Origin of the sequence: Streptomyces sp. NPDC127190 (assembly GCF_042672505.1) — a bacterium.
In the GTDB taxonomy this organism is placed as follows: domain Bacteria; phylum Actinomycetota; class Actinomycetes; order Streptomycetales; family Streptomycetaceae; genus Streptomyces.
The window spans coordinates 15,688-106,946 of sequence record NZ_JBHXVE010000028.1; the positions used below are offsets into that span (position 1 = coordinate 15,688).

81 protein-coding genes, 2 tRNA genes and 2 pseudogenes are annotated in these 91,259 nt (G+C 71.6%); 25 read left to right on the forward strand and 60 right to left on the reverse strand.

All coding sequences use genetic code 11. The features are described 5' to 3' along the window. Window positions 1-117: 117 nt before the first annotated feature. From ACFVIU_RS31810 to ACFVIU_RS31875, 14 genes are all read right to left on the reverse strand, one after another. Window positions 118-564, reverse strand: coding sequence for a DUF1772 domain-containing protein (locus tag ACFVIU_RS31810; RefSeq protein ID WP_385846768.1), 447 nt, complete (start codon window positions 562-564; stop codon window positions 118-120). A 10-nt stretch (window positions 565-574) separates the two neighbouring features. Continuing rightward, the gene (locus ACFVIU_RS31815) at window positions 575-955 is read right to left on the reverse strand and encodes a SchA/CurD-like domain-containing protein (RefSeq protein ID WP_385846770.1); all 381 of its coding nucleotides are present in this window, start codon (window positions 953-955) and stop codon (window positions 575-577) included. After that, window positions 955-1,218, reverse strand: coding sequence for an acyl carrier protein (locus ACFVIU_RS31820; protein ID WP_385846771.1), 264 nt, complete (start codon window positions 1,216-1,218; stop codon window positions 955-957). The genes ACFVIU_RS31815 and ACFVIU_RS31820 overlap by 1 nt, the downstream gene beginning before the upstream one ends. Window positions 1,219-1,257: 39 nt before the next feature. Further along, window positions 1,258-2,088 (reverse strand): BTAD domain-containing putative transcriptional regulator, encoded by an 831-nt coding sequence (locus tag ACFVIU_RS31825; RefSeq protein ID WP_385846773.1) that lies wholly within the window; start codon window positions 2,086-2,088, stop codon window positions 1,258-1,260. Window positions 2,089-2,126: 38 nt separating this feature from the next. Continuing rightward, window positions 2,127-2,879: a thioesterase II family protein gene (locus ACFVIU_RS31830; protein WP_385846774.1), complete on the reverse strand. Its 753-nt coding sequence runs from the start codon at window positions 2,877-2,879 to the stop codon at window positions 2,127-2,129. 126 nt (window positions 2,880-3,005) lie between these two features. Further along, window positions 3,006-3,836: a BTAD domain-containing putative transcriptional regulator gene (locus tag ACFVIU_RS31835; protein ID WP_385846776.1), complete on the reverse strand. Its 831-nt coding sequence runs from the start codon at window positions 3,834-3,836 to the stop codon at window positions 3,006-3,008. Window positions 3,837-3,980: 144 nt separating this feature from the next. Next, window positions 3,981-4,883: a 4'-phosphopantetheinyl transferase family protein gene (locus tag ACFVIU_RS31840; RefSeq protein WP_385846778.1), complete on the reverse strand. Its 903-nt coding sequence runs from the start codon at window positions 4,881-4,883 to the stop codon at window positions 3,981-3,983. Then, window positions 4,884-5,201 (reverse strand): acyl carrier protein, encoded by a 318-nt coding sequence (locus ACFVIU_RS31845; protein ID WP_385846779.1) that lies wholly within the window; start codon window positions 5,199-5,201, stop codon window positions 4,884-4,886. Then, entirely contained in the window at window positions 5,198-5,518 is a 321-nt protein-coding gene (locus tag ACFVIU_RS31850; RefSeq protein ID WP_385846781.1) for an acyl carrier protein, read from the reverse strand. Before ACFVIU_RS31850 ends, ACFVIU_RS31845 begins: the two co-directional genes overlap by 4 nt. Continuing rightward, the gene (locus tag ACFVIU_RS31855; RefSeq protein WP_385846782.1) at window positions 5,515-7,299 is read right to left on the reverse strand and encodes an acyl-CoA dehydrogenase; all 1,785 of its coding nucleotides are present in this window, start codon (window positions 7,297-7,299) and stop codon (window positions 5,515-5,517) included. Before ACFVIU_RS31855 ends, ACFVIU_RS31850 begins: the two co-directional genes overlap by 4 nt. Window positions 7,300-7,309: 10 nt before the next feature. Then, window positions 7,310-9,064, reverse strand: a complete 1,755-nt coding sequence (locus tag ACFVIU_RS31860; protein WP_385846784.1) for a fatty acyl-AMP ligase — start codon at window positions 9,062-9,064, stop codon at window positions 7,310-7,312. A 95-nt stretch (window positions 9,065-9,159) separates the two neighbouring features. Beyond that, complete coding sequence (locus ACFVIU_RS31865; protein ID WP_385846785.1) at window positions 9,160-9,417, reverse strand: DUF6059 family protein; 258 nt, start codon at window positions 9,415-9,417, stop codon at window positions 9,160-9,162. A 104-nt stretch (window positions 9,418-9,521) separates the two neighbouring features. Further along, window positions 9,522-9,695, reverse strand: a complete 174-nt coding sequence (locus tag ACFVIU_RS31870; protein ID WP_385846787.1) for an acyl-CoA carboxylase epsilon subunit — start codon at window positions 9,693-9,695, stop codon at window positions 9,522-9,524. A 14-nt stretch (window positions 9,696-9,709) separates the two neighbouring features. Continuing rightward, entirely contained in the window at window positions 9,710-11,260 is a 1,551-nt protein-coding gene (locus ACFVIU_RS31875) for an acyl-CoA carboxylase subunit beta (protein ID WP_385846788.1), read from the reverse strand. 240 nt (window positions 11,261-11,500) lie between these two features. Between ACFVIU_RS31875 and ACFVIU_RS31880 the strand changes: the two genes are divergently transcribed. The 4 genes from ACFVIU_RS31880 to ACFVIU_RS31895 all read left to right on the forward strand — a co-directional run bounded on the left by ACFVIU_RS31880 (window position 11,501) and on the right by ACFVIU_RS31895 (window position 16,941). Further along, window positions 11,501-11,791, forward strand: a complete 291-nt coding sequence (locus tag ACFVIU_RS31880) for a hypothetical protein (RefSeq protein WP_385846790.1) — start codon at window positions 11,501-11,503, stop codon at window positions 11,789-11,791. Then, window positions 11,788-14,076: a TOMM precursor leader peptide-binding protein gene (locus tag ACFVIU_RS31885; protein ID WP_385846791.1), complete on the forward strand. Its 2,289-nt coding sequence runs from the start codon at window positions 11,788-11,790 to the stop codon at window positions 14,074-14,076. The genes ACFVIU_RS31880 and ACFVIU_RS31885 overlap by 4 nt, the downstream gene beginning before the upstream one ends. A 44-nt stretch (window positions 14,077-14,120) precedes the next feature. Continuing rightward, window positions 14,121-15,596, forward strand: coding sequence for a SagB family peptide dehydrogenase (locus tag ACFVIU_RS31890; RefSeq protein ID WP_385846793.1), 1,476 nt, complete (start codon window positions 14,121-14,123; stop codon window positions 15,594-15,596). A gap of 109 nt (window positions 15,597-15,705) precedes the next feature. Next, window positions 15,706-16,941 (forward strand): sensor histidine kinase, encoded by a 1,236-nt coding sequence (locus tag ACFVIU_RS31895; protein ID WP_385846795.1) that lies wholly within the window; start codon window positions 15,706-15,708, stop codon window positions 16,939-16,941. Between the two features lie 128 nt (window positions 16,942-17,069). On the opposite strand, the gene ACFVIU_RS31900 is transcribed toward ACFVIU_RS31895, so the two are convergent. From ACFVIU_RS31900 to bldG, 12 genes are all read right to left on the reverse strand, one after another. Then, window positions 17,070-17,678, reverse strand: a complete 609-nt coding sequence (locus ACFVIU_RS31900; protein ID WP_385846797.1) for a response regulator transcription factor — start codon at window positions 17,676-17,678, stop codon at window positions 17,070-17,072. A gap of 458 nt (window positions 17,679-18,136) precedes the next feature. After that, window positions 18,137-18,213, reverse strand: a tRNA-Thr gene (locus tag ACFVIU_RS31905). 107 nt (window positions 18,214-18,320) lie between these two features. Further along, window positions 18,321-19,904, reverse strand: a complete 1,584-nt coding sequence (locus ACFVIU_RS31910) for an alpha/beta hydrolase (protein ID WP_385846799.1) — start codon at window positions 19,902-19,904, stop codon at window positions 18,321-18,323. A 109-nt stretch (window positions 19,905-20,013) separates the two neighbouring features. Continuing rightward, window positions 20,014-21,219, reverse strand: coding sequence for a DNA polymerase III subunit delta' (locus ACFVIU_RS31915; RefSeq protein ID WP_385846800.1), 1,206 nt, complete (start codon window positions 21,217-21,219; stop codon window positions 20,014-20,016). Between the two features lie 196 nt (window positions 21,220-21,415). Then, window positions 21,416-24,814: a dTMP kinase gene (tmk, locus tag ACFVIU_RS31920; protein WP_385846802.1), complete on the reverse strand. Its 3,399-nt coding sequence runs from the start codon at window positions 24,812-24,814 to the stop codon at window positions 21,416-21,418. A 142-nt stretch (window positions 24,815-24,956) separates the two neighbouring features. Next, a complete protein-coding gene (gene topA, locus ACFVIU_RS31925) occupies window positions 24,957-27,803 on the reverse strand; it encodes a type I DNA topoisomerase (protein ID WP_385846804.1) in 2,847 nt (948 codons plus the stop codon). Window positions 27,804-28,072: 269 nt separating this feature from the next. After that, window positions 28,073-28,270: a hypothetical protein gene (locus ACFVIU_RS31930; RefSeq protein WP_385846805.1), complete on the reverse strand. Its 198-nt coding sequence runs from the start codon at window positions 28,268-28,270 to the stop codon at window positions 28,073-28,075. 231 nt (window positions 28,271-28,501) lie between these two features. Beyond that, window positions 28,502-30,028, reverse strand: coding sequence for a methyltransferase (locus ACFVIU_RS31935; RefSeq protein WP_385846807.1), 1,527 nt, complete (start codon window positions 30,026-30,028; stop codon window positions 28,502-28,504). 108 nt (window positions 30,029-30,136) lie between these two features. After that, a complete protein-coding gene (locus ACFVIU_RS31940; RefSeq protein WP_385846809.1) occupies window positions 30,137-30,808 on the reverse strand; it encodes a small secreted protein in 672 nt (223 codons plus the stop codon). Between the two features lie 196 nt (window positions 30,809-31,004). Continuing rightward, window positions 31,005-33,425 carry a sodium-translocating pyrophosphatase gene (locus ACFVIU_RS31945; RefSeq protein ID WP_385846810.1) on the reverse strand — a complete coding sequence of 807 codons (2,421 nt, stop codon included), beginning with the start codon at window positions 33,423-33,425 and terminating at the stop codon, window positions 31,005-31,007. Between the two features lie 273 nt (window positions 33,426-33,698). Further along, window positions 33,699-34,130, reverse strand: coding sequence for an ATP-binding protein (locus ACFVIU_RS31950; RefSeq protein WP_385846812.1), 432 nt, complete (start codon window positions 34,128-34,130; stop codon window positions 33,699-33,701). A gap of 158 nt (window positions 34,131-34,288) precedes the next feature. Beyond that, a complete protein-coding gene (gene bldG / locus ACFVIU_RS31955) occupies window positions 34,289-34,630 on the reverse strand; it encodes an anti-sigma factor antagonist BldG (RefSeq protein ID WP_385846814.1) in 342 nt (113 codons plus the stop codon). Window positions 34,631-34,711: 81 nt separating this feature from the next. Between bldG and ACFVIU_RS31960 the strand changes: the two genes are divergently transcribed. Beyond that, entirely contained in the window at window positions 34,712-37,297 is a 2,586-nt protein-coding gene (locus ACFVIU_RS31960; RefSeq protein ID WP_385846815.1) for a DEAD/DEAH box helicase, read from the forward strand. Between the two features lie 73 nt (window positions 37,298-37,370). On the opposite strand, the pseudogene ACFVIU_RS31965 reads toward ACFVIU_RS31960, so the two are convergent. From ACFVIU_RS31965 to ssd, 7 genes and pseudogenes are all read right to left on the reverse strand, one after another. Next, a pseudogene (locus ACFVIU_RS31965) lies at window positions 37,371-37,676 on the reverse strand (Rv3654c family TadE-like protein); the annotation flags it as partial. After that, complete coding sequence (locus ACFVIU_RS31970) at window positions 37,673-38,047, reverse strand: TadE family type IV pilus minor pilin (protein WP_385846816.1); 375 nt, start codon at window positions 38,045-38,047, stop codon at window positions 37,673-37,675. The pseudogene ACFVIU_RS31965 and the gene ACFVIU_RS31970, both read right to left, overlap by 4 nt. Beyond that, window positions 38,034-38,246: a DUF4244 domain-containing protein gene (locus tag ACFVIU_RS31975; protein ID WP_385846818.1), complete on the reverse strand. Its 213-nt coding sequence runs from the start codon at window positions 38,244-38,246 to the stop codon at window positions 38,034-38,036. The genes ACFVIU_RS31970 and ACFVIU_RS31975 overlap by 14 nt, the downstream gene beginning before the upstream one ends. 69 nt (window positions 38,247-38,315) lie before the next feature. Next, a complete protein-coding gene (locus ACFVIU_RS31980) occupies window positions 38,316-39,095 on the reverse strand; it encodes a type II secretion system F family protein (RefSeq protein ID WP_385846820.1) in 780 nt (259 codons plus the stop codon). A gap of 301 nt (window positions 39,096-39,396) precedes the next feature. Continuing rightward, a complete protein-coding gene (locus tag ACFVIU_RS31985; RefSeq protein WP_385846821.1) occupies window positions 39,397-40,287 on the reverse strand; it encodes a type II secretion system F family protein in 891 nt (296 codons plus the stop codon). After that, complete coding sequence (locus ACFVIU_RS31990) at window positions 40,284-41,480, reverse strand: TadA family conjugal transfer-associated ATPase (RefSeq protein ID WP_385846823.1); 1,197 nt, start codon at window positions 41,478-41,480, stop codon at window positions 40,284-40,286. The genes ACFVIU_RS31985 and ACFVIU_RS31990 overlap by 4 nt, the downstream gene beginning before the upstream one ends. Beyond that, a complete protein-coding gene (gene ssd / locus ACFVIU_RS31995; protein ID WP_385846824.1) occupies window positions 41,477-42,583 on the reverse strand; it encodes a septum site-determining protein Ssd in 1,107 nt (368 codons plus the stop codon). The genes ACFVIU_RS31990 and ssd overlap by 4 nt, the downstream gene beginning before the upstream one ends. A gap of 592 nt (window positions 42,584-43,175) precedes the next feature. On the opposite strand from ssd, the gene ACFVIU_RS32000 reads away from it, so the two are divergent. Continuing rightward, a complete protein-coding gene (locus tag ACFVIU_RS32000; RefSeq protein WP_385846825.1) occupies window positions 43,176-44,006 on the forward strand; it encodes an HAD family hydrolase in 831 nt (276 codons plus the stop codon). A 365-nt stretch (window positions 44,007-44,371) separates the two neighbouring features. On the opposite strand, the gene ACFVIU_RS32005 is transcribed toward ACFVIU_RS32000, so the two are convergent. Next, the gene (locus ACFVIU_RS32005; protein WP_385846827.1) at window positions 44,372-45,196 is read right to left on the reverse strand and encodes an oxidoreductase; all 825 of its coding nucleotides are present in this window, start codon (window positions 45,194-45,196) and stop codon (window positions 44,372-44,374) included. Window positions 45,197-45,297: 101 nt separating this feature from the next. Here ACFVIU_RS32005 and ACFVIU_RS32010 point away from each other — a divergent pair, with 101 nt between their 5' ends. Then, window positions 45,298-46,326: an ATP-binding protein gene (locus tag ACFVIU_RS32010; protein ID WP_385846828.1), complete on the forward strand. Its 1,029-nt coding sequence runs from the start codon at window positions 45,298-45,300 to the stop codon at window positions 46,324-46,326. 52 nt (window positions 46,327-46,378) lie between these two features. Here the strand turns inward: ACFVIU_RS32010 and ACFVIU_RS32015 are convergent, their stop codons facing one another. Then, window positions 46,379-47,650: a hypothetical protein gene (locus ACFVIU_RS32015; RefSeq protein ID WP_385846829.1), complete on the reverse strand. Its 1,272-nt coding sequence runs from the start codon at window positions 47,648-47,650 to the stop codon at window positions 46,379-46,381. Between the two features lie 314 nt (window positions 47,651-47,964). On the opposite strand from ACFVIU_RS32015, the gene acs reads away from it, so the two are divergent. From acs to ACFVIU_RS32040, 5 genes are all read left to right on the forward strand, one after another. Further along, window positions 47,965-49,920 carry an acetate--CoA ligase gene (acs, locus tag ACFVIU_RS32020; protein ID WP_385846831.1) on the forward strand — a complete coding sequence of 652 codons (1,956 nt, stop codon included), beginning with the start codon at window positions 47,965-47,967 and terminating at the stop codon, window positions 49,918-49,920. 239 nt (window positions 49,921-50,159) lie between these two features. Further along, complete coding sequence (gene nhaA / locus ACFVIU_RS32025; RefSeq protein ID WP_385846832.1) at window positions 50,160-51,602, forward strand: Na+/H+ antiporter NhaA; 1,443 nt, start codon at window positions 50,160-50,162, stop codon at window positions 51,600-51,602. A 118-nt stretch (window positions 51,603-51,720) separates the two neighbouring features. Further along, entirely contained in the window at window positions 51,721-52,221 is a 501-nt protein-coding gene (locus ACFVIU_RS32030; RefSeq protein WP_385846833.1) for a phage holin family protein, read from the forward strand. Continuing rightward, window positions 52,218-53,138: an alpha/beta fold hydrolase gene (locus ACFVIU_RS32035; RefSeq protein WP_385846835.1), complete on the forward strand. Its 921-nt coding sequence runs from the start codon at window positions 52,218-52,220 to the stop codon at window positions 53,136-53,138. The genes ACFVIU_RS32030 and ACFVIU_RS32035 overlap by 4 nt, the downstream gene beginning before the upstream one ends. Before the next feature lie 151 nt (window positions 53,139-53,289). Further along, entirely contained in the window at window positions 53,290-53,469 is a 180-nt protein-coding gene (locus ACFVIU_RS32040) for a hypothetical protein (protein WP_385846836.1), read from the forward strand. Window positions 53,470-53,494: 25 nt separating this feature from the next. Here ACFVIU_RS32040 and ACFVIU_RS32045 read toward each other — a convergent pair whose 3' ends face one another. The 3 genes from ACFVIU_RS32045 to nth are packed head-to-tail and all read right to left on the reverse strand — an operon-like array spanning window position 53,495 to window position 56,651. Further along, a complete protein-coding gene (locus ACFVIU_RS32045) occupies window positions 53,495-54,694 on the reverse strand; it encodes a MarP family serine protease (protein ID WP_385846838.1) in 1,200 nt (399 codons plus the stop codon). A gap of 13 nt (window positions 54,695-54,707) precedes the next feature. Next, the gene (locus ACFVIU_RS32050; protein WP_385846840.1) at window positions 54,708-55,403 is read right to left on the reverse strand and encodes an NUDIX hydrolase; all 696 of its coding nucleotides are present in this window, start codon (window positions 55,401-55,403) and stop codon (window positions 54,708-54,710) included. A gap of 57 nt (window positions 55,404-55,460) precedes the next feature. After that, window positions 55,461-56,651 (reverse strand): endonuclease III, encoded by a 1,191-nt coding sequence (gene nth / locus ACFVIU_RS32055; RefSeq protein WP_385846842.1) that lies wholly within the window; start codon window positions 56,649-56,651, stop codon window positions 55,461-55,463. A gap of 275 nt (window positions 56,652-56,926) precedes the next feature. Between nth and ACFVIU_RS32060 the strand changes: the two genes are divergently transcribed. Beyond that, on the forward strand, window positions 56,927-57,601 hold the full coding sequence (locus ACFVIU_RS32060; protein ID WP_018547939.1) for a Crp/Fnr family transcriptional regulator: 675 nt from the start codon (window positions 56,927-56,929) through the stop codon (window positions 57,599-57,601). Between the two features lie 145 nt (window positions 57,602-57,746). Continuing rightward, window positions 57,747-58,571, forward strand: a complete 825-nt coding sequence (locus ACFVIU_RS32065; protein WP_385846844.1) for a nucleotidyltransferase domain-containing protein — start codon at window positions 57,747-57,749, stop codon at window positions 58,569-58,571. Window positions 58,572-58,594: 23 nt separating this feature from the next. On the opposite strand, the gene ACFVIU_RS32070 is transcribed toward ACFVIU_RS32065, so the two are convergent. From ACFVIU_RS32070 to ACFVIU_RS32085, 4 genes are all read right to left on the reverse strand, one after another. Continuing rightward, window positions 58,595-59,425 carry an MBL fold metallo-hydrolase gene (locus ACFVIU_RS32070; RefSeq protein ID WP_385846845.1) on the reverse strand — a complete coding sequence of 277 codons (831 nt, stop codon included), beginning with the start codon at window positions 59,423-59,425 and terminating at the stop codon, window positions 58,595-58,597. Next, a complete protein-coding gene (locus ACFVIU_RS32075) occupies window positions 59,422-60,336 on the reverse strand; it encodes an NUDIX hydrolase (protein WP_385846847.1) in 915 nt (304 codons plus the stop codon). Before ACFVIU_RS32075 ends, ACFVIU_RS32070 begins: the two co-directional genes overlap by 4 nt. 836 nt (window positions 60,337-61,172) lie before the next feature. Next, window positions 61,173-61,637: a RidA family protein gene (locus ACFVIU_RS32080; protein ID WP_385846849.1), complete on the reverse strand. Its 465-nt coding sequence runs from the start codon at window positions 61,635-61,637 to the stop codon at window positions 61,173-61,175. Then, window positions 61,634-61,792: a DUF4177 domain-containing protein gene (locus ACFVIU_RS32085; RefSeq protein WP_071828754.1), complete on the reverse strand. Its 159-nt coding sequence runs from the start codon at window positions 61,790-61,792 to the stop codon at window positions 61,634-61,636. Before ACFVIU_RS32085 ends, ACFVIU_RS32080 begins: the two co-directional genes overlap by 4 nt. Before the next feature lie 117 nt (window positions 61,793-61,909). On the opposite strand from ACFVIU_RS32085, the gene ACFVIU_RS32090 reads away from it, so the two are divergent. Together ACFVIU_RS32090 and ACFVIU_RS32095 are read left to right on the forward strand one after the other, a co-directional pair. After that, window positions 61,910-62,887, forward strand: coding sequence for an ArsA family ATPase (locus ACFVIU_RS32090; RefSeq protein ID WP_385846850.1), 978 nt, complete (start codon window positions 61,910-61,912; stop codon window positions 62,885-62,887). After that, window positions 62,884-64,269 carry an ArsA family ATPase gene (locus ACFVIU_RS32095; protein WP_385846851.1) on the forward strand — a complete coding sequence of 462 codons (1,386 nt, stop codon included), beginning with the start codon at window positions 62,884-62,886 and terminating at the stop codon, window positions 64,267-64,269. The genes ACFVIU_RS32090 and ACFVIU_RS32095 overlap by 4 nt, the downstream gene beginning before the upstream one ends. A 175-nt stretch (window positions 64,270-64,444) precedes the next feature. On the opposite strand, the gene wblA is transcribed toward ACFVIU_RS32095, so the two are convergent. Continuing rightward, entirely contained in the window at window positions 64,445-64,783 is a 339-nt protein-coding gene (gene wblA / locus ACFVIU_RS32100; RefSeq protein ID WP_174266212.1) for a transcriptional regulator WblA, read from the reverse strand. Window positions 64,784-65,290: 507 nt separating this feature from the next. Here wblA and ACFVIU_RS32105 point away from each other — a divergent pair. Further along, window positions 65,291-67,648, forward strand: coding sequence for a transglycosylase domain-containing protein (locus ACFVIU_RS32105; protein WP_385846852.1), 2,358 nt, complete (start codon window positions 65,291-65,293; stop codon window positions 67,646-67,648). A gap of 124 nt (window positions 67,649-67,772) precedes the next feature. Here the strand turns inward: ACFVIU_RS32105 and ACFVIU_RS32110 are convergent, their stop codons facing one another. Then, complete coding sequence (locus tag ACFVIU_RS32110) at window positions 67,773-68,240, reverse strand: GatB/YqeY domain-containing protein (RefSeq protein ID WP_385846853.1); 468 nt, start codon at window positions 68,238-68,240, stop codon at window positions 67,773-67,775. Between the two features lie 92 nt (window positions 68,241-68,332). Between ACFVIU_RS32110 and ACFVIU_RS32115 the strand changes: the two genes are divergently transcribed. The 5 genes from ACFVIU_RS32115 to ACFVIU_RS32135 all read left to right on the forward strand — a co-directional run bounded on the left by ACFVIU_RS32115 (window position 68,333) and on the right by ACFVIU_RS32135 (window position 72,150). Then, window positions 68,333-69,259 (forward strand): metallophosphoesterase, encoded by a 927-nt coding sequence (locus ACFVIU_RS32115; protein WP_385846854.1) that lies wholly within the window; start codon window positions 68,333-68,335, stop codon window positions 69,257-69,259. Window positions 69,260-69,422: 163 nt separating this feature from the next. Next, the gene (locus tag ACFVIU_RS32120; RefSeq protein WP_385846855.1) at window positions 69,423-70,181 is read left to right on the forward strand and encodes a Pr6Pr family membrane protein; all 759 of its coding nucleotides are present in this window, start codon (window positions 69,423-69,425) and stop codon (window positions 70,179-70,181) included. Between the two features lie 67 nt (window positions 70,182-70,248). Beyond that, window positions 70,249-70,322 (forward strand) — tRNA-Pro (locus ACFVIU_RS32125). A 243-nt stretch (window positions 70,323-70,565) separates the two neighbouring features. Next, window positions 70,566-71,246 (forward strand): DUF488 family protein, encoded by a 681-nt coding sequence (locus ACFVIU_RS32130; RefSeq protein ID WP_385846856.1) that lies wholly within the window; start codon window positions 70,566-70,568, stop codon window positions 71,244-71,246. 118 nt (window positions 71,247-71,364) lie between these two features. Further along, window positions 71,365-72,150 (forward strand): hypothetical protein, encoded by a 786-nt coding sequence (locus ACFVIU_RS32135; protein ID WP_385846857.1) that lies wholly within the window; start codon window positions 71,365-71,367, stop codon window positions 72,148-72,150. Between the two features lie 130 nt (window positions 72,151-72,280). Here ACFVIU_RS32135 and ACFVIU_RS32140 read toward each other — a convergent pair whose 3' ends face one another. The 14 genes from ACFVIU_RS32140 to ACFVIU_RS32205 form a co-directional block, all read right to left on the reverse strand. Further along, window positions 72,281-73,717: a DUF6177 family protein gene (locus ACFVIU_RS32140; protein ID WP_385846858.1), complete on the reverse strand. Its 1,437-nt coding sequence runs from the start codon at window positions 73,715-73,717 to the stop codon at window positions 72,281-72,283. Window positions 73,718-73,775: 58 nt separating this feature from the next. Continuing rightward, on the reverse strand, window positions 73,776-74,603 hold the full coding sequence (locus tag ACFVIU_RS32145; RefSeq protein ID WP_385846859.1) for a hypothetical protein: 828 nt from the start codon (window positions 74,601-74,603) through the stop codon (window positions 73,776-73,778). Between the two features lie 197 nt (window positions 74,604-74,800). Then, complete coding sequence (locus tag ACFVIU_RS32150; RefSeq protein WP_385846860.1) at window positions 74,801-75,817, reverse strand: hypothetical protein; 1,017 nt, start codon at window positions 75,815-75,817, stop codon at window positions 74,801-74,803. Next, the gene (locus ACFVIU_RS32155) at window positions 75,814-78,072 is read right to left on the reverse strand and encodes a hypothetical protein (protein WP_385846861.1); all 2,259 of its coding nucleotides are present in this window, start codon (window positions 78,070-78,072) and stop codon (window positions 75,814-75,816) included. The genes ACFVIU_RS32150 and ACFVIU_RS32155 overlap by 4 nt, the downstream gene beginning before the upstream one ends. A gap of 5 nt (window positions 78,073-78,077) precedes the next feature. After that, window positions 78,078-78,479 carry a DUF6507 family protein gene (locus ACFVIU_RS32160; protein WP_385846862.1) on the reverse strand — a complete coding sequence of 134 codons (402 nt, stop codon included), beginning with the start codon at window positions 78,477-78,479 and terminating at the stop codon, window positions 78,078-78,080. Between the two features lie 150 nt (window positions 78,480-78,629). After that, window positions 78,630-82,604, reverse strand: a complete 3,975-nt coding sequence (eccCa, locus tag ACFVIU_RS32165) for a type VII secretion protein EccCa (RefSeq protein WP_385846863.1) — start codon at window positions 82,602-82,604, stop codon at window positions 78,630-78,632. Next, on the reverse strand, window positions 82,601-83,524 hold the full coding sequence (locus ACFVIU_RS32170; protein ID WP_385846864.1) for a type VII secretion protein: 924 nt from the start codon (window positions 83,522-83,524) through the stop codon (window positions 82,601-82,603). The genes eccCa and ACFVIU_RS32170 overlap by 4 nt, the downstream gene beginning before the upstream one ends. A gap of 400 nt (window positions 83,525-83,924) precedes the next feature. Beyond that, complete coding sequence (eccD, locus tag ACFVIU_RS32175) at window positions 83,925-85,289, reverse strand: type VII secretion integral membrane protein EccD (protein ID WP_385846865.1); 1,365 nt, start codon at window positions 85,287-85,289, stop codon at window positions 83,925-83,927. 13 nt (window positions 85,290-85,302) lie between these two features. After that, window positions 85,303-85,596: a hypothetical protein gene (locus ACFVIU_RS32180; protein WP_385846866.1), complete on the reverse strand. Its 294-nt coding sequence runs from the start codon at window positions 85,594-85,596 to the stop codon at window positions 85,303-85,305. A gap of 56 nt (window positions 85,597-85,652) precedes the next feature. Continuing rightward, complete coding sequence (locus tag ACFVIU_RS32185; protein WP_385846867.1) at window positions 85,653-86,129, reverse strand: hypothetical protein; 477 nt, start codon at window positions 86,127-86,129, stop codon at window positions 85,653-85,655. Window positions 86,130-86,207: 78 nt separating this feature from the next. Then, window positions 86,208-86,519 (reverse strand): pore-forming ESAT-6 family protein, encoded by a 312-nt coding sequence (locus tag ACFVIU_RS32190; protein WP_208899622.1) that lies wholly within the window; start codon window positions 86,517-86,519, stop codon window positions 86,208-86,210. 56 nt (window positions 86,520-86,575) lie between these two features. Beyond that, on the reverse strand, window positions 86,576-86,908 hold the full coding sequence (locus ACFVIU_RS32195) for a hypothetical protein (protein WP_385846868.1): 333 nt from the start codon (window positions 86,906-86,908) through the stop codon (window positions 86,576-86,578). A gap of 314 nt (window positions 86,909-87,222) precedes the next feature. Next, complete coding sequence (locus ACFVIU_RS32200) at window positions 87,223-88,173, reverse strand: M56 family metallopeptidase (RefSeq protein ID WP_385846869.1); 951 nt, start codon at window positions 88,171-88,173, stop codon at window positions 87,223-87,225. An 11-nt stretch (window positions 88,174-88,184) separates the two neighbouring features. Continuing rightward, on the reverse strand, window positions 88,185-88,568 hold the full coding sequence (locus tag ACFVIU_RS32205) for a BlaI/MecI/CopY family transcriptional regulator (RefSeq protein WP_385846870.1): 384 nt from the start codon (window positions 88,566-88,568) through the stop codon (window positions 88,185-88,187). Window positions 88,569-88,692: 124 nt separating this feature from the next. On the opposite strand from ACFVIU_RS32205, the gene ACFVIU_RS32210 reads away from it, so the two are divergent. Next, window positions 88,693-89,529, forward strand: coding sequence for an undecaprenyl-diphosphate phosphatase (locus ACFVIU_RS32210; RefSeq protein WP_385846871.1), 837 nt, complete (start codon window positions 88,693-88,695; stop codon window positions 89,527-89,529). Between the two features lie 20 nt (window positions 89,530-89,549). On the opposite strand, the gene ACFVIU_RS32215 is transcribed toward ACFVIU_RS32210, so the two are convergent. After that, the gene (locus ACFVIU_RS32215) at window positions 89,550-89,906 is read right to left on the reverse strand and encodes a darcynin family protein (protein ID WP_385846872.1); all 357 of its coding nucleotides are present in this window, start codon (window positions 89,904-89,906) and stop codon (window positions 89,550-89,552) included. A 134-nt stretch (window positions 89,907-90,040) separates the two neighbouring features. Here ACFVIU_RS32215 and ACFVIU_RS32220 point away from each other — a divergent pair, with 134 nt between their 5' ends. Next, on the forward strand, window positions 90,041-90,805 hold the full coding sequence (locus ACFVIU_RS32220; protein ID WP_385846873.1) for a TetR/AcrR family transcriptional regulator: 765 nt from the start codon (window positions 90,041-90,043) through the stop codon (window positions 90,803-90,805). Between the two features lie 10 nt (window positions 90,806-90,815). Next, window positions 90,816-91,079, forward strand: coding sequence for a hypothetical protein (locus ACFVIU_RS32225; RefSeq protein WP_385846874.1), 264 nt, complete (start codon window positions 90,816-90,818; stop codon window positions 91,077-91,079). 13 nt (window positions 91,080-91,092) lie between these two features. Here the strand turns inward: ACFVIU_RS32225 and ACFVIU_RS32230 are convergent. Continuing rightward, a pseudogene (locus tag ACFVIU_RS32230) lies at window positions 91,093-91,259 on the reverse strand (LytR family transcriptional regulator); the annotation flags it as partial.

Here is a 91,259-nt window from a genome sequence, read left to right on the forward strand (position 1 = left end):
CCTGCCGCGGTCGGCTGCGGCGCAGGCGCGCCTAATTCTGTGGGGGGCGGGGGCCGGGGGCTCCTCCGCCTGCGCGGTGGGGGGGCGGCCCCCGGCCCGGGGGCCCGCCCCGATCCGTCAGCCGTGCAGTGCCGCCACACTGTTGAGGGCGAGCGCCAGCACCGCGAGGGCGCAGCGCAGCAGATGCCATCGCCGCCACAGCGGGCGCGGGTCCGTCCAGTCGGCGGGCAGCCGTTCCGGGTCGGTGACGGCCTTGACCCGGCGGTTGATCGGCACGTTGCACAGGTGGGACACGGCGGAGACCCCGAGCAGCAGGACGGCCGCCGCCCCGGCGGGCACTCCCCCGCCGCCGGACACCGCCCACAGGATGTCCGCCAGCGTCGAACCGAGGACGATGGCCGGCATGGTCGGGTCCCAGTTCCGGCCCAGCAGCTGATGTGCGTAGACGTAGGTGCTGACCGGCATCGCGAACAGCGCGGGGAGCACGCTCAGCGCGACGGCGAACAGCACTCCGGCGGTGACCCCGCTGCCGAGCAGCGCCAGCACGCCCAGTGTCGTGGACATGGGCCGCCCCTCAGCGCCGGGACGGATGGGTGTCCACGGTGAGCTGGGCGATGGGCCGCATGACGGCGTCACGGAAGTACGCCGCGAAGCCCTCGGCGCTGCTGGTGTCCCGCTCCTCGGCGAGGTACGGGGCCAGCCGCTCCTCCAGCACGTGCACTCCGCGCTGGGCGGCCATGTGCCGGCCGACCGCGGCGAAGTCGCCCTCGTAGTGGATGACCCGGACCAGGACGTCGTCCTTGACGAACACACCGGTGCCGAGCAGCCGCCCGGCGAAGCTGCCGTCCTCGGCCGTGTAGTCGGGGGTGTCGACCCGCTGGAAGTCCGCGAAGATCGCGGCTATCTCGTCCTCGTGGCCGGGCTTGACCCGGTAGGTGATCGCTGCGTACGGCATCACGCGGCTCGCAGACCGAGAGCGTCGTTGATGATGCCGAGGAACAGCCGGGGCGTCTCGACGGCGATCACCTCGTCGTCGGACAGCTTGATCCCCAGCTCCCGGTCGAGGACACCGGTGACCTGGAGCAGGGCCAGGGAGTCGTAGCCCAGCTCGATGAACGGGACGTCGGTGACGTCGTCGGTGTCGAGGTCGTAGGTGTCGCTGTCGCCGGCGCACTCGCGCAGCTTCTCGATCAGCTCGGGCAGGGTGAACGTGCTCATCGGGCACCTTCCTGAGGGAGGGATGGGATCGGACGAAGCTCAGATGGCGCGCAGCAGCCGGGTGGAGCCGGGGCTCTGCGGTGCCAGGGCGAGGGCCGGGTCGGCCTCCAGCAGGGCGCTCTGCAACTCCCGCAGCTCGGGGGAGGGATCGAGTCCCAGTTCACGGCTGAGCAGGGTGCGCAGGCGCTGGTAGGTCTCCAGGGCGGTGCTGCGCCGCCCGGCCCGGTACAGGGCGATCATCAGCTGCGCCTGGAGGCCCTCGTGCAGCGGATATTGGGCGCACAGGCCCGCCAGTTCACCGAGGAGTTCGTGATGGCGGCCGAGCCGCAGATCGGCCTCGATGCGCCGGCTGAGGATGCTCAGCCGGGACTCCTCCAGGGCCCGTGCCTCGGCCTCCAGCAGCGGGCCGCACTGCACGTCGACCAGGGCGGGCCCGCGCGACAGCGCCAGCGCCTGCCGGAAGACGGCCGAGGCGGTCACACAGTCACCGGCCTCCATCGCGCAGTGCCCGCGCCGGGCGAGCAGCTCGAACTCGGCGCTGTCCACCGTGCCGCCCTGGGTGTCGAGCAGATAGCCACCGGGCTCGGTGACCAGCACGCTCTTCGAGCCCAGCGGCAGATCGGCGGGCCGCTGCCCGTTCAGCGCGGCGGAGATGCAGCCGCGCAGCTGGAGCACATACGTCTGGAGAGTGGTCTGGACACTGCGCGGCGGGTCCTCGCCCCAGACCTCCTCGATCAGCGACTCCACCGACACCAGCCGGTCCGCCCGGCAGGCCAGCAGGGCCAGCACCTTGCGCGGCTTGGCGGCCGTCGGTACGACGGACACCCCCGACTGGTCGACCCGGAGCGGGCCGAGCAGGCCGATATCCATAGCGCCTTCTCCCTTCGCGGTTCGCGGTGGTGCCGGGCTCAGTCAATGGCGGCGAGCACCTGCTGATCGGCCAGCAACTCGCCGAGAACGCGCGGAAGTTCACCGTCGCGGACGAAGAAATGGCCGCCGGCCAGGGTGCGGAAGCGGAAGGTGGAGGTGGTCCAGCGCTCCCACTGGGCGACGGCGCCCGGGGTGGCGACCCGGTCGCTCTCCCCGGCGAACGCCCAGATCGGGCACGGCAACGGGGTACGGGCTCCCTCGCGCAGCGCCTGGCCGAGGCTGAGGTCGGCACGGGTGGTGGCGAGCATCTCGCGCAGCCACGCGGGGCGGCCGAGGAGTTCCTCGGGCACCCCGCCGAAGGACGACAGCAGCGCCAGCAGCGCCTCGTCGTCCAGATGCCGGGCCCCGATCAGCGGATTGGGCAGGTCGGGCGGCATGCAGGCGCCGACCACCACACCGACGGGCGCCTGTCGCCCGGAGCCGATGCGGTGCTCGGCGAAGCGGTACGCGACCAGGGCACCCAGGCTGTGGCCGTAGAAGGCGTACGGGCCCTGTTCCAGCAGCGGGCCGAGGTGCTGGTCGAACTCGTCGAAGAGCGAGTCGACATCGGTGATCCGGGCTTCACCGAGCCGGTTCTCCCGGCCCGGCAGGCGCACCGGCACCACCGAGACCTGGGGGCCGATCCGGCCGGCCCAGCCGGCGAAGGCCATCGCACCGGCCCCGGCGTGGTGGAAGCAGAACAGCCGAAGTGGCGCCCCGTCCCGCGGTCTGGCTGCGAAATACCGGTTCACGCGGCCTCCTTCGCCCCGTCGGCACCACCGGAAGGCAGTGCCAGACGATGGTGGCCAAGGGCTCTGGAAGGTCGCTGGACATGAACTGGAGAAGCGATCGAAGGGGACTTCGCAGGACCGGGTGGGTCACACGGCCAGGCTGCCCCGGACCGGCATCACGGGGGCCACGCCCTCCAGGCCGTAGTCGTCCACCGGCTCGCCGCGCAGGATGGCCCGCTGGAGGTGCTGGAGCACGGCGGACGGCTCCAGGCCGATCTCCTCTATCAGCGTCTCGCGCAGCTGGCGGTACACGCCGAGCGCCCGGGGTGCGCGGCCGGCCCGGTACAGCGCGACGATCAGGTGCGCGTGGAGCGCCTCGTCCAGCGGGTGGTGCCCGGTCAGCGCGGACAGTTCGCCGATCACCTCGTGGTGCCTGCCGAGCCGCAGGTCGGCGCGGATCCGCCGTTCCAGCACCCCGAGCCGGGACTCCTCCAGACGGGTGGCCTCGATGCGCAGCTGGGATCCGTGCCGTACGTCGACGAGGACCGAGCCGCGCCACAGCGCCAGGGCCGCGCCGAGCAGGGCTGAGGCGTCCTCCATGTCTCCCGCGCCGAACGCGGCGTGGCCGGCGGCGGACAGCCGGTCGAACTCGTTCGCGTCGACCGCGGAGGGCGCCGCCTCCAGGACGTATCCGCCGTGCCGGGTGGCCAGCACGTGCTCGGCGCTACCGGGCAGGCCGCTGCGGGCGGCGGCGGCACGCAGCAGCCGGCGCAGCTGGAGGATGTAGGTCTGCAACGTGGTGGCGGCGCTGCGGGGCAGGTCCGCGCCCCACAGCTCCTCCATCAACTGGGCCACCGACACGACGCGGTTGGCGTTCAGCGCGAGCAACGCGAGGATCTGACGCGGCTTGGCGGCCGTCGGGACGATGGACCCTCCACGGACGGCAGCGGTCAGTGGGCCCAGCACCTGAATTTCCATTCGTGGCTCCCCCATCTCGTTCCGCGAATGCCGAACCACTGGTGCGTCCGGTCATTCGGGATCGTGGCACGGGGAGCGCGCCGGGAACAGTGAGATCTTCAGGAGTCGGACAGGAGTGTGCGCCTGCGGGAAGAGGTGAGATTTTCACGTGGCGGACGTGAACTCCGCACTGGCGCCACCCGGCCGGCCACCGGATGATGGTTGTGTCATCAACTCCGCCAGCAGCCCGTCGGACACGCGCAGGGCGTCAAGACCGTCTCCGCCCACGCCGAATCCGGCGTCGTACAGGGCGACACTGACCGTGTAGCGCCCTCCCACCTCGCAGGTGTGGAAACTCCACTCCTCGCCGGTGCCGGGCGAGCCGTCCGGGAGCAGCACCTCCCGTGCCTGACGGTCCTGCGGCCCGAAGCCGAACTCGGTGAAGCGGAACCGCATGCCCTGGCCGATCGCCTTGCTGTACGCCTCCTTCAGGGTCCACAGCCGGACGAGGGCGCGGTTGCGCGCGTCCTCGGGCAGCTTCGCCAGCTCGGCCAGCTCGTGCGGGGTGCACATCTGGGTCTCGGTGCCGAGCCCGGTCATCCGGCGGTCGCTCAGCTCGCAGTCGACCCCGATCCAGCCCCGCCGGGTGAGCCCGACCACGATCAGGTCGGCGGTGTGCGTCAGGCTGATGTCCAGCTGTTCATGACCGCGCAGATACGGCCGTCCGCCCAGCTTGTAGGCGAGTTCCAGCGCCTGTGCGGGCTCGCCCAGCACCGCCGAGGCGGTGTGCTTGAGCATCAGCCGGGAGGCCACGAACCGGGCTCTCACCGTGGGGTGCCGCATGCGCCGGAAGCGGGCGTGGTCGTGCCCGAGCCGCTCGGCCAGGCCGGGGTCGCCGAGGTCGGCCGGCAGCCAGTCGTCCAGCCGGGCGTGCACCAGCGCGCTGCCGTGCCGGGACACCGCCTCGCGCACCTCCTCCCAGGGGCCGTCCGGTCCGCGTACCTGGATCGGACGGGCGAACACGCGCCGGGTACGCGGGTTGACCACCGGGTCCAGTGAGGAGACCATTCAGACCGCCCCCACCGCGGCCAGCCTCCGGGTGAGGAGCCTGAGGATCGAGCCGACGGTGCGCAGCTCGGGCAGGATCTCCGGCATCGACAGCTCGCCCAGTTCGGGGAACCGCTGCTCCAGCCGTCCCTTGAGTTCCAGCAGCATCACGGAGTCGAAGTCGAGGTCGTCCACCAGCTGGAGCTCCTCGTCCAGTTCGCCGTCGCACGCCGCGGGCACGTCGCCGTCGAGCAGCTCCGGTGTCATCCCGCTGACGCCGAGCAGGGCGAGGCGCAGCCTCGGTACGACCGTGCCGTCGGTGGTCGCCTGGGCCGTCATGACGCGGCCCGCCCGCCGCGGCCTCGCCCGGCCGCCCGGTCCGTCAGGTACGCGGCCAGGCCGCCCACCGTCTCCGGCGCGTAGATCTCGTCGGGCTCCAGCTCCAGCCCGAAGACCTCGTCCAGCTCGCCGATCAGGCCGAGCAGCCGCACGGAGTCCAGGCAGAAGTCGAGCAGCGGCCGGCCGGGGTCGTCCGCGCGGACACCGGGCGGCGCCCCCGCCTGGAGCCGTGCCCCCAGCCATGCGTGCGGTTCGTGCTCGGTACCGTCCAGCGCGGTGAGCACCAGGCACTCCCGGTGCCGCGTCCCTCGGGTCATCGGTCCTCCCTTTCCTCTCGTCCCTCTCGCTCTGCTCCCGAGGCGCCCGGGGCGCCGGCCAGGGGTGTGTCGTAGAGGTCGTAGCTGCGGTGCTCGCGGTACCTCGCCAGGACCTCGGCGAGCAGCGGCTCCTCGTGGTCGGGCGTGGACTTCGGCAGGGTGGTGCCGAGGCGTCGCAGCACCCGGGCGAGCGCCGTCTCCAGCCACTCCGGGCGCGCCAGGAAACCGCTGCCCGCCGACCGCTGGTGGCGCCACACGCCCAGGCAGGCGGCACCGGCCAGGATCAGCGCGTAGCGCTCGGCCAGGGCGTGGGCGCGTGGATCGCCGAGCGCGGAGCGGCCGTCCCGGTCGAGTGCCGCGCAGCCGTCACGGAGCAGGGCGAGCTCCCCCGCGAGCAGCCGGACGAGTTCGGCGGGCCGGTCGTCCTCGGGGCCCGGGGCGTCGGCGGCGAGCGCCAGCGAGGCGGCCAGCGGGTCGCCCCCGGCCGCCGGGCTGAGCCGCCCGAGATCCAGTGGGGGCAGCCCGCCGGCCTCCAGCCCGAACAGGCCGTCCACGGGCGCCGCGGTGGCCGCGGACCACGCGGTGCGGGCCAGCCGGGGCAGTTGGGGAATCACCGTGGCCCGGCAGGCCGCCGAACCGGCCGCGCCGAGGCCGATCATCGGCAGGTCGCGTACGTTCTTGCGGAAGGCGGCGTACGCGCCGTCCCGGGCGTGGAAGTCGGAGCCCAGCAGGGTCGACAGCTCGTAGGAGGTGTCGGTGAGCAGCTGGGGCAGCAGGTACTTGGCGGCCGCCGCGTACAACCCGGCGTCCTCCGGCACCAGATGGACGGCGCGGGTCGCCACCAGGGCCAGGCAGTCGCACAGCAGCAGGTCGACGAAGGCTCCGGCCAGGGTGCTCCGGGCGTGCGAGAGGCGCTGCGGGCCGGTGGCGTCGTCGGGCCCGTCGTCCACCACGCCGTGGTCCACGGCACAGGCGACCGCTGTGCGCAGAGCGGTGTCCGCGCAGCCGAGGGCCGCGGAGGCGCCGACGCTCCGGGTGACGGGGAAGATCCGCAGGGCGAGTTCCAGTCCGCGTCCCGGCTCGCCGACCAGTGCGTCGCCCGGCACCAGGCACTCGCCGAACTCGACGCCGGCCACCTTGCAGCCGCGGATGCCCCGGGTCCGGTGCCGGGGAAGCGCGGTGACGCCGCCCGCGGGCAGCGTGTCCCGTTCCACCAGGAGCGCCGAGTGGCTGAGCCGGCCGGTGCCGGTGCGGGCGAACAGGACCAGGGCGGCGGCCCTCTCGACGTTGTTGAGCGCCTCCTTGCGTCCGCTGAGCCGGAAGCCGCCCGGGCCGTCGGCGGCCGCGGTCAGCTCGTTGGACAGGAAGCTGCTGCCGGCCGCCAACTCCGGGTAGGCGGAGACCAGCCGGCCACCGGCGAGCAACAGACGGGCCACGGTCCGCCGCTGCTCCGGGCTGCCGACCGCCCACACCACCACGGCGGCGAGGAAGCTGGTGATGCCGTAGCCGAGGCCGAGGGCGGCGTCGCGCCGGAAGACCACCCGGGTCACCCGGGCGAGGGTGTCCAGTTCGGTCAGCCGGCCGCCGAGGTCACGGGGTACCAGCTCGCCGTTCAGACCGAATTGTTCGAGCAGCCGCTCGGCCGCCGCCAGGGGCTCCTCGCGGGCGTCGGCGTCGTGGAACGCCAGGGTGCCGACCGGGTTGCCTGCGTCGGCGGGGTCCCCGAATCCGCGCTCCAGCTCGGCGATCCGCCGCCGCACCTCCCACTCCTGCTCGCCCACGGCTGCCCTCTCACCTTCGGGTCCGGTCCGGCGGGCCGCCCGCCGTCGCACGGACGAAGTCCACGGCGTGCAGCGGCTTGATCCGGCCGCTGAGGAACAGCTGACGCATCGCGGTGCGCCGCAGCTTGCCGCTGGTGGTGCGCCGTACGGTGCCCGGCCGCACCAGCAGGACGTGCTGCACGGCGATGCCGAACTCCTCGGCCACGCAGCTGCGCACGGTGTCGGCCAGCGCGGGCACGTCCTCACCCCCGCCGCGCGCGCTGGTCCGCACCTCCTGGACCACGACGACCTGGTCCTGCTCCTCCCCCACCGCGAAGGCGGCCCCCGATCCGAACAGCACGCTGAGCTTCTGCACCTGCTGCTCGATGTCCTGGGGGTAGAGGTTGCGCCCGGCGACGACCAGCACCTCCTTGAGCCGGCCCGCGACGAACAGCTCGCCGTCGTCCAGGAAGCCCATGTCGCCGGTGCGCAGATAGCCGCCCTCCTCCGGACCGGCCCCGGCCGGAACGGCCCCGAACACCTCGGCGCTCTCCAGGGGACGGTTCCAGTACCCGCCGGCCACGCTGCTCCCGCGCAGCCAGATCTCGCCGACCTCACCCGCGGGCAGCGGGCGCAGCGTCTCCGGGTCGACGATCAGCGCCTCCACCTCGTCGATCACCGGGCCGACGGGCACGAAGGTGCGGGACGGCCGTCCCGGCGCGGCCGGCTCGATCCGGCCCGCGCCCAGCGCGGCGGCGTCCACCGTGCGCCGGGGCGGCCGAGGGCTGGGGCCGCCGACCGCCACCAGCAGGGTGGCCTCGGCCAGGCCGTACCCGGGGCGCAGCGCCTGTGGCCGCAGCCCGGCCGGGGCGAACCGCGCGGCGAAAGCATCCAGGGTGTCGGCCCGGACCGGCTCCGCGCCGCTGACGGCCACCTCCCAGCGCGACAGGTCGAGTTCGGCGGCCTGCTGCTCCGTGACCCGCTCGACGCACAGCCGGTAGGCGAAGTCGGGCGCGCCGGAGACCGTGACGCCGTACCGGTCGATCATCCGCAGCCAGCGCAAGGGTCGCAGGGCGAAGGCGCGCGGCGGCATCAGCACGGTCGAGGCACCGAGGAACAGGGGGTGCAGCAGCTGTCCGATCAGACCCATGTCGTGGTGGAACGGCAGCCAGCCGCCGAACCGGGACTCCTCGCCGGTGCCGAGGGCGCGCTGGATGGCCGCCTGGTCGGCGAGCAGCTGGGCATGGCTGACCACCACCCCCTTGGGCTGGCTGACCGAGCCGGAGGTGTACTGGAGCAACACCGGCTGGTCGGGCCGGACGGCGGGGCGTTCCCAGGCGTCGGGGTCGCCCAGGAGCGCGCGGTCGGTCGCCAGACAGGGGATGTGCGCGTGACCGGCCGCCGCGAGCAGCTGGGAGACGGCCGGCGCGTGCTGGGTGTCGGTGAGCACGAGCGCGGCGGCGGCGTCCTTGAGGATGCCGACCAGTCGCTCGGCCGACTGCCGGGTGCCGGTCGGCGCGGGTGCGGGGACCGGTATCGCACCGGCGTACAGGCAGCCCAGGAAGGCGGGCAGGAAACCGCCGTTGTCGCCGTGGCAGAGCACCACCGGCCGCCCGGCCGGCCGGTGGTCCTGGAGCCGGGAGGCGATCCCCTTCGCCGTGCGGTCCAGCAGGCCGTAGGTGACCATGACGTCGTCGCCGTCCCCGGTGAGGCGGTACGCCTCGCGGTCCGCCAGCTCGGCGCCCCGGCGAAGCAGCAGGTCGGTGAAATCAGCAGCTCTGGCCACCACAACTCCTCCACGTCGGGTCTGCCTGCACCAGTCGAGCGTGTGTGCCCTCGCTCAAGCCCGGCTCGAAGTCCGGGGGACCGCATCCGCCCTGGTCACCAACCCTTCAGCCAGGACAGCACGCGTACTCGGCGCAGTTGCCGCGACAGCCCCAGTTCGGCCTCGCTGAGCGGGCGGTCGTCGACGACCTTCTCGGGGTGGGCCGCCCCGGGCGGACGGCGCAGCCCCGGCCCGCTCGGCGGGCTCACCAGCTGGGCCATGACCGGGGCGGGCGGCATGAAGCCGTACATCGCCCCCAGGGTCGCGAGCTGCCGCAGCAGGCCGGCCAGGGCACGCTCGGTGGCAGGCGACATGGTTCCTCCTCCTTGTACGTGGCTGGTGGGGACCCGGTCGGGTCCGCAACAGGCTCGCACCAGGCGCTCAAGTCGCACTCAGGCCGCGCGCTGCCGGCTCAGCCTCAGGCCGCGCGCTGCCAGCTCAGCGGAGACCGGTACGCCGCCGGGCGCGGGATCGGCAGGCGCACGGGTGCGCACGGCCGGCGGTCCGCGGCGAGACGGGCGGCCAGTACGGCGGTGAGCGCGGCGAGTTCCTCGGCGGTGGGCGTGCCGCGTTCGATGCGCAGGTCGAACATGGTCGGATCTCCCCTCACATGGGCTGGTTGCCGTGCTTGCGGCTGGGCAGCTCCGCGTGCTTGGCGCGGAGCATGGCGAGTGCGGCGGCCAGCACGGCACGGGTCTCGGCGGGGTCGATGACATCGTCCACGAGACCGCGCTCGGCCCCGTAGTACGGGTGCATCAGCTCGCTCCGGTACTCCTTGATCCGCTGGGCCCGCATCGCCTCCGGGTCCTTCGCCGCGGCGATCTCCCGCCGGAAGATCACGTTCGCGGCGCCCTCGGCCCCCATGACGGCGATCTCGTTGGTCGGCCAGGCGTACGCCAGGTCCGCGCCGATCGAGCGCGAGTCCATCACGATGTAGGCGCCCCCGTAGGCCTTGCGCAGGATCACCGAGACGCGCGGGACGGTCGCGGCGCAGTAGGCGTACAGCAGCTTGGCGCCGTGCCGGATGATGCCGCCGTGCTCCTGGTCGACGCCCGGCAGGAAGCCCGGCACGTCCAGCAGCGTCACCAGCGGGATGTTGAAGGCGTCGCAGGTCTGGACGAACCGCGCCGCCTTGTCCGAGGCGTCGATGTCCAGCACGCCCGCCAGCGACTGCGGCTGGTTGGCGACCAGGCCGGTCACCTGGCCGTCGATCCGGGCGAGGGCGCAGATGACGTTGGTCGCCCAGTGCTCGCCGACCTCCAGGTACTCCCCGTCGTCGACGATCTCCTCGATCACCTGGCGCATGTCGTACGGGCGGTTGCCGTCGGCGGGCACCAGGTCCAGCAACGCGTCGTTGCGGCGCTCGACGGGGTCGCCGGACGGCAGCACCGGGGGCGCCTCCCGGTTGTTCTGCGGCAGCAGCGACAGCAGATAGCGCACCTCTTCGATGCAGGACTGCTCGGTGTCGTGGACGAAGTGCGACACCCCCGAGACCGAGGAGTGGACGTCGGCGCCGCCGAGCCCGTTGTGGGAGATCGTCTCGCCGGTCACCGCCTGGACGACGTCCGGACCGGTGATGAACATCTGCGAGGTCTCACGCACCATGAACACGAAGTCGGTCAGCGCCGGCGAGTACGCCGCGCCGCCCGCGCACGGGCCGAGCATCACGGAGATCTGCGGGATCACCCCGGAGGCACGGGTGTTGCGCTGGAAGATGCCGCCGTACCCGGCGAGGGCGGTGACCCCCTCCTGAATGCGGGCGCCGGCGCCGTCGTTCAGCGAGACCAGCGGCGCGCCGGCCGCGATGGCCATGTCCATGATCTTGTGGATCTTCTGCGCGTGGGCCTCGCCGAGCGCGCCGCCGAAGATCCGGAAGTCGTGCGCGTACACGAACACCGTCCGCCCGTGCACCGTGCCCCAGCCGCCGATCACACCGTCGGTGTACGGCCGCTTCGCCTCCATGCCGAAGCCCTGCGCACGGTGCCGGCGCAGCGGCTCGACCTCGTGGAAGGAACCCTCGTCCAGCAGCAGACCGATCCGCTCGCGCGCGGTCAGCTTGCCCTTGGCGTGTTGCGCCTCGGTGGCCTTGTCATCGGGGCCCCGCAGGACCCGCTCCCGGATCTCGTGCAGCTCGGCGACCCGTTCCCGTGCGGTCATGGCATCCTCCTCCGCGCGACGGCTGCGGTCACGCTGGGAGAGGCACCTCGGAACAGGCTGGAGACCGGGTCGACAGGGCGGTAGTGCGGGGCTCCTGACCCCGCTGTGACTTTTTCACGGTGCGGCCGTGAGAGCGGCACTGGTCAAGGATCGCTCGGATTTCGTTTACTCCTTGCCTGAACACAGCTCCAGCGCCCATCGACTCGCGGCCGGATCCGGCCCGATCAACGGAGGAAGAGCATGTCCCTCGACAAGGACTGGCGTTTTGCCGAGCTGATCGTCCGCGCCTGGAACGACCCGGGCCTCCGCCTCCGGTACGAACAGAACCCCGACCAGGTGCTGGCCGAGGCCGGCCTCCGGCCGCTGCCCGGGGAGAGCGCGCCCACGCTGCCGCTGGCCGAGGAACTCGACGTGGTCGTGGACCGCTTCGAACTGCTGCCCACCGACGCCCCGGCAGCAGGTTTCTGCCTGAGCATCTGCGACATCCAGACCGGCACCGTCCGCAGCGGCGCGGAGGCCCTGACGATATGACCGGACGCAGGGGGAACGAGCGGGCACCGCTGATCGGTTTCAAGCGCCACCTGCGGCTGGAGGTGATCTCGGGGGACGCCGTCTACCTGATGTCGGAACACGGGGTCACCGCGGTCCGCGGCCCCCACCTCGCGGCCCTCGCACCGCTGCTGGACGGCACGCGCGACCTCGCCGGCCTGCTGGAGGCCGCGGCGCCCGACGTTCCCCCTGCGCAGGTCGCGCAGATCGTGGGGCAGCTGACCCGCTGCGGTCTGCTCGGCCACCGCCCGCCCCGGGAGAGCGGCGCCGAGGACCTTGCGGCCCGCGCCTACTGGGACCTCGCCGGCACCGAGGCGCCGGACGGCACCGGGACGGTGAGCATCGTCACCGTCGGCGACCTGGACGACGCCGGGCTGGCCGCCGCGTGCCGGCGCACCGGCATCACCGTCGCCGAGCCCGGCGCTCCCGCCACCCTCGACCTGGTCGTCTGCGCCGACTACCTCGACCCGCGGCTGGCCGCCGTGGACGCGGCCCACCGCGCCGACGGCCGCCCCTGGCTGCTCGCCAAGCCGTGCGGCACCACTGTGTGGGTGGGCCCGGTGTTCCGGCCCGGCACGGAGGCCGGCGCCTGCTGGCACTGCCTGGCCCACCGGCTCCGTGCGCACCGGTGCGCCGAGGCTCCGGTCCGGGTGGCGCGCGGCGGGGCCGCGGTGGACGTACCGCACGCCGGACTTCCGGCCACCCTCGCGCTCGGCGCCCAGATCGCCGCCCTGGAGTGCGTCAAGTGGCTGGCGGAACACCGCGGCGCGGAGCACGACCGCGTGGTCACCCTCGACACGCTGACCCTGACCAGCCGGACGCACCCGCTCACCCGGCGCCCGCAGTGCCCCGACTGCGGGGACCCCTACCTGATGGCCCGCCAGGCGGCCCGGCCGGTCGTCCTGACCGGCCGCCACCCCACGGTGCGCACCTTCGCCGGCCACCGCGCCCTGTCCGCGCAGGCGATGCTGGACCGGTACGGCCACCTGGTCGACCCGGTGACCGGCGTCGTGAAGGAGATCCGCCGCGACCGGCGCGGCCCCGAGCTGCTCAACGTCTACCGGGCGGGACACAACCTCGCCCTGACGCCCCGCCATATGGCGGAGCTGAACTCCTCGCTGCGTCAGGAGAGTTCGGGCAAGGGAAGGACGGCACTGGACGCCCAGGTCAGCGCGCTGTGCGAGGCGTTGGAGCGGGTCAGCGGCCGGTGGCAGGGCGACGAGTTCGTCGTACGGGGCTCGCTCCGCACGCTCGGACCGGACGCCGTGCACCCGGGCGACTGCCAGCTCTGGCACGCGCGCCAGTTCACCGAGCGCGCCTGGTGGAACGCCGGAGGCCACCCGTTCCACCAGGTGGCCGAGGCGTTCGACCCGGACGCGGAGCTGGACTGGTCGCCGGTCTGGTCGCTCACCCGGGAACGACACGTCCTGTTCCCGGCCGCCCTGCTCTACTACGACGTCCCCGACCCGGTCGGCCGGCGGATGGTCCGCGCCGACTCCAACGGCTGCGCGGCCGGCAGCTCGCTGGAGGACGCGGCGCTGCACGGGCTGCTGGAGCTCGTCGAACGCGACGCCGTCGCCCTGTGGTGGTACAACCGCACCCGCCAGCCGGGCGTCGACCTGACCGCGTTCAACGACCGCTGGACCGCCGAGGTGCTCCGGACGCACCGCGAGCTCGACCGTGACATCTGGGCGCTGGACCTCACCTCGGATCTCGGCGTGCCGGTGTTCGCCGCGCTGTCCCGGCGCACCGACCGCGCCGCACGGGGCGGCCCCGAGGACATCGTCTTCGGCTTCGGCGCCCACCCGGACCCGGCGATCGCCCTCTCCCGGGCGGTCACCGAACTGAACCAGATGCTCCCGCCGGTCCTCGACTCCCGCCCGGACGGCACCGGGTACGCCTGCACCGACCCGGTCGCCCTGCGCTGGTGGCGCACCGCCGCCCGGGACGCGATGCCCTACCTCGCACCCGACCCCCGCCTGCCCGCTCGCACCCCGCTCGACTACGGATGGAGCGGCGCCGGAGGCGTGCTCGAGGAGTTCCGGAACCTGCGCCGAACCCTCGAAAGCAAGGGGATGGAGGTGTGCATACTGGATCAGACCCGCCCCGACCTGGGCCTGCCCGTGGTGCGGACCCTGGTCCCCGGCCTGCGGCACTTCTGGCCCCGGTTCGCCCCCGGAAGGCTCTACGACGTCCCGGTGTCCCTCGGCAGAGTGCCCGAGCCGACGCCGTACGAGGGGCTGAACCCGATACCCCTGTTTGTCTGAACCATGCCGAGCCGCGCAACGCCAAGCCCCGAGCAGGAGCGATCGTGCCACCCGTGCACCCCCCGGGCAGTTCAGCGCCCACCCCCCCGATCGAACTGTGGTCACTGCGCGAGGAGACCCTGCTGGAGGAACTCCCGCAGGGTGTCGCCCTGGTGCTGCACTCCCGGTGGGGCGACCTGCGCATCCCGCGCCCCGGAGCGGTGCTCACCGAGACGCTGCGCCGCATGCTGCTCGGCCCCGTCCAGCTCGACAACGTGCCGGGCCTCGACGAACTCGCCACCCGGCTCCGCCTGCTCAACGCGTTGCGGCAGCTGACCGGGCTCGTCGTACGCTCCGTCGGCGCGCCGGACGGCGAGCGGCCCCTGCTGTCCGTGGTGCCGACGGCCACCGGCGCCCGGCTCGAACCGGTGCCGGTGCCGGCCGGGCGCATGATGCGGCTGTCGCGGTTCGCAAGCTTGCGTTCCAGCGGGCACGACATGGTGCTGGAGTCGCCGCTGTCGCAGTTCCGCGCCGTCTTCGCACGGCCCGAGGCGGGATGGCTGATCAGCTCGCTGAGCCGGCCCGTCACCCTCGAACGCGCTGCCGAACGGCTGCCGTTGGCCGCCCCGGTCGTCGAGGCGGTCGTCTCCCATCTCGTCGCCACCGGCATGGTGGAGATCGCGCAACAGCCGACGGCGCCCCACGACGCCGCCTTCCCCGAGGACCAGGACCCCGCGCTGCTCCCGTGGTCCGCCGACGACCTGCGCTTCCACTGGAGCAGCCGCCCCGGCGGCCGCGACGGCGACTTCGGCGCCACCTACCCGCTGCGGGGCCGCCAGGAAGAACCGCCCCTGCTCAAGCAGCCACCGGCCGGACCCCGGATCAAGCTGCCCGGGCCGGGCCCCGGCGTCCCCGACTGGGACACCTCCCTGACCGACATCCTGGAGCGGCGGCGCTCGGTGCGCGACCACGGCCCCAGGGATCTCACCCTCAGCCAGGTCGGCGAGATCCTCTTCCGCTCCCTGCGCGTCCGGGAGCCCGCCGGTCCCGGCGCCCCGCACGAGCCGCCGAGCCGCCCGTACCCGAGCGGCGGCGCGGCGTACGAGCTGGAGTGCTACCTGACCGTCGGCCGGTGCGCCGGCCTGGAACCCGGCGTCTACTACCACGACCCCCTCGACCACGCGCTGGTCCGGCTGCCCACCCCCGAGCATCTGGCCGGCACACTCCTCGACGAGGCACAGGTCGGCGCGGGCATGAGTGCCCGGCCCGCACTGCTGCTCACCCTGACGGCCAGGTTCGCCCGGGTCTCCTGGAAGTACAGCGGGCTCGCGTACGCGCTGACGCTGAAGCACGTCGGCGTGGTGCAGCAGACGCTGTATCTGCTGGCCACCGGCATGGGCCTGGCACCCTGCGCGCTGGGCACCGGCACCACCCAACTGTCGGCCGAAGCGTTCGGGCTGGACTGGCGGGAGGAGTCGGCGGTCGGTGAGTTCATCCTCGGAACTCTCCCGGAGGAACGCGAAACATCCGCAGGGGAGTGACCAATAACCGTCATACCACGCATAGTTGGGTCAACGTCAAGTACAACTGTGCCATCGGCCGTTGCCCCGATCCGGTGTGACCAGAGGGAGAGCCATGACAGACCGGTACATGGAAAGCCCAGTCAGACAGGAGCCGGGAGTCCGGGTCCTCGGCATCGAGGCCCCGGCGCCACGGTTCGCAGTGGTCGTGGTCTGGACGGTCATCACGGCGTTCCTGACGATGCAGATCGTCGACATCCTCGAAGAGGCGCTCACCGCGGTCACCGTCGTGTGCAGCGTCACCGTGCTGCCCGCGATCCTCGGCCTCCAGCTGGTCCACACCCTCCCCCGGTTCCGCCGGGTGCGCGCGAGATACGGACGGTGGACGCTGCTCGCACAGGCGCTGCTCACCGTCGTGCCCGCCCTTTTACTCGGCTGGCCGTGGGGCGGGATGGGCGGCTTCACCGGCGCGTCCATGCTGATCCTGCTGCCCCGACGGGTGGCGGTCCCGGCGTTCGGCGCGCTGATCGTGGCCATCGGCGTGGGCACGGCGGGCAGCGGCCAGGGCACGGTCGTCAGCGTGCTGTACATGATGATGTCGACGCTGGTCACCGGCATCATCGTGTACAGCCTCACCCTGCTGTCCGACCTCACGCTGGCCGTGCGCGAGGCGCAGGAGGACGTCACCCGGGTCGCCGTCATCAGGGAGCGGCTGCGGTTCGCCCGGGACCTGCACGACCTGCTGGGCTTCACCCTGTCGGCGATCACCTTGAAGAGCGAGCTGGCCCACACCCTGGTCAACCGCTCGCCCGAGCGGGCCAGGACGGAGCTGGAAAGCATCGTCGAGCTGTCCCGTCAGGCCCTGCGGGACGTCCGCGAGGTGGCCCGGAGCTACCGTTCGATGTCGCTCCTGACGGAGCTGTCCTCGGCCCGCTCCGTGCTGTCGGCGGCCGGCATAGACGCCCATCTACGGGTGGACTGCGGCCGCTTGTCGGGGAGCGCCGACACCGTTCTGGCGACGGTGCTGCGCGAGGGCGTCACCAACGTCATCCGGCACAGCAAGGCGTCCCGCTGCACCATCGAGGCGGTCGCCCAGGGAGGCCTGATCAGCCTGCACCTGGCGAACGACGGCGTACCGCCACGGCTGCGCGAGCTCGGCCGGCGCCGCCCGGAGCTGCTCACCCGGGGCAACGGCGGCCTGTCCAACCTCGCCCTGCGGCTCTCCGAGGTCGGGGGCACCTTCTCCGCCGAGGTGCGCGAGGACGGCTGGTTCCACGTGGAGGCCTCGGCCGCGGCGGACGCCCACGAGACACCGGAGCCGGAGCCGGACGCGGACGCCTCCGGCGACGAGAGCCTGGTGGGCTGAGCGCAGGGTCCTCCGGGACCGTGTCCGGTCAGGGGACATGGTCCGGTCGAGCGGCGCCGGGGCGACAGCCGCCCCGCCGCCGCTGACCCCGCCGCACAAGCGAGGCCGGTGTGATCGGCAGGACGTCCCTACAGCCAGCCGGCCTCGCGCGCGATCCGTACCGCGTCCAGCCGGTTGCGGGCGTTCAGCTTGACCGAGGTCGAGGTGAGGTAGTTCCGCACGGTGCCCACCGACAGATAGAGCCGGCCCGCGATCTCCGCGACCTCGGCGCCGTCCGCCGCCAGCCGCAGCACCTCCGTCTCGCGCTCGGTCAGCGGGCTGTCCCCGCTGTCCCACGCGGCCACCATGAGATCCGGGTCCACGACCCGTTCGCCCTGGGCCACCCTGCGGATGGCCTGGGCGAGTTGACGCGGTGGCGCGTCCTTCAGGATGAACCCGCGCGCCCCCGCGGCCAACGCCCGCCGAAACGTTCCTGGACGGCCGAGGCTGGTGAGGATCAGCGTCCGGCACTCCGGAAGCGCGTCACGCAGCTGGGCCGCCGCGGTGAGTCCGTCCATGCCGGCCAGATCGATGTCGAGGACCGCGACGTCGGGCCGCTGCTCCAGGGCCGTGGGGACGATCTCGTCGCCGTTCGCCAGCTCCGCGATGACGTCGATGTCCTCTTCCAACTCGAGGAGCGCCACCAGGGCGCCTCGCACCATGTGCATGTCCTCGGCAAGCAACACCCTTATGACCAACGCAAGTCCCCCCAGCCACGCTCGCCCGCGAGGGCAGATGTTACTCCGGCCATGGGGCCCGCCAGCCCCCTAGAAAAGAGTCCGCCCCTTGGGCCGCGGTTCCGGATCTCCCCCGGCCCGTCTGGCCCGGGGCCCACTCTGAACGCGTGTTGGCGTGCCCCACAACACAAGAAAACCCCAGTCGAAGACTTGGATCGCCGGCCGCGTGACGGGGAGGGCAGAGGCCCAGTCGTCGTAGCACTCGCTGACGACGAACCCCGTCCCCTCGAGCACCCCTCCGACCCGCACCCCGGCCCGCTTCACGAGCAGGTCCGGCTGAACTCCCTGAGCCCATCCGCATCGCGATCAACGCGGAACCGGAAACGGAAGCCTGTCCCACGGCACCCCGGCCGTGTGACCCGCCATGCCCCGGGCACCACAAAACCCCAGGTCGGCAACTATCTGACCTGGGGTTTCAGTGGAGCCGCTTTCGGGATTCGAACCCGAGACCTACGCATTACGAGTGCGTTGCTCTGGCCATCTGAGCTAAAGCGGCGTGCCAGCCGCACCTATGGTGCGATCAGCGACGTCGGTAAGTCTACACAGTTTCCGGAGGTGCTTCGTACCGGCCCCGGAGCCACCCGCTCCGGGGCCGGGGCGGGGTCAGGTGCAGCGCTTGCCCGCGGGCGGCGGGGTGCCGTGCAGGAGGTAGGTGTCGATCGCCCCGTCGATGCAGGTGCTGCCGCGGCCGAAGGCGGTGTGGCCGTCGCCGACGTAGGTCAGCAGGCGGCCGGAGGCGAGCTGGCCGGCCAGGGAGCGGGCCCAGCGGTAGGGGGTCGCCGGATCGCGGGTGGTGCCGACCACGACGATCGGCGCCGCGCCCTTCGCCTCGATGCGGTGCGGCTCGCCCGTGGCCGCCACCGGCCAGTACGCGCAGTTCAGCGAGGCCCAGGCCAGGCCGTCGCCGAAGACCGGGGACGCCTTCTCGAACTGCGGCAGCGCCGTGCGCACCTGCTCGGGACCGGCGAAGGCGGGCGGCAGGTCCAGGCAGTTCACGGCCGCGTTGGCCATCATCAGGTTGCTGTAGTGGCCGCCGGCGTCCCGTTCGTAGTAGCTGTCGGAGAGGGCGAGCAGGCCCCCGCCGTCGTTGTGCCGCATCGCCGAGGTGAGCGCGTCGCGCAGCTCCTGCCAGGTCCCCTGGTCGTACATCGCCGCGATCACCCCGGTGGTGGCCAGCGCCTCGCCGAGCTTGCGGCCGTCCGCGTCGCCCGCCGGGAGGGGGTGGGCGTCGAGCCTGCGGAAGAACGCCTTGAGGTGGTCGCCGACCTGCGCGGGCGTCGTACCCCTGCCGCCGAGCGGGCAGCCGGTGTGCCGTACGCAGTCCTTCGCGAACGCCTGGAACGCCGTCTCGAAGCCCGCCGTCTGGTCCAGGTTCATCCGGCGCGCGTCGAGCGAGGGGTCCATCGCGCCGTCCAGCACCATCCGGCCGACCCGGTCCGGGAACAGGCCGGCGTAGGTCGCGCCGAGGAACGTGCCGTACGACGCTCCCACGTAGTTCAGTTTCGGATCACCCAGCACCGCGCGCAGGATGTCCATGTCCCGCGCCGCCTCGACGGTCGAGACATGCCGGAGCAGCCGCGCGGAGTGCGCCCCACAGCTCTCCGCGAACCTCTTGTCCGCCGCGACCAGCGCGCTGCGCTCCTTCTGGTCGTCGGGGGTCATGTCGGTCTGCGTGTACGCGTCCATCTGGCGGCCGTCGAGGCACTGGACCGGCTCGCTGCGCGCGACACCCCTCGGGTCCACCGCGACCATGTCGTAGCGGGCACGGACCGCGGCCGGGTAGCCGATGCCCGCGTACTGCTCCAGGTAGCCGACCGCCGACCCGCCGGGGCCGCCCGGGTTGACCAGCAGCGAACCGAGCGGCCTGGCCTTGCCGGTGGCCGGCTTGCGGGCGACGGCGAGCCGGACCTCACCGGCGCCGGGCCTGGTGTAGTCCAGCGGGGCCTTCATCGTCGCGCACTGGAAACCGGGGACGCCGCAGCCGCGCCAGTGCAGCCGCTGGGTGTAGTACGGCGTGAGTCCCGACGGCGTCGCCCGCGGCAGCGCGGCCAGCGCCACCCGCGCGGTATCGCTCGCCGAGGTGACGGAGGCTCCCGAGGAGCAGGCGGAGACGAGCAGGGCGGCCGTGGCGAGCAGGGTGGCGGCGAGACGGGGAGGGGTGCGGCGGGGGGATGGCCTGGTGTGCATCGATCGAGCGTAACGCTGTGCGACCCCGCTGATGCGCTGCGTGCGGATTGTGGCTCGTACGAGGGACATGGGGGCCTCCGGCGGGAGACAGGAGGTAGGGGCGGGCCGGTCAGCCCGCGCGCAGGGCCATCGTCATCGCCTCCACCGCGAGCAGCGGGGCCACATTGCGGTCCAGGGCCTCCCGGCAGGCGCCGATGGCCTCGATGCGGCGGAGCGTGGACTCCGGGGAGCTGCCCCGGGCCAGCCGGTCCAGCGCGTCCTCCGCGTCCGTGTTGGCGATCGCGACCCGCGAGCCGAGCTGGAGGGCGAGGACGTCGCGGTAGAAGGCGGTGAGGTCGCCCAGCGCGACATCGAGGCTGTCCCGCTGGGTACGGGTTCTGCGGCGCTTCTGCATGTCCTCGAGGTCCTTCATCACGCCCGCCGTGCCACGCGGCAGCCGGCCGCCCTGGGCCGCGCCGAGCGCCGCCTTCAGCTCCTCGGTCTCCCTGCCGTCCATCTCCTCGGCGAGCTGCTTGGCGTCCTCGGCGGCCGCGTCGACCAGCTCCTGGGCGGCTCTGAGGCAGGCGCCGACCTCGTCGAGGCGCAGCGGCAGCTTCAGCACGGCCGCGCGGCGCTCGCGGGCCGCCGCGTCGGTGGCCAGGCGCCGGGCCCGGTCCACATGCCCCTGGGTGGCTCGGGCGGCGGCCGCCGCGACCTCCGGCTCGATGCCGTCCCGGCGTACGAGCATGTCGGCGACCGCGTCCACCGACGGCGTGCGCAGGTTCAGGTGGCGGCAGCGGGACCGGATCGTCGGCAGGACGTCCTCGATCGAGGGGGCGCAGAGCAGCCAGACCGTGCGCGGGGCGGGCTCCTCGACGGCCTTCAGGACGGCGTTCGCCGACTTCTCGTTCAGCCGCTCGGCGTCTTCGACCAGGATGATCTGCCAGCGGCCGTTCGCCGGGGCGGTGAACGACTTGCGGACCGTGTCGCGCATGTCCCGCACCAGGATCTCGGCGCCGACCGCGGCGACCGTGGTGACATCCGCGTGCGTGCCGAGCAGCGCGGTGTGGCAGCCGTCGCAGAAGCCGCAGCCGGGGGTGCCGCCGAGGGCACGGTCGGGGCTGACGCATTGCAGGGCCGCGGCGAAGGCCCGCGCCGCCTGGTTGCGGCCCGCTCCGGGCGGGCCCGTGAACAGCCAGGCGTGGGTCATCTTCGACGCCTCGGGCAGCGGCTGGGCCGCCGCGGCGGCCGTGACCAGGGCGTCGGCGTCCCGCGCGGCGGCGTCGAGCACCGCGCTCACCTTGTCCTGCCCGACGAGGTCGTCCCATACGGTCATGGGTCACGCCGCCCTTCCGTCGCACTCCGCGTCCCGCCCTCCATTGTGCGGGTCCCCACTGACAACGCCGACGCCGTCCGACGGCACCACGGCCGCGGGACACGGCCCGGCGCCGACGCGCCGCGGCGCCCGCCGGTCTCCCGACGGGCGCCGCCCGCTTCCGTGCATCCGGCCGGGACCTGAGGTCACGACCTGCTCAGCCGCGCCGCCCCCGGCCACGGCCCGTGCCGCCCCGCTCGTCCCCGGGGTCGGCGTAGTCGCGCTCGTCGTAGGAGCCCAGCAGTTCGTCCGCCAGGCTCGGCAGGTCGTCCAGCGGGGTCTCCTCGGCCCAGTCGGGGCGCGGCCTGCGGCGCGGGATGCCGTCGGCGTCGAGCTGCGGCATCTCGCGCGTACGGTCCTCGGAGCCGTCCGGGTCCGCCGCGGGCCGCTCGTCCCGGAAGAAGCCGGGCGGCACCCGGTCCGCCGGGGCGTCCCGCCGTACGGGCGGCAGGACGGCGGTCTCGTCCGCCGCGCCAGAGGGGACCGGTGGCAGTACGGCGGTCTCGTCCGCCGCACCGGACGGGACCGGCGGCAGTACGGCCGTCTCGTCCGCCGCGCCCTCGGGAGCGGGCACGGGGGGCAGCACCGCCGTCTCGTCCGCCGGTCCGGAGGGCACCGGCGGCTGCGGCAGCTCGGCGGTCACCTCGGGGTCGGCGGGGGAATCCTGCGCCGGCTGCGTGCGGTCCGTCTTCGCTGCCGGGCCGCCACGCTCCTCGCGCACCGGGCGCAGCACCGTCGTCTCGTCGGCCGCCGGTCCGGACGTGTCCGTCTCGCCGGACACCACCGGTGTCGGCACGGTCTCCTCCGTGCCGCGGGGGCCCGGGGACACCACCGGCGTGGGCACGGTCACCGCGTCCGGGGCCACGCCCGGCGCGGCCGGAAGCGGCTTGCCGGGCCGGCCGGCCACCGCGTCGGCCGCCGCGGCTGCCTCGGCCGCCTGCCGGCGCGCCTCCTCGGCCCGCAGCAGCGCCTCCTCGGCCTTGCGCTGGGCCGCCAGCCGACGCGCCTCCTCCTCGGCACGCAGCCTGGCCTGGCGGGCCTCCTCCTCGGCGCGCAGCCGGGCCTCTTCCTCGGCCTGCTTGCGCAGCCGCTCCTGCTCCGCCTTGCGGCGGGCCTCCTCCTCGGCGCGGGCCTTCTCCTCGGCGAGCAGCCGCTGCCGCTCCTCCTCGGCACGCCGGGCCGCTTCCTCGGCCCGGCGCCGGGCCTCCTCGGCCTGGCGTTCGGCCTCGCGGCGCTGCGCCTCTTCCAGCTCGCGGCGCTTGCGCTCCTCCTCCTCGGCGCGCAGCCGGGCGAGCTGCTCCTGGCGCTCGCGCTCCAGACGCTCCTCCTCGGCCTTGCGGGCGGCCTCTTCCTCGGCCTTGCGGCGGGCCTCCTCCTCGGCCTTCTTCCGCGCCTCCTCCTGGGCCTTGATCTCGGCCTCGGAGAGCGGCAGCACGGTGTCCAGCCGGTGCCGGATGACGGTGGTCACGGCCTCCGGTTCCTGGCCGGCGTCCACGACCAGGTAGCGGCCGGGGTCGGCGGCGGCCAGGGTGAGGAACCCGGCACGCACGCGTGCGTGGAACTCGGCGGGCTCGGACTCCAGCCGGTCCGGCGCCTCGGTGAACCGCTCCCGGGCGGTCTCCGGGGGGACGTCCAGCAGGACGGTGAGGTGCGGGACCAGCCCGTCGGTGGCCCAGCGGTTGATCCGGGCGATCTCGGTCGGGGACAGGTCGCGGCCGGCGCCCTGGTAGGCGACGGAGGAGTCGATGTACCGGTCGGAGATGACCACCGCGCCGCGCTCCAGGGCGGGCCGTACGACGGTGTCGACGTGCTCCGCGCGGTCGGCCGCGTACAGCAGCGCCTCCGCGCGGTGCGACAGGCCCGCCGAGGACACGTCCAGCAGGATCGAGCGCAGCCGCTTGCCCACGGGAGTGGCCCCCGGCTCGCGGGTGAGGACGACCTCGTGGCCCTTGCCGCGGATCCACTCGGCGAGCGCCTCGGCCTGGGTGGACTTGCCGGCGCCGTCGCCGCCCTCCAGGGCGATGAAGAAGCCGGTCGCCGCCGGGACGGTGTCCGGGTCGTCACCGCCGAGCAGCGCGTCCCTGAGGTCCTGGCGCAGCGGGATGCCCGAGCGGTCGTCGACCTTGGCGAGGACCAGCACGGCCACCGGCAGCAGCAGCGCGCCGACCAGCATCAGCGTGAAGGAGGCGCCGCCGTGCGCGAAGACGAACCGGCCGTTCTCCAGCCGGTGGCGGCCGATCAGGCCCGCCACGACGGGGGCGACGAGCGCGGCGAGCGCGATGAAGACGCGGACCATCGCGTGCAGGTGCTCGGTGACGCGCGGCCGGCGGAAGTCCTCGGTCTCCTGGTCGAGCAGCGCGTGCCCGGTGTTGGCCGCGATGCCCGCGCCCGCACCGGCCAGCGTGACGATCAGCAGCACGGTGGTGACGTCCGGAACCAGCCCGGCGCCCAGCAGCGCGACCCCGGTGAAGGCGATCGCGAGGGCGAACAGCCGGCGGCGCGAGAACGAGGGCAGCAGCCCGGGCGCCGTACGGATGCCGAGGGCGACGCCGCCGGTCAGACCGAGCACCAGCAGGCCGTAGAGGACCGGGCCGCCGCCCAGGTCGGCGGCGTGCAGCACGCACACGGCGACGGCGGCCGCGATGGCGCCGGCCACGGCGGCGCAGGCCGGGACGAGCAGCGGGATCGCGCCGGTGCGGCCCTTGTCGACGCCGGTGCCGGTGCGCGGGCGGCGCAGGCCCTCCAGCGGGGACCGCGGGCGCGGGGTGCGGGTGCCGGGCAGTTCCAGGGCGGTCAGCAGGGAGAGGGAGGCGGCGAAGAGACCCGCCGCGACATACGACCCGAGGGCCGCGTGGTGCTGGTCGAACCAGGCGACGCCGGTGCCCAGCAGGTTGTTGACGAGGGAGGCGGCGACCAGGGCGGCGGCCGCCAGCGGGACGGCCAGGAAGCCGGTGCGCAGGGAGAGCCGGCGCAGGGCGTCCAGGTGGTCCGGCAGCGGCCGTACGGTCGCGCCCTCGGGCGGCGGAGCGGGCAGCAGCGCGGGGGCCGCGCTCTCCCGGCACACCGTCCACAGCCGCTCGGCGACGCCGGTGACGAAGGCGGTGACCAGCAGGACGGCGAGGGCGTTGTCCGGGGTCCAGTCGATCCACAGGGGCGCGACGATCAGCAGGACGGCCCGCAGGCCGTCGGCGCCGACCATGGTCCAGCGGCGGTCGAGCGGGCCCTCGGGGCCGGTGAGCGTGGTCAGCGGCCCGAGCAGTACCGCGCCGAAGAGCAGCGTGGCGAGGACCCGGCCGGCGAAGACCATCGCCACTGCGAATGCCACACCCCGGTAACCGCCGCCGAAGGCACCCTGGGCGATCGCCGCCTGGAGGACGAGGACGACCAGGACGAGCAGGGCGAGGGTGTCACCGACACCGCTCACCAACTGCGCGCTCCACAGGCGCCGCAGTTGTGGGCGGCGCAGCAGGGATCGGACGGCGCGTTCGCGGGAGTCCGCGACCAGGGCGTCGTCCGGGGCGGTGGTGTGGGCCGTTGGCTGCTCGGCTCGCGTCATGCGTTCAGCCTATCCGCAGCCACCGACAACACACCGCCGCACCCTGACATGTCCATGCCCTGGCGGCCCGGTTCTCCGTCGGGCCGGCCCTCCGGAGAGGTCGGACCGGCGAGGTCGCACAGGCGAGGTCGGACCGGGAAGGTCAGTCCTCCGTGCCGGAAGCCGCCGCCTTGGACGCCGTCGCCTTCGCGGCGGCCGTCTTCTTCGCGGCCGTCGTCTTCTTGGCGGCCGTCGTCGTCTTCTTCGCGGCCGTCTTCTTGGCGGCGGTCTTCTTCGCCGGAGCCGCCTTCTTGGCCGTCGCCTTGGTGGCGGCCTTCTTCGCGGTCTTCTTGGCGGGCCCCTTGGCACGCTTCTCGGCGAGCAGCTCGAAGCCGCGCTCCGGGGTGATCGCCTCGACACTGTCGTCGGAGCGCAGGGTCGCGTTGGTCTCGCCGTCGGTGACGTACGGACCGAAGCGGCCGTCCTTGACCACGACCGGCTTGCCGGAGACCGGGTCCTCGCCCAGTTCCTTCAGCGGCGGCTTGGCGGCGGCCCGGCCACGCTGCTTCGGCTGGGCGTAGATCGCCTGCGCCTCCTCCAGCGTGATCGTGAAGATCTGGTCCTCGGACTGCAACGAGCGCGAGTCCGTGCCCTTCTTCAGATACGGGCCGTAGCGGCCGTTCTGCGCGGTGATCTCCTGGCCGTCGGTGTCGGTGCCGACCGTCCGCGGCAGCGACATCAGCCGCAGCGCGTCGTCCAGGGTGACCGTGTCCAGCGCCATGGACTTGAAGAGCGAGGCCGTACGCGGCTTGACCGCGTTCTTGCCGGTCTTCGGGGTGCCCTCGGGGAGGATCTCGGTGACGTACGGGCCGTAGCGGCCGTCCTTGGCGACGATCGTGTGGCCGGTGGCCGGGTCGGTGCCCAGCTCGAAGTCGCCGCTGGGCCTGGCCAGCAGTTCCTCGGCCAGCTCGACGGTCAGCTCGTCCGGCGCCAGGTCCTCGGGGATGTCGGCGCGCTGGTGCTGCTCGGTGTCCTTCTCGCCGCGCTCGATGTACGGGCCGTAGCGGCCGACACGGAGCACGATGTCGTTGCCCACCGGGAACGACGACACCTCGCGCGCGTCGATCGCGCCCAGGTCGGTCACCAGTTCCTTGAGGCCGCCGAGGTGGTCGCCGTCGCCGTTGCCGGCGTCGGCCGCGCCGCCCGTGGCAGTGCCCTCGCCGAAGTAGAAGCGCTTCAGCCACGGCACGGCCTGGGCCTCACCGGCCGCGATGCGGTCGAGGTCGTCCTCCATCTTCGCGGTGAAGTCGTAGTCGACCAGTCGCCCGAAGTGCTTCTCCAGCAGGTTGACGACGGCGAAGGACAGGAAGGACGGCACCAGGGCCGTGCCCTTCTTGAAGACATAGCCGCGGTCGAGGATCGTGCCGATGATCGACGCGTACGTCGACGGGCGGCCGATCTCCCGCTCTTCCAGCTCCTTGACCAGCGAGGCCTCGGTGTAGCGGGCCGGGGGCTTGGTGGCGTGGCCGTCGGCGGTGATCTCCTCGGCGGACAGCGCGTCGCCCTCGGCGACCTGCGGCAGCCGGCGCTCGCGGTCGTCCAGCTCGGCGTTCGGGTCGTCGGCACCCTCGACGTAGGCCTTCAGGAAGCCGTGGAAGGTGATCGTCTTGCCGGAGGCGCTGAACTCGACGTCCCGGCCGTCGGCCGCGGTGCCGCCGATCTTCACCGTCACGCTGTTGCCGGTCGCGTCCTTCATCTGGGAGGCGACGGTCCGCTTCCAGATCAGCTCGTACAGCTTGAACTGGTCGCCGGTCAGGCCGGTCTCGGCGGGAGTGCGGAAACGATCACCCGAGGGGCGGATCGCCTCGTGGGCCTCCTGCGCGTTCTTCACCTTCGCGGCGTACGTACGCGGCTGCGGCGGCAGGTAGTCGGCGCCGTAGAGCTGCGTGACCTGCGCGCGGGCCGCGGCGATCGCGGTGTCGCTCAGCGTCGTCGAGTCCGTACGCATGTACGTGATGTAGCCGTTCTCGTACAGCTTCTGGGCGACCTGCATGGTCGCCTTCGCGCCGAAGCCGAGCTTGCGGCTCGCCTCCTGCTGGAGCGTCGTCGTGCGGAACGGGGCGTACGGCGAGCGGCGGTACGGCTTGGACTCCACGGACCGGACGGAGAAGCGGGTGTTCTCCAGGGCGGTGGCGAGGGCGCGGGCGGTGGCCTCGTCCAGGTGGAGGATGTTCGCGCTCTTCAGCTGTCCCACGGAGTCGAAGTCGCGGCCCTGCGCGACCCGCCTGCCGTCGACGGTCTGGAGGCGGGCGACCAGCGACGACGGGTCCGACGGATCCCCCGCGCGGCCGGTCGCGAAGGTGCCCGTCAGGTCCCAGTACTCGGCAGAACGAAACGCGATGCGCTCGCGTTCCCGCTCCACGACGAGACGGGTCGCGACGGACTGGACACGGCCGGCCGACAGGCGCGGCATGACCTTCTTCCACAGGACCGGCGAGACCTCGTAGCCGTAGAGGCGGTCGAGGATGCGGCGGGTCTCCTGGGCGTCGACCAGCTTCTGGTTGAGCTGGCGCGGGTTGGCGACGGCCTCCCGGATCGCGTCCTTGGTGATCTCGTGGAACACCATCCGCTTGACCGGGATCTTCGGCTTGAGGACCTCCTGGAGGTGCCAGGCGATCGCCTCGCCCTCCCGGTCCTCATCGGTGGCGAGGAACAGCTCGTCGGATTCCTTCAGCAGGTCCTTGAGCTTCTTGACCTGCGCCTTCTTGTCGGCGTTGACCACATAGATCGGCTGGAAGTCATGTTCGACGTCCACACCGAGGCGGCGGACCTCACCGGTGTACTTCTCCGGCACCTCCGCGGCACCGTTGGGAAGGTCGCGGATGTGCCCGACGCTCGCCTCGACGATGTAGCCGGGGCCGAGGTAGCCCTTGATCGTCTTCGCCTTGGCAGGCGACTCGACGATGACGAGTCGGCGGCCGCCCTGTGCGGTCTCGCTGGTCGGGGACAACTTCGCTCTTCTCTCCGGTCGACGCTGTGGCCTCCCCAGGCCTTCGTCCCGGGGTCGCGGCGTACTGCTGGCTCGTGTGACGCTGCGGAGTGTGACGGTACATCCCGCCCCCGTGTCAAACGGGAAAAGCCCACAACGGCCACTCGAACGGTAACCCGACTACCGCCATTCCTGCCGCCCGGAGTACCGGGTACCCCCTCGGGGCCTGTCCGGAGCGCGTCGCTCCTCTTACTTCCGCGACACCCCCCTCCCCGGCACGCCCGCCGACGTCAGAGCCGGGTGAGGCAGTATCCGCCGAGTGCCAGCGCGACGGTTCCCGCGACGCTCGCGACGACCGCCGATGGGAGGTGCCTCACACCGTCCGCCACCGGCTCCCCGCGCCGCAGCCGGACCCCGGTCCAGGTCAGCAGGGCCGCGCCGAACAGGGCGAACACCGCTCCCGCATAGATCGCCGGCCCGCTCTCCATCGCCCCGCGCCCCTTTCCTGCCGTCCGGCTCCGCCCAGCGCGGGGAGGGTGGCACGCGCGGACGACGGGCGGACGACATCGGGGTGAACGGGGGGCCGGCGCGCCACCGGACGGGCGCCCGGAGACCGCTCGCCCGAACTCCGGAACCCATGCTTTCCGGCCGTTTTCCGGAGCGTACGGCACCGGTCCCCCGCCCGGGTCCTCGGCGCCCCGCCCCTCCCCGCCCCGGCGCTACGCCACCGGCGCCGGCTCCAGGAAGCCCTGTTCCACCAGCAGCCGGATCTGCGCCGGAGTGCGGTCGCGGAGCAGCACCGGGTCCTCGCCGACCAGCTGGGCGATGGCGTCCAGGATGCGGCCCGCGCTCAGCGTGCCGTCGCACACGCCCGCGAAGCCCGCGCCGACCGTGTCCACCTTGGTCGCCCGGCGCATACCGCGGTTCTGGCGCAGCACCACATGCTCGGGGTCCTCGGCGCCGGGCAGCCCGACCTGCTCCTGGACCACCTCCGCAGCGAGCCTGAAGTGGCTTGCGAGCAGGGCCGCGTCGTCGTGCTCACGGAGATAGTCGAGGCGCTCGAAGTGGGCCAGGATGGCGTCCCCGAGCGGCTGTTCGACCGGGTGGGGCCACTCCTCCACGGTGACGGACGGCTCCGCGGCCCCGCTTTTGCGCAGCGTGATCCAGCCGAAGCCGACCGCCTTCACCTTGCGCGCCTCGAACTCGTCGAGCCAGGCGTCGTAGTGCGCCTGGTACTCCGCCGGGTCCCCACGGTGGTCACCGGCGTCCCGCAGCCACAGCTCGGCGTACTGCGTGATGTCCTGCACCTCGCGCTGCACGATCCAGGCATCGCACCCGCTCGGCACCCACGACCTGAGTCTGTCCTGCCAGTCCTCCCCTGCCACGTGCTGCCAGTTGGCGAGGAACTGCGCGAACCCGCCCTCGTTCAGCCGTTCCCCCGCCTGCTGAACGAGCGAGCGGCACAGATCGTCCCCGCCCATGCCGCCGTCCCGGTAGGTCAGCCGGGCGCCCGGCGAGATCACGAACGGCGGGTTGGAGACGATGAGATCGAAGGTCTCGTCGTCCCGGACCGGTGCGAACAGCGAGCCCTCGCGCAGCTCGGCGGCGGGCGCGCCGGAGAGCGCGAGCGTGAGGGCGGTGATGTGCAGCGCGCGCGGGTTGACGTCGGTGGCCGTCACGCGCGTGGCGTGCTGGGCGGCGTGCAGCGCCTGGATGCCGGAACCGGTGCCGAGGTCCAGGGCGGAGGCGACCGGGGTGCGGACGGTGATGCCGGCGAGGGTGGTGGAGGCGCCGCCGACCCCGAGGACGACGCCCTCGTCGCGGCGTCCGATGCCGCCCGCGCCGCCGACCGCGCAGCCGAGGTCGGAGACGATGAACCAGTCCTCGCCGTCGGGGCCGCCGTAGGGCCGTACATCCACCGTCGCGGCGACCTCGTCGCCGCCCACGCGCGTGAGCCACCCGGCTTCCACGGCCTCCTCGACCGGCAGGATCGCCGCCACGCGCGCGTGGGGCACCGGCTGCTGGAGCAGGAACAGCCGTACGAGCGTCTCCAGCGGCGTGTCGCCACGGGTCGCGCGCAGGGCGGGCACGGTCTCGCTGCGGGCCAGCGCCGCGTAGGCGGGGGCGCCGAGCAGCTCGAGCAGACCGTCGGCGGTGAAGGAGGCGGCCAGCAGGGCGTCCCGCAGGCGTGCGGCGATGTCGGGCCGGTCGGCGGCGGGCAGGGGGGCGAGTCCGGTGTCAGTCACGCCCCCATTGTGTCCCGGGGGCGGCCGCGGGGCCGGTCCGCGCGCCCTCCGCACGCCCGGAGCCGGTCCGCCGAGGGCAGTGACATCGTCCCCCGGCGGACCGACGTGTCAGCCCTTCTTGGAGGACGCCGACGCCGACGGGGACGACGCCGGAGACGACGGCGCCGGCGAGGCCGTGGCCGACTCGGCGACCTTCTTGCAGCTGGCCTGCTGCGCGATCGCGTCCTGGACCTCGCCCTGCTGGAGGTTCTTCAGCGCCTCGGTGCCGCTCTGGTGCTTCTTCTCCAGGTCGGTCATCTGCACCGCGACATCGTGCAGCCCGGAGGCGAACTTCGCCTGGTCCTTGGTGTTCAACGCGTCGACCTGCTTCTTCAGGTCGGCGTAGGAGGCGGAGAGGCTGTTGAAGCTCTTCACGACCGCCTGGAGCCGCTTGACGCCGCCCTCGACCCCGGGCGGCGCGCCCGCCTTGCCGACGGCGGTGGCGATCGCCTTGTAGCCGTCGGCCATGTCCTGGAAGGCCTGCGAGTCCGTCTTCTGCAACTCCTGCGGCTTGGCGGTGTCGGCGGCCGTGGTGCTGATCGCCGCGTTGGCCGCCTTGATCTTCGCGTCCTGCGCGGGCACCGCGTCGCACACCGACTTGGCCCAGGAGACGAGCTTGGGGTCGGGGCCCTTGCTGCCGCCGCCGCTGCTGCTGGTGCATCCCGTCAATGCCACCACCAGTACCGCACCGCCGGACAGTGCGGCCGTGAGCTTCTTGTTCACCGGATTGGTCCCTTCCATGGCTCTCGGCCCACGGACCCTACACGGCGGACACACACCCCCCGCAGCGCGAACATCCCCTATGTGTATTTTCGTACGCGTTTGCACCGCCAGAGAGAAGGCTCACGACGTGGGCGTGCCCACAGACGCGGACGGGCGGGCCGCGCGTCAGTAAGCGCCACCCGCCCGCCCGTTGAACAGGGCTTCCCCACGACAGCTACGAAACCACCGCCGTACCCGGCGAGTTGGCCACCCGCTCGGCACTCTCGTCGTCGTCGCCCACGGCGATCCCGCGCCGCTTGGAGACGTACACCGCACCGACGATCACCAGGAGCGCGAGCACCGCGATCGCGATCCGCACGCCGAGGCTCTTGTCGTGGCCGTAGGAGAACTTGATCACCGCGGGTGCGATGAGCAGCGAGACGAGGTTCATCACCTTCAGCAGCGGGTTGATCGCGGGGCCCGCGGTGTCCTTGAAGGGGTCGCCGACCGTGTCGCCGATCACCGTGGCCGCGTGGGCCTCACTGCCCTTGCCGCCGTGGTGGCCGTCCTCCACCAGCTTCTTGGCGTTGTCCCAGGCGCCGCCGGAGTTGGCGAGGAACACCGCCATCAGCGTGCCCGCGCCGATGGCGCCGGCGAGATAGGAGCCGAGCGAGCCGACGCCGAGCGTGAACCCGACGAAGATCGGCGCCATGACGGCCAGCAGACCGGGCGTGGCCAGCTCCCGCAGGGCGTCCTTGGTGCAGATGTCGACGACCTTGCCGTACTCGGGCTTCTGGCTGAAGTCCATGATCCCGGGCTTCTCCCGGAACTGCCGCCGCACCTCGAACACCACCGAACCCGCCGACCGGGACACGGCGTTGATGGCCAGTCCGGAGAAGAGGAACACGACCGCGGCACCCGCGATGAGGCCGACGAGGTTGTTGGGCTGCGAGATGTCCAGGGACAGACTCAGCGGCGCGCCCGGCCCGCTGAGCTTCTCCCCGACGTCCTGCACATTGGTGGTGATCGCGTCACGGTACGACCCGAACAGCGCCGACGCGGCGAGGACGGCCGTCGCGATCGCGATGCCCTTGGTGATGGCCTTGGTGGTGTTGCCGACGGCGTCCAGGTTGGTGAGCACCTGCGCGCCCGCGCCCTGGACGTCACCGGACATCTCGGCGATGCCCTGCGCGTTGTCGGAGACCGGCCCGAAGGTGTCCATGGCGACGATCACACCGACCGTGGTGAGCAGTCCGGTGCCGGCCAGCGCCACCGCGAACAGCGCCAGCATGATCGACGTACCGCCGAGCAGGAACGCGCCGTACACGCCCAGCCCGATGAGCAGCGCGGTGTAGACGGCCGACTCCAGACCCAGGGAGATGCCGGAGAGGACGACGGTGGCGGGGCCGGTGAGGGAGGTCTTGCCGATGTCCCGGACCGGGCGCCGGGTGGTCTCGGTGAAGTAGCCGGTCAGCTGCTGGATGACGGCGGCGAGCAGGATGCCGATGGCGACGGCGACCAGGGCGAGGACCCGGGGGTCGCCGTCCTTGCCCCGGATCGCCGCGTCCGTGACGCCGTGCAGCCCGGAGTACGTCGAGGGCAGGTAGACGAAGACCGCGACCGCCACCAGGGCGAGCGAGATCACCGCGGAGATGAAGAAGCCGCGGTTGATCGCCGTCATGCCGCTGCGGTCGGCGCGGCGCGGGGCGACCGCGAAGATGCCGATCATCGCGGTGATCACTCCGATGGCGGGCACCAGCAGCGGGAAGGCGAGCCCCGAGTCGCCGAAGGCGGCCTTGCCGAGGATCAGCGCGGCCACCAGGGTGACGGCGTACGACTCGAACAGGTCGGCCGCCATGCCGGCGCAGTCGCCGACGTTGTCGCCCACGTTGTCGGCGATGGTCGCGGCATTGCGCGGATCGTCCTCCGGAATGCCCTGCTCGACCTTGCCGACCAGGTCGGCGCCGACGTCGGCGGCCTTGGTGAAGATGCCGCCGCCCACCCGCATGAACATGGCGATCAGGGCGGCGCCGAGGCCGAAGCCCTCCAGCACCTTCGGTGCGTCGGCCGCGTACACCAGCACCACACAGGAGGCGCCCAGCAGGCCGAGCCCCACCGTGAACATGCCGACGACACCGCCCGTGCGAAATGCGATCTTCATCGCCTTGTGCGAAACGGCGGTGAGATCTTTTTCTGGTTCACCGGGCGCCGGAGTCGCTTCCCGGGCCGCCGCGGCGACCCGCACATTGCTGCGTACGGCGAGCCACATGCCGATATAGCCGGTGGCCGCCGAGAACGCCGCGCCGATCAGGAAGAACACCGAACGTCCGGCACGCTGATTCCAGTCGTCCGCCGGCAGCAGCATGAGCAGGAAGAACACGACGACGGCGAATACGCCGAGCGTGCGCAACTGCCGGGCGAGATACGCCTTGGCGCCTTCCTGCACCGCCCCGGCGATCTCTTTCATGCTGTCGGTTCCCTCGTCCGCCGCCAGCACCTGGCGCACCAGGAGCCCCGCGACCACCAGCGCGGCCAGCGCGACCGCGCCGATGACGGCCACGAGGATCCGGTTGTCCTCGGTCAGGACCGCGGCCGCGAGGGATGTGGAACGGCCCCACTGGGGGGTGGCCCACTCAGGGGTAGAAAGCCCCGCCATTCGTCCTCCTTGACGCTTGGGCTGAGCTCAAGATGTGGACGGATTGTAGGTACCCCCGTGTGATCTCAACAGAGCACGGTAAACGGAATTAGCCTCCACTGGCTCATCGCAAATGATCGCCCTCGCGCTACACGCCTCGAATGGCGTAATGCCTTCGAGGCATTCTCGGCCGACGGTGAATGATCGTGAATTACTTCACGAATTACAGGCTTCGCCGGAAACGCCGAAGGGCCCTGCGTCGCAGGGCCCTTCGAGAAGTTCGGCGGGGGCGGTTCAGAGCAGCGCCGTGGCCGGGGGCGCGGTCGGCCAGGTCATGCGGATCAGACCGCCGTCCAGGCCGGTGGTGACCTGGACGTCGTCGACGAGGCCGCTGATCACCGCGAGGCCCATCTCGTCCTCCTCGACCTCCGGCTCGCCGTCCGCTGCGCCGGGCGTGTCGCCGCCCGGCACGGCATGCGGGGCCTTGTCGCCGACCTCGATGGAGAACTGTTTCTCCTCCTCGATCAGCGCCACCTTCACCGGCGCCGTGATGCCGCTGTTCCGATGCAGTCCGACGGCACGGGAGCAGGCCTCGCCCACGGCGAGCCGGACCTCGTCCAGGACGGCCTCGTCCACTCCGGCCCTGCGCGCCACCGCGGCCGCCACCAGCCGGGCGGTCCGGACGTGCTCGGGCAGCGCGCTGAAGCGGAGTTCGACGGTGGCCATGCATCCCCCTCGCGACTACGGGTGTGCGGTCGGGGCGGGGCCGCCGAGGGCCGCACCCCCTGCTGTACTGCTGTGGCCCGGGCCGCTGGCCCGGCCCAGGACAGGACCGCCCCGCACCGGACCGCGCGGGGCGGTCCGGCGCCGGCGAACGGCCCGGATCAGTCGGTGGCCTGCACCGCGTCCTCGACCGAGGTGTGGATGGGGAACACCTTGGTGAGGCCGGTGATGCGGAAGATCTTGAGAATGCGCTCCTGGTTGCAGACCAGGCGCAGCGAGCCCTCGTGGGCACGCACCCGCTTCAGGCCTCCGACCAGCACGCCGAGCCCGGTGGAGTCGAGGAAGTCCACGCCCTCCATGTCGACGACGAGGTGGAAATTCCCGTCGTTCACCAGCTCGACCAGCTGCTCACGCAGCTTGGGCGCGGTATACACGTCGATTTCGCCACCGACTCGGACGACCGTACGATCGCCGATGGTTTCGGTCGACAGGGACAGGTCCACGGATCCTCCAGCACCTTGCTATCGAGCGGTCGCCCCTCGGGTAACTCGGCATGCGGCCCCCGGGACGCATCGCCAGCCGCGATGGCATTCAATCACTTACCGGCAGGCGTGCACGACGCCTTGGCTCCATTGTCCGTCACGCCAGTGACACACTCGGTGCCGATGGCCAAGAATCACCGATCCGACAGAACCCCGGCAGAACAGGCCTTCGGGTTTTCCCCGGGCACGGTCCTGGACCGGCTCGCCTCGGGGCCGAGCCGGTCTGCGCGCATCACTCATACGGAGCACTTGCCCCCGCGCGCGGGCCGCCATGCCGTCTGGCCTCACCGGATTCGGTCCGAGGTGATCGCGGCCGTCCAGCGGTGCGGCATCGAGCATCCCTGGGCCCATCAGGCACTGGCCGCCGAGCACGCCCTGGACGGCGACTCGGTGGTCGTCGCCACCGGCACCGCCTCCGGCAAGTCCCTCGCCTACCTCGTGCCCGTCCTGTCCGCCCTGCTCGACGGAGCCGAGGCCCCGAACGGGCGGGGCGCCACCGCGCTGTACCTGGCGCCCACCAAGGCGCTCGCGGCGGACCAGTGCCGGTCGGTGAAGGAACTTTCACAACCTTTGGCCGGCGCGGTTCGCCCAGCCGTGTACGACGGCGACACTCCGTTCGAAGAACGCGAGTGGATCCGCCAGTACGCCACCTACGTGCTGACCAACCCCGACATGCTGCACCGGGGCATACTCCCGGCCCACCCCCGTTGGTCCTCCTTCCTGAAGTCGCTGAAGTACGTCGTCATCGACGAGTGCCACACCTACCGCGGTGTGTTCGGCTCGCATGTCGCCCAGGTGCTGCGCCGGCTGCGGCGGCTGTGCGCCCGCTACGGTGCCTCGCCCGTCTTCCTGCTGGCCTCGGCGACCGCCGCGGAACCCGCCGTGGCCGCCCGCCGGCTGACCGGGCTGCCGGTGGTCGAGGTCGCCGACGACGCCTCCCCGCGCGGGGAACTGGTCTTCGCCCTCTGGGAGCCCCCGCTCACCGAACTGCACGGCGAGAAGGGTGCCCCCGTACGGCGTACGGCCACCGCCGAGACCGCCGATCTGCTGACCGACCTGACCGTGCAGGGCGTGCGCTCGGTGGCCTTCGTCCGCTCCCGGCGCGGCGCCGAGCTGATCTCGGTGATCGCCCAGGAGAAGCTGGCCGAGGTCGACCGCTCCCTGGTCCGGCGGGTCGCGGCCTACCGGGGCGGCTATCTCCCCGAGGAGCGCCGCGCGCTGGAACGCGCCCTGCACTCCGGCGAACTCCTCGGCCTCGCCGCCACGACCGCCCTGGAGCTGGGCGTGGACGTGTCCGGCCTGGACGCCGTGGTGATCGCCGGGTACCCGGGCACCCGCGCCTCCCTGTGGCAGCAGGCGGGCCGCGCCGGCCGCTCCGGGCAGGGCGCCCTCGCGGTCCTCGTCGCCCGGGACGACCCGCTGGACACCTTCCTCGTGCACCATCCCGAGGCGCTGTTCGACCAGCCGGTGGAATCGACCGTCCTGGACCCCGACAACCCCTACGTCCTCGCGCCGCACCTGTGCGCCGCCGCCGCCGAACTCCCGCTGACCGAGGAGGACCTGGACCTCTTCGGCCCCGCCAGTGCGGAGGTGCTGCCGCAGCTGGAGGCCGCGAAGCTGCTCCGCAGAAGGACGAAGGCCTGGCACTGGACGCGGCGCGAGCGGGCCGCCGACCTGACCGACATCCGCGGTGCGGGCGGCCGCCCGGTGCAGATCGTGGAGGCCGGTACCGGACGTCTGCTCGGCACCGTCGACGCCGGCTCCGCGCACTCCACCGTCCACGAGGGCGCGGTCCATCTGCACCAGGGCCGCACCTACCTGGTGCGCCATCTCGACCTGGAGGACTCCGTCGCCCTGGTCGAGCAGGCCGACCCGCCCTACTCCACGGTCGCCCGCGACACCACGGCGATCTCCGTCCTGGAGACGGACACCGAGATCCCCTGGGGCGCCGGCCGCCTGTGCTACGGCTCGGTCGAGGTCACCAACCAGGTGGTCTCCTACCTGCGCCGCCGTCTCATCACCGGCGAAGTGCTCGGCGAGACGAAACTCGACCTCCCTCCTCGTACGCTGCGCACCCGCGCGGTGTGGTGGACGGTCACCGAGGACCAGCTGGACGAGGCCCGGATCACCCCGGAGATCCTCGGCGGCTCGCTGCACGCCGCCGAACACGCCTCCATCGGCATGCTGCCCCTCTTCGCGACCTGCGACCGCTGGGACATCGGCGGGGTGTCCGTCCCCCTGCACCCCGACACGCTCCTGCCGACGGTCTTCGTCTACGACGGCCACCCCGGCGGCGCGGGGTTCGCCGAGCGCGCCTTCCACACCGCGCGCACCTGGCTCGCCGCGACCCGGGCGGCCATCGCCTCCTGCGAGTGCGAGGCCGGCTGCCCTTCCTGCATCCAGTCCCCCAAGTGCGGCAACGGCAACGAACCGCTGCACAAGAGGGGTGCGGTGCGCCTGCTCACGGTGCTCCTGAGGGACGCACCGGAAGAGAAGCCCGCGGAGGAGCTTGTGGAAGAGCCTCCAGAGGGGCTTCCGGAGGAGCTAGCGGGGGATCCAAAGGAGGAGCTTCCGGAGGAGCTTGCGGGTCAGCCGAAGGAGGAGCTTCCGGAGGGGCCGGAGAGCTGACCGGGGTGCCGGCCGGCCCGGCTCTCGCCCTGACCTCCGCCCGGAACGGCCCGCTGCCCGCGGCCGCCGTCACATCCGAGGTCTCGCCGACGATCGCGCACCGCACCAGCCGCACCCCCTGGGCCGCCGCCAGCCGCCCGGCCCGGGCACAGGCCGCCGTCGCCCCCTCGGCCCAGTGGTCCGCCGCCGCGAGCGCCGCCAGATCGGCACCGCCCGCGGCCCGGTGCCGGACGACCACGGCCTGCCCGAGAGCGAGCACGGCGCCGAACACCGCGCACAGCACGGCGATCACTCCGAGGCTCCACACGGTGGCGGACCCGCGGTCGGAGCCCTCTCGGCGCCGCGCCACGCCCCGCTTCCGCACTACGCCCCGCCTCACAGCCCCTCCTTTCCCGCGCCCACCGTCTCCTCCGCCGCCGCGACGGCCTCTTCCCGCACCTCGAACGGCAGTCCGCTGAGCACCGGCGGCGGGGCCACCACCGTCACCCGCACCCGATCGCCCTCGCGCCGGACCGACACCCGGGCCCCGCGCGGCGCGGCCTCCCGGGTCAGCGCCAGCACCGCGTCCGGCGGGTCCTGGCGGGCGGCGGCCCGGGCGCCGGTGCGGGCGGCGTCCACGCACTGGATCTGCGCGGCGACCACGAGCAGCCCCCACACCAGCGCCATCGTGAACGCCACCAGCACACCGAGCACCACGGCCGTCTCCGCGGTCACGAACCCCCGGTCGGCCTCCCGGTCACATCCGCGCACTGAGGGCCTTCTTCACGATGTCCTGGAGCTCCGCCCTGACCTGGCCGCTGGTGACGACCTCGTAGAGCAGCAGCGCGAACCCGACGGCCGCGATGATGCCCATGGCGTACTCCGAGGTCACCATCCCGTCGTCCCGGCGAACCGCCCCGCACAGCCGCGCCGCCGCCTTCTGGGCCTTCTTCTTCATCCCGACTCGCATGACATTCCCTCCTGTTGTGTCTCTCGGCAGTCCCCGCAGGTCACCCGGTCCCGCTCGGGTCGTCCTCCCTCACCTCCCCGCCAGCACTCCGCCGGCCAGCCCGATCACCACCGGCAGCACACCGACCGCGATGAAGGCGGGCAGGAAGCACAGCCCGACCGGCGCGGAGATCAGGACGGCCGCCCGGCGGGCCCGGGCCGTCGCGGCGCGGGCCCACTCGGCACGCGCGTCCGAGGCGAGACGGGCGACCGGGGCGGCCGCGGGCACCCCGGACTCGCCGGCCCGCTCCAGCAGCCGGGCCAGCGGCCCCGCACCGGGCAGCGCCGCCAACCCGCGCCAGGCGTCCACCGGTTCACCGCCGAGCCGCACTTCCGCCGCACCCCGGGCCAGTGCCGCCCCGACCGGTCCGCCGAGGGCGTCGCCCACCGCCTGGGCGGCGATCACGGGCCCGGCCCCGGCGGCGATGCAGGCCGCCAGCAGATCGGCCGTGAGCGGCAGTTGACGGGCGGCTTCGGCACCGCAGGTCTGCTCCGTCGCGGCCTGTGCCGTCGCCCGGCCCCGCAGGCGCCACAGCACCGCGCCCACCGCGAGCCCCAGCAGGACCCCGGCGATCCCCCCTACCAGCACCCAGGTGCCGCAGGCCGCGCCGGCCGACGGCAGCCCGCCGCGCAGCACCGCCGGCACCGCGAACCGCCGTCCGCCGGGCGGGGCTTCGCGGCCCATCAGTTCCGCGATCAGCCGCCGCGCCCGGCGCCGCCGCCGAACCCGGTCCAGCCACCACACCGCCCAGCCGAGCGCCACCACCACGACCCCGGCCGTCCCCAGCCTGTGCACAACGTCCCCACTCACGGCGCCACTCCTCCCCGCCGACCCGAAACCACTCCGCCCACCCCGCCACTCCACCCGCCGACCCGAAACCACTCCGCCCACCCCGCCACTCCACCCATCTCGCCGCCCCTCGCCGCCCGCCCGGAACCACTCCCCCGACCCCTCCGACCGCTTCTCCCGCGCACCAGCCCCCGTGCGCACCAGCCCCCGTGCGCACCGGGCACCCTCCCGACCCCCGTCCGGCCCACTCCCGTCCGCACCGGTGCTCCCTCCCGACCCCCGTCCGGCGCGTGCACACACCACCCCCTGCACACGCCCGCGTTCACCCCGCCCCCGCCGCCCGCATGATCCGGACCGACCACCACAACCCGAGCGCCTCGAACAGCGCCCCGGCCGCCAGACAGCCAAAACCGGCCCCGGTGTGCAGCAGCACATACAGCGGGTCGGCGCCCATGGCCGCGCCGAGGAGGAGGCCGAGCGCGGGAAGCGCGGCGAGCAGCACCGCGGTCGCCCGCGCGCCCGCCAACTGGGCTTTCAGGTCGGCGCGCCGGTCGCGTTCCGCGCGCAGCGCGCCGTCCAGCCGGTCCAGTCCCGCGGCGAGACCGGCGCCCTGGTCGACGGCCACCCGCCAGCACGCGGCGAGCCCGAGCAGTCCCTCGGCACCCGGTTGCCGGGCCGCCACCGCGAGGGCGCCGGGAACATCCCCGCCGAACCGCGCCGCCGCCACCACGGCCGCCTGCGCCTCGCCGAGCCCGCCGGAGTCCCGCGCGGCCCGCAACAGCGCCTCGCCCGGCTGCCGTCCCGCGCGCACCTCCCCGGCGAGCGCCCCGCACAGGCCGATCACCGCGTCGGCCCGCCGCTCCCGGTCCTGTCCGGCCTGCCGGGCCCGCAGCACCCGGCGCAGCACCGGCACCCCGGCCGCCCCCGCGGCGACCGGCAGCGGGGAGGCGCCCAGCAGTCCGAGCAGCGCCCCGGCGACCAGCGACCACCACTCGGGCCGCCACCGGCCGCGCAGCCGCCGCAGTCCGGCGAGGAGCCGCTCCCCGGGCGGTGGTCCGACGGCCACCGCGCCGCCGCCGGCGAGCAGCAGCCGCGCACGCCGGGCGCCGGAGTGCCCTCCGCCCAGCAGCCACACGGCCGCGCCGAGACAGAACAGCGCGGCGCCCAGGGACGTCTGGGACATCTGGCCGGTCATGTCGGTCCCGCTCGTCATGTCTGGGCCTCGCTTCCGAACCCGTCGGTGCCCGCGAGCAGTCCGCGCAGCCGCTGCCAGCCGCGCTCGCGTGCGAAGGCCCGCTCGCCCCAGCGCAGCGCCGGCACCGTCCGCACCAGGCCCGAGGCATCCCGTTCCAGCACATGGACCTCGGCGATCCGGCGCCGCCCGGACCGGTCCCGTACCAGGTGGAGCACGACGGAGAGGGCGGCCGCCAGCTGGCTGTGCAGTGCCGCCCGGTCCAGCCCGGCGGCCGTGGCCAGCGCTTCCAGACGGGCCGGCACATCTCCGGCCGCGTTGGCATGGACCGTGCAGCAGCCGCCTTCGTGGCCGGTATTGAGTGCCGCGAGCAGGTGCACCACCTCGGGTCCGCGCACCTCTCCGACGACCAGCCGGTCGGGCCGCATCCGCAGCGCCTGCCGGACCAGGTCCTCCAGCGTGACCAGGCCCGCGCCCTCCTGGTTGGCGGGCCGGGTCTCCAGCCGGACCACATGCGGGTGCTCCGGCCGCAGCTCGGCGGAGTCCTCGGCGAGCACGATCCGTTCGCCCTGGCCGACCAGCCCCAGCAGGGCGCTGAGCAGGGTCGTCTTGCCGCTCCCGGTGCCGCCGCTGACCAGGAAGGACAGCCGGGCCCCGACGAGGTCCGCCAGGATGCGGTCACCGCCGGGCGGCACCGTGCCGGCCGCGACGAGTTCCGCGAGGGTGAACGCCCGGGGCCGGGCCACCCGCAGGGCCAGGCAGGTGCAGCCGACGGCGACCGGGGGCAGCACCGCGTGCAGCCGGGTGCCGTCGGGCAGCCTGGCGTCCGCCCAGGGCCGGGCGTCGTCCAGCCGGCGTCCGGCCACCGCGGCCAGGCGCTGCGCGAGGCGTCGTACGGCCGCCGCGTCGGGGAAGGCCACCGGGGTCAGTTCGAGGCCGCCGCCGCGGTCCACCCATACCCGGTCCGGGGCCGACACCAGCACGTCGGTGACGTCCGGGTCGGCGAGCAGCGGCTCCAGCGGGCCGGTGCCGACCAGCTCCGACCTGAGCCGTTCGGCCGCGCCGAGCACCTCCGCGTCGCCGAGCACCCGGCCCTGTTCGCGCAGGGCCTGGGCCACGCGCGCCGGGGTGGGTTCGGCGCCGCTCTCGGCCAGCCGCCGTCGGACGCCGTCGAGCAGGGCGCCGTCCACCGGGCCGGCTCCGGTCAGGCTCACCGGGTGCCTCCCGCCTCGACCAGCGCGCGCTCCCAGAAGTCCGTGCAGAAGCGGGCGAGCGGGCCGCGTCCGGTGGCACCGGGCGGCTTCGCCCCGGCCTGCGGGCGGGACAGCAGGGGTTCGGCCGGCACCTCGCCGGCGAGCGGCAGCCCGAGCAGCCGGGCCACCTCGTGGTCGTCCAGGCCGGGGGCGTACGGGCCGCGGACCGCGACGCGCAGATCGCGGACGACCATGCCGACGGCGGACGCCACCCGGCCGGCCGCCGCGACCGCCCGCAGCTCGGCGGGGACGACGAGCAGCACCAGGTCGAGCTGGGCGAGGGCCTCGGCGACCCCGTCGTCGAGCCGGCGGGGCAGGTCGACCACGACCGTGCCGCCGCGTCGCCGGGCGGCGGCGAGCACCGCCCGCACGGCCTGCGGCGGGATGGCGACGCAGTCGCCGCGGTCCCAGCTCAGCACGCGCAGGGAGTGCAGTTCGGGCAGCGACTCCTCCAGGGCACCGCCGCCGACCCGGCCGCGGGAGGCGGCGAAGGCGGGCCAGCGCAGCCCCTCGGCGGTCTCCCCGCCGAGGAGGACGTCGAGTCCGCCGCCGAGCGGATCGGCGTCCACCAGCAGGGTGCGCAGCCCCTCGCGCGCGGAGGTGACGGCGAGGGCGCAGGCGAGCGTGGAGGCTCCGGCCCCGCCCCGCCCGCCCATCACCCCCACGGTGAGGGCCGGACGGCCGACGCCTTCGACGACGTCGGCGATGCGGTCGACCAGCCACTGCTCTCCGTCGGGCAGCATCAGCACATGGTCGGCGCCGATCTCGACGGCCCGTTTCCACACCCCCGGGTCGTCCTGGTCACGGCCGACCAGCACCACCGCGGGGCGGCGCGCGGCTCCCCGCATCCGGCGGGCGACGTCGTCGCCGATCAGGACGAGCGGGGCCGTCTGCCAGCCGTCGCCGGCGGCCGGGAGAGCGTGGTGGACCTCGGGGGTGGCGCCGGCGGCCGCGCACAGGCGCAGCAGGTCGTCCAGCAGCCAGGTGTCCTCGGTGACGATGAGCGGCCGTCCCGGCCGGCCGCCGGGGTCGGGCGGTGGGTCGTGGGTGACGGTTTTGGACATGTGCGTTCCCCCTTCGCTGTGTGTTCCGCGCGGCCGGTGCGGCCCCGCGATTCCCGGGCGTGCGGAGAACCGGCAAGCGGTCTCCATATGAACGGCCGACAGGAACCGGCCATACGCGCCCCGCAATCGGAATCGGCCATGAACTCGCCGCGGCCGGAGCGCGCTGGAATCACGGTGCAGCGATCCCCGAAATCGTGTGGATCTTGGTCGAAAACGGTGGACAACTTCGGGCCTGTGAATAACTCCGTCACCCATACCGGTGACCCCTGTACTGATCCCTGTACGACTTCCACAGAGCAGCACACCGATTACTCTGGGTAACGGATCATGGCCATGGGGAAGCGGCGGCCACCAGCGGGATCACCCGGGCCGCAACGCCGTACGAGAAGAAGAGGGGAGCAGCAAAACCCACCCGGACATGCGACGACCCCCGCCGGGGGGGAGAGCGGGGGTCGTCCCCACGGCCGACTCGGGGGGGGAGGAGTCGGGCCGGGTTAGCACGGTCGCGAACGATCCGTGACTTCCATGGTGTACCCGAGAGCCCTCTCAGGCAAACCCACGCGCCCCACCTTACGCCGAATGGTGGGCGCCTATGCTCAGGGGCGTGGAAAACCACTCCTTGCCTCGCACAGCAGCCTTCTTTGACCTGGACAAGACGGTCATTGCGAAGTCGAGCACGCTCACCTTCAGCAAGTCCTTCTACCAAGGCGGACTGATCAACCGCAGGGCCGCCTTGCGGACCGCATACGCCCAGTTCGTCTTCCTGGCCGGCGGCCTGGACCACGATCAGATGGAGCGGATGCGCGAGTACCTCTCCGCGCTGTGCCGCGGCTGGAATGTGCAGCAGGTGCGGGAGATCGTGGCCGAGACCCTGCACGAACTGATCGACCCGATCATCTACGACGAGGCCGCCTCCCTCATCGAGGAACACCACGCGGCCGGGCGGGACGTCGTGATCGTCTCCACCTCGGGCGCCGAGGTGGTCGAGCCGATCGGCGAGCTGCTGGGCGCGGACCGCGTGGTCGCCACCCGCATGGTCGTCGGCGAGGACGGCTGCTTCACCGGCGAGGTGGAGTACTACGCGTACGGCCCGACCAAGGCCGAGGCGATCAGGGAGCTGGCCGCGGCCGAGGGCTACGACCTCGACCGCTGCTACGCCTACAGCGACTCGGCGACCGACCTGCCGATGCTCCAGGAGGTCGGGAACCCGCACGCCGTGAACCCGGACCGGGCACTGCGGCGCGAGGCGCTCGCCCGCGGCTGGCCGGTTCTGGAGTTCCGCCGGCCGGTCCCGCTCAAGAAGCGGCTGCCCACGCTGTCCGTCCCGCCCCGCCCGGCGCTGGTCGCGGCGGCGGCCATAGGTGCGGCGGCCGCGACGGCGGGCCTGGTCTGGTACGCCAACCGGCGGCGCGGCACCGCCTGAGCCGCACCCGTGGCCGCACCCGTTTCACCCGGTTTGATCGCGCAAGTAAATAAGTGCCACGAAGGGTTCCGGTTACCACCGGTACGGGGTAGAAAGAAGTCAGGCCCGCGAGACCAAGGACATCCGAGAGGATCCCCTGTCACTACGCACTGGCCCCACGGACCTCGCATGAACACCGGGCACCCACGCGACGTCGACCCGTCGATTACGGGCCAGCCGCACCAGGTGACGGGCAAAGACCCCGACCTGATGGGCACATATCGAGGACGCTTGGTAACCCGGTGAGCATGCCAGCGGCGGTACGAGTCTCTCGTACCGCCGCAACCCTTCCCGGGCCCTGCCGTGACCCTTCCCGGGCCCTTCCGTCAGGCGGCGCCGCGCTGGAGCGCCTCGCACACCGCGGTCGACTCGCGCATCCCCAGCTCCACGGCCTTGCCGCAGTGCGCGATCCAGGCCGCCATGCCCTCGGGCGTACCGGAGACATAGCCGTCCAGGGCCCCCAGATAGGCCGCGCGGCCCAGCTCGGCATGGCCGACCTCGGCCGGGCAGATCGCCTTGGGGTCCAGGCCGCTGCCGATCAGCACGATCCGCTCGGCCGCGCGCGCGACCAGGCCGTTGTGGGACGTGAAGGGACGCAGCGCGAGCAGTTCGCCGTGCACCACGGCGGCCGTCACCAGCGCGGGCGCGGAGGTCCCGGCGACGATCAGCTCGGCCAGTCCCTCCAGCCGGCCGGCGACCTCGTCGGCATCCGGCAGCGGCAGCTCGACCAGCGGCTCGTCCACCGCCTCGCCGGCCTGCCGCGGCCTGCCGACCCGCTCGTCCTGCTCCGCGGCGGCCACCAGATGCAGCCGCGCCAGCACCCGCAGCGGCGACTGCCGCCAGATGGACAGCAGCTGCCCTGCCTCGGCCGACAGCCGCAGGGCCGCGCCCACGGTGCGCGCCTCGGCGTCGGCGCTGAAGTCGGTGCGCCGCCGGACCTCCTCCAGGGCCCAGTCCGCGCCGGACAGCGCCGCCGAGCCGCGAGCCGCGCGCAGCGCCGCCTCGGACGTGACCGCGGTACTGCGCCGACGCATGATCCGGTGCCCGTAGACCCGGTCCACGGCCTTGCGTACGGACTCCACAGAGTCGGCCACCCCGGGCAGCGCGCCCAGGGCCGCGAGGGGGTCGGCGTTCGCGCCTGTCGTACTCATGAGTACGACCCTACGCACCCGACCCGCCCACCCCACGAAGGAGTGGTCTTCTTCACTTCCACCTGACACCCACAGCTATCACCCGACTACCGTTGGTGAACATGAAAATTGCTTTCGTCGGGAAGGGCGGCAGCGGCAAGACCACGCTCTCCTCCCTCTTCATCCGCCATCTCGCGGCCGCCGGTGCACCGGTGGTCGCCATCGACGCGGACATCAACCAGCACCTCGGCCCCGCGCTCGGCCTCGAGGAGGAAGAGGCGGCCGCACTGCCCGCCATGGGCAGCCGGCTCACCCTGATCAAGGACTACCTGCGCGGCACCAACCCGCGCATCGCCTCCGCCGCGACGATGATCAAGACCACGCCGCCCGGCGAGGGCTCCCGTCTGGTCCGGGTGCGGGAGCCCAACCCGGTCTACGACGCCTGCGCCCGCCCGGTGGAACTCGACGGCGGCGCCGTCCGTTTGATGGTCACGGGCCCCTTCACGGACGCCGACCTGGGGGTCGCCTGCTACCACTCCAAGACGGGAGCGGTGGAGCTGTTCCTGAACCACCTCGTCGACGGCCCCGACGAATACGTCGTGGTCGACATGACGGCGGGCTCCGACTCCTTCGCCTCCGGCATGTTCACCCGCTTCGACATGACGTTCCTCGTCGCCGAGCCGACCCGGAAGGGGGTCTCCGTCTACCGCCAGTACAAGGAGTACGCCCGCGACTTCGGGGTGGCCCTGAAGGTCGTCGGCAACAAGGTCCAGGAACAGGACGACATCGACTTCCTGCGCGCGGAGGTCGGGGACGACCTGCTCGTGACGGTCGGGCGCTCGGACTGGGTGCGCGCCATGGAGAAGGGCCGCCCGCCCCGGTTCGATCTCCTGGAGGAGGCCAACGCCCGTGCGCTGCACACCCTGAAGGCCGCGGCGGACGCCCGGTACGAGCTGCGCGACTGGGAGCACTACACCCGTCAGATGGTGCACTTCCACCTGAAGAACGCCGAGTCGTGGGGCAACGAGCGCACCGGGGCCGACCTGGCGGCGCAGGTCGACCCCTCCTTCGTGCTCGGCGAGCACCTCGGCGCGGGCGATCACATGGGGGCGGGCGACCGCATCGGCGCGGGCGCGGCGGCACCTGTCTGAGCCGGCCGCCGCACCCGCCGCCCGCATCCCCATCCGCGTCCGCTGCTGACGCCTACCGCTTGTCCGCCGGCGCCCCCGGCACCCCCTTGGGCGCCGGAGCCGGGCGGCCGGACAGGAAGGACGCCCAGCCCTGCCTGGGAGCCTCGCCCACCTTCAGGGTGCGCAGCTTCTGAAGGGTCTTCGGGTCCTGGGCGTCCAGCCAGTCGGCCAGCTGATGGAAGGAGACACAGCGCACGTCGGGCTTGTTGCAGACCTCCTTCACCGTGTCCTCGACGGCACGCATATAGGTGCCGCCGTTCCAGGACTCGAAGTGGTTGCCGATGATCAGGGGCGCGCGGTTGCCGTCGTAGGCGCGGTAGAAGCCCTTGATCAGGCCGTCTCGCATCTGGTCGCCCCAGTAGTCGAACTTGTCGGGGTCGCCCTGGGTCTCGGTGCCGGACTGGTTGACCATGAAGTTGTAGTCCATGGTCAGCTGTTCGTAGGTGTGGCCGGGGAAGGGCACCAGCTGCATCGACAGGTCCCAGAGACCTTCCTTCCGCTTCGGCCACACCTGGTCGTTGACCCCGCTGGAGTCATAGCGGAAGCCCATCTGGCGGGCGGCCTTCATGAAGTTCTTCTGCCCTTCCAGGCAGGGGGTGCGGGCGCCGATCAGCTCCTTGTCGTAGTCGAAGGGCAGCGGCGCCGAGCGCTTCATGCCCGCGTTGGTCTTCCAGCTCTTCACGAACTGCTTGGCCTGGTTGATCTCGCTCTTCCACTCGTCCACCGACCAGGTGCCGACGCCACCGTCGGGGCCGCAGAAGTGGCCGTTGAAGTGGGTGCCGATCTCATTGCCCTCCAGCCAGGCCAGCCGTACCTGCCTGGCGGTGTCGGCGATCCCCTGGGCGTCGTTGAAGCCGATGTCGGAGCGGCCCGGGGCGTGCTGCGGCGGCTTGTACAGGTCGCGCTTCTCCTCCGGCAGCATGTACACGCCGCTGAGGAAGTACGTCATGGTCGCGTGGTTCTCCTGGGAGACCTTGCGGAAGTGCGAGAACAGCTTCTGGCTGTCCTCGCCCGCGCCGTCCCAGGAGAAGACGACGAACTGCGGGGGCTTCTGACCGGGCTTCAGCCGCTCCGGCCGGGGCAGATGCGGCTGGGCACCGGTGTACGCGGTGGATCCGTCGCCGATCAGCCGGAGCACACTCCCCGGTGCGGGGGCCGGCGCCTGCTTCTGCGGGCCGGACGCCCCTTGCTTCGTACTGCTGGAGTCGCTCGAGCATCCGGCGAGCGACGCGGCGCAGGCCGCGGCGACCATGGCACCGACGGCGATCCTCTGGGTGGCGGCCATGTTCCGCCCACCTTCTTCCTTCTCTCGGGCACACGCTGCCGGCTGGGCTGTTTCTGGTGATGTGCCGGGCTTGTACCGACAGCGCCGTCAAGGTCGCACGAGGCGCGGAAGGAATTAATACGACAAGCCGATGAAATGCTCGCTTCACGCCCACGGGTGAACGCAGAGGCCGTGCGAGAGGCCATTTCGGCCAGGGCGGAAGAGGCCGCCCGACAGGTCTAAACCAATTTAGCCGTCGGCTCTTGTCATCGGCCCCCCGCGTCTGATGAGCTGTGGCCTGGGACACAACGGACACCCTTCGAGAGGGAGATGTCGTGAGCAACGAGAGCCTGGCCAACCTGCTCAGGGAAGAGCGCAGGTTCGCACCCCCCGCCGACCTGGCCGCACACGCCAACGTCACGGGGGAGGCGTATGAACAGGCCAAGGCTGACAGGCTCGGCTTCTGGGCCGAGCAGGCCCGGCGGCTGACCTGGGCCAAGGAGCCGACGGAGACGCTGGACTGGTCGAACCCCCCGTTCGCGAAGTGGTTCAAGGACGGCGAGCTGAACGTCGCCTACAACTGCGTGGACCGCCATGTGGAGGCCGGACACGGGGACCGGGTCGCGATCCACTTCGAGGGTGAGCCCGGCGACAGCCGCTCGATCACCTACGCCGAGCTGAAGGACGAGGTGTCCAAGGCGGCGAACGCGCTGCTGGAACTGGGTGTCCGCAAGGGCGACCGGGTCGCCGTCTACATGCCGATGATCCCCGAGACCGCGATCGCCATGCTGGCCACGGCCCGCATCGGCGCCACCCACTCGGTGGTCTTCGGCGGCTTCTCGGCGGACGCGCTCGCGACCCGCATCCAGGACGCCGACGCGCGGGTCGTCATCACCTCCGACGGCGGCTACCGGCGCGGCAAGGCGTCCGCGCTCAAGCCCGCCGTGGACGAGGCGATCGCCAAGGTCGACAGCGTCGAGCACGTGCTCGTGGTGCGTCGTACCGGGCAGGAGGTCGCCTGGAACGAGGAGCGGGACCACTGGTGGCACGAGCTGGTCGACCGCCAGTCGGCCGAGCACACCCCGGAAGCGTTCGAGGCCGAGCACCCGCTGTTCATCCTCTACACCTCCGGCACCACCGGGAAGCCGAAGGGCATCCTGCACACCTCCGGCGGCTATCTGACCCAGACCGCGTACACCCACTGGGCGGTGTTCGACCTCAAGCCGGAGACCGACGTCTACTGGTGCACGGCCGACGTCGGCTGGGTCACCGGGCACTCCTACATCGTGTACGGCCCGCTGGCCAACGGCGCCACCCAGGTCATGTACGAGGGCACCCCGGACACCCCGCACCAGGGCCGGTTCTGGGAGATCGTGCAGAAGTACAAGGTCTCGATCCTCTACACCGCGCCGACGGCGATCCGGACGTTCATGAAGTGGGGCGACGACGTCCCCGCCAAGTTCGACCTGTCCAGCCTGCGCGTGCTCGGCTCGGTGGGCGAGCCGATCAACCCCGAGGCCTGGATCTGGTACCGCAAGCACATCGGTGCCGACCGGACTCCGGTCGTGGACACCTGGTGGCAGACCGAGACCGGCGCGATGATGATCTCGCCGCTGCCCGGCGTCACCGAGGCCAAGCCCGGCTCCGCGCAGCGCCCGCTGCCCGGCATCAGCGCGACCGTCGTCGACGACGAGGGCCACGAGGTGCCGAACGGCGGCGGTGGCTACCTGGTGCTGACCGAGCCGTGGCCGTCGATGCTGCGCACCATCTGGGGCGACGACCAGCGGTTCCTCGACACCTACTGGTCCCGCTTCGAGGGCCGGTACTTCGCCGGGGACGGCGCCAAGAAGGACGACGACGGGGACATCTGGCTGCTGGGCCGGGTGGACGACGTGATGCTGGTGTCCGGGCACAACATCTCCACCACCGAGGTGGAGTCGGCGCTCGTCTCGCACCCCTCGGTCGCCGAGGCGGCCGTCGTCGGCGCCGCCGACGAGACCACCGGGCAGGCCATCGTCGCCTTCGTGATCCTGCGCGGTACGGCCGCCGAGACCGACACGCTCGTGGGCGAGCTGCGCGACCACGTGGGCGCCACGCTCGGACCGATCGCCAAGCCCAAGCGGATCCTGCCGGTGGCCGAGCTGCCCAAGACCCGCTCCGGCAAGATCATGCGCCGGCTGCTGCGCGACGTGGCCGAGAACCGCCAGCTCGGTGACGTCACCACGCTGACGGACTCCACGGTCATGGACCTCATCCAGACCAAGCTCCCGGCCGCCCCCAGCGAGGACTGAGCGGCACCCGGCCGGCACTGATCCACCCCGAAGGGGCACCCGTCGCACAACGCGCCGGGTGCCCCTTCCGCGTCTACCGTGAGGATCACCGGTCCCGGTCGCCCACGGCCCGGGAAGAAGAGCTTGGACAGACGCAAGATCTTAGGTAAGCTAAGTAAAGCGTCAAGGACGCGTCATGGGTGCGCCGGGAAGTCTGGTCGGCAAGTGAGCCGACCCTGCCCACCCACCGGAGGTCTCCCGTGACCGCGCTCCGCACCCCGGCCGCCCCGCGCAAGCTCCTGGGCCGGCTGTCCCTGCCGGAGCGCACCTTCGTCGCGGACGCGCTGCGCACCGAGACCGTCGGCGGCATCCTGCTCCTCCTCGCCGCCGTGGCCGCGCTGATCTGGGCGAACATCCCGGCGCTCCACCATGGCTACGAGACCGTCAGCCACTTCCACTTCGGCCCCGCCGCGCTCGGCCTGCACCTGTCCGTCGCCCACTGGGCGGCCGACGGCCTGCTCGCGGTGTTCTTCTTCGTCGCCGGCATCGAGCTGAAGCGCGAGCTGGTCGCCGGGGACCTGCGCGACCCGAAGGCGGCCGCGCTGCCCGTGGTGGCCGCGCTGTGCGGCATGGCCGTACCGGCTCTCGTGTACACCGTCGCCAACCTCACCGCGGGCGGCTCCACCCAGGGCTGGGCGGTGCCCACCGCCACCGACATCGCCTTCGCGCTCGCCGTCCTCGCGGTCATCGGCACCTCGCTGCCCAGCGCCCTGCGCGCCTTCCTGCTCACCCTCGCGGTCGTCGACGACCTGTTCGCGATCCTGATCATCGCGGTCTTCTTCACCGACCGGCTGAACTTCGCCGCGCTCGGCGGGGCGGCCGCCGCCCTGGCCGTCTTCTGGCTGCTGCTGCGCAGGGGCGTCCGCGGCTGGTACGTGTACGTCCCGCTCGCCGTCGTGATCTGGGCGCTGATGTACAACAGCGGGGTGCACGCCACCATCGCCGGCGTGGCGATGGGCCTGATGCTGCGCTGCACGGCCCGGGAGGGGGAGGACCGCTCGCCCGGCGAGCACGTCGAGCATCTGGTGCGCCCCCTGTCGGCCGGGCTCGCCGTGCCCCTGTTCGCGCTGTTCAGCGCCGGGGTGTCGATCTCGGGCGGGGCGCTGCGGGACGTCTTCACCAGGCCGGAGACGCTCGGGGTGGTGCTCGGGCTGGTCGCCGGCAAGACGCTCGGCATCTTCGGCGGCACCTGGCTGACCGCCCGCTTCACCCGTGCCTCGCTCAGCGAGGACCTCGCCTGGGCCGACGTCTTCGCGCTGGCCTCGCTCTCCGGCATCGGCTTCACCGTCTCACTGCTCATCGGCGAACTCGCCTTCGCCGGCGACAGCGCCCTCACCAACGAGGTCAAGGCGGCCGTGCTCACCGGCTCGCTGCTCGCCGCCGTGTGCGCCACGGTGCTGCTGAAGATACGCAACGCCAAGTACCGCAGGCTGTGCGCGGAGGAGGAGCGCGACGAGGACCTCGACGGCATCCCGGACATCTACGAACAGGACAACCCGGAGTACCACCTGCGGCTGGCCGCGATCTACGAGCGCAAGGCCGCCGAACACCGGCGGATCGCCGCCGAGCGGGCGGCCGCGGCGCGCCACGGGCTTTCGGAAGTGGCGGGCGGGGCAGGCGAGGAGGGCGACCGTCCGGCATGATCTGACGAGACGGTACAAAACAAGACGGCCGTACGACGCCCGGAACGGCCGCCCAGGACGGCACCTGAGCGGCCCGCGTACGGCGGTACGGCACATCAGACCTCTGAGGGAGAACGCGATGAGCGCACCCGACGGCAGCCCGGTCGGCGCCGAACGCAGCATCGGCCAGCTGTTCGCCTCGGCGACGACCGAATTGTCGGCGCTGGTGCACGACGAGATCGCGCTGGCCAAGGCCCAGCTGAAGCAGGACGTCAAGCGCGGCGCGGTGAGCGGCGGCGCCTTCTCGCTGGCCGGCGCGGTGCTGGTGTTCTCCCTGCCGATGCTCAACTTCGCCCTGGCCTACGGCATCCGCACCTGGAGCCACTGGAACCTGGCGGTCTGCTTCCTGCTGTCCTTCGCGGCGAACGTGCTCGTCGCCGGTGTCCTCGCCCTGGTCGGCGTGGCGATGGCGAAGAAGGCCAAGAAGGGGCAGGGTCCGCAGAAGGTGGCCGCGTCGGTGAAGGAGACGGCGGGCGTCCTCCAGAACGCCAAGCCGCACCCGCGACCGGAACTGCGACCGGAACTGCCGGGGGACAAAGCACCCGCGGCCATTGAGGCTGTGGCACGCTCGTCGTCATGACGGACCCCGCACCCTCGGCCGTACGCATGGACGGCCCCTGGAGCCATCGGGACGTCGCCGCGAACGGCGCCCGCTTCCACATCGCCGAACTCGGCGACGGCCCCCTGGTGCTGCTGCTGCACGGCTTCCCGCAGTTCTGGTGGACCTGGCGGCACCAGCTGGTGGCGCTCGCGGACGCCGGCTACCGGGCGGTGGCCATGGACCTGCGGGGCGTCGGCGGCAGCGACCGCACCCCCCGCGGGTACGACCCGGCCAACCTCGCCCTCGACGTCACCGGGGTGATCCGCTCGCTCGGCGAGCCGGACGCCGCCCTGGTCGGCCATGACCTGGGCGGCTATCTGGCGTGGACGGCGGCCGCGATGCGGCCCAAGCTCGTCCGGCGCCTCGCCGTGGTGTCGATGCCGCACCCGCGGCGCTGGCGCGCGGCGATGCTCCGGGACGCCCGGCAGTCGGCCGCCAACTCCTGTGTCTGGGGCTTCCAGCGGCCGTGGCTGCCGGAGCGTCAACTCACCGCCGACGACGGGGCGCTGGTGGGCCGGCTGCTCCGGGACTGGTCCGGGCCGCGGCTGCCGGAGGACGAGACCGTCGAGACCTACCAGCGGGCCATGTGCATCCCGTCCACCGCGCACTGCTCCATCGAGCCGTACCGCTGGCTGGTGCGCTCGCTGGCCCGCCCGGACGGCATCCAGTTCTACCGCCGGATGAAGCGGCCGGTGCGGGTGCCCACGCTGCATCTGCACGGCTCCCTGGACCCCGTCATGCGCACGCGCAGCGCGGCCGGTTCGGGCGAGTACGTCGAAGCGCCGTACCGCTGGCGGCTGTTCGACGGGCTCGGCCACTTCCCGCACGAGGAGGACCCGGTCGCGTTCTCCACCGAACTGGTCAACTGGCTGAAGGACCCCGAGCCCGACCGGTGAGGTACGCGGCGACCGTTCGGTGACGAAATCGGTGCGTGGAGTATCCGTTTGGTGAACAGATGTCCCTCGAACGGCCACATGCCTGCCGCATAGGCCAATTGGGGGCCACGGAGGCGGTTATCGACCTTCGGGCAGGGGCACACGTCGGGGTATGGGCTGGACGCACGACTACAGTGACGCACCCCGCAACCGCCGCTCGGCCACGGGCCTGAGCACGCCTCAGCGCGGTACCCCGCAGGACGGGGAGGGGGACCTGAGGGTGGGGATCCCGCGCATCCTGCGCCGCCGGGCCCGCTGGGTCTCGGTACGGCTGCGTCACCCGCGCGGCTGAACCCCCGACCCCTTGAGGACCGGGTTCACAGCGCGCAGCTGTCGGTGTCCACCTGTTCGTTCGCCGTACGTCCCCGGGCGATGTCGGGCCTGATCTCGTCCGCCGTGAGGGCGTACCCGGTCTCGGCGTCGTCCAGCGACTTGGCGAAGACCACGCCGTACACCCGGCCGGCGGGCGTGAGCAGCGGGCCGCCGGAGTTGCCCTGGCGGACGGTCGCGTACAGCGAGTAGACATCGCGGCGGACCGTGCCCCGGTGGTAGATGTCCGGGCCGTTGGCCGTGATGCGCCCGCGCACGCGCGCGGCGCGCACGTCGTACGAGCCGTTCTCCGGGAAGCCCGCGACGATCGCGCCGTCACCGCCGGCCGCGTCCCGCGCGGAGAACGTCAGGGACTTCGCCTTCAGGTCCGGTACGTCGAGGACGGCGATGTCGCGCTTCCAGTCGTACAGGACGACCTTCGCGTCGTACCGGCGGCCCACACCGCCTATCTGGACGGTCGGCGCGTCGACCCCGCCGACCACGTGCGCGTTGGTCATGACCCGGCGGTCGGCGAAGACGAAGCCGGTGCCCTCCAGGACCTTGCCGCAGCTCTGCGCGGTGCCGGTGATCTTGACGATGGAGCGCTGGGCCCTGGCGGCCACCGGGCTGCCGGCGAGGGCCGGGTCGGGCGGCTCGACGTCCTTGATCGGCTCGTTGGCGAAGGGGCTGAAGACCTGCGGGAAGCCGTTCTGCGCGAGGACGGAGGAGAAGTCCGCGAACCACGTGTCGGCCTGCGCCGGCAGCGCCCGGGAGACCCCGAGCAGCACCTTGGAGCCGCGCACCTCCTTGCCCAGGGTCGGCAGCGAGGTGCCGGCCAGGGCGGAGCCGATCAGCCAGGCGACCAGCAGCATCGCGACGACGTTGACCAGCGCGCCGCCGGTGGCGTCCAGGGCGCGGGCCGGGGACCAGGTGATGTACCGGCGCAGCTTGTTGCCCAGGTGGGTGGTGAGCGCCTGGCCGATGGAGGCGCAGACGATGACGACGACCACGGCGACCACGGCGGCCGTGGTGCTGACGTCCGCGTTGTCGGTCGCGGCGTCCCAGATGACGGGCAGCGTGTACACGGCGACGAGACCGCCGCCCAGGAACCCGATCACCGACAGGATGCCGACGACGAATCCCTGGCGGTAGCCCACCACCGCGAACCACACGGCCGCGACCAGCAACAGGATGTCCAGCACGTTCACAGACGACACCCTGTCATGAGCGCCAGTCGAGCGGGACGTGCTTGTCTCTGTCCCAGGGCCGCTCCCAGCCCGCGAAGTGCAGCAGCCGGTCGATCACCCCGGCGGTGAAGCCCCAGACCAGGGTCGATTCGACCAGGAATGCCGGGCCGCGGTGACCGCTGGGGTGGATGGCGGTGGCGCGGTTCGCGGGGTCCGTGAGATCCGCCACGGGGACCGTGAAGACCCGCGCGGTCTCGTTCGGGTCGACGACACCGACCGGGCTGGGCTCGCGCCACCAGCCCAGCACCGGGGTGACGACAAAGCCGCTGACCGGGATGTAGAGCGCGGGCAGCAGCCCGAAGAGCTGCACGCCGGCAGGGTCGAGCCCGGTCTCCTCCTCGGCCTCGCGCAGCGCCGCCCGCAGCGGCCCCTCGCCGCGCGGATCGCCGTCCTCCGGGTCGAGCGCGCCGCCCGGGAAGGACGGCTGCCCGGCGTGCGAGCGCAGCGAGCCGGAGCGCTCCATGAGCAGCAGCTCGGGGCCCTGCTCGCCCTCGCCGAACAGGATGAGCACCGCCGACTGCCGGCCCGCGCCGTCCTCGGGCGGCAGGAAGCGGCTGAGCTGGCGCGGCTGGACCGTCCCGGCGGCCCGGACGACCGGGTCGAGCCAGTCCGGCAGCCCCTCCGTGCTGAGCGCCACCGCACCGCCCCGCGTCTCACTGGCCCTCGTCATCGCCACCCCCGTCGCCGCTCTGCCTGTCCAACGCCCGAAGCCCCCGGGATCGTTCCGTCACGCGGCCCCCAGTGGCGGCGCCGGCCTGCCGCCCGCGTCCAGGTAGGCCTGCGGGGGGTTGAGCCGCTGGCCGGGGAGGCCGCCCTTCTCGTACTTCAGCAGCTTCTTCGCCTTCTCCGGGTCGGTCTCGCCCTCGCCGTAGGCCGGGCAGAGCGGCGCGATCGGGCAGGCGCCGCAGGCGGGCTTGCGGGCGTGGCAGATCCGCCTGCCGTGCCAGATGACGTGGTGAGACAGATCGGTCCAGTCGCTCTTCGGGAAGAGCGCGCCGACGGCGGCCTCGATCTTGTCGGGGTCGGTCTCGTCCGTCCACTTCCAGCGCCGCACCAGCCGCTGGAAGTGCGTGTCCACGGTGATCCCGGGCCGGCCGAAGGCGTTGCCGAGCACCACGAAGGCGGTCTTGCGGCCGACGCCGGGCAGCTTGACGAGGTCCTCCAGCCGGCCGGGGACCTCGCCGCCGAAGTCGGCCACCAGGGCCTGGGAGAGCCCTATGACCGACTTCGTCTTCATACGGAAGAACCCGCACGGGCGCAGGATCTCCTCGACCGCCTCCGGATCGGCCGCGGCGAGGTCCTCGGGGGTGGGGTAGCGGGCGAAGAGCGCGGGGGTCGTCTGGTTGACGCGCAGGTCGGTGGTCTGGGCCGACAGGACGGTGGCGACCAGCAGATGGAAGGGGTTGGCGAAGTCCAGCTCGGGGTGGGCGTACGGATACACCTCGGCCAGTTCGCGGTTGATCCGGCGGGCCCGGCGGACCAGCACGGTCCGGGACTCGCCCGCCGGGGTCCGCACGGCCACGGTCCGCACGGGCGCGGCCTTCCCGGCGGTCACCGTCTCGCCGACGGCCAGGACCTCGGCGGCGGCCGCCGCCCTCTTCACCGGCGTGGTCTTCCTGGCGGCGCTCTTCTTCACTGCGGGGCCCTTGGCGGCCTTCTTGTCCGCCGCCGTCTTCTTGGCTGCTGCCGTCTTCTTGGCCGGGGCGACCTTCTTCGCTGCCGCTGTCTTCTTGGCGGCCGCCGTCCTCTTGGCCGGGGCGCTCTTCTTGGCCGGGGCGGCCTTTTCAGCCGGTACAGCCTTTTTGCCGGACGCAGCCTTCTTAGCCGATGCGCTCTTCTTCGCGCCCTTCTCGACATCTACAGACTTTTCAGCCGATTTGCCGGTTTTCCTACTACCGCCAGGACCCTGTTCGCCCACAGCGGAATCGCGACGTACAACCACCCGCCCAGCCCCCTTGGCCTGTGCTCTCACCGGCGATTTGGACACCCGGCCAGCCTAGAGCCCGGCACCGACATCCGCCCCGGACCCGGAAGATCAGCCCCCGATTGGACCCCTGACGCTTACCCCGGGACACCTGTGCGGCATCCTTGTGACAGATCACACTGTTTGGACCGTCCGGCAAAATGGGGAACACGGTCCCCTGGCACACGGGGGAGCAAGATCCCCTGAGCAGGTCGACAAGGAGAGAACTCGTGGACGACGTTCTGCGGCGCAACCCGCTCTTCGCGGCTCTGGACGACGAGCAGTCCGCGGAGCTTCGCGCCTCCATGAGTGAGGTGACCCTCGCGCGTGGCGACTCCCTGTTCCACGAGGGCGACCCGGGCGACCGGCTCTACGTCGTCACCGAGGGCAAGGTCAAGCTGCACCGCACCTCCCCCGACGGCCGCGAGAACATGCTCGCCGTCGTCGGCCCCGGCGAGCTGATCGGCGAGCTGTCCCTCTTCGACCCCGGCCCGCGCACGGCGACCGCCACCGCGCTGACCGAGGTCAAGCTGCTCGGCCTCGGCCACGGCGACCTCCAGCCCTGGCTGAACGCCCGCCCCGAGGTGGCCACCGCCCTGCTGCGCGCGGTCGCCCGCCGGCTGCGCAAGACCAACGACGCCATGTCCGACCTGGTCTTCTCCGACGTCCCCGGCCGTGTGGCGCGCGCCCTGCTGGACCTGTCCCGCCGCTTCGGCGTGCAGTCCGAGGAGGGCATCCACGTCGTCCACGACCTCACCCAGGAGGAGCTGGCCCAGCTGGTCGGCGCCTCGCGCGAGACGGTGAACAAGGCCCTGGCGGACTTCGCCCAGCGCGGCTGGCTCCGCCTGGAGGCGCGGGCGGTCATCCTGCTGGACGTGGAGCGGCTCGCCAAGCGCTCCCGCTGACACCGGCCTCGGCCGTACGACCACCGGGTCCCGCCGTCCGACGGGGGCCCGGTGGCAGCGTGAGCGCTCCTCCTCCCCGGCCTACGGCGCCTCCGGCGCTCGAAAAACAGCTGCTCAGGAGCGGCGGAGACGGCACAGTTGCGGCATGTCCGCACCGCATCGCCGTCCCGGCCTCGACGCCCATGGCCACATCGCCCGCGAAGGCTCCCTCGCGCGCGTGCCCGACGCCTTCCGCCCGGTCGTGGACGCGGCCCGCGACCGGTTGCCTGCGGCCCTCGGCGCGCGGCTGCACAGCGCGTACCTCTACGGCTCGATTCCGCGCGGTACCGCGCGCGTGGGCCACAGCGACCTGGACCTGTTCGTCGTGCTCCAGGAGGAACCCGGGGACGGCGACCGGGATGCCGTACGGGCGCTGGGGGAGGCGCTCGACCGGGAGTTCCCGCAGATCGACGGCGTCGGCACGCTGCTGTACGGCCGGGAGCGGCTGCTGAGCGAGCTGGAGCGGCACGACCTGGCCTGGTTCGTCGCCTGCCTGTGCACCCCGCTGCTCGGTGAGGATCTCGCCGAGCGGCTGCCCCGGTACCGCCCGGACTCCCTGCTCGCCCGCGAGACCAACGGCGATCTCGCACTGTGGCTGCCGCGCTGGCGGGAGCGCATCGCGGGCGCGGAGGACACCGAGGCGGCGCGGCGGCCGCTGGTGCGGTTCATGTCCCGGCATCTGGTCCGCACCGCCTTCACGCTCGTCATGCCCCGCTGGAACGGCTGGACGAGCGATCTGGGCGAGATGGCCGAGGCGTTCGCCGCGTACTACCCGGAGCGCGCCGCCCGGGTGCGTACGGCGGCGCGGTACGGCCATGAGCCCGTCGGCGACGCGGAGTTGCTGCGGTCGTACGTGGACGACCTCGGCCCCTGGCTCGCCGACGAGTACGCGCGCGTGCACGGCGTGAAGGCCCCGCGGCCGGAGAACTAGCCACGGCGCGGGATACGGCCCCGCTAGATCAGCCCGTGCTCGCTGAGATAGTCCAGCTGGGCCCGTACCGACAGCTCCGCCGCCGGCCACAGGGAACGGTCCACGTCGGCGTACACATGGGCGACGACCTCGGCCGCGGTGCGATGACCGTCCTCGACCGCGGTCTCCACCTGGGCGAGCCGGTGGGCGCGGTGGGCCAGATAGAACTCGACGGCGCCCTGCGCGTCCTCCAGGACCGGTCCGTGGCCCGGCAGCACGGTGTGCACGCCGTCGTCCACCGTCAGGGACCGCAGCCGGCGCAGGGAGTCCAGATAGTCGCCGAGACGGCCGTCCGGATGGGCCACCATCGTCGTACCGCGCCCCAGGATGGTGTCACCGGTCAGCACCGCCTGGTCGGCCGGCAGATGGAAGCACAGCGAGTCCGAGGTGTGCCCCGGGGTGGGTACGACCCTCAGCTCCAGGCCGCCCACGGTGATCACGTCCCCCGCGGCCAGGCCCTCGTCCCCCAGCCGGAGCGCCGGATCGAGCGCACGCACGCGCGTACCGGTCAGCTCGGCGAAGCGGGCGGCGCCCTCGGCGTGGTCGGCATGGCCGTGGGTGAGCAGGGTCAGGGCTATGCGCCGGCCGGCCCTCTCGGCCGTGTCCACGACGGCGCGCAGATGGCCGTCGTCCAGCGGTCCCGGGTCGATCACCACGGCCAGGTCGGAGTCCGGTTCGGCGACGATCCAGGTGTTGGTGCCGTCCAGGGTCATCGCGGAGGCGTTGGGCGCGAGGACGTTCACCGCCCGTGCGGTGGCGGGGCCCGAGACCACCGCGCCCCGGGGTTGTCCGGGCAGAGCTGCTGCGTCGGTCATGCGGAGCCTCCACCGGTCGTTCCGGCCTGCGTGGCGGTCGTCGGGGCGGGCGCCGGGGCGGTGGGGACGTGCTTGGTGAACTCGTCGTGCCCCGGCCAGGACAGCACGATCTCGCCGTCCACGAGACGGGCCCGGGCCAGCACCGGTGTCAGATCGCGCGCGGGGGCCGCCGCGAGCGTCTCCGCGGCGGTGGCGTACGGCAGCAGCTGGCGCAGGGTGGCGATGGTGGGCGGCATCATCAGCAGCTCGCCCTTGTCGTAGCCGGCGGCGGCATCGGCGGGGCGGATCCACACCGTGCGGTCGGCCTCCGTGGAGGCGTTGCGCGTGCGCTGGCCTTCCGGCAGGACGGCCACGAAGAACCAGGTGTCGTAGCGGCGGGCCTCGAACTCCGGGGTGATCCAACGGGCCCAGGCACCCAGCAGGTCCGCGCGCAGCACCAGGCCGCGCCGGTCCAGGAACTCGGCGAAGGACAGCTCACGGGCCACCAGGGCGGCCCGGTCGGCCTCCCAGTCCTCGCCCGTGGTGTCCCCGACGACCGAGTCCGCGTCCGGCCCGGCGAGCAGGACGCCCGCCTCCTCGTACGTCTCCCGTACGGCCGCGCAGACGATCGCCTGGGCGCTGTTCTCGTCGACGCCGAGCCGCTGTGCCCACCACGCGCGCGTGGGGCCCGCCCAGCCGATCTGACGGTCGTCGTCGCGCGGGTCGACACCGCCCCCGGGATAGGCGTACGCGCCTCCGGCGAAGGCCATGGAGGCGCGTCTGCGCAGCATGTGGACGGCCGGGCCGCTCTCGGTGTCCTTCAGGAGCAGCACCGTGGCCGCCCGCCTGGGGGACACCGGGGTGAGGGTGCCGGCCGCGAGCGCACGTATGCGGTCCGGCCACTCCGGTGGATACCACTGACCGTTCGCCATGGCCGGAGGCTATCCCGTATAGGGCGAATGTTCGAGAGGTGCCCGGGGGAGGCGGGGCGAGGGTGAGGGGTGGGGCTGCGGGGGGGGGCGGCTGCTGGGTGCGGGGCCCGCCGTGCTGCTGACCGTCGGGGGCGGCCGGGGACCGAGTGCCGGCTGCCGACTGTCGGGGGCGGGATGCGGCGGACTGCCGGGCCCGGCCAGCTGCCGGTTGCCGGTTGCCGTGGGCCGAGATCCGGCGGCTGCTCACTCCGGCCGACTGCCGACTACCGGCTGCCGTGGGCCGGAGGGCGGGATCCGGCCGACGGCCAGGCCGGGCCGGCTACCGACTACCGGGGGCGGGATCCGGTGGACTGCCGACTGCGGAGCGCCGGGATCCCGCGGACCGCTGCTGGCTGCCGGGCCCGGTCGGCTACCGACTACCGGGGACCCGGGGGCGAGGGCAGGACCCGGCGAACTACCGACTGCCAGGTCCGGCCAGCGGCGGACTACCCGGGGCCGAGGCCGAGATCAGGCGGACTATCGACTGCCCGGCCCGGCCGATTGCCAGGCCGGGCCGGCTACCGACTACTGGGGGCGGGATCGGCGGACTGCCGGGGGCGGCAGGCTGCGACTACCGGGCGCCGAGGGCCAGGGTGCGGACTGCCGCTGCCGGGGTCGCCGGACTGCCGGCCGCCGAGGGCCGGCGGGCTCCCGGGCCCCGGCGGACGGCCTACCCCGGCGTCGACGGACCCAGCCCGGCACCGACGGACCTCGCCCCGACCGGGCCCCGGCACGGACGCACCCCGGCACGGACAGGCCCCCGCGTCGACGCCCCCGCGCCGGCCGGCCCCCGTGGGCTACTGAGCCAGCTCGACCTGGATCTCGATTTCGACCGGCGCGTCCAGCGGGAGCACCGCGACGCCCACCGCGCTGCGTGCGTGCACGCCCTTGTCGCCGAGGACCTCTCCGAGCAGTTCGCTGGCGCCGTTGACGACACCGGGCTGGCCGGTGAAGTCGGACGCGGAGGCGACGAAGCCGACGACCTTCACCACGCGCGCGATGCGGTCCAGGTCGCCGGTGACGGACTTCACGGCGGCCAGCGCGTTCAGCGCGCAGATACGGGCCAGGTCCTTGGCCTCCTCCGGCGTGACCTCGGCGCCCACCTTGCCGGTGACCGGCAGCTTGCCCTGCACCATGGGCAGCTGGCCGGCGGTGTACACGTACACACCGGACTGCACGGCCGGCTGGTAGGCGGCCAGCGGCGGTACGACCTCCGGCAGCGTCAGGCCCAGTTCGGCCAGCTTCTCCTCGACCGCGCTCACGCCTGCTTCTCCCGCTTCAGGTAGGCCACGAGCTGCTCGGCGTTGGGCCCGGGCACGACCTGGACGAGCTCCCAGCCGTCCTCGCCCCAGGTGTCCAGAATCTGCTTCGTGGCATGGACGAGCAGCGGCACGGTTGCGTATTCCCACTTGGTCATGGGCCGACTGTAGCCGCTGTGACCGGGGGGACCGTGACCTGAGGCCGGGAGGGCGGTGACGTGCGTTATCCACAGCCTCCCGCGTGAGTGTCGGCCGGAATGGTTAGGCTCGAAGACGTGAGCAGGCTCCAGGTCGTCAGCGGCAAGGGCGGGACCGGAAAGACGACGGTCGCCGCCGCCCTCGCGCTGGCCCTCGCGACCGAGGGGAAGCGGACGCTTCTCGTGGAGGTCGAGGGCCGGCAGGGCATCGCACAGCTCTTCGAAACGGAGGCGCTGCCCTATGAGGAAAGGAAGATCGCGGTCGCACCGGGCGGCGGCGAGGTGTATGCCCTCGCCATCGATCCCGAACTGGCCCTTCTGGACTACCTCCAGATGTTCTACAAACTCGGCGGCGCCGGCCGGGCCCTGAAGAAGCTCGGCGCCATCGACTTCGCCACCACCATCGCCCCCGGCCTGCGCGACGTCCTGCTCACCGGCAAGGCGTGCGAAGCGGTGCGCCGCAAGGACAAGCGCGGGCGGTTCGCCTACGACTACGTCGTGATGGACGCCCCGCCGACCGGCCGCGTCACCCGCTTCCTGAACGTGAACGACGAGGTGGCGGGCCTGGCGAAGATCGGCCCGATACACAATCAGGCCCAGGCCGTCATGCGTGTGCTGAAGTCGCCGGAGACGGCGGTGCACCTGGTGACGCTGCTGGAGGAGATGCCGGTCCAGGAGACCGCCGACGGCATCGCGGAACTCCGCGCGGCGCGGCTGCCGGTGGGCCGGGTCATCGTGAACATGGTCCGGCCGCAGGTGTTGGACGGGGCCGATCTGGAACTCGTCCGGAGCGTGGAGCGTTCTTCTGTCGCACAGGCGTTGTCGGCGGCCGGGCTGGGCGGGGCCCGGCGCGGTGGCAACGCCGCGAAGCTGGTGGACCCGCTGCTGGAACAGGCCGCGGAGTACGCCGAGCGGTACGCGCTGGAGCAGGACCAGCGTGCGGTCCTGACCGAGCTGGGCCTGCCGCTGCACGAACTGCCGCTGCTCGCCGAGGGCATGGACCTGGCGGGCCTGTACGAACTCGCCACCGAGCTGCGGAAGCAGGGGTTGTCATGAGTCCGGACCCGGCCGAGGCATCCGAAGCACCCGAAACCCCCGACGCGGCCGAAGCCGGGGAGCCGGCCGACGGCTGGGAGAAGGGCCGCCGCCTCTCCCCCGCACGCGTGCTGGACATCGACCCGCTGCTGGACGACCCCGGCACCCGGATCGTGGTGTGCTGCGGCTCGGGCGGGGTCGGCAAGACGACGACCGCCGCGGCGCTCGGTCTGCGGGCGGCCGAGCGGGGCCGCAAGGTGGTCGTGCTCACCATCGACCCGGCCAAGCGGCTGGCCCAGTCGATGGGTATCGACTCGCTCGACAACGTCCCGCGCCGGGTCAAGGGCACCGAGGGCGACGGCGAACTGCACGCCATGATGCTCGACATGAAGCGCACCTTCGACGAGGTCGTGGAGGCGCACGCCGACTCGGAGCGGGCGGCCGCGATCCTGGCGAACCCTTTCTACCAGTCGCTTTCGGCGGGCTTCGCGGGCACGCAGGAGTACATGGCGATGGAGAAGCTGGGCCAGCTGCGCGCCAAGGACGAGTGGGACCTGATCATCGTGGACACCCCGCCGTCCCGCTCGGCGCTCGACTTCCTGGACGCGCCGAAGCGGCTCGGCTCCTTCCTGGACGGCCGCCTGATCCGCCTCCTCACCGCGCCGGCGAAGCTGGGCGGCCGCGCGGGCCTGGCCTTCCTCAACGTCGGCATGTCGATGATGACCGGCACCCTGGGCAAGCTGCTGGGCGGCCAGCTGCTGAAGGACGTGCAGACGTTCGTCGCCGCCATGGACACCACCTTCGGCGGGTTCCGCACGCGCGCGGACGCCACGTACAAACTGCTCCAGGCGCCCGGTACGGCGTTTCTGGTGGTCGCCGCCCCGGAGCGGGACGCGCTGCGCGAGGCGGCGTACTTCGTGGAGCGGCTGGCCGCGGAGGACATGCCGCTGGTGGGGCTGGTGCTCAACCGGGTGCACGGCAGCGGCGCCGTCCGGCTGTCGGCCGAGCGGGCGCTCGCCGCCGCGGAAAATCTTGAGGAGTCCCGCATTGTGGATCAGGGGGGCGGGAAAGCTGGTCTTCGTAACTCTCCTGACACGTACGGCAGTTCAACATCTCCCGCATCCGAGCCCGGGACCGGCACCCCTGCTTCCGAGGAAGGCTCCCCCGCCGACGCGGAACGCCCCGTCGACCGGCTCACCGCGGGACTGCTGAGACTGCACGCCGACCGTATGCATCTCCTCGCACGCGAGCAGCGCACGCGTGACCGCTTCACCGCGCGCCATCCCGAGGTGGCGGTGGTGGAGGTCGCCGCGCTGCCCGGTGACGTCCACGACCTCGCGGGCCTGCGCGACATCGGCGCCCGGCTCGCCGCCGGGGCGACAGGGCGCACGGAGCCGCCGTAGCGAACCGTCACGAGCGGCGGGCGCGGCGCGAGAGAGATGCCCGACGTACGCGCTGTCCGTGGCGTCCATCCGGGGCGATGCGCGCCCAGGACGAGACGGACGAGGGCCACCCGTGGTGGCATACACCACGGGAATGCGAGGCAGGCGAGGGATATGAGGGGCGCGAGAGATCCCCTCAGCTCACCGCCGCGTAGTTCTCGTACACCTCGTCGCTGTCGAGCGACACGATGCCCGCGCCCCGCTCGTACTCCGAGCGGGCGGTCTCCAGCAGCCTGCGCCAGGAGGTCACGGTGGGCCGCCGGCGCAGCAGTGCGCGGCGTTCCCGCTCCGTCATGCCTCCCCACACGCCGAATTCGACGCGGTTGTCCAGCGCATCGGCCAGGCATTCGGTGCGTACCGGACATCCGGTGCACACCGCCTTGGCCCTGTTCTGCGCTGCTCCTTGAACGAACAGTTCATCCGGATCAGTAGTGCGGCAGGCAGCCTGCGCACTCCAGTCGGTTACCCAGCCCATACCGGCGCCGTCCTCTCCCGAATCGAGGCTCCCCCACGGCGGCAGCGGCATATTCACCGCCGCCAGTTGAGGACGTTACGGAAGGCGGGGACAGCGCAACACCCCCTTCGGGCCCAATCTTGAATGGCCCGAACGGACTATGGGTAAGCGGCAGATCACCCGCGGGAGTGAGCTGGCGACATGCGCGACGATTCCGGCAAACCGGGACAGTTATGATGCACCACACCGGACGCCGGATGACACACAAGGCGGATTCGGACACGCCCCCACCAAGAAGCCGGGGTACTTCCGGAACGATTCGGGGCTGCCGGACGTATTGATACGTGACCGCACTGCTGTGACAGTTGAGAGCAGCTTAGGCCAAGGCCTGCGCGCGTGTCCGGGAAATGGAAACGTAGGCAGGTCAGGGTGGGGCCAGGTTGCGCTGCCGTCACGATCCCGCATGCGAAACATCCCGGGGGGAGCCGCTCCCTCGGAACGCTCATGACTACGGATTAGGCTGCCCCCATGCCAAAGAAGCGCTCGGGCGGTGGTCTGTCGCCGATGCAACAGGCCGCCACGTTCCTCGGTGTCAGTGTGCTCGCCGGAGCCGTGATGGCGGGCATCGCACTGCCCGCGGCCGGCGCGCTCGGCCTCGCGGCCAAGGGGTCGGTCCAGAGCTTCGACGAGATCCCGGCCAACCTGAAGAGCCCCCAGCTGAGTCAGCGCACCACCATCCTGGACAACCAGGGCGGCCAGATCGCGACCGTCTACTCCCGCGACCGCACGGTGGTCGACCTCAAGGACATGTCGCCGTACATGCAGAAGGCGATCGTCGCGATCGAGGACTCGCGCTTCTACAAGCACGGCGCGATCGACCTCAAGGGCGTGCTGCGCGCCCTGAACAAGAACGCGCAGAGCGGCGGGGTCGCCCAGGGCGCCTCCACGCTCACCCAGCAGCTGGTGAAGAACTACTTCATCGAGGAGGCCGGCGACGACCCGACGAAGGTCGCCGAGGCCACCCAGCAGACCCTCGGCCGGAAGATCCGCGAGCTGAAGTACGCGATCCAGATCGAGGAGAAGCTCGGCAAGAAGAAGATCCTCGAGAACTACCTGAACATCACCTTCTTCGGTGAGCAGGCCTACGGCGTCGAGGCCGCCGCCCAGCGGTACTTCTCCAAGCACGCCAAGGACCTGAACCTCCAGGAAGCGGCGCTGCTGGCCGGCATCGTGCAGTCCCCGAGCCGCTACGACCCGGTGAACGACGAGGCGGAGGCCACCAAGCGCCGCAACACCGTGCTCCAGCGGATGGCAGAGGTCGGCGACATCTCCCAGCAGGAGGCCGACCAGGCCAAGGAGAAGCCGCTCGGCCTGAACCCCAGCCGCCCCAAGAACGGCTGCATCACCGCGGTCAAGGGCGCCGGTTTCTTCTGTGACTACGTCCGCGACATCGTGCTGACCGACCCCTCCTTCGGCAAGACCAAGGAGGCGCGGGCCCAGCTGTGGAACCGCGGCGGCCTGACGATCCGCACCACCCTGGACCCGCAGTCCCAGCAGTCCCTCCAGGCGTCCGTCAAGCAGCACGTCTACAAGAGCGACTCCGTGGCGACGGCCGCGACCATCGTGCAGCCCGGCACCGGCAAGATCCTCGCGATGGGCCAGTCCCGGCCGTACGGCTTCGGCAAGAACGAGACGCAGATCAACCTCTCGGTGAACTCGGACATGGGCGGCGGCGCCGGCTACCAGCCCGGTTCGACGTTCAAGCCGATCGTCGCGGCGGCCGCGATCGAGGGCGGGAAGCCGCCGACGCAGCAGTACTCGTCGCCGTACGAGATGCCGTACCCGAGCCCCGTACAGGCCTGTGACGGGAAGGTCTGGCGGAACGACCCGAACAACCCGGCGAAGCTGACCAACGAGAGCAGGTCGGAGCACGGGCCGTACGGCATGAAGGAGGCGACCGCCAAGTCGGTCAACACCTACTACGTGCAGCTGATCAGCGACATCGGCATCTGCCCGGTCATCGACATGGCCAAGAAGATGGGCGTGGCGCGGGCGGACGGCCGGCCCATCGACCAGGCGCCGTCGATCGCGCTCGGCAGCCAGGAGATGTCCCCGCTGACGATGGCGAACGCGTACGCCACCTTCGCCGCGCGCGGGACGTACTGCACCCCGGTCGCGATCGAGTCGATCACCCAGAAGGTCGGCAGCATGCAGAAGTCGCTGCCGGTGCCGAAGTCGACCTGCTCGCGCGCGATGTCGGAGAAGACCGCCGACAGCATCAGCACGATCCTCAAGGGCGTGGTCGAGGACGGCACGGGTGAGGAGGCCGGTCTCGGCAGCCGTCCGAGCGCGGGCAAGACCGGTACGACGGACGAGCGCTTCGCGGCCTGGTTCGTCGGCTACACCCCGAACATGGCGGGCGCGGTCTGGGTCGGCGACCCGGCCCACAAGCGCCACATGATCAACATCACCATCGGCGGCATCCCGTACGACAAGGTCTACGGCGGCAAGGTCCCGGGCCCGATCTGGCGCGACATGATGACCGGCGCGCTGGACGGCAAGCCCGTGGAGGACTTCCACCTGATCGACATCCCCGACGACACCGGCAAGGGCACCGGTGGTCAGGGAAAAGGCCCCGGGGGGACGGACGGGGGGAAGAACGGGGACACCACCGGTCAGGTGATCGGCGGACTCATCGGTGACCTGACGGACGGCGGCACGTCGACCGGCGGGACCACGGGTGACACCACCACCGGCACGGCCGGCGGCGCTCTTCCCACCCCGACGTTCTCCCTGCCCGGCAACTTCATCCAGGGCCAGACGAACGGCGGCTCCAACGGCAACGGCAACGGCAACGGCAACGGAATCGGCGGCAACCGAGGCTGATGCCGTACGACGACGGGGCCGGCCCTTGCGGAAAGGGCCGGCCCCGCTCTGTCTGTGCCTGTACCTGTGCGGCGCTTCAGCACTGTGGCTGTGCGGCGATTCAGCGCTGCGCCTGCGCGGGGATTCAGCCCTGAAGGTGCTTCTTCACCACGGCGGCGACGCGGCCGCCCTCGGCCAGGCCGGCCACCTTCGGGTTCACGATCTTCATGACGGCACCCATGGCCCGCGGCCCCTCGGCACCGGCCTCCCTGGCCTCCGCCACGGCCTGGGTGACGATCGCGTCCAGCTCCTCGTCGGACAGCTGCTTGGGCAGGTACTCGGCGAGCACCTCGCCCTCCGCCTTCTCCCGCTCGGCCGACTCGGCCCGGCCACCCTGCGCGAAGGCCTCGGCCGCCTCGCGGCGCTTCTTCGCCTCCCGGGTGATCACCTTGAGGATCTCGTCGTCGGACAGCTCGCGCTTCTCCTTGCCGGCGACCTCCTCCTTGGTGATCGCGGTGAGGGTCAGCCGGAGCGTCGAGGAGCGCAGCTCATCGCGCTCCTTGATCGCGGCGTTGAGGTCGTCCTGGAGCTTCGACTTGAGCGTGGTGGTCATGGCTCGATTGTCGCAGGTATGGGCCGCCGGACGCCCGCGGATTTGCGGCCGCCCGGTCTTCCGCGGGCTCCGGGGTCTGACACGATGGGCGCATGCGCGCGCGATACGGAATTCCCATGGGAATCATGGCGGCAGGCGCCGCCGGCCTGGTGTACGCCGCGGGCTTCGAGGCCCGCTCCTTCCGCCTCCGCCGGGTGACGGTCCCGGTGCTCCCGCCGGGCATGCGCCCGCTGCGCGTGCTTCAGGTGTCCGACATCCACATGGTGAGCGGCCAGCGGAAGAAGCAGCGCTGGCTCCAGTCGCTGGCGGGGCTGCGCCCGGACTTCGTGATCAACACCGGTGACAACCTCTCGGACCCCGAGGGTGTGCCGGAGACCCTGGACGCGCTCGGCCCCCTGATGGAGTTCCCGGGCGCGTACGTCTTCGGCTCCAACGACTACTACGGCCCCAAACTCCGCAACCCCGCCCGCTATCTGCTGGAGAAGGCGAGCGGCCGGCACGGCCTGAACGGCAACCCGCCGGCGGTCGGTGCGATCCACAACCCGTGGGAGGAGCTGCGGGACGGCTTCGACGCGGCGGGCTGGCTGAACCTGACGAACACCCGGGGCGTGCTGAAGGTCGACGACGTGTCGATCGAGCTGACCGGCCTGGACGACCCGCACATCAAGCGCGACCGGTACGCCCGGGTGGCGGGCGGCCCCTCGGCGGCGTACGACTTCTCCGTCGGCGTGGTCCACGCGCCCTACCTGCGCGTCCTGGACTCCTTCACGGCCGACGACTATCCGCTGATCCTGGCCGGCCACACCCACGGCGGACAGCTGTGCATCCCCTTCTACGGCGCCCTGGTCACCAACTGCGACCTGGACACGGACCGGGTGAAGGGCCTCTCCACACACACCGCCGAGGGCCGCACCTCCTACCTCCACGTCTCGGCGGGCTGCGGCACCAACCGCTACACCCCGCTCCGCTTCGCCTGCCCGCCGGAGGCGACGCTGCTGACGCTGGTGGAGCGGCGGTAGGGGCCGGCGAACTCCGGTCGGCCACTCAAAGGCGACGGCGAGGGCGGGGGGACGTCGGCAAGAACGCCACTCCACCCCCGCCCTGGAACGCCCTACCACCCCACTGGGCGCATGAGGCGCATCCCAAATAGCCCCTTTTGTCCCGCACCCCTAGCGTGAGGGCATGACCGCCCCCATACCCAGGGAGATCCCGGACCTGCCCGCGGTCCCGGGCCCGCCCCTGCTCCTGCCCTCCCCGGTCCCGGCCACGGCGGTGGTGGGCCCGATCCGCCGCCCCGCGGCCGCGGTGTTCCGGCTGCTGACCGCCCTGGTGGCCGCCGCGGGCGTCGCCCTCCAGCTCCTGCTGGGCACCCCGGCCCGGACGCTGAGCTACTTCGGCGTCCAGGCGGCCGTACTGCTGGCCGTGACGATGCTGCTCTCGGCGTCGCGGGCCTGGCGCGCCCGCCGCCCCCTCCCCTCCGGCGTGACCGGCGCAGCACTGCTGTACGTCGTGATCTCGGCGCTCGTCTACCACCTGCTGCTGGCCCACACGACGCCCCCGTTCTCCATGACCGGCGCGACCAAGGCCCCGGAGCGCTGGCACGCCCAGTGGGCGGCTCTCCAGCTGCTGCACACGGTGGCCCCGGCGGCGGCCCTGCTGGACTGGCTCTGCCTCACCCCCGCGGCCCGCCTGCACCTGCGCCAGGCCGCGAGCTGGCTCCTGTACCCCCTGGCCTACCTGGCCTTCACCTTCGCCCGGGCGACCGTGATCCCGCCGACCCGCCCGTCCCGCTACCTCTACCCCTTCCTGGACGTCACCGCCCACGGCTACCGCAGCACCCTGGCCAACACCCTCCTCATCGGCCTCGCGATCTACGCCGTCGGAGTCCTCCTGGTCGCCCTGGACCACGCCCGCCCGACCCCGGTCCGCCGCCCCCTCTGAATCGGATTTCGTCTCTGGGCCACCCGTGGGCTAAAGTAAACGACGTCGCCGCGGGAAGCAGCGACACCGGGGTGTAGCGCAGCTTGGCAGCGCGCTTCGTTCGGGACGAAGAGGTCGTGGGTTCAAATCCCGCCACCCCGACGCCGTAGTACCAGGTCAGGGGCCTGATCCACCTAGTGGATCAGGCCCCTGACGGGTTTCCGGAGACTGTTTGGGGGAAATCCGGAGAAGATCTTGGGCCGTTTCTCCTAGGGGGTGCCCGGCGAAGGCTGCTTGGGGTACGGCAGCTGAGGGCACTCGGACCTGCGCGTTCGCGCATCCGGCCCGGCGACTGGCCGGGAACGCCATGCCCGCCCGCCTCAATCGCCATTAGGATCACGACACATGGCAGGCCATCACTCAGCGCGTCCTCACGACCACGCTCGCGCGCTCGCCCAGCGAGTGCGGGTTCTGCGGGAAGCCCGGGGGTGGTCGCGGGAGCGGCTCGCCAAAGAAGCCGGCATCAGCGCCAGGACGCTGGCCCGCCTGGAGGGCGAGGGAGCGATCCAGCCAGGTTTCTTCACCGTCGGCGCGGTCGCAGAGGCTCTTGAGGTCTCCCTGGATGATCTGTTCCGCGAGACCCACGTCACCCCCGGCCTGTGGTCCGCCGGATACGAAGGGCGGGACATCGACTCCTTCGTCACCTCGCTCCTCGACAGCCGTATCGATGTAGTGGCGGACGTCCGGCTGACGCCGATCAGCCGCAAGAAAGGCTTCAGCAAGACCCGCCTCGGGCAGGCACTCGCCGAGGCCGGCATCGAGTACACCCACCTGCGCGGCCTGGGGAATCCCAAGGAGAACCGGGCGCCGTTCTGGGACGGCCGCCTGGACGTGGGCCAGGCCCGCTTCCGTGACGTGCTGCGGTCAGAGGAGGCGCAGGCCGATCTCGGCCGCCTGACAGAGCACGCCCAGCAGTCACGGGTTGCGGTGCTGTGCTTCGAGAAGGACGAGAGCCGCTGCCACCGGCAGGTCGTCCTGGAGACGGTCCGCGAGCGGGCCGCCGTGCCCGTGATCCCCCTGGCCTGACTTCACCCCTCGACCCCGCACTCGCCCTTGCCAGTGGCGCATGCCTCTCCTCCAATCGGATCGGGGAGATCTGTGGGGGGCAACCATGGGATCGGGGAATCGTCAGCGCGCACGGATCATGATCACGGTCAAGACCTATCCGGAGCTGTCCAACAAATACCGCGAGACCAGCTGCGTGGCAGGCATACGGTTGGACCAGGGCGCACCACAGCACGTACGGCTCTTTCCGGTGCCGTTTCGGCTCCTCGCGGAGGAGGCTCAGTTCTCCAAGTACTCGATCATCGAGGTCGACGTCGAGCCGCACGGCAAGCGTGACTCGCGGCCCGAAAGTCTGCGGCCAGACCTCGACACCCTCAAGATCGTAGGCGAGGTGCCGGCGGACGGCGACTGGAAGCAGCGGTACAAGTACGTCGAACCACTCGTCTCGCCGTCCCTGTGTGCGATCAAGAGGGACCAGGAGGAGCACGGGACCTCACTCGGCGTGTTCCGGCCCACGGAGGTCAGCTTCCGGCTGACGGCGGCAGAACCCTGGCCTGAGTCCAAGGCCGCACTGGCCGACCAACTCGACCTCTTCGAACAGGACCTGGCCCGGCTTGAGTGGGTACCGCTGGAATTCCGCTACAAGTTCCGCTGTGCGGACGCCGGCTGTCCCACGCACGACATGGCGCTGAAGGACTGGGAGGCCGGCGCCTCGTACCGCAAGTTCCTGCGCAAGTACGGCGAGCACGCCGTGCAGGACAAGCTGCGAGAGCGCTGGTACGACTCGATGTTCACTCCCGACCGTGCCGTCCACTTCTTCGTCGGCAACATCGCGGCCCACCCCAAGACCTTCATGCTGCTGGGCCTGTTCCGTCCGAAGGCCAATGTTGTCGAGTACGTCCAGGAGAGTCTGTTTGGTGACTGACTGGCGCGCCTGACGGCCACCATGCGCCGCCGGATTGCCGACACCGGCGAGCAGGGCGCGTAAGCCTCGCTCGATAGCGTCCCGGGGCGGCCGGACGGCTTCGACACCGACCAGCAGGGCCGTCGGACCGTCAGGACGGTCGGGAGGCAGCCCCGCCTTCACGTCTCAGGTGCTCGTTGATGTGTCGCAGGCGTTGCCAGGCGGCGGGGTCGGTGCCGTCGCCGAGCGCGTAGTGCAGGGCGGGGCGACCGGTCGGGCCGAGTTGGGTCGGGATGCAGTCCGGCAGGGCGTTGCGGGCATGGCCGATGCCGAGGTCGGCCACGGCGTCGGGGCCGAGAGTGAGAGAGACCGGGATCGACGGCGGTTCGTAGTGGGCCGGAGTGGTCAGGTCCGCGCGCGCCGCCCGCACTTCGCTGATCATGGTGGCGAGGCTGTACCGGGCCGCGAGGGACTCGGCGAGCTGGGGCAGCAGCTCGATCGGCGCTCGCTCGTCGGCGGCGTAGCCAAGAGCCAGGGTGATGTGCTCCTCTACGCCCTCTCGCGTGTGAGCGATGTGCAAGGTGGCGATCGCAGGGCGGTCGGCGGTTCCTACGGCGACAGTCCAGGTGGGCTGGGCCTGGCGGGCGCGGCTGCGGGCCAGGTCGGTCAGTTGCCTAGGCGACCAAGGGACGTTGACAGGCTCAGCGGTGGCCCATCCGGCCGGCGGCGATCCGGTGAGGGTCTGCCAGGCATCCTCCAGAGCGCCACCGAGTACGAGGTGCTCGTGGGCGGGGTGGATGGTGCGGATGGACAGCAGCAGCTGCCGTTCACCGCCCTTGCCGAGCGGGGGCTGGAAGGCGTCCGCGATCCGAGGGCCGTTGTGGGCAGCGGGGGTGAAACGTCCGTCGTGCCAGCGCAGTACGGCTCCGGAGAGGCCGTCGTAGTAGCCGTTCTCAGGGTGGCGTACGACCCAGCGTGCGGGCATGTGCTCCAGCACGGTGCGGGTGGGCAGGCTCAGCCGGGTGTTGGGGGACGTCACGAGATACAGCTCCCGTCGGCCCTGTGCCACCGTTCGCACTGCCTCGGTCAGCCATGTCGTGGCGGCAACGACCGGGCGGTCGTAGATGACGATGACGCTCTTGTCAGTCAGCACATCCGCATCGGTCAGTACGTCCACGTCAGCGGGCGGGACCGTCACCTCACCCGTGGCCGGGACGGTCACGACATCGGTGTGGGCGGCTTCAGGCGGCCAGGTGATGCCGCCGAGCAGCGTTGTCAGCCGTCCCGCGACCGAGCCGGCGAGCAGCCTGGCTTCTGCGATGGAGGTGGACGCCCGCACCTCGGTCCACCACACCGATCCCTCTGTACGAACGCCAGCTCCCAGCAGCCGCTCCGTCTCGCCCGGCACTTGCAGGTAGCGGGGGGCCTCCACGGAGACCAGGAGCTTTCCGTCGTCCGTGCACAACTGGGCCACGGATCCCCCAGCTGATCGGTTCACGCGCAGGTCCGGGCCGCCGGCGTGCAGTGCGGCCAGCAACGTCTTGATGTCCGGCATCTGCGGGGTGAGGGCGATGACGTCCTGGGGCATGTGCTGCTTTCGGCGGAAGGTTCCTGACGGGGGATGGAAGGGCTGGAGCCTCGGCGCGTCAGTAGCGTCCTGACAGTTCTTCCAAGGCGTCCAGGGATTCGGCTTCCTGGAGGCTGCCCTCGGTGATCAGGCCGAGTTCCGGATGCGGCGGCCCCTGAGCCAGCCAGTCCAGTGCGGCGAGCGGGGAGAGTCCTTGGCTGTGGGCTTCCCGTAGGCGCAGCAGCCATCCCGCTCCCACGTCGAATGCCTCGTCACCGGCTGCCGTTCGAGGTACGCAACCGGCGGCGGCATCGTCGGCGGACGCCCAGACGAAGCCGAGCGTCCTCGCTTCCCGCTGAACGGCGAAGTAACGCACCGGGTGCTCGGTGTACGACTCGTACTCATCCTCGGACCGCGGAATGCGGGCGTTCAGCAGGCTCGCCCGGTTGAGCCCTTCGAACGTCCCCCAGGAATCGACGTAAGCAGGGCCTTCACTCCTCAGGTCCTTGAACCCGGTCGCGCTCGGCGCCGCGTAACGGTTCTCGTCGCCTGGTGTAGGGGCGCCGCCCAGCACGGCCGAGATGCTCTCCAACGCGGCGGCGAGCCTGGGCGCGTTTGCCGCATACACCTCGGGCTGCTCCCGGTCGCGCGTGTCCATCGTCAGCCACGCGTCGCTGTACGTTTCCAGCGTCACGACAAGAAGGCTGCTTTGCCAGATGTCCACCTGGACGACGAACAGCTTCTCGACGCGATGTTTGACCCCTGATTCCAGCCAGCAGCCGGGGCATTCAATGCGGACGCCGACGAGGAGGTCGCCCTCAAGGGAGTCGACCTGGGCCATCGCACGCGACAGGGCCGTTTCAGGAGACAGGGGCTGCGGCTCCAGGGGCACACCATCGACTGCCACAAGGGCGTCTCTTCTGTCGCCCACGGCTCGGGCTGACACGCTGACCCTGCCTTTAGGGAGCGCCAGTTCGTGTGCGGCCAGAACATTCCAGACCGCTATCGCAGCTTCCGCTGTCCGAAGGGGGCGGACTCCTTCAGCGCCCGGCGTAACTTCCCAAGTCCAGTCGCCGACAGGGGTAGAGGTAATCACCGGAACTCTCACTCCCGTCCGGACAAGTCCTGCACTTCCTCCGGCGACGAGGCTTCGCGTAGCGATCCGGGTACTACGGTTCCAGATCGCTCCGTTCCCTTCCAGTGTGTGGCTTCATGCAAAGCATCAAGCGAGGACAAACCGCGCTCCTTGGCCTTACTCAAGTACACCAACCAGTCTGCCGCAGCGTCGACTGCGATGTGACCCGCCGCTGTTCGTGGCTCGTAACCTGCGGCATCGTCGCTCTCAGATGCCCACAGATAGCCGATGATCCGGCCGTTGATCGACACATCAACGAAAACGACGGGCGCCGAGGTCTCCGTTTCATAGCGTGGTGCGTCTTGGGGGATCTTTTTCCCTAGCTGCTCGGTGCGCCGCGGAATCTCGAACATGTACCACGAATCGAGAAGGTCTGGATCATCGTCGGGGAAATCCTCGAATCCGTACTCTGTCGGTGCGCCGTGAGAGCCGGGGTCCCATGGCTGGACTGGTGCCCCGATCAGCTCCGTGATGGCGGCAAGAGCGGCCTTGAGGCGAGGTGCATTCTCCTTTTGCACGTCAGGCTGCCTATGGCCACGCAAGTCATGCGACAGCCAGGCATCGGAGAACGTGTGCAGAGTCGCCGTCATGGCACCGCTAGGCCACATGTCGATCGATACGATGAAGAGTTGTTCAACTGGGTGAGGTACTCCACTGCGCAATGGCGCCCCGGGAAGCGACAGGTCAATCGTCACGCACCCAACGTTCTGTCCGCTCAGTGGGCTCAACGCATCCAGGAGCGTGCTTTCGGCTCCGGCCTCAGGTGATTCCACCGGAGCCTTTTCCACTTGCAGCACTGCTGCACTGCCGCTTGCAGCGCCAACGGTGATGTCCGCCTGTGCCCTCGATCCGGCAAGGCCGAGTGACTGAAGAGTCGCCCACACATCGAGCACCTGTCGCGTGCATCGTACGAACAGGGCGCTCCCCGGGATGGCAACCTTGGTCTCCCAGGACCAACTGCCCACAGGATCAATCGTCGTAATCACAGAACTCCTCGTGGATCAACCTTGGCCCCAGGCGGAATCACGATCGTCCCGTCCTCGAGCCGGATCACGAACAGGATGCCACGTCCCTTGTCACTCTTGAACGGGTGCTCACCACGGTGAACCTGGAGAAGTTCCTCCGGGATTCCCCTCTGCTCCCACTCGGCAACAGTGCCCTGGCCGTCCACGAGCATGATCTTGTGGTCGGCTTCCGACTTGGAAAGCTGACCAAGGTGGTCGGGCTTGGAGATGGAGTTGAACGGGTTCTTCGGGTTGTTGAGTCGCTTCAACTGGTAGCCCCAACTATGGCCCGAATCGTCCGTTACTCGCACATCGAGATCAGCCTTGATTGATTGGTTCTTCACCTCGAACTCAATTTTTCGGAGTCCGCGCTGATACAACTGTTCACCGAGACGAAGCTGATCAATAGCCCGAGGGAATTGATCCGGCTTACTCGATCCGAGCATCGAAATTGCGTCCCTAAACCCGGGACTCTTGGCAAAGTGACCAGAGCTGATGATGTCGGCCACCTCTCGCCCGGAAGCAGATTCCGCCAACCGACTGATGGCCGTCTCGAGCACCTTCGGCTTGATGTTGTTCTTGGGTATGTTGTCCAGCGCCTCGCGGAGCCGCTGCTCCGCTTCGCCGCCGAGCTCAAGAGGACCTGGAACCGGTTCTGGGGTCTGCCCATGTCCCACGGGGCCGCCGTCTGAGTTCCCTCCGCCACCCCCGCCGCCGGCCTCGGACTGACCGAAATGGTGGTGTTCCGAGGCCGAACCACCAGAGCCGTGTTGGTGCTCGGCGTGTGGATCCGCCCCGGCGATGTGAGAGTCTCCCGCGCGACTGCCATCAGCTGAGGCTTCATGACTATGACCGCCACCAACCGGATCAAGACTCCCGCGCGGCGAAAGGTGGCCACCCCCTTGGGAGGCGGCTTCGGGAGCGCGGCCTCCGACGCCAGCGAGTTCTCGATCATCTGGCCCGGAAGGAGACACGCGGTCACCGGCGGCAGGCTCATGCCTGACCGGGCTGATGTCAGGCATGCCGTCGGGTTTGAGGGCGATGAAGTTGCCGTTCTTGTCGACCCTGTAGCGGTTGCTGAGGTCGTCCAGGGCGCCGTCGGGGAACCTCGTCTTCGGCAGCCGCAGGTGTTCGCTGACGTTGGTCATCACCTCGGAGACCTTCGGCAGATCGGACAGGGCCCTCGCCGCCCTCGCGGCGCCGGAGATCGGATCCAGGGCACCGCCGACCTTGGCCACCGTGCCGGCGGCTTCGACGAATCTGGCTCCCTTGCCCAGCCTCGCGAGCGCCCCGCCCGCACCCCCCATGACGGTGAGAAGGTTGAAGGTGGTGACGGCGTGGGCACGAGCCGGATCCTTGTGCCACTCGTCGTAGGCGATGAACTGCTTGCCGAACTCCTTGGCGTACGCCTTGCTGTCCCGCTGCCAGTCCGAGAGGTGGTCGCCCTCGCCGACCGCGTCCATGCCGTAGGCGTAGGCGCCGACGACGGTGCGCCTGAGGCCGTCCCAGGTCTGGTGCTGTGCGTCGGAGCCGTTGACGCCCAGGAGGTTGTCCTCGAAGGTGCCCAGGCCGACGAAGCCCCCCCAGACGCTGTCTTTGACGATGCCGTCCCAGGCCCAGCTCTTGATGCCGTGGCCCCACCAGTCCATGCTCCAGCGGTCGTAGGTGCGGGCAACGGGAGTGCCCCACGGCAGGTCGGGCATGGACTCGAGCTTTTCGACGCTGATGCCGTACGTGCCGCCCTCGTCGCCGACGGGGCGGCAGAGCGCCGGGCTGATGGCGCCGATCTTGACCGCCGCGTTGTGCTCCGCCTTCTGAAAGCCCACGACGGCTTCCGCCACGCCGTGCATGAGGGCGTTGTGCTTGTCGACCTTCTGCTGGTCCTTCGTCCAGCCGTCGTCGCCCTCAACGCTGTCGACGAAGGCGATCGCCTTCTCCTTCAGATGCTTCAAGCGGTCCGCGAAGGGCTTCGCTTCGGCGGCGAAGGTGTCCAGGGCGTCGGCGAGGGACTCGATATGGCCGGCGAACTCGTCCGCCGTGTCCATCACCGGCTGGGTGGAGGAGAAGAGCTGGTCCGCCTCCGGCGCCTTGTAGAACGCGGCCGTCGCCTGGAAGCGTGAGTGAACGTCCTGGCCGGCGTTGCGTATGCCGATCGCGTGGGTGCGCAGCGCGCTGACTGCTTTGGACAAGGTGCCGAAGTCGCCGGTGTACTGGGGTATACCCCCCGGCTCGATCATGTCCACTATGCCCCGCCCCCGTGGTGCTTCGTCTTCTCGCCCACAGCCTGAAGCTCGGCCGGCGTGGGCGCCTTGGCCGCCTCACGCTGGGCCCGGGCGGCCATGGCCAGATCACCATCGATGTAGGCACCGGTCGCCTTGACGGTCCCGTCCATCGTCTTCTTGATACGGGCCGCCATGAACTTGATCGAGCCCTCGGTGTCGGACACGAAGTTTGCGACCGCGGCACCCACCGGCCCCACCGGCGGGCTACCGCAGTACGGGCCGCTGATCGTGCCCGCGGACTCCGCCGCGTCCTGGACGCTCGTCGCGTAGCCCTTGATGTCCTTGCTCAAGTCGTCGGCCGCAAGACCCACCAAGGACAGAATGGACTCCACTCCGCTGGGACTGATGTCCCACCCCGTCACGTCAACCCCCGCTGTGTCACCGGCAGATATGTCACTCAGCGCTGCTCAGCATCGCACGCGCTACTGACAACAGGACATTCATCCCTATCAGATCGGTTGTTGCAGCAGCCACACGCTTCTGGCCAAAGGCACGCCGAACCCCTCAATGGGTCACGTCCCGGATGCAAGGGCGGTCTGGATCAGCTGGTGGCGGCGGCCGCGGCGCACCAGGGTGCCGCGGCCGGGCGGCTGGGCGGAGGCGTACAGGCCGGGGAAGAGCTGGCCTTCGGTGCGGTCACCGGTCATCACCAGGGCCGTGGCGCCGGTTTCGCGCAGTGCCGTCAGGAACGGCTCGTACAGGGCCCGCGAGGCCCCGGCGACCCGGCGGGTGACGACGAAGTGCAGGCCGATGTCGCGGGCGGAGGCCATGTACGGCAGGAACGGGGTGAGGGGCTGCTGGCCGGCGGCGGTGAGGATGTCGTAGTCGTCTACGAGGATCACGATGCGCGGACCGGTGAACGACGGCTCATCGGTCAGGGCGTCGGGGTCGGGGGCCTCCGGAAGGCGTTTTGCCAGCTCGGTGGCGATGCCGGTGGCGAGTGCCTGGGAGAGCGCGGCGTTGTGCGCGTAGCCGCCGCGATACGGCTCGGGGATCACTCCCCGCAGGCCACGCCGCGGGTCGAACACGCCGTAGACCAGCTCGTCCTTGTTGTAGCGGTCGATGAGGGAGCGGGAGACGAGCCTGAGCAGGTTCGTCTTGCCGCACTCGTTGTCGCCGAGGACCAGCAGGTGCTGGTCAGCGCCGAACAGATCCAGGACGGTCGCGGAGAGGGTCTCCTGGTCGACGCCGATCGGGATCGCACGCGGTTCCGCCACGCTGGAGGGCAGGCGCTCCGCGGGCAGCCTGGTCGGCAGCACTCGCACGGGCGCGGCGGTCTCACCGTGCCAGGCGGCGCGCAGCGTGGCCGCCGCCTGCTCCAGGGCCGGGCCGAGGCCGTCCGTCGTGGCGTGCGCGTCGATGCGAGGGAGTGCGGTCTGGGCGAACAGTTTGCCGTCTGTCAGGGCCCGGCCGGGCGTGTCCGCCGAGAGGGTCTCGGAGAGCTTGCGGTCGACGGTGGAGTCGGCGGGGTCGTTCAGACGCAGTTCGATGCGGCTGCCGAAAAGCGACTGGGTGGCGAGGCGCACGTCGTTCCAGCGCAGCATGCCCGCCACGACGTGGATGCCATAGCCGCTGCCGCGCTTGAGCAGGTCGGCCACATCGTCGTCCAGGTGGGCGAACTCGTCGCGCAGGGCTCCGAATCCGTCGATGAGCAGGACGATGTCGGTGGAGCCGAGCCGGGGAAGTTCACCTCGTCCGCGCAAGGCCCGCAGCTGATCGACCGAGTCGATGCCTCGTCCGCGGAAGATCCCCTCGCGCTCGGCGAGCATGGCTCGCACTTCGGCGACGGTGCGGGTGGCGCGTTCGTGGTCGGCGCGGGTCGCGATGCCACCGACGTGCGGCAGGTCCGCCAGGGTACTCAGTCCGCCGCCGGCCAGGTCCAGGCCGTAGACGGCGACCTCGCGGGGGGTGTGGGTGAGGGCGAGGGAGAGTGCGAGGGTGCGCAGCAGGGTCGTCTTGCCGGAGGCGGGGCCGCCGATGACGGCGGTGTGTCCGCCCGCGGTGTTCAGGTCGTGCACCCACGGGCCCTGCCACTGCCGGGCCGGATCGTCGAGCACACCCAGCGGCACCCGCAACGGGCCGTCGGGGTAGGTGAGCCGGAGGCCGTCGGCGGATGCCTGTATCGGGCCGGCGGCCGTGTCGAGGGTGACGGCCTCGGGCAGCGGGGGCAACCAGATCCGGCGCACCGGTTCGGCGGCGTCGGTGAGCCGGTCGACCGCGACGCCGAGGACCGTCGGTCCGGTCTCGCGCTCACGCGGCACCGGCTCCTCCTCGCCCGGCGCGGCAGCGGGCGCGTTGAAGGCGGGATATGGCCAGGCGAGTGGTTCGGCGTCGGTGGTGCTCTCGGGTACGACGGGGCCGCGGTACGCGCCGGAGACGAAGCCGGCCTTGAAGCGGGTGTAGGTGGAGGTGTCGACCTTCAGGTAACCGAAGCCGGGCAGGGGCGGCAGGTGGAAGGCGTCGGTGGTCTCCAGGACCGTACGCGACTCGTCCGCCGAGAAGGTGCGCAGACCGAGCCGGTACGACAGGTACGTCTCCAGCCCTTTGAGCTTGCCGCTCTCGATGCGCTGGCTGGACAGCAACAAATGGACACCGATGGAGCGGCCGATGCGGCCGATCGATAGGAACAGGTCGATGAAGTCCGGTTTCGCGGTGAGGAGTTCACCGAACTCGTCTATGACGACGAAGAGATGCGGCAGCGGTTCGAGGTCGGGCCGGGTGGTGGCGCGCATGGTGCGGTAGTGCCCGATGTCGGCGACGTTGCCCGCGTCCTTGAGGACCTGCTGGCGGCGCTTGATCTCACCGGCGAGGGATGTGTGCACCCGCTCGACCAGTCCGGCCTGGTTCTCCAGGTTGGTGATGACGCCGGCCACGTGCGGCAGAGCAGCGAAGGGGGCGAACGTGGCACCGCCCTTGTAGTCGACGAGGACCATCGCCAGGTCCTCTGGCGCGTGCGTCGTCACCAGGGCCAGTACGAGGGTGCGGAGCAGTTCGCTCTTTCCGGAGCCGGTGGCGCCGATACACAACCCGTGTGGACCCATGCCGAGTTCGGCAGACTCCTTCAGGTCCAGCAGCACCGGTCGATGCCGGTCGTCCAGACCGATCGGCACCCGCAGGAAGTCCCGATTCCCGCGCGGCGCCCACGTCCGGACCGGGTCGAGGGCGGCCATGTCGTCGATGCCGAGCAGCTGCGGGAAGTCGACGGGCCCGGAGACGGGGGTGCCGTCGACAGCGGACTCGGCGGACAGCCGCAGCGGCGCGAGGGCCCGGGCGAGGCCCTCGGCCTCGGAGAGTCCGGTGCGGTCGACGACCCCGTCCGTCCGTACGACCTGCTCTCCGCGCAGATCCTCCAAGGTGACCTGGTCGCCGTCGACGGTGATCCGTAGGGAGACGTGATCAGGCTCGTGAACCTGTTCGGTGAGCAGGTGCAGGACCGTGACGCCCATGTCGTCCAGAGCGACGGCGGCGTCCGGACGCGGTAGCTCGATGGCGTTCTCCCCGTACGCGTCGCTGAGGACCAGCAGCCGGTCGGTCAGGGCGAGCGCCTTGTTGTCGGACAGCCCGCGGCGCACTTCGGCCGCGTAAGAGGCGCGCCGCCCCAGATCCGTGCCGATCACCTGGGCCAGCTGAGCCATGCCGGGGGCGATACGGCGCGCGGCGAGGGCGCCGTCATGGCTTTGCGGGTCAAGGACGTGAGGGAGCCACTTCGCCCACTCCCACTCCTCGATACGGTCCCCGGGGGCGGCGAGCGCGATGGCGACGTCGTCCGGTGCGTGGGTCACGGCAGCCTGCACGAGCAGGGACCGGGCGATGCGCAGCACTCCTGCGCGGTCACCGACAATGCTGACGTTGCCTGCCCGGTCCAGGGGCACGGTCAGCGGATAGTCGGACACGGTGGTGTACCGGGCCTCCAGGGCGCGCGCCTCGTTCAGCATGAACGGGTCGGGGGGGGTGAGCACGCCTCCGACTGCCTGCCGGCCGATGGTCAGCTCCTGCACGGGTACGTCACCGACACCCACCCGCAGGTGCAGGAAGTCCGCGTCCGTGCGACGCCGCTCCCACAGCCGCGCGGGATCACGTAGCACGTCGTACAGGGCCGCGGGCGCGGGGTGCAGCAGCCGAGCGGCACGACGACGCTCACGCTCCTCCGCTCCCAACTCAGCGCGCAGCTCTTCCAGATACTCCAGGTACCGCTCACGCTGAACGCGCCGCTGTCGCTGGGCCTTGCCACGCTGTGACAGGAACAGCGCGAGCGCACCGAGCAGCGCGATGACGAGCACGACAGCGCCCAGGCCCGCGAACTGGCTGGAGCGGATCACCGTCATCATCACGACCGAGCTCATGACGCCGGCCATCGGCAGCAGCGCGGTTGCCGGGCTGCCGGTCTTGCCCTCCGGCAGGTTCGGCGGCGGCTCGATCGTGCGAGCCGCAGGCGGGAGCAGCGGACGCGTCGAGCGGGCGGGGCGATGGACCTGTTGCTGGGTCAACGCACCCGCACCGCCCTCTGCAGGGTCTCGGCGGCGAGCTGGGTGGCCGCGCGGCGCGTGGCCGCACCCAGCCGATCGGGCATGATCGGTCCGCCACCGGCCAGGTGCCGGTCGTAGGGCAGATGCACGAGGGTGACTCCGGTTTCCCGCAAATGGGCCGTGGCCGCCTTGAGGTCGAGGTTCGCATCGGGAGTGTTCGAGGTGAGGGCCACCACCGTGGAGGCGAGCGCGGCGTGCGGCAGCCCACCGAGCCAGTCCAGGACGATGCGGGTACCGCCCACCCCTTCGGCCGTGAGCGGGGCGACGACCACACGTGCGTGCGCGGTGTCCATCGCCGTTCTGGCCACCTCGCCGGGCAACGTCTCGCAGTCAACGACCGTGACGGCGAAGTAACGCCGCAGGGCGAGCGTCACGGTGCGGTAGGTCGCAACGTCCAGAGGGGCGCCCACCCGCCCTTGGCTCGCGGGCAGCAGCCAGCCACCATCCGCTACCGGCACCAAGTACCCGGTGACATCGGTCAGTTGCATCGATGGAGTAAGGATCTGAGACAGTTCGACGCACGACCAGCGTACGGATTGCGCGCCCATGCGCACCGGCAGCGTGCCCAGGGCCGCGTCCGCCTCCAGAGCGAGCACGGGGTCGTGCCGGTAGTGGCTGAACGCCCGCGACAGCAGCGCGGCGGTCGTGGTCTTGCCCACTCCACCACGGATCGACGTCACCGCGATCACCCGGCCCGTGGTCACCGGCTGCTGCACCATGCTGCCCAGCCGGCTCTCCACGGCGACCTCCTGCGCGGCCGACGAGGTCAGCCTGCGCAGCGACCGACCCGAACGCCGGACCAGCGAATCACCGTGCGGGGGCGAACCGAGCGCTATGGCGAGGCGCGGGTCGAGTGTCGGCACGGGCTCGGGCGCCACCATGGGCAGCCGCACCTGGCGGGGCGGCCGTTCAGCGGGGGAGGCGTTCGGTGGCGTCGCCGGGGGCTGCGGGACTGCCCCGGCGCCGGGAGCAGGGGATCCGGTACCGGGATGGGGCTGGGCCGGCGGCGCCGGTGAAACCTCGGTCACGGGGCGCGGGGATACCTGAGCCGGGGTCTGCGGGGCGGACCGCTCCTCGTCCCCGCGCGAAACCGGCCCCGTGGTGTGGTGTTCGCGGGACGGCCGCCCCGGGTTGGGACGCTCCTCGTCCGTGTGGCGCACGGGCAAGGGCGGCCTGGCGTCACCCGGCGCAGACTGCTCGCGCGCCTCGTCGGCCGGGCCCGCGGTCAGCTCACGCAGCACCTCGTCCTGCCAACGGCCGGAAGTCGTCATCACCACCACCTCACGCGAAGGTGCCCAGCAGCCGCCCGTAGACTCCGAACACCCCGAGGACCAACGGGAACAGAGCGACCACACCAGCCGACTCCAGCACGTCGCCAACCTTGCGCAGCCGAACCCGGACATGCTCGGCGGGCTGCACGGCCAGCACACCCAGGGACACCACGACCAGTACGCCGAGAACGGCGAGCGGTGCCGGGGCTCCCGAGTGCTCCCGCCACAACCACGCCAGCCGCAGCGCCACCACCATGGATGCCGCGAGCAGTACGGCCACTTCCGCCACCAGCGGATAGGCACGCGCCCGCAGCGCGAGGACGAACGCCACGGCGACAGCCAGCCACACCGTCCACACCGTCACCGTACGCACCGCCAGCACTCCGGCGACCGCACCGCAGACCGCGGTGACGACCGTCGCCAGCGCCAGCCCCCGATGCGTGGCAGCCAACGCGGTGGCCACCTGGTAGCGACCGACGGACGAGCCCGCGGAGCGCCGATCGTCCAGCCCGGACAGACCGGACGCCGCCAGCGCCAGCCGGGGCAGCACGCCCAGCGCGACGACGGACACGACGGCGAGCAGAGCCCCGGCGCGTGCCGAACCGACCGTGCCGGCTCCGCCGGGCTGGAACGCGAGCGCCACCTCCCAGCACGCACCGGCTCCGGCCAGTGCCGCTGCCCCGACCAGCGCACCCCGCCCGAACGGCGAGAACCACCCGAGGAGCAACAGCGCCGCCACCAGGACGGAGAGCACGGCGGCCAACCGCACCGCTCCCGGCCAGCCCTGTGCGTCGGCAACCGACCAGGCGCCCTGCACGCCCACAGCGGCGCTCACCACGACCAGAGCGGCGGCAAGCCCCTTGTGCCCGGCCCGCCCCAGCAGTGCACCGGCCACCGCGGCCACCGCCGCGATTACCAAAAGCGACCATCCCGCAGTCTCGGCTTCGAACCCCTGGCGCGCCATGAAACCGACGGCCGACGCCCAGACCACACCCGCGCCCGCGGCCGTGATCCGCCGCGCTTGCGCGTTCCACCGCCAGGCCCGCACATCCAGATCGCCGGCAGCCTCGTCACTCACGTCATGGACCACCGGCGCGGATGGCGCGTCCTCGACCCTGACCAGCCGGAGTACAGCACCGTCGGGCACTCCCGCCGACTCCAGCGTGGCATCCGGCTCCAGAGCACTTCCGTCGGCCGTCACCAGGTGCCGGGCCTGCGGATGCTCGGCCACCCGGTCGTCGAGCAGCCGCATCACCTCGGGCAACAGCAGCCCGACAGGTTCCCGGGCCGGCAGCACCAGATCCACCCGACGCCGCTCACCGACCAATGTGACTCGACTCAGTGCCGTACGGCTCACAGTCCCCCGGGATATCACGCTTTCGAACCTATCATCGGGCCGATTTCCCAGGCTGTGGTGAAGCGGTGGATTGACCGGAGGGCGTGGACACAGGCACAGAGGTCCCGTACGGAGCCTTTCCGATCACGCGATGTGCGATGAAGGACCACCCCACACACCCGGCACACACCACGGCGGCGATCACCACCCCCGCGAAGGCCTTCCCGAGCCGCTCGTCCACGGTCCGCCGCTGCCGCTGCGCCCCGAACAACACGGCATCACGCAACCGCCGACGCCGCACCGCCACGGACTCAAGAAGCTGACTGTCGTAATCCTGGGCTGACATCACTCAAATCCGGTTCACTGGACACGCGGGTGCTCGTCGGACATCTTCTCGCGGACCTATGACGGCCAGACGACTGTGCCGTCACGCACCACCAAAGGCGCAGGCAGGCGCTCTTCGTGGAACCGAATCCACCCCAGACGGATCTCGCCGTCGGAGCCTCCGTGCCGCTCGCCGGCCCTGGCTGCCAGCCAGCTGAGGAGTTCTCCCATGCGCTCGAAATCGTCCGGATGGATCTCCTGCCGGCTGGTCAGCGCCCAGCCCTCCTGCCCCGTGTCCCGCAGACGCAGCAGCACGGAGACGAGTGCGCCTCCAATCTTGTAGCCACCACCCTGCTGTCCGAGAAGGGGCTCGGGTTGATCCTCGATGACGAACTCTCCGTCTTCGTCCTCCACCACGACCGGAAATTCGGTGACGATACGGAATGTGTCCGGCTGGGGGCCGGCTCCCAGATGCCATCGCAGCTCCGTGATTTCCCCCGCCGACAACTCGTCACGCAGGTCCAACGCGAGCATCAGCTCGAACATGTCAGCCATGGTCGCGCAGGCTACAGATGCATAGCCTGCTCGGGCGAGCGGCCGAGGGGAGCGGAGAGGGACACCGCCAACCGCCGGTCAGCCGATGTTGTCGACCGCAGCCTTCGCCTTGGCGAGGGTGGCCTGAGCGGTGCCGTCGTTCTGTTCCAGCGTGTTGCGGACCAGACGGATGATCTCGCGCACCTCTGCCGCGGCCTTGTGCCAGCGGACCTCCTTGCCGTGGTACTCGTCCGAGACACCGTCGGCCTGGAAGTCGGCCATCGCAGCCTTGACCGCCCGGTCGCGGTCGGTCAGCACGCGCTCCAACTGGCCGATGATTCCGGACAGGCTGGTCTGTACGTCGGCGGAGGCACCGGTGTCGTACGAGCGGCGGTCCTGATTCTGAGCCATGATCGAGTCCCCCTTGAAAAAGGTGACGATAGCGGTGAGTTCCTCTTCAACGTCGGTTACCGCGCGCCGAAGCGGGCGGCGTCGAAGTTGGCAGCGCCCATGTTCTGGTGCGCGTTGTCACCCAACTCCATGTCACCACTGCCGAATGCCGTGTCCATACCGGACTGACCGCCAAGGATCGCGCCCAGCGAGCTGTTCAGGTCCGCTGTGATCTCGTCGGCATGCACCTTGAAGGCGTCGAACGCGGCCTTGCCGGCGCCGTTGAACTTGCCCTCCAGCGGTTCGGCCGCCTGGATCAGCAACCTGATCAGCGTGCCCAGGTCATCGCTTGAGCCGACGGTGCTCTTCCCGAGCTGCGACAGGGTCGTCGACCCCATGTCGAACTTCATCCACCCACCCCGTAAGCGTGTTGTGTGCCGGGACTACTCGATCGCCGCTGCTTCACCTCGCGACGCCACAGCCCACAGTGCGCTGGACATCCTCTCGCACCCCAAGTTGCAGGCGCAACGCGAAAGGGGCCGAAGTGGCGTGATCTGGTGCATGCGATAGAGCGAGGCTGAGGACCATCTGGTCATGCCGGACGAGCTTGTGTCGCTGAACGGTCGATGCAACCTGGAGGCTGCACTGTCACAACGCGTACGGCGAGGCCGGGGTGATGGCGCTGCCGGCGTGCAGCCGGTAGCTCCGGACGCGTCCGGGCCGGTCAGCCGTTCAGTGCCCGCAGCTGTTCCAGCAGGCGGTGCAGGTCGTGGGCGGCTTCCGCGACGGAGCAGGTGGCTGCGGCCAGGACGAGGGCCGTGGCCAGGGCCGGCAGCAGGCGGTGGGTCACGGGTGGGGCGAGGAGGGCGGCCACCCGGCGCGGGACCGGGCCCGCGCCGCGGAGCGGGTTGCGCCGGCGTCCCAGCAGGCCGAGGGCGGCGGGCGGGAGGCCGCCGCGGGCCCGGGAGTGCCGGGTGGCCAGGGCTGCCCGGCCCACGGCGCGGGCGACGCGGCGCCGGTCGCCGGTGGCCGTGGCCGCGTGCTCGTCGGCCCAGCGTTCGAGGGTGTAGGTGACGGCGTGGGCCAGGGGGCGCAGCAACGGGTTGGCGGCGGCGCCGAGTTGGGCGAGGGCGACGAAGAGGTAGTGGTGGCCGGTGAGATGGGCGCGTTCGTGGGCCAGCAGGATCTCGTGTTCGGCGCGGTCCAGGGTGCGGAGCATGCCGGTGGAGACGACGATGCGGCCCGGCAGCCCGGGCAGGGCGAACGCGTCGGGTGCCGGGTCGTCGACGATCACCGTCCCGTCCCGTGTGGGCATGCAGGCCGCGTCCAGGGTGGCGGCGGCCAGCGCGCGCACGCGTCGTACGAGCAGCCGCAGCACACCGACCGCCGCGACGGCGAGCAGCGCCGCGGCGGCGACGGCCACCGGCAGCCGGGCGGGGAGGTGCTGCCCGGCCGGCCCGAGCGGCCGGTGTCCGAGGAACGCCGGCAGCGGGCTGCGGACCAGCCAGGTGGAGGCGAGCAGGGCGAGCGAGAGGGTGCTCGCGGCACCCAGGACGAGGGCGGAGCCGGCCGACAGCCAGCTGGCAAGCCGGGGTTCGCAGTGCTCGGTCAGCATCCGCGCGCCCGGGAACGCGAGCAGGGGAAGCAGCAGGGGGAGATAGACGGCCAGGTGCATGGGGGCCTGGCCTACCGTCCGGGTCCCTGGTCGAGCAGCTGGCGCAGCAGTTCCTCGTCCGAGCTGGACAGGCCGTCCACGAACCGGGACAGCACCGCCTCCCGGTCGCGGCCGCGCTCGTCCAGGACGCCCTGCATTCGGCGGGCGGCGAGGCCGGCCTCGTCGGCGACGGGGGCGTAGACATAGGCGCGGCCGTGGCGGGTGCGGCTGAGGACCTGCTTGTCGTACAGCCGGTTCAGTACGGTGATCACGGTGCTGTACGTCAGGTCGTCGTCCAGCCGGTCCATGACCTGTCCGGCGCTCAGCGCGCTCCCGGACCGCTGGAGCACAGTGAGGATCTCCGCCTCCAGCTGCCCGTTGGGGCGACGGCCGGCCGACCGGTCATCGATGGCCATGGGTTTGCGTTCGCCTCCCTTCGCCTTTTACAGTCGCGTAAAAGTTTTACAGTCGCGTAAAAGCTGCTGTTCCGAGTGTGCCATGCGAGGCCGGGCACCGGCCCTCTCTCCCGAAGTGGATCCCATGAGCGCGATCAGTGTGAGTCAGGCCGTCGTCCTCGGCATCGTCGAGGGGGTGACCGAGTTCCTCCCCGTGTCCTCCACCGGCCATCTCAAGATCGCCGAAGGGCTCATGGACATCCCGGTGGACGACAAGTCCGTCGTCGGGTTCTCCGCCGTCATCCAGGTCGGCGCCATCGCCGCCGTACTCCTGTACTTCTTCAAGGACATCAGGCGGATCGTCACCGCGTGGTTCCGCGGGCTGACCAACAAGGAGGAGCGCTACCACCACGACTACAAGTTCGCCTGGTGGGTCATCGCGGCCACCATCCCGATCGTGGTCGTGGGCCTGGCGGCGAAGCCGCTGATCGACGGCCCGCTCGCCTCGCTGTGGGTGGTAGCCGGTTCGCTGATCGCCGGCTCCGTGGTGATGTGGTGCGCGGACCAGATGGGCCGGCACAAGCGCGGTGAGGACGACACGTCCTTCAAGGACGCGATGTGGGTCGGCTGCTCGCAGATCCTCGCGCTGCTCTTCCCCGGCTTCTCCCGCTCCGGCGCCACCATGTCCACCGCGCTCATCCTGGACCTGGACCGGGTCGCCGCCACCCGGCTGTCGTTCTTCCTCGGCATCCCGGCCCTGACCGGCGCCGGCATCTACGAGCTGAAGGACGCCCTCGGCGCGGGCGTGGGCGCCGTCCCGCTGGCCGTCGGCACCGTGGTGTCCTTCGTCGTCGCCTACGCCTCCATCGCCTGGCTGCTGAAGTTCGTCGCCAAGCACTCCTTCAACGCCTTCGTGATCTACCGGATCGTCATCGGCGCCGTCCTGATCGGCCTGCTGGCCACCGGCACGCTCAGCGCCTGACGACCAGGCGGGAGGGCCGGTCAGGCGCGGGCCGTCGCGCCCGTGCCGAGGCCGGCCTGCTCCTCGTACGACCGGAAGCCGTCCTCCACGCCCATGAAGACGTCGTTCATGACCAGGTAGCCCTGCGCGATCAGCGGGGAGTCGCGCAGCTCCTCGATCAGGAAGTAGTACGCCCGCAGGTCCTCCGTCTCCAGCAGCGCGAAGTCGGAGAAGGCGGCGGTGAAGGCCTCCGCGTCGAAGAAGCGGGCCGAGACGCGGTCGGCGTACCGGGCGAAGAGCGGCTGGACATGGGCGGCCGTCAGCGCGTTCCGCTCCTCGCGGGACAGGGCCAGCCAGGCCGGTGTGACGGTGTAGGTCAGAACGATCGTGGTCCGCATGACAATGACTCCCCCTGCGTGTACGCCACTCAGTAAACGGCGTTAGCTAACGGCGTTTACTAGAGCTGATCGGCGTTAACATTGTCAAGGGCGGGCCGGTCGGCGGCGCCGCAGACGAACCAGGAGACGCAGCCGTGAGCAGCGAGATCGCCTCGGCGACCACCCGCAGGGCCCGGCAGCGGGACGAGGCCCGGGAGCGGCAGCGCGCCGAGACGAAGGCCGAGATCCTGGGCCATGCGCGCCGGCTGCTGGTGGCCGAGGGACCGGCCGCGGTCTCGCTGCGCGCCATCGCGCGCGAGATGGGCATGACCGCTCCGGGCCTGTACCGCTACTACGCCGACCACCGCGAACTGGTCCAGGCGCTGACCGCCGCGGTCTACGACGAACTCGCCGCCGCCCTGGAGCACGCCCGCGACCAGGCCCCCGACCAGTCCCTCCAGGGCCGCTTCAGCGCCACGGCCCGGGCGCTGCGCTCCTGGGCGCTGAGTCACGAGGCGGAGTTCGCGCTTGTGTTCAGCAAGCCGCTGCCCGACTCCGGCAACGGACCCGAGGACCCCAGTCATGCCGCCGCCTGGCGCTTCGGCGGGGTCTTCCTCGAACTGATGCTGGACTTCTGGCGGGCGGGCACGCTGCCGCTGCCCGAGCCCGGCACCCTGGACGCACAGTGGCTGCGCCAGCTGGCGGAGGTGCGGGAGCACATCGACTCCGAACAGCCGCCCCTGGAGGCGCTGTACGTCGTCGTGCTCTGCTGGTCGCGTCTGTACGGCATGGTGTCCATCGAGGTGTTCGGGCACTTGGACTTCGCGCTGACGGACTCGGAGCCGGTCTTCGAGCACACCCTCCGGGATGTGCTGCGGCTGCTCGGCGGAGACCCGGCCGGCGACTTGCGCAACACCTAAACTGTCCGGTGTGGAGACCACCGACGTGACCACCGACCGCGCCGCCGAGGGCGCCTGGGAGACCGCCGTGCTCGCCGGCGGGCCGGCCGACGGCATGCGGATGAAGGTGGCCCATCGGCCGCGGGTGATCCAGGTGACGTATCCGTGCCCCGCCGAGGCGGCACCGCCGGGCGTGCCGCCGGGGGTGCGCGCGGAGAGCGTGTACGTCTACCGCCTGGACTACGGCGTCACCGAGGAACCCCTCCGGTACGGCTTCGACGTCGCCAGCCCCTGAGCAGGGCCGGCGCTCAGGAGTCGGAGTCGGGGATCTTGGTCGCGGCCGCGTAGGCCTGGGCCGGGGTCATCGGCACCCCGTTCAGCTCCACCGTCCGGTACGGGCTGACCTTGGCGCACGTCTTGGCCTGGTCGGCGGTGGAGGCATGGGCGTTGGACACCGCGGCCTTGGTGTCCGCGG

Excerpts from the sequence above, each read along its gene's own strand:
- ACFVIU_RS31880 (WP_385846790.1), top strand. The coding sequence starts at position 11,501 with ATGTCCCTCGACAAGGACTGGCGTTTTGCCGAGCTGATCGTCCGCGCC.
- ACFVIU_RS32130 (WP_385846856.1), top strand. The coding sequence starts at position 70,566 with ATGGCAGGCCATCACTCAGCGCGTCCTCACGACCACGCTCGCGCGCTC.
- wblA (WP_174266212.1), bottom strand. The coding sequence starts at position 64,783 with ATGGGCTGGGTAACCGACTGGAGTGCGCAGGCTGCCTGCCGCACTACT.
- ACFVIU_RS32085 (WP_071828754.1), bottom strand. The coding sequence starts at position 61,792 with ATGACCAAGTGGGAATACGCAACCGTGCCGCTGCTCGTCCATGCCACG.
- ssd (WP_385846824.1), bottom strand. The coding sequence starts at position 42,583 with ATGTCCAAAACCGTCACCCACGACCCACCGCCCGACCCCGGCGGCCGG.
- ACFVIU_RS32005 (WP_385846827.1), bottom strand. The coding sequence starts at position 45,196 with ATGAGTACGACAGGCGCGAACGCCGACCCCCTCGCGGCCCTGGGCGCG.
- ACFVIU_RS31945 (WP_385846810.1), bottom strand. The coding sequence starts at position 33,425 with ATGGCGGGGCTTTCTACCCCTGAGTGGGCCACCCCCCAGTGGGGCCGT.
- ACFVIU_RS31950 (WP_385846812.1), bottom strand. The coding sequence starts at position 34,130 with ATGGCCACCGTCGAACTCCGCTTCAGCGCGCTGCCCGAGCACGTCCGG.
- ACFVIU_RS31985 (WP_385846821.1), bottom strand. The coding sequence starts at position 40,287 with ATGACGAGCGGGACCGACATGACCGGCCAGATGTCCCAGACGTCCCTG.
- ACFVIU_RS31940 (WP_385846809.1), bottom strand. The coding sequence starts at position 30,808 with ATGGAAGGGACCAATCCGGTGAACAAGAAGCTCACGGCCGCACTGTCC.
- ACFVIU_RS31840 (WP_385846778.1), bottom strand. The coding sequence starts at position 4,883 with ATGGTCTCCTCACTGGACCCGGTGGTCAACCCGCGTACCCGGCGCGTG.
- ACFVIU_RS32215 (WP_385846872.1), bottom strand. The coding sequence starts at position 89,906 with ATGCGGACCACGATCGTTCTGACCTACACCGTCACACCGGCCTGGCTG.
- ACFVIU_RS31820 (WP_385846771.1), bottom strand. The coding sequence starts at position 1,218 with ATGAGCACGTTCACCCTGCCCGAGCTGATCGAGAAGCTGCGCGAGTGC.
- ACFVIU_RS31815 (WP_385846770.1), bottom strand. The coding sequence starts at position 955 with ATGCCGTACGCAGCGATCACCTACCGGGTCAAGCCCGGCCACGAGGAC.
- ACFVIU_RS31960 (WP_385846815.1), top strand. The coding sequence starts at position 34,712 with ATGGCATTCAATCACTTACCGGCAGGCGTGCACGACGCCTTGGCTCCA.
- ACFVIU_RS32050 (WP_385846840.1), bottom strand. The coding sequence starts at position 55,403 with ATGACGAGGGCCAGTGAGACGCGGGGCGGTGCGGTGGCGCTCAGCACG.
- ACFVIU_RS31895 (WP_385846795.1), top strand. The coding sequence starts at position 15,706 with ATGGAAAGCCCAGTCAGACAGGAGCCGGGAGTCCGGGTCCTCGGCATC.
- ACFVIU_RS31870 (WP_385846787.1), bottom strand. The coding sequence starts at position 9,695 with ATGTTCGACCTGCGCATCGAACGCGGCACGCCCACCGCCGAGGAACTC.
- ACFVIU_RS31825 (WP_385846773.1), bottom strand. The coding sequence starts at position 2,088 with ATGGATATCGGCCTGCTCGGCCCGCTCCGGGTCGACCAGTCGGGGGTG.
- ACFVIU_RS32120 (WP_385846855.1), top strand. The coding sequence starts at position 69,423 with ATGACCGCCCCCATACCCAGGGAGATCCCGGACCTGCCCGCGGTCCCG.
- ACFVIU_RS31875 (WP_385846788.1), bottom strand. The coding sequence starts at position 11,260 with ATGACCGCACGGGAACGGGTCGCCGAGCTGCACGAGATCCGGGAGCGG.
- ACFVIU_RS31835 (WP_385846776.1), bottom strand. The coding sequence starts at position 3,836 with ATGGAAATTCAGGTGCTGGGCCCACTGACCGCTGCCGTCCGTGGAGGG.
- ACFVIU_RS31915 (WP_385846800.1), bottom strand. The coding sequence starts at position 21,219 with ATGACCGTATGGGACGACCTCGTCGGGCAGGACAAGGTGAGCGCGGTG.
- ACFVIU_RS31850 (WP_385846781.1), bottom strand. The coding sequence starts at position 5,518 with ATGACCCGAGGGACGCGGCACCGGGAGTGCCTGGTGCTCACCGCGCTG.
- ACFVIU_RS32030 (WP_385846833.1), top strand. The coding sequence starts at position 51,721 with ATGAGCGCACCCGACGGCAGCCCGGTCGGCGCCGAACGCAGCATCGGC.
- ACFVIU_RS32110 (WP_385846853.1), bottom strand. The coding sequence starts at position 68,240 with ATGACCACCACGCTCAAGTCGAAGCTCCAGGACGACCTCAACGCCGCG.
- ACFVIU_RS31885 (WP_385846791.1), top strand. The coding sequence starts at position 11,788 with ATGACCGGACGCAGGGGGAACGAGCGGGCACCGCTGATCGGTTTCAAG.
- ACFVIU_RS32095 (WP_385846851.1), top strand. The coding sequence starts at position 62,884 with ATGAGTCCGGACCCGGCCGAGGCATCCGAAGCACCCGAAACCCCCGAC.
- ACFVIU_RS31975 (WP_385846818.1), bottom strand. The coding sequence starts at position 38,246 with ATGCGAGTCGGGATGAAGAAGAAGGCCCAGAAGGCGGCGGCGCGGCTG.
- ACFVIU_RS32210 (WP_385846871.1), top strand. The coding sequence starts at position 88,693 with ATGAGCGCGATCAGTGTGAGTCAGGCCGTCGTCCTCGGCATCGTCGAG.
- ACFVIU_RS32105 (WP_385846852.1), top strand. The coding sequence starts at position 65,291 with ATGCCAAAGAAGCGCTCGGGCGGTGGTCTGTCGCCGATGCAACAGGCC.
- ACFVIU_RS32140 (WP_385846858.1), bottom strand. The coding sequence starts at position 73,717 with ATGCCCCAGGACGTCATCGCCCTCACCCCGCAGATGCCGGACATCAAG.
- ACFVIU_RS32155 (WP_385846861.1), bottom strand. The coding sequence starts at position 78,072 with ATGATCGAGCCGGGGGGTATACCCCAGTACACCGGCGACTTCGGCACC.
- tmk (WP_385846802.1), bottom strand. The coding sequence starts at position 24,814 with ATGACGCGAGCCGAGCAGCCAACGGCCCACACCACCGCCCCGGACGAC.
- ACFVIU_RS32200 (WP_385846869.1), bottom strand. The coding sequence starts at position 88,173 with ATGCACCTGGCCGTCTATCTCCCCCTGCTGCTTCCCCTGCTCGCGTTC.
- ACFVIU_RS32035 (WP_385846835.1), top strand. The coding sequence starts at position 52,218 with ATGACGGACCCCGCACCCTCGGCCGTACGCATGGACGGCCCCTGGAGC.
- ACFVIU_RS32000 (WP_385846825.1), top strand. The coding sequence starts at position 43,176 with ATGCTCAGGGGCGTGGAAAACCACTCCTTGCCTCGCACAGCAGCCTTC.
- ACFVIU_RS32185 (WP_385846867.1), bottom strand. The coding sequence starts at position 86,129 with ATGGCTGACATGTTCGAGCTGATGCTCGCGTTGGACCTGCGTGACGAG.
- ACFVIU_RS32135 (WP_385846857.1), top strand. The coding sequence starts at position 71,365 with ATGATCACGGTCAAGACCTATCCGGAGCTGTCCAACAAATACCGCGAG.
- ACFVIU_RS32065 (WP_385846844.1), top strand. The coding sequence starts at position 57,747 with ATGTCCGCACCGCATCGCCGTCCCGGCCTCGACGCCCATGGCCACATC.
- ACFVIU_RS32070 (WP_385846845.1), bottom strand. The coding sequence starts at position 59,425 with ATGACCGACGCAGCAGCTCTGCCCGGACAACCCCGGGGCGCGGTGGTC.
- ACFVIU_RS32015 (WP_385846829.1), bottom strand. The coding sequence starts at position 47,650 with ATGGCCGCCACCCAGAGGATCGCCGTCGGTGCCATGGTCGCCGCGGCC.
- ACFVIU_RS32195 (WP_385846868.1), bottom strand. The coding sequence starts at position 86,908 with ATGAAGTTCGACATGGGGTCGACGACCCTGTCGCAGCTCGGGAAGAGC.
- ACFVIU_RS31810 (WP_385846768.1), bottom strand. The coding sequence starts at position 564 with ATGTCCACGACACTGGGCGTGCTGGCGCTGCTCGGCAGCGGGGTCACC.
- ACFVIU_RS32115 (WP_385846854.1), top strand. The coding sequence starts at position 68,333 with ATGCGCGCGCGATACGGAATTCCCATGGGAATCATGGCGGCAGGCGCC.
- ACFVIU_RS31910 (WP_385846799.1), bottom strand. The coding sequence starts at position 19,904 with ATGCACACCAGGCCATCCCCCCGCCGCACCCCTCCCCGTCTCGCCGCC.
- ACFVIU_RS31845 (WP_385846779.1), bottom strand. The coding sequence starts at position 5,201 with ATGACGGCCCAGGCGACCACCGACGGCACGGTCGTACCGAGGCTGCGC.
- ACFVIU_RS32180 (WP_385846866.1), bottom strand. The coding sequence starts at position 85,596 with ATGTCAGCCCAGGATTACGACAGTCAGCTTCTTGAGTCCGTGGCGGTG.
- ACFVIU_RS31930 (WP_385846805.1), bottom strand. The coding sequence starts at position 28,270 with ATGGAGAGCGGGCCGGCGATCTATGCGGGAGCGGTGTTCGCCCTGTTC.
- ACFVIU_RS32190 (WP_208899622.1), bottom strand. The coding sequence starts at position 86,519 with ATGGCTCAGAATCAGGACCGCCGCTCGTACGACACCGGTGCCTCCGCC.
- ACFVIU_RS32075 (WP_385846847.1), bottom strand. The coding sequence starts at position 60,336 with ATGGCGAACGGTCAGTGGTATCCACCGGAGTGGCCGGACCGCATACGT.
- ACFVIU_RS32170 (WP_385846864.1), bottom strand. The coding sequence starts at position 83,524 with ATGGTGGCGCCCGAGCCCGTGCCGACACTCGACCCGCGCCTCGCCATA.
- ACFVIU_RS31865 (WP_385846785.1), bottom strand. The coding sequence starts at position 9,417 with ATGTCGCCTGCCACCGAGCGTGCCCTGGCCGGCCTGCTGCGGCAGCTC.
- ACFVIU_RS32205 (WP_385846870.1), bottom strand. The coding sequence starts at position 88,568 with ATGGCCATCGATGACCGGTCGGCCGGCCGTCGCCCCAACGGGCAGCTG.
- ACFVIU_RS32040 (WP_385846836.1), top strand. The coding sequence starts at position 53,290 with ATGGGCTGGACGCACGACTACAGTGACGCACCCCGCAACCGCCGCTCG.
- ACFVIU_RS32010 (WP_385846828.1), top strand. The coding sequence starts at position 45,298 with ATGAAAATTGCTTTCGTCGGGAAGGGCGGCAGCGGCAAGACCACGCTC.